The organism is Desulfosarcina variabilis str. Montpellier (assembly GCF_048565275.1).
Taxonomy (GTDB): Bacteria; Desulfobacterota; Desulfobacteria; order Desulfobacterales; family Desulfosarcinaceae; genus Desulfosarcina; species Desulfosarcina variabilis.
Map to the genome: position 1 here is coordinate 7494270 of NZ_CP159846.1, position 115343 is coordinate 7609612.

109 protein-coding genes, 1 tRNA gene and 2 pseudogenes (2 of these 112 cut by a window edge) are annotated in these 115343 nt (G+C 53.1%); 63 read left to right on the plus strand and 49 right to left on the minus strand.

Annotation, left to right across the window (positions count from 1 at the left end):
- The 8 genes from Dvar_RS33770 to Dvar_RS33805 all read right to left on the minus strand — a co-directional run.
- Positions 1-1562: the 5' portion of a DNA polymerase gene (locus Dvar_RS33770; RefSeq protein WP_419657525.1), read on the minus strand. The gene continues 3196 nt to the left of window position 1, outside the view; 1562 of the gene's 4758 nt are visible here — the first part of the coding sequence; the start codon lies at positions 1560-1562; its stop codon lies off the left edge, out of view.
- A 27-nt stretch (positions 1563-1589) separates the two neighbouring features.
- A complete protein-coding gene (locus tag Dvar_RS33775; protein ID WP_419657526.1) occupies positions 1590-1757 on the minus strand; it encodes a hypothetical protein in 168 nt (55 codons plus the stop codon).
- Positions 1758-1854: 97 nt separating this feature from the next.
- On the minus strand, positions 1855-2289 hold the full coding sequence (locus Dvar_RS33780) for a hypothetical protein (protein WP_419657527.1): 435 nt from the start codon (positions 2287-2289) through the stop codon (positions 1855-1857).
- A 186-nt stretch (positions 2290-2475) separates the two neighbouring features.
- Positions 2476-2748: a hypothetical protein gene (locus tag Dvar_RS33785; RefSeq protein ID WP_419657528.1), complete on the minus strand. Its 273-nt coding sequence runs from the start codon at positions 2746-2748 to the stop codon at positions 2476-2478.
- A gap of 424 nt (positions 2749-3172) precedes the next feature.
- Positions 3173-3532: a hypothetical protein gene (locus Dvar_RS33790; RefSeq protein ID WP_419657529.1), complete on the minus strand. Its 360-nt coding sequence runs from the start codon at positions 3530-3532 to the stop codon at positions 3173-3175.
- Between the two features lie 152 nt (positions 3533-3684).
- Entirely contained in the window at positions 3685-4593 is a 909-nt protein-coding gene (locus Dvar_RS33795; protein WP_419657530.1) for a hypothetical protein, read from the minus strand.
- 59 nt (positions 4594-4652) lie between these two features.
- A complete protein-coding gene (locus tag Dvar_RS33800) occupies positions 4653-5843 on the minus strand; it encodes a hypothetical protein (protein ID WP_419657531.1) in 1191 nt (396 codons plus the stop codon).
- Between the two features lie 51 nt (positions 5844-5894).
- The gene (locus Dvar_RS33805; protein WP_419664201.1) at positions 5895-6125 is read right to left on the minus strand and encodes an excisionase family DNA-binding protein; all 231 of its coding nucleotides are present in this window, start codon (positions 6123-6125) and stop codon (positions 5895-5897) included.
- A 258-nt stretch (positions 6126-6383) separates the two neighbouring features.
- Between Dvar_RS33805 and Dvar_RS33810 the strand changes: the two genes are divergently transcribed.
- Complete coding sequence (locus Dvar_RS33810; RefSeq protein ID WP_419657532.1) at positions 6384-7574, plus strand: tyrosine-type recombinase/integrase; 1191 nt, start codon at positions 6384-6386, stop codon at positions 7572-7574.
- A 6-nt stretch (positions 7575-7580) separates the two neighbouring features.
- Here Dvar_RS33810 and Dvar_RS33815 read toward each other — a convergent pair.
- The 4 genes from Dvar_RS33815 to Dvar_RS33830 form a co-directional block, all read right to left on the minus strand.
- Positions 7581-7656, minus strand: a tRNA-Glu gene (locus Dvar_RS33815).
- 261 nt (positions 7657-7917) lie between these two features.
- Positions 7918-8154, minus strand: coding sequence for a PLD nuclease N-terminal domain-containing protein (locus Dvar_RS33820; RefSeq protein ID WP_419657533.1), 237 nt, complete (start codon positions 8152-8154; stop codon positions 7918-7920).
- Positions 8155-8160: 6 nt separating this feature from the next.
- Positions 8161-8970, minus strand: a complete 810-nt coding sequence (locus tag Dvar_RS33825) for a lytic murein transglycosylase (RefSeq protein WP_419657534.1) — start codon at positions 8968-8970, stop codon at positions 8161-8163.
- 114 nt (positions 8971-9084) lie between these two features.
- Entirely contained in the window at positions 9085-9873 is a 789-nt protein-coding gene (locus Dvar_RS33830) for a histidinol-phosphatase HisJ family protein (RefSeq protein WP_419657535.1), read from the minus strand.
- A gap of 202 nt (positions 9874-10075) precedes the next feature.
- Here Dvar_RS33830 and radA point away from each other — a divergent pair, with 202 nt between their 5' ends.
- From radA to Dvar_RS33845, 3 genes are all read left to right on the plus strand, one after another.
- Positions 10076-11440 carry a DNA repair protein RadA gene (radA, locus tag Dvar_RS33835; protein WP_419657536.1) on the plus strand — a complete coding sequence of 455 codons (1365 nt, stop codon included), beginning with the start codon at positions 10076-10078 and terminating at the stop codon, positions 11438-11440.
- A gap of 103 nt (positions 11441-11543) precedes the next feature.
- Positions 11544-12146: an RlmE family RNA methyltransferase gene (locus Dvar_RS33840; protein WP_419657537.1), complete on the plus strand. Its 603-nt coding sequence runs from the start codon at positions 11544-11546 to the stop codon at positions 12144-12146.
- A gap of 11 nt (positions 12147-12157) precedes the next feature.
- Positions 12158-12901, plus strand: coding sequence for a YebC/PmpR family DNA-binding transcriptional regulator (locus Dvar_RS33845; protein WP_419657538.1), 744 nt, complete (start codon positions 12158-12160; stop codon positions 12899-12901).
- 335 nt (positions 12902-13236) lie between these two features.
- Here Dvar_RS33845 and nadA read toward each other — a convergent pair whose 3' ends face one another.
- The 7 genes from nadA to Dvar_RS33880 all read right to left on the minus strand — a co-directional run bounded on the left by nadA (position 13237) and on the right by Dvar_RS33880 (position 22074).
- Positions 13237-14133 carry a quinolinate synthase NadA gene (gene nadA, locus Dvar_RS33850; RefSeq protein ID WP_419657539.1) on the minus strand — a complete coding sequence of 299 codons (897 nt, stop codon included), beginning with the start codon at positions 14131-14133 and terminating at the stop codon, positions 13237-13239.
- 58 nt (positions 14134-14191) lie between these two features.
- Positions 14192-14860, minus strand: a complete 669-nt coding sequence (locus tag Dvar_RS33855) for a LolA family protein (RefSeq protein ID WP_419657540.1) — start codon at positions 14858-14860, stop codon at positions 14192-14194.
- A gap of 139 nt (positions 14861-14999) precedes the next feature.
- Positions 15000-15920: a hypothetical protein gene (locus tag Dvar_RS33860; RefSeq protein ID WP_419657541.1), complete on the minus strand. Its 921-nt coding sequence runs from the start codon at positions 15918-15920 to the stop codon at positions 15000-15002.
- A gap of 444 nt (positions 15921-16364) precedes the next feature.
- Entirely contained in the window at positions 16365-16682 is a 318-nt protein-coding gene (locus Dvar_RS33865) for an Hpt domain-containing protein (RefSeq protein ID WP_419657542.1), read from the minus strand.
- Positions 16679-18751 carry a response regulator gene (locus Dvar_RS33870; protein WP_419657543.1) on the minus strand — a complete coding sequence of 691 codons (2073 nt, stop codon included), beginning with the start codon at positions 18749-18751 and terminating at the stop codon, positions 16679-16681. The genes Dvar_RS33865 and Dvar_RS33870 overlap by 4 nt, the downstream gene beginning before the upstream one ends.
- A gap of 202 nt (positions 18752-18953) precedes the next feature.
- Positions 18954-20321, minus strand: coding sequence for a sigma-54-dependent transcriptional regulator (locus Dvar_RS33875; protein ID WP_419657544.1), 1368 nt, complete (start codon positions 20319-20321; stop codon positions 18954-18956).
- Positions 20322-20331: 10 nt separating this feature from the next.
- On the minus strand, positions 20332-22074 hold the full coding sequence (locus Dvar_RS33880) for an ATP-binding protein (protein ID WP_419657545.1): 1743 nt from the start codon (positions 22072-22074) through the stop codon (positions 20332-20334).
- Positions 22075-22351: 277 nt separating this feature from the next.
- Between Dvar_RS33880 and Dvar_RS33885 the strand changes: the two genes are divergently transcribed.
- The gene (locus Dvar_RS33885; RefSeq protein WP_419657546.1) at positions 22352-22858 is read left to right on the plus strand and encodes a Spy/CpxP family protein refolding chaperone; all 507 of its coding nucleotides are present in this window, start codon (positions 22352-22354) and stop codon (positions 22856-22858) included.
- A 100-nt stretch (positions 22859-22958) separates the two neighbouring features.
- On the opposite strand, the gene Dvar_RS33890 is transcribed toward Dvar_RS33885, so the two are convergent.
- A complete protein-coding gene (locus Dvar_RS33890) occupies positions 22959-23510 on the minus strand; it encodes a DUF2284 domain-containing protein (RefSeq protein WP_419657547.1) in 552 nt (183 codons plus the stop codon).
- Positions 23507-24403, minus strand: a complete 897-nt coding sequence (locus tag Dvar_RS33895; protein ID WP_419657548.1) for a LysR family transcriptional regulator — start codon at positions 24401-24403, stop codon at positions 23507-23509. The genes Dvar_RS33890 and Dvar_RS33895 overlap by 4 nt, the downstream gene beginning before the upstream one ends.
- A 191-nt stretch (positions 24404-24594) precedes the next feature.
- Here Dvar_RS33895 and Dvar_RS33900 point away from each other — a divergent pair, with 191 nt between their 5' ends.
- The 6 genes from Dvar_RS33900 (at position 24595) to Dvar_RS33925 (ending at position 29099) form a co-directional block, all read left to right on the plus strand.
- Positions 24595-25398: a methyltetrahydrofolate cobalamin methyltransferase gene (locus Dvar_RS33900; RefSeq protein WP_419657549.1), complete on the plus strand. Its 804-nt coding sequence runs from the start codon at positions 24595-24597 to the stop codon at positions 25396-25398.
- A gap of 37 nt (positions 25399-25435) precedes the next feature.
- Positions 25436-26071: a corrinoid protein gene (locus tag Dvar_RS33905; protein ID WP_419657550.1), complete on the plus strand. Its 636-nt coding sequence runs from the start codon at positions 25436-25438 to the stop codon at positions 26069-26071.
- Between the two features lie 34 nt (positions 26072-26105).
- Positions 26106-27086: a uroporphyrinogen decarboxylase family protein gene (locus tag Dvar_RS33910; RefSeq protein ID WP_419657551.1), complete on the plus strand. Its 981-nt coding sequence runs from the start codon at positions 26106-26108 to the stop codon at positions 27084-27086.
- A gap of 303 nt (positions 27087-27389) precedes the next feature.
- Complete coding sequence (locus Dvar_RS33915) at positions 27390-27809, plus strand: YkgJ family cysteine cluster protein (protein WP_419664202.1); 420 nt, start codon at positions 27390-27392, stop codon at positions 27807-27809.
- A gap of 29 nt (positions 27810-27838) precedes the next feature.
- Entirely contained in the window at positions 27839-28582 is a 744-nt protein-coding gene (gene sfsA / locus Dvar_RS33920; RefSeq protein WP_419657552.1) for a DNA/RNA nuclease SfsA, read from the plus strand.
- Between the two features lie 106 nt (positions 28583-28688).
- Complete coding sequence (locus tag Dvar_RS33925) at positions 28689-29099, plus strand: response regulator (protein WP_419657553.1); 411 nt, start codon at positions 28689-28691, stop codon at positions 29097-29099.
- A gap of 8 nt (positions 29100-29107) precedes the next feature.
- Here Dvar_RS33925 and Dvar_RS33930 read toward each other — a convergent pair whose 3' ends face one another.
- The 3 genes from Dvar_RS33930 to resB form a co-directional block, all read right to left on the minus strand.
- Positions 29108-29566: an AsnC family transcriptional regulator gene (locus Dvar_RS33930; protein WP_419657554.1), complete on the minus strand. Its 459-nt coding sequence runs from the start codon at positions 29564-29566 to the stop codon at positions 29108-29110.
- A 73-nt stretch (positions 29567-29639) separates the two neighbouring features.
- Positions 29640-30479 (minus strand): c-type cytochrome biogenesis protein CcsB, encoded by an 840-nt coding sequence (gene ccsB / locus Dvar_RS33935; protein ID WP_419657555.1) that lies wholly within the window; start codon positions 30477-30479, stop codon positions 29640-29642.
- Between the two features lie 69 nt (positions 30480-30548).
- Positions 30549-31970, minus strand: a complete 1422-nt coding sequence (resB, locus tag Dvar_RS33940) for a cytochrome c biogenesis protein ResB (protein WP_419657556.1) — start codon at positions 31968-31970, stop codon at positions 30549-30551.
- A gap of 490 nt (positions 31971-32460) precedes the next feature.
- Here resB and Dvar_RS33945 point away from each other — a divergent pair, with 490 nt between their 5' ends.
- From Dvar_RS33945 to Dvar_RS33960, 4 genes are all read left to right on the plus strand, one after another.
- A complete protein-coding gene (locus Dvar_RS33945; RefSeq protein WP_419657557.1) occupies positions 32461-33072 on the plus strand; it encodes an FmdE family protein in 612 nt (203 codons plus the stop codon).
- A gap of 32 nt (positions 33073-33104) precedes the next feature.
- Positions 33105-34214: a molybdopterin-binding protein gene (locus tag Dvar_RS33950; protein WP_419657558.1), complete on the plus strand. Its 1110-nt coding sequence runs from the start codon at positions 33105-33107 to the stop codon at positions 34212-34214.
- Positions 34214-34972: a Rossmann-like domain-containing protein gene (locus tag Dvar_RS33955; protein WP_419657559.1), complete on the plus strand. Its 759-nt coding sequence runs from the start codon at positions 34214-34216 to the stop codon at positions 34970-34972. The genes Dvar_RS33950 and Dvar_RS33955 overlap by 1 nt, the downstream gene beginning before the upstream one ends.
- 181 nt (positions 34973-35153) lie before the next feature.
- A complete protein-coding gene (locus Dvar_RS33960) occupies positions 35154-35348 on the plus strand; it encodes a type II toxin-antitoxin system VapB family antitoxin (protein WP_419664203.1) in 195 nt (64 codons plus the stop codon).
- Positions 35349-35465: 117 nt separating this feature from the next.
- Here Dvar_RS33960 and Dvar_RS33965 read toward each other — a convergent pair whose 3' ends face one another.
- The 7 genes and pseudogenes from Dvar_RS33965 to Dvar_RS33995 form a co-directional block, all read right to left on the minus strand.
- Positions 35466-36581 carry a hypothetical protein gene (locus Dvar_RS33965; RefSeq protein WP_419657560.1) on the minus strand — a complete coding sequence of 372 codons (1116 nt, stop codon included), beginning with the start codon at positions 36579-36581 and terminating at the stop codon, positions 35466-35468.
- Between the two features lie 52 nt (positions 36582-36633).
- Positions 36634-36930: a hypothetical protein gene (locus tag Dvar_RS33970; RefSeq protein ID WP_419657561.1), complete on the minus strand. Its 297-nt coding sequence runs from the start codon at positions 36928-36930 to the stop codon at positions 36634-36636.
- A 91-nt stretch (positions 36931-37021) separates the two neighbouring features.
- Positions 37022-37564, minus strand: coding sequence for a DUF6198 family protein (locus Dvar_RS33975; protein ID WP_419657562.1), 543 nt, complete (start codon positions 37562-37564; stop codon positions 37022-37024).
- A gap of 120 nt (positions 37565-37684) precedes the next feature.
- Positions 37685-38350 carry a methylenetetrahydrofolate reductase C-terminal domain-containing protein gene (locus Dvar_RS33980; RefSeq protein WP_419657563.1) on the minus strand — a complete coding sequence of 222 codons (666 nt, stop codon included), beginning with the start codon at positions 38348-38350 and terminating at the stop codon, positions 37685-37687.
- 70 nt (positions 38351-38420) lie between these two features.
- The gene (locus tag Dvar_RS33985; RefSeq protein ID WP_419657564.1) at positions 38421-38825 is read right to left on the minus strand and encodes a cytochrome c3 family protein; all 405 of its coding nucleotides are present in this window, start codon (positions 38823-38825) and stop codon (positions 38421-38423) included.
- An 11-nt stretch (positions 38826-38836) separates the two neighbouring features.
- A complete protein-coding gene (locus Dvar_RS33990) occupies positions 38837-39220 on the minus strand; it encodes a 4Fe-4S dicluster domain-containing protein (RefSeq protein WP_419657565.1) in 384 nt (127 codons plus the stop codon).
- 18 nt (positions 39221-39238) lie between these two features.
- Positions 39239-40249: pseudogene (locus Dvar_RS33995) on the minus strand (hypothetical protein); the annotation flags it as partial.
- Between the two features lie 511 nt (positions 40250-40760).
- Between Dvar_RS33995 and Dvar_RS34000 the strand changes: the two are divergent.
- From Dvar_RS34000 to Dvar_RS34045, 10 genes are read left to right on the plus strand one after another with little or no spacing between them, the layout of a single operon-like run.
- On the plus strand, positions 40761-41102 hold the full coding sequence (locus tag Dvar_RS34000) for a hypothetical protein (protein ID WP_419657566.1): 342 nt from the start codon (positions 40761-40763) through the stop codon (positions 41100-41102).
- The gene (locus Dvar_RS34005; protein ID WP_419657567.1) at positions 41099-42142 is read left to right on the plus strand and encodes a V-type ATPase subunit; all 1044 of its coding nucleotides are present in this window, start codon (positions 41099-41101) and stop codon (positions 42140-42142) included. The genes Dvar_RS34000 and Dvar_RS34005 overlap by 4 nt, the downstream gene beginning before the upstream one ends.
- 10 nt (positions 42143-42152) lie before the next feature.
- Positions 42153-44144, plus strand: a complete 1992-nt coding sequence (locus Dvar_RS34010) for a V-type ATP synthase subunit I (protein WP_419657568.1) — start codon at positions 42153-42155, stop codon at positions 44142-44144.
- A 34-nt stretch (positions 44145-44178) separates the two neighbouring features.
- Entirely contained in the window at positions 44179-44484 is a 306-nt protein-coding gene (locus Dvar_RS34015) for an ATP synthase subunit C (RefSeq protein WP_419657569.1), read from the plus strand.
- Positions 44481-44777, plus strand: a complete 297-nt coding sequence (locus tag Dvar_RS34020) for a V-type ATP synthase subunit F (RefSeq protein ID WP_419657570.1) — start codon at positions 44481-44483, stop codon at positions 44775-44777. The genes Dvar_RS34015 and Dvar_RS34020 overlap by 4 nt, the downstream gene beginning before the upstream one ends.
- Before the next feature lie 4 nt (positions 44778-44781).
- Positions 44782-45405: a V-type ATP synthase subunit E gene (locus tag Dvar_RS34025; RefSeq protein WP_419657571.1), complete on the plus strand. Its 624-nt coding sequence runs from the start codon at positions 44782-44784 to the stop codon at positions 45403-45405.
- Entirely contained in the window at positions 45380-47164 is a 1785-nt protein-coding gene (locus tag Dvar_RS34030) for a V-type ATP synthase subunit A (RefSeq protein WP_419657572.1), read from the plus strand. The genes Dvar_RS34025 and Dvar_RS34030 overlap by 26 nt, the downstream gene beginning before the upstream one ends.
- Positions 47165-47188: 24 nt before the next feature.
- On the plus strand, positions 47189-48616 hold the full coding sequence (locus tag Dvar_RS34035; RefSeq protein WP_419657573.1) for a V-type ATP synthase subunit B: 1428 nt from the start codon (positions 47189-47191) through the stop codon (positions 48614-48616).
- On the plus strand, positions 48588-49199 hold the full coding sequence (locus tag Dvar_RS34040; RefSeq protein ID WP_419657574.1) for a V-type ATP synthase subunit D: 612 nt from the start codon (positions 48588-48590) through the stop codon (positions 49197-49199). Before Dvar_RS34035 ends, Dvar_RS34040 begins: the two co-directional genes overlap by 29 nt.
- A 13-nt stretch (positions 49200-49212) precedes the next feature.
- Positions 49213-49683: a universal stress protein gene (locus tag Dvar_RS34045; RefSeq protein WP_419657575.1), complete on the plus strand. Its 471-nt coding sequence runs from the start codon at positions 49213-49215 to the stop codon at positions 49681-49683.
- A gap of 166 nt (positions 49684-49849) precedes the next feature.
- On the opposite strand, the gene Dvar_RS34050 is transcribed toward Dvar_RS34045, so the two are convergent.
- From Dvar_RS34050 to Dvar_RS34070, 5 genes are read right to left on the minus strand one after another with little or no spacing between them, the layout of a single operon-like run.
- The gene (locus Dvar_RS34050; protein ID WP_419657576.1) at positions 49850-50695 is read right to left on the minus strand and encodes an FAD/NAD(P)-binding protein; all 846 of its coding nucleotides are present in this window, start codon (positions 50693-50695) and stop codon (positions 49850-49852) included.
- 13 nt (positions 50696-50708) lie between these two features.
- Positions 50709-51773, minus strand: coding sequence for a 4Fe-4S dicluster domain-containing protein (locus Dvar_RS34055; RefSeq protein ID WP_419657577.1), 1065 nt, complete (start codon positions 51771-51773; stop codon positions 50709-50711).
- Between the two features lie 11 nt (positions 51774-51784).
- A complete protein-coding gene (locus tag Dvar_RS34060; protein WP_419657578.1) occupies positions 51785-52732 on the minus strand; it encodes a 4Fe-4S dicluster domain-containing protein in 948 nt (315 codons plus the stop codon).
- A gap of 1 nt (position 52733) precedes the next feature.
- Entirely contained in the window at positions 52734-53165 is a 432-nt protein-coding gene (locus tag Dvar_RS34065) for a hydrogenase iron-sulfur subunit (RefSeq protein WP_419657579.1), read from the minus strand.
- Positions 53166-53194: 29 nt separating this feature from the next.
- Positions 53195-57649, minus strand: coding sequence for an FAD-dependent oxidoreductase (locus Dvar_RS34070; RefSeq protein ID WP_419657580.1), 4455 nt, complete (start codon positions 57647-57649; stop codon positions 53195-53197).
- Between the two features lie 808 nt (positions 57650-58457).
- Between Dvar_RS34070 and Dvar_RS34075 the strand changes: the two genes are divergently transcribed.
- Positions 58458-59807, plus strand: a complete 1350-nt coding sequence (locus tag Dvar_RS34075) for a sigma-54 interaction domain-containing protein (protein WP_419657581.1) — start codon at positions 58458-58460, stop codon at positions 59805-59807.
- Positions 59808-60067: 260 nt separating this feature from the next.
- Here Dvar_RS34075 and cooS (Dvar_RS34080) read toward each other — a convergent pair whose 3' ends face one another.
- Positions 60068-62098 carry an anaerobic carbon-monoxide dehydrogenase catalytic subunit gene (gene cooS / locus Dvar_RS34080; RefSeq protein ID WP_419657582.1) on the minus strand — a complete coding sequence of 677 codons (2031 nt, stop codon included), beginning with the start codon at positions 62096-62098 and terminating at the stop codon, positions 60068-60070.
- A 194-nt stretch (positions 62099-62292) separates the two neighbouring features.
- Positions 62293-64266, minus strand: coding sequence for an anaerobic carbon-monoxide dehydrogenase catalytic subunit (gene cooS / locus Dvar_RS34085; RefSeq protein ID WP_419657583.1), 1974 nt, complete (start codon positions 64264-64266; stop codon positions 62293-62295).
- 570 nt (positions 64267-64836) lie between these two features.
- Between cooS (Dvar_RS34085) and Dvar_RS34090 the strand changes: the two genes are divergently transcribed.
- A complete protein-coding gene (locus Dvar_RS34090; RefSeq protein ID WP_419657584.1) occupies positions 64837-65094 on the plus strand; it encodes a glutaredoxin family protein in 258 nt (85 codons plus the stop codon).
- Entirely contained in the window at positions 65091-65426 is a 336-nt protein-coding gene (locus Dvar_RS34095) for a ferredoxin-thioredoxin reductase catalytic domain-containing protein (protein WP_419657585.1), read from the plus strand. The genes Dvar_RS34090 and Dvar_RS34095 overlap by 4 nt, the downstream gene beginning before the upstream one ends.
- A gap of 145 nt (positions 65427-65571) precedes the next feature.
- Here Dvar_RS34095 and nqrF read toward each other — a convergent pair whose 3' ends face one another.
- From nqrF to Dvar_RS34125, 6 genes are read right to left on the minus strand one after another with little or no spacing between them, the layout of a single operon-like run.
- Positions 65572-66798 (minus strand): NADH:ubiquinone reductase (Na(+)-transporting) subunit F, encoded by a 1227-nt coding sequence (gene nqrF, locus Dvar_RS34100; RefSeq protein ID WP_419657586.1) that lies wholly within the window; start codon positions 66796-66798, stop codon positions 65572-65574.
- Between the two features lie 12 nt (positions 66799-66810).
- The gene (nqrE, locus tag Dvar_RS34105) at positions 66811-67419 is read right to left on the minus strand and encodes an NADH:ubiquinone reductase (Na(+)-transporting) subunit E (RefSeq protein ID WP_419657587.1); all 609 of its coding nucleotides are present in this window, start codon (positions 67417-67419) and stop codon (positions 66811-66813) included.
- Positions 67420-67441: 22 nt separating this feature from the next.
- Positions 67442-68065, minus strand: a complete 624-nt coding sequence (locus Dvar_RS34110) for an NADH:ubiquinone reductase (Na(+)-transporting) subunit D (protein ID WP_419657588.1) — start codon at positions 68063-68065, stop codon at positions 67442-67444.
- A 25-nt stretch (positions 68066-68090) separates the two neighbouring features.
- A complete protein-coding gene (locus Dvar_RS34115) occupies positions 68091-68798 on the minus strand; it encodes an FMN-binding protein (protein WP_419657589.1) in 708 nt (235 codons plus the stop codon).
- The gene (locus Dvar_RS34120) at positions 68791-69984 is read right to left on the minus strand and encodes an NADH:ubiquinone reductase (Na(+)-transporting) subunit B (RefSeq protein WP_419657590.1); all 1194 of its coding nucleotides are present in this window, start codon (positions 69982-69984) and stop codon (positions 68791-68793) included. The genes Dvar_RS34115 and Dvar_RS34120 overlap by 8 nt, the downstream gene beginning before the upstream one ends.
- A 23-nt stretch (positions 69985-70007) precedes the next feature.
- A complete protein-coding gene (locus tag Dvar_RS34125; protein ID WP_419657591.1) occupies positions 70008-71351 on the minus strand; it encodes a 4Fe-4S dicluster domain-containing protein in 1344 nt (447 codons plus the stop codon).
- A 589-nt stretch (positions 71352-71940) separates the two neighbouring features.
- On the opposite strand from Dvar_RS34125, the gene Dvar_RS34130 reads away from it, so the two are divergent.
- The 10 genes and pseudogenes from Dvar_RS34130 (at position 71941) to Dvar_RS34175 (ending at position 79948) form a co-directional block, all read left to right on the plus strand.
- Positions 71941-72363 carry a Fur family transcriptional regulator gene (locus tag Dvar_RS34130; RefSeq protein WP_419657592.1) on the plus strand — a complete coding sequence of 141 codons (423 nt, stop codon included), beginning with the start codon at positions 71941-71943 and terminating at the stop codon, positions 72361-72363.
- Between the two features lie 338 nt (positions 72364-72701).
- The gene (locus tag Dvar_RS34135) at positions 72702-73883 is read left to right on the plus strand and encodes a citrate/2-methylcitrate synthase (RefSeq protein WP_419657593.1); all 1182 of its coding nucleotides are present in this window, start codon (positions 72702-72704) and stop codon (positions 73881-73883) included.
- A 108-nt stretch (positions 73884-73991) separates the two neighbouring features.
- Positions 73992-74252, plus strand: a pseudogene (locus Dvar_RS34140) (rubredoxin-like domain-containing protein); the annotation flags it as partial.
- A 101-nt stretch (positions 74253-74353) separates the two neighbouring features.
- Entirely contained in the window at positions 74354-75046 is a 693-nt protein-coding gene (locus Dvar_RS34145; protein ID WP_419657594.1) for a DUF2231 domain-containing protein, read from the plus strand.
- A gap of 14 nt (positions 75047-75060) precedes the next feature.
- Positions 75061-76668 carry an FAD-dependent oxidoreductase gene (locus Dvar_RS34150; RefSeq protein ID WP_419657595.1) on the plus strand — a complete coding sequence of 536 codons (1608 nt, stop codon included), beginning with the start codon at positions 75061-75063 and terminating at the stop codon, positions 76666-76668.
- A 7-nt stretch (positions 76669-76675) separates the two neighbouring features.
- Entirely contained in the window at positions 76676-77206 is a 531-nt protein-coding gene (locus tag Dvar_RS34155; protein ID WP_419657596.1) for an acyl-CoA thioesterase, read from the plus strand.
- A gap of 33 nt (positions 77207-77239) precedes the next feature.
- Complete coding sequence (bcp, locus tag Dvar_RS34160; RefSeq protein ID WP_419657597.1) at positions 77240-77713, plus strand: thioredoxin-dependent thiol peroxidase; 474 nt, start codon at positions 77240-77242, stop codon at positions 77711-77713.
- A complete protein-coding gene (locus Dvar_RS34165; protein WP_419657598.1) occupies positions 77698-78663 on the plus strand; it encodes a phosphotransferase in 966 nt (321 codons plus the stop codon). The genes bcp and Dvar_RS34165 overlap by 16 nt, the downstream gene beginning before the upstream one ends.
- An 11-nt stretch (positions 78664-78674) precedes the next feature.
- Positions 78675-79286 carry a hypothetical protein gene (locus Dvar_RS34170; RefSeq protein ID WP_419657599.1) on the plus strand — a complete coding sequence of 204 codons (612 nt, stop codon included), beginning with the start codon at positions 78675-78677 and terminating at the stop codon, positions 79284-79286.
- Positions 79287-79495: 209 nt separating this feature from the next.
- Complete coding sequence (locus Dvar_RS34175) at positions 79496-79948, plus strand: N-acetyltransferase family protein (RefSeq protein ID WP_419657600.1); 453 nt, start codon at positions 79496-79498, stop codon at positions 79946-79948.
- 183 nt (positions 79949-80131) lie between these two features.
- Here the strand turns inward: Dvar_RS34175 and Dvar_RS34180 are convergent, their stop codons facing one another.
- The gene (locus Dvar_RS34180) at positions 80132-80431 is read right to left on the minus strand and encodes a hypothetical protein (RefSeq protein ID WP_419657601.1); all 300 of its coding nucleotides are present in this window, start codon (positions 80429-80431) and stop codon (positions 80132-80134) included.
- 39 nt (positions 80432-80470) lie between these two features.
- Between Dvar_RS34180 and Dvar_RS34185 the strand changes: the two genes are divergently transcribed.
- On the plus strand, positions 80471-83827 hold the full coding sequence (locus Dvar_RS34185) for a PAS domain S-box protein (RefSeq protein ID WP_419657602.1): 3357 nt from the start codon (positions 80471-80473) through the stop codon (positions 83825-83827).
- 187 nt (positions 83828-84014) lie between these two features.
- Here Dvar_RS34185 and Dvar_RS34190 read toward each other — a convergent pair whose 3' ends face one another.
- Complete coding sequence (locus tag Dvar_RS34190) at positions 84015-84686, minus strand: NUDIX hydrolase (RefSeq protein WP_419657603.1); 672 nt, start codon at positions 84684-84686, stop codon at positions 84015-84017.
- Positions 84687-84888: 202 nt separating this feature from the next.
- On the minus strand, positions 84889-85353 hold the full coding sequence (gene ybaK / locus Dvar_RS34195; protein ID WP_419657604.1) for a Cys-tRNA(Pro) deacylase: 465 nt from the start codon (positions 85351-85353) through the stop codon (positions 84889-84891).
- 314 nt (positions 85354-85667) lie between these two features.
- Between ybaK and Dvar_RS34200 the strand changes: the two genes are divergently transcribed.
- From Dvar_RS34200 to Dvar_RS34315, 24 genes are all read left to right on the plus strand, one after another.
- Entirely contained in the window at positions 85668-87704 is a 2037-nt protein-coding gene (locus Dvar_RS34200; protein ID WP_419657605.1) for an ATP-binding protein, read from the plus strand.
- Between the two features lie 6 nt (positions 87705-87710).
- Positions 87711-89222, plus strand: coding sequence for a cyclic nucleotide-binding domain-containing protein (locus tag Dvar_RS34205; RefSeq protein ID WP_419657606.1), 1512 nt, complete (start codon positions 87711-87713; stop codon positions 89220-89222).
- Between the two features lie 443 nt (positions 89223-89665).
- Complete coding sequence (locus Dvar_RS34210; protein ID WP_419657607.1) at positions 89666-90073, plus strand: hypothetical protein; 408 nt, start codon at positions 89666-89668, stop codon at positions 90071-90073.
- 95 nt (positions 90074-90168) lie between these two features.
- The gene (locus Dvar_RS34215; RefSeq protein ID WP_419657608.1) at positions 90169-90732 is read left to right on the plus strand and encodes a nitrous oxide reductase accessory protein NosL; all 564 of its coding nucleotides are present in this window, start codon (positions 90169-90171) and stop codon (positions 90730-90732) included.
- A gap of 108 nt (positions 90733-90840) precedes the next feature.
- Positions 90841-91062, plus strand: coding sequence for a hypothetical protein (locus Dvar_RS34220; RefSeq protein ID WP_419657609.1), 222 nt, complete (start codon positions 90841-90843; stop codon positions 91060-91062).
- Positions 91059-92216, plus strand: coding sequence for a hypothetical protein (locus Dvar_RS34225; protein ID WP_419657610.1), 1158 nt, complete (start codon positions 91059-91061; stop codon positions 92214-92216). The genes Dvar_RS34220 and Dvar_RS34225 overlap by 4 nt, the downstream gene beginning before the upstream one ends.
- Positions 92207-92914 carry an ABC transporter ATP-binding protein gene (locus Dvar_RS34230; RefSeq protein ID WP_419657611.1) on the plus strand — a complete coding sequence of 236 codons (708 nt, stop codon included), beginning with the start codon at positions 92207-92209 and terminating at the stop codon, positions 92912-92914. Before Dvar_RS34225 ends, Dvar_RS34230 begins: the two co-directional genes overlap by 10 nt.
- The gene (locus tag Dvar_RS34235) at positions 92911-93948 is read left to right on the plus strand and encodes a hypothetical protein (RefSeq protein WP_419657612.1); all 1038 of its coding nucleotides are present in this window, start codon (positions 92911-92913) and stop codon (positions 93946-93948) included. Before Dvar_RS34230 ends, Dvar_RS34235 begins: the two co-directional genes overlap by 4 nt.
- Positions 93949-94205: 257 nt before the next feature.
- Positions 94206-97148, plus strand: coding sequence for a 4Fe-4S dicluster domain-containing protein (locus tag Dvar_RS34240; RefSeq protein WP_419657613.1), 2943 nt, complete (start codon positions 94206-94208; stop codon positions 97146-97148).
- Positions 97149-97320: 172 nt separating this feature from the next.
- Complete coding sequence (gene nrfD, locus Dvar_RS34245; RefSeq protein WP_419657614.1) at positions 97321-98640, plus strand: NrfD/PsrC family molybdoenzyme membrane anchor subunit; 1320 nt, start codon at positions 97321-97323, stop codon at positions 98638-98640.
- Complete coding sequence (locus Dvar_RS34250; protein ID WP_419657615.1) at positions 98630-99142, plus strand: DUF3341 domain-containing protein; 513 nt, start codon at positions 98630-98632, stop codon at positions 99140-99142. The genes nrfD and Dvar_RS34250 overlap by 11 nt, the downstream gene beginning before the upstream one ends.
- 41 nt (positions 99143-99183) lie before the next feature.
- A complete protein-coding gene (locus tag Dvar_RS34255; protein WP_419657616.1) occupies positions 99184-100401 on the plus strand; it encodes a hypothetical protein in 1218 nt (405 codons plus the stop codon).
- A gap of 120 nt (positions 100402-100521) precedes the next feature.
- Positions 100522-101151: a cytochrome c3 family protein gene (locus Dvar_RS34260; protein ID WP_419657617.1), complete on the plus strand. Its 630-nt coding sequence runs from the start codon at positions 100522-100524 to the stop codon at positions 101149-101151.
- 193 nt (positions 101152-101344) lie between these two features.
- Complete coding sequence (locus Dvar_RS34265) at positions 101345-102712, plus strand: cbb3-type cytochrome c oxidase subunit I (RefSeq protein ID WP_419657618.1); 1368 nt, start codon at positions 101345-101347, stop codon at positions 102710-102712.
- Positions 102709-103644 carry a cbb3-type cytochrome c oxidase subunit II gene (locus Dvar_RS34270; RefSeq protein ID WP_419657619.1) on the plus strand — a complete coding sequence of 312 codons (936 nt, stop codon included), beginning with the start codon at positions 102709-102711 and terminating at the stop codon, positions 103642-103644. The genes Dvar_RS34265 and Dvar_RS34270 overlap by 4 nt, the downstream gene beginning before the upstream one ends.
- A 203-nt stretch (positions 103645-103847) precedes the next feature.
- A complete protein-coding gene (locus Dvar_RS34275; protein ID WP_419657620.1) occupies positions 103848-104213 on the plus strand; it encodes a four helix bundle protein in 366 nt (121 codons plus the stop codon).
- A gap of 70 nt (positions 104214-104283) precedes the next feature.
- The gene (locus tag Dvar_RS34280; RefSeq protein ID WP_419657621.1) at positions 104284-104547 is read left to right on the plus strand and encodes a cbb3-type cytochrome oxidase assembly protein; all 264 of its coding nucleotides are present in this window, start codon (positions 104284-104286) and stop codon (positions 104545-104547) included.
- 9 nt (positions 104548-104556) lie between these two features.
- The gene (locus tag Dvar_RS34285; RefSeq protein WP_419657622.1) at positions 104557-104832 is read left to right on the plus strand and encodes a cbb3-type cytochrome c oxidase N-terminal domain-containing protein; all 276 of its coding nucleotides are present in this window, start codon (positions 104557-104559) and stop codon (positions 104830-104832) included.
- Between the two features lies 1 nt (position 104833).
- Positions 104834-105055: a hypothetical protein gene (locus Dvar_RS34290; protein ID WP_419657623.1), complete on the plus strand. Its 222-nt coding sequence runs from the start codon at positions 104834-104836 to the stop codon at positions 105053-105055.
- Positions 105056-105574 carry a c-type cytochrome gene (locus Dvar_RS34295; RefSeq protein ID WP_419657624.1) on the plus strand — a complete coding sequence of 173 codons (519 nt, stop codon included), beginning with the start codon at positions 105056-105058 and terminating at the stop codon, positions 105572-105574. It abuts the gene before it with no gap.
- Between the two features lie 160 nt (positions 105575-105734).
- Complete coding sequence (locus Dvar_RS34300; RefSeq protein ID WP_419657625.1) at positions 105735-108209, plus strand: heavy metal translocating P-type ATPase; 2475 nt, start codon at positions 105735-105737, stop codon at positions 108207-108209.
- A gap of 140 nt (positions 108210-108349) precedes the next feature.
- Complete coding sequence (locus Dvar_RS34305; RefSeq protein ID WP_419657626.1) at positions 108350-109801, plus strand: OmpA family protein; 1452 nt, start codon at positions 108350-108352, stop codon at positions 109799-109801.
- A gap of 201 nt (positions 109802-110002) precedes the next feature.
- Positions 110003-110773: a hypothetical protein gene (locus Dvar_RS34310; protein WP_419657627.1), complete on the plus strand. Its 771-nt coding sequence runs from the start codon at positions 110003-110005 to the stop codon at positions 110771-110773.
- Positions 110774-110854: 81 nt separating this feature from the next.
- Entirely contained in the window at positions 110855-112456 is a 1602-nt protein-coding gene (locus tag Dvar_RS34315; protein WP_419657628.1) for an HDOD domain-containing protein, read from the plus strand.
- A gap of 7 nt (positions 112457-112463) precedes the next feature.
- Here Dvar_RS34315 and Dvar_RS34320 read toward each other — a convergent pair whose 3' ends face one another.
- Together Dvar_RS34320 and Dvar_RS34325 are read right to left on the minus strand one after the other, a co-directional pair.
- Entirely contained in the window at positions 112464-112877 is a 414-nt protein-coding gene (locus tag Dvar_RS34320; RefSeq protein ID WP_419657629.1) for an SET domain-containing protein-lysine N-methyltransferase, read from the minus strand.
- Positions 112878-112886: 9 nt separating this feature from the next.
- Positions 112887-115343: the 3' portion of an Npt1/Npt2 family nucleotide transporter gene (locus Dvar_RS34325; RefSeq protein ID WP_419657630.1), read on the minus strand. It continues 774 nt past the right edge of the window; only the last 2457 of its 3231 coding nucleotides appear in the window; the start codon falls outside the window, past its right edge — the gene reads right to left on this strand; the stop codon is at positions 112887-112889.

Genomic DNA, 115343 nt, shown 5'->3' on the forward strand with positions numbered 1-115343 from the left:
AAAACTGACTGTATCTGAATCTCTGAACATACGTTTTCCAGCAAAAGCCCAGCTTTTACATTTTCGTCCAGAATAATCAGATCTGGTGTGGGAATTTGGGATTGAAGATATTGCAGCATATGAATGGTCACAAAATAAACGCCTGGCCCAAATTCACTCCGCTGATTGTAATAATCACAACTGGTCTGTCGGTATGGACAATTGCCACAGATTATTTCAGATGGAGAAAATCCTTTTCGAGTGATGTCTTTTAGTTCAGTAGACCGTTGACATGTATCTTCGCGCGATTGAATTAAATGGAACCCATCCCTTTTTCCTGCCAGCGCACAGATCGTGTTGAAAGCTTCCTCTTGCAGCGCTTTATTGAATGCCGCATAAATGACGATTCGATCTTGACCCATTGTCTGGATTTCATTCAATGTTGTACGTGTCTTTCCAGTGCCAGGTGTCAAAACGATTATGGAATTGTCAGAGCTATTCAATTCCTGTGCGACCAGACTACAGGCATCCTCAAGTGTCTCGTATTTATTGGGAACAGCCAGATCAAAACCGTTTTTTGACGAACCAGGTCTATAGCCGTTGCTTTGAATTCCGGCCCAGCGGTAAAGGGGAACACCATCATGCGGATCACACTTAACATTGAAACATCTCAGCTTATAGCTCGGTGGATATGCTCTTGCGTTAACGGTCGTTTTCCCGCACATCGGACACGAATATCCCTTGAATGAGATTGCAGATGCGTTTCCTCTCTTTTCAATCGTACACCTGATCCCTTTTTCGTCGAGCATTTCCTTCAAGGCGCTCAATCCAATGGGCTCAGTATTCTTCCGAAGCAGAATATGAGAGAAAGGATTGACGTTAAAATCAAATGAAGATTGCTGGTATTCTGATAGTTTATTCCCAAAGAGGCCAAGCACCTTAAGATCGGATATGATGGATCCACTGATTAACCATTTCACAAACGAAAGGATTTCTGATGGATCAGGTTTCCCTGCAGTCATCTGTAAGTAGTCATCGACGGTGAATGCGTGCTGTTCCAGCAGATTCTTATCAATTATGGTGCTGTGACCGTCTATCAGCGCCTTCTTGTTATGTGCAGGATCGCCCTTATATGCGAATATCTGATGAGGAGGATCTGTCTCTGTGGTCGGTTTCAGATCGTGTATGAAGGACATTTCGGACCGCATCCATTCAACGAATGCTTTGTATGCCGGATGATTCAACTTCAGATTGGACACGGCCCGAAATCCTGTTCCTCCGCTTGCTATAAATTTAAAATGTTCGGCGACACCCAAAGCAGACAAACTTTTTAAAGTCAGGCAGGCAAATGTGATTGCACTGGCAATTTTTTCCTGTCTTTCAAGTCCTGAGGTCCCATCAATGTCAATGAGTGGCTGATAAAGCTCCTGTTCATCGACAAAGACTTTGCGAGCCAAGTAGATGCCGAAAGTTCCACGACTTATATTTGTTTCGTTATTCTGCAACAGTTCAAGATATTGGTCTCCAGACAAAGAGTTGAATGGACCGCTGCTGGTAAGTGTGGCTTTGTAAGTAAGCTGCATTTCAAAAATCCCTGCCTTCTTTCAATTTTACAACTCCTGATGGCGTTCAGGATGATTTAAGAGCGCCTGTGCCATAGCATCCCTGACCCATTCCGCTATGCTTATTTCTTGCTCATCGGTGGCTTGTTTGATCAGCTCGAAATGTTCCAACGGAATAGCGATGGTCAGCTGTTTTTTAAATCTTGCTTTTCTCATAATGTGTTCCTCCATACTTCATAGAATTTTGAAGCAATTTCCATTGCCTTTGTATTTTGTTCCGGAAAACATTCAGGTATAGATAATCGCAAAAATATCAAAGGAAAGAGCCCTTCTTTTTAAATATTTTATCGCATGGCTTAACACACACCATTTTAATTAAACAATCGTAACAGACACACTTTTCTCCAAGGATTTTACGAACTATTAATATCCCCTCCTTATGTTCTCCAAGCATCATTCTTTGAATAGACAATTCATCTGTAGGATACCCATTTTCTATTAACAAATGTGCGACATCTTCCTGGCCATACTGACACACTTTTTCTACCCAAAATTTTAATGGTTCTGCATCTGGCGGTTTAATACCAGATTCAATTAAATATTTAACAAGCTCAACATTTCCATTAAAACACGCCAATTCAAAGATATAACTTAGTGGTCCGGGAATTACATCTTTATATTGGTCAATTTTTGCTTTTACCTTTTCAGTAATATGCTTTTTTTTACAATAGTATTTAAGTGAATTCATAATTCTACCAAACTCCTTTCAATCTATCCTTAATTTTATGAATTTTTGTCATTTCTCAGCTCTTATTTTAAACTTTTTTTATTGGAAAAGAGGGCAATCCCAGAATAGAAATTGCCCTTCTCATAGTGGAGTTACGATGAATGTATAATAGAAAAATCCATTCCAAAGTATGCTGTTATAATCTTTTTAAACATCGTCGTTATATTCAAGATATTGTCTAACAGCATCCAGCAAATGCGGATAAGATGATTCTCTTTTTACTTCTGCTATAATATTTTCAGTATATTGCAAATCCACTATTCTTTTGAGACGTTCATCAGAGTTGATGTAATCATCTGTTATCAGCTCTTTTGGTCCCATAATAAATGGTGTTCGATCCTTTGAAAAATACACTGAAAAACCCTTGATTTCACATTCAGCAATTAGTCTCATATAATTTTGATATTTATAGTAGCTCATGTTTTTTCTCCTTTTAATTGAATTGACAGCAATTGTACTGTCCTTTGTATTTTGTTCCGAATTTAAAGGAATGTTGGAACCGGTTTCCGTCCGAGGAGATTAGAGCGACCCCAATTCAGGAGTCGCTCATGTTTCATCAGTCGCATTCACCAGGAAAAAACCGCAGTATCCTGCGGAAAGTTATTCAGCTGTCCAAAATCCCATCTTCCTGTGGATATCATTAGCGATGTCCCGTCTGTACAGTTGTCTTCCAGTAACAAACCGGCTTTCAAATTCCCATCAAGGATGATCAGGTCAGAAGGCCCTTTCATATTGCTGAGATCACCTCTACATTCCAGACAATTCAGACTTACGAAATAATGCTTTAGAGGGAGGCCCATTTCTTTTAAGAAAGGAGCCCTCCCCCTGCCACATTAATTTTCGGTCAATAAAAACACTCAAAACCGTACCTATAATTCACGCCTTGAGGAGTTACCAATATCTCCATTGCTGAGAGGGGAAATATACACTTTACATTTCCTATTGCATGTATCACCAAATTTTCCGATAGAAGCGGTGACAGTTCTTCTAAGAATTCTTCAAAACAATCTGTAAGATCCTCATCATCACCTTTTAACCAAAGTGTTGGCCAAACGTACCCTAAAATGGTAATGCTGCCATTATCAATTCGGTATTCGAGACCACATGAGAAGTCATATTTATCCAATATTTTTTTGACTTCCTCAATCTTGCCTTTTTTAATTTTTGCTCCGTTACTAGCCGTTACACCATGGAAATCTGCCATTTTTATCCTCCTTAAAATTGAAGTAATATGATGAAAATTAAATTATGATGACCAAATTTTCATCCGATTGAATTGAGCTATTCCAAGAAAGAAACTGCTCGTATTGTTATTCATCTCTATTCATTAAAAAAAACGCAGTATCCTTCGGAAAGTTATTCAGCTGTCCAAAATCCCTTTTGCTCATGGATCTTATTTATTCTGTCTTCCAATTTCAGATAGTGGTGTAGATTAACCATCTGCTTGACATAGGTACCGTCCGGACCGAGCAAATCGTCCATGGTGATACCGAGTTCATTATCAAGGTAGGCCAGCAATTCAGTTTTTCTCGGATATGTTGATATGGGTTTACTTTTGGGCTTCTCTTGGAAATATTCTTCGAGATACACCCGATCCGTTCTGTTGAGGCCTTTCTTCCAACGGTTCCACCAGGCGATTTCACCGAATCTGGCAGCTTGGACCCAAACGGATGAGTCACAGGAATAGATGGGAAAATTCGAAATAAAATCAAATTTTGTGTTGCCGAACAGATGGACCTTGATCCGGGTTTCTTTGAATTTATCCATAACATAGCTGAGGGTTCCAAAATCGGTAATCTGAGGAGACCCAAGAGCTACATTTTCATAACCTTCACGAATATAATAGTCGATTTCATCACTATGGATACTGTGGACGACGGGCACGGGATTAAAACCTGCCGTCTCCAAAAGCTTTTGATAATAAATGTTTGTATCAAATCCATCGTCACCAAAATCGCAGTCAAAATTATAGATGCGATCGTAATGCTTGCTGAAATGGGTCAAATAATCCTTATAACGATTGAAATTGACCTGGTGACTTGGACAGGTATCAAAAAGGTTGGGATACTCCCCAGAGTTGTAAAGATAAAATGTCCCCGAATCCAGATCGAGACTTGCACATTTTGATCGGTAGGGATCTCGCAATAACCTATCATCATCATTATGATGAGAAAAGGCGCGAAGAACATGAATATCCCTATCTGGATAAAGCTTCGCATATGCATTCAAGACTTTTGTGTTCAGTGCCGCATGATAAATTCTCATTGTAACCTCCAAGATAGAAAGGGTTCCCCCGATAATCAGAGGAACCCTTTTGTTGATTGTTATTGCTGATTTTCGTTACCGGTTATCTCCGTTACCAATCGCTTGAGTTCATTCAGACTTTCTGTCAATTCGTCGATCTTGCGCACATCAACCTTTTTGGCGCACAGACTGTGTTGGTTAATCCATTTGATTGTTCCAACAAGGGAGGTGGCTATCTTTGTAAAATTCATAGCCTTCTTTTGACCCTCAAACGAGACATCCTCATCATCATCCTGAGGAGCATTCAAGTAATGATCAGGGTCACCACCTTCCCGCTTTATTGCTTTCAAAATCTTTATCAGGTCGTTGTTGACATTCTTCTTGTCAGCTCGAAATTTCTGGAGCGTCTCAATCTTCACTTCAACACCTGATCTTTTCAGACGCTCGAAATCAATCGCCATGTCCACCGCATCTTTGTATGCATCGAGATCGATCTCTTCCTCAGGGTTGATTTCCAGGTTGTGATTTTTCAAAAGATCGCCAATAGGATCTTCACCGCCCATATCCTTTGTGGCGGATGCAAGGTGGAGGAGGCGTTCTTTGCCCAGATGAACATGATTGTCGATACCAGGCACTTTGGCCAATTGCATAAAGGTTTGGCGTGTTCTCGAGCTCATGAATTGCAGATTTTCGGCAGCCCACGTTTCCCATGTTTCCCCAATCGCTTTCACCAGATCTTTAATTTCGAGAAGCATTCGCCCTTGCTGAATTGCATATACGGAAAATGTCCCAACAACCCCGGCCCATGCTTGATTGTGTTTTGCATAGTATTTCCGGAGGATATCGCGTGCTGCATCGAGTTTCTGGCCTTTGTTTTCGTACTCGGTTTCACCATCCAGAAATGCATCGACCTCATCAATCAAATCAGCGTCACCAATGAGATCACCTTCATCCTCAACAATGATATTGGTGATTTCAGATAATGATGTGGAATCTGCGGTTAGGGCAAAGTCCAATGGTCTGACTGATCCTGTCCCGGTATCATCGATTTTTTCTTCATCCATATCGGTGAGGATATCGATTTCTTTTTCAGCTTCCACTTCATTGTCGATGGTCTCTTTGATCATTGTTTCTTCTCCTTTTTCGATTTCATTTTCGTTGTTGTCAGTTGCCATGGTTTTTTCGATTTGATCAGACATGTTTTGGTCTCCTTCGTTAATGTTGTTGGATTGAATGTTGCTCTCTTGGATTTGTTTTTTTTGGTTTTCCATTGCTTCCACCTATTCCATTTGGGTTGAAAAAATCCGCAGGATGCTGCGGTTTCATTCGAGAAACCCCTCAAGGACATCATCAACGAGACTGGCATCACGCACTTTCTGGTTGTGCATCCATTCATCAAATTCAGATTTCTTGATGCGGACGATCCTTCCAGCAGCCCCGACACGATAGTGAGGAATGGGGTTAACCGGGTCCTTCAACAGATCCCACAGGGTCCTGTCGGATATCCCGGCGTACTGAGCCAGTTCTGAAACCTTGAGATATTCCCTTGTCACCGTTGCCAATTCGATTCTCCTTTCATTCTGTTGTTGGTTCCTCACTATCGATGGTTCGAAATTAGCAACTGGGATGGAAGATTGGTAACCCAATAAAAACAGTGAGTTTGGATGAACTTCATCCAACTTTTTTCAGTTTTTTGGATGTGAAAGGAGACTGAAAATATGCAAGGAATCGAAGGCAAAATGTGTTAATGAAGGTCCAGAGAGAGGTAGGGGCGTAACTTTAACTTTCTGGACCTGATCAAAGGAGGTCAAATGGGAGTTAAAGTTCGAGAAAAACCTAAAAATTCAGGAGTATGGTGGGTATTTATCAACCATCAAGGAAGGAGGAAGGCGAAAAAGATCGGGAATAAGCGGGCCGCCGAGTCTGTGGCAAAGCAGATTGAGGCGAAATTGGCTCTAAGCGGCATGAATTTGCTTGAAGACAAAAAAAAGCAGGAGTCTAAAGCGTCCACTTTTGAAGAATACGCATCCACGTGGATAAAAGTGACCGTGCCGGCTACATCTAAACCTTCAACATTGAGGGATTACCAGGGCATCTTAAACAACCATGTTTTACCAGAAATCGGAAAGACACCGATCAATGAAATAACCAGGATGATGGTAAAACAAACCCTGATGAAAAAAATCAACCAGGGGTATGCCAATTCCACGGTGATTCACATAAAAAACGCTGTATCCGGCGTTTTAAATTTGGCACTTGATGATGAGGTCATTTCGGTGAATCCGGCCCACAATATCGGCAAGATTTTCAAGAAGACCCAGCAAAAATTAACGTTTGATCCCTACAACCAGGAGGAATTGAAAATATTCCTTGATACGATCAAGCAGTCTTTTCCGATCCACTACCCTATGTTTTTAACGATGGCAAGAACGGGAATCAGGTTTGGCGAATGTTTGGGGCTTCAGTGGAAAGATGTCGATTTCGAGAATCGTTTCATAAATATCGAAAGAGGCCTTTCCAAAGGAAAAATCGAAACGCCGAAGAGTGGACAAAGCAGAAAGGTGGATATGTCGCTTCAACTTTTCCAGGTGCTGAAAGAATTACGGCTTCAAAGAAAAGTCGACACATTGAAAAATGGTTGGAGTGGGATGCCGGAATGGGTTTTTATTTCCGGAAAAGGCAATTCCTATCATGAAAGCTATACGCGGCGGATTTTTTACAAGGCGATCAAAAAGGCAGGATTGCGGAAAATCAGAGTACATGACCTCCGACACACATATGCCACGTTAAGAATTACCAAAGGGGATAATGTCGCCGATGTTTCCAAACAGCTTGGCCATCATTCGGTAAAATTCACAATGGATATCTATTATCACTGGATTCCTGGCGGGAACAAAAAGGAAGTCGATGGTCTGGATGACCTGGATTATGGACGCAACCATCCGCAACCTATACGCAACCAACAAAAAAGGGATCACAGCGAAAAATCTGCAACCCCTTGATTAACTTGGTGATCCCAGCGGGATTCGAACCCGCGTTACCGGCGTGAGAGGCCGGCGTCCTAAACCACTAGACGATGGGACCATGTGCGAGACAAAACGCATTTATATAGAAAAGATAAGGCGTTGTCAAACACTATTTCCTAATCTGGGCGATTCAAATTTTGGTATAAATGAAAATAGGTAAGCTATGTAAACGATAGTTAATTATTACCTCCCAAAATTTGACCCCCTTGTGGGGTTGCCGATCTCACCGCATCTACGGCGTTAGATGTCTTTCCGCATAGGCGACTATAGCGCAAAGACATCTGCCTTGTATATGCGGCAAGCTCGACAATGGCCCAGCTTAGGTATTTCCGGGTTGGGCGTCCGCAGCCTCATCAGTAGCCGGTCGTTTGCCTTTGCGGGCGCCAATCAGGAAATAGACGACCACGCCGAGAAAGGGCACCATAGCCACTAAAAACCCCCACAGGGCCTTCATCTGAATCGACCCGAAATCCTTGCGGGCAATGTCCAGGATAGCCAGGCAGGTCAACAGAAAAAAAGCAACGCCGGTAAGAATCACAAACATGCCGGTACTCATGGTGGATCAACCTTTCAATTGTTCTGCAACATCAAGAATCGCGTTAACATAATACTTGCTGTGGTTGTAGTGATAAACCACCTTGAATGCTTTATCACGGGAAATGCCTGGTTTCCAGCCGTAATTTTTCAGGTAGGCGGCGATGCTGGGAATGGCGTCGGCGTGGTCAAACAGATTTATTTTTCCGTCATTGTTGCCATCTTTGCCAAATTTGGGAATGTTCGTGGGGATGAACTGGGAAATCCCCATGGCACCGGCATATGACCCCTTGATGGTGGTGGGATCCATGCCCTCTTTTTCCGTGTAGGTCAAAAAGGCCGTCAGCTCCCGATACGCCCAACCGGTTTTCTCGTCGGCCTTTTTGTCAAATTCATCACGGGGCATCCGCCGGTCGTCATCGGCCATGCTGTCCCAGATGATCTGCCGGGCCGCATTGTCGCGCATGGCACTCAGGGTGGCCAGAGTGTTCATCACCGACCGTTTGCCCGTATAGGTTCCCAGCCTTGTTTCCACCAGGATGATGGCGGTGATCACTTCTTTGTCCACGCCGTATTGATGTTGTGCCGCGTTCAGGGCCTGCCGGTGGGTTTGCATATAGTCGCGGGCCGAATCGATCGCCCAAGTGCGGGAAAACTGTTTATAGTTCAATGACGCTTCATTGTGCCTGAAATAGGCACTGACGCCTTTTATTTCAAAAGAGACCTGCGGACTGCTAAAGATCGTCTGGATACGGGCAGAATCAAAACCATCGGCGACAAGCCGTTTTTTAAGGGATTGGAAAGGATCGGTTGAATCGGCGGCATATGCCGGGATCATCACCCCCAGCAGCAAAACGCACAATCCAGCAAGACCACTAACTATAAATCTCCTTTTTATAGCTTGCAGAATAAACCTGTCCACCACTGTTTGTCTCCCCTGAAAAAATATTGATTATAATACAACGTGCTCTTTCTGCCGGTGGGAAAAACCGATCAGTTCACGGTATCCGGCATCTTTGAGCAGATTCCTTGCCTGATCAAAAGAGCGGCCCACCTGATCGGGTGCGTGGGCATCGGAACCGGTCACCATGGGGATCTGAAGCCGGGCGCACCAACCGATCAGTTGGGGGGATGGAAAGGCCTCCGCAACAGGATAGGTAAATCCGCTGGTATTGAGTTCAACAGCCAGATCCTTGGCCTGGATTTTTTTCAACAGCTCCCCAAAACGGTCAACGACCGATGGCGATGGATGCGTGTTGTATTTTTTGGGAAGGTCCAAATGACATACCATATCAAAATAATCATAATCCAGCATTGATTCTATAACATCGAGGTATTTGCCGTAAACCACGTCGGCGTCAAGCTCGCCTCGGCTCCAGCCTGACTGGCGACTGACTACATTCTCACCATCCAGAAAATGGACCGAGCTGCCCACCACATCCAGATCGAATGTGTTGATCACATCCTCACAATCACCCACATGCTCTGGGGAAAAATCGACCTCCAGGCCGACCCGGACGTCGATCCGCTCCCGGTATTGACGGGCCAGCCGCCTGGCCGCATCCACATACATGGGCACTTCCCGTGGCTGCATGGCATTGTCGCGTCCTGCTGTCTGAAACGTCAGATGATCCAAAAAACAGAGGGTATCAAGGCCTTTGGCCACGGCGGCGCGGACATATTCCTCCATGGTTCCGGTGGCGTGGTTGCAAAGGCTGGTGTGGACGTGGTAGTCGATCATAAGGTATATCCTTTATTTATTGCCCAGCCAGAAACAGAGCCTCTCACTCGATTTCGGCGTTGGGCAACAAATTCAAATCCTCAAAATATTACCAATATTCCTCCGGTTTGAATTTGTTGCCCGCCTTGAACTCGAGCAAGATTCACCATTTCTGGACGAGCAATGGTTATCTATCGAATCAAATATAGGCACGATCTGTTAAATGGCACGAAAAAGCATAAAAACCCTGTTTGTCTGCCAGGCTTGCGGGTATGAATCAGCCAAATGGCTGGGTCGCTGCACGGAATGCGGCGGCTGGGATACCTTTGTCGAAGCGGTGAAAAAGCCCAAGACATCCGGCGTTCGGTCCATGGCCGCCAAGGGCAATGCCCCGGTTCCCATCGATGCCGTGGAAATCGTCGATGAAGAGCGGCTGTCCACGGGAATCGGCGAGTTTGACCGTGTGCTGGGAGGCGGTCTGGTGGCCGGCACCCTGATATTGATCGGTGGTGATCCGGGGATCGGCAAATCCACACTGATGCTCCAGGCCCTGCACGGCATCGCCAGGGCCGGCCATAAGGTTCTGTACGTGTCCGGAGAAGAGTCGGTGCGTCAGCTGCGCCTTCGTAGCCACCGGCTGGGCACGGCCTCCCCCACCCTGTTGGTGGTGTCGGAAATCGATATCGATGCGGTGATGACCATGGTGGTAAATGAAACCCCCGACGTCCTGGTGGTGGATTCCATTCAGACCATGTTCAGCCCGGAAATCACCTCTGCCCCGGGTAGTGTCAGCCAGGTACGCGAATCCACCATGCAGCTGATGCTGATGGCCAAACGTACCGGCATCCCCACGTTCCTGGTCGGCCACGTAACCAAAGAGGGCGCCATTGCCGGCCCGCGGCTGCTGGAACATATGGTCGATACAGTGCTGTATTTCGAGGGGGATCGCAATCATGTATTCCGAATCCTGCGCGCCGTGAAAAACCGTTTCGGCTCCACCAACGAAATCGGCGTATTTGAAATGAAAGCCCAGGGGCTGTGTGAGGTGGCCAATCCATCGGCTGTATTTTTGTCCGAACGCCCGGAGAATGCCGCCGGATCGGTGGTCACGGCCAGTATCGAAGGCACCCGGCCGATTCTGGTAGAACTCCAGGCCCTGGCTTCCAGCACCAACCTGGGCACACCACGGCGCACCATCTTAGGGCTCGACCCCAACCGCGTGGCGCTCTTGGTGGCGGTGATGGAAAAGCAGCTGGGCATGCACCTGATGGGCCATGATATTTTCATGAACGTGGCCGGTGGAGTGAAAATTATGGAACCGGCCGTAGATCTTGGCATTGTAGCGGCCATTGCCTCCAGTTTTCTGGATCGCCCCATTCACAAAGACACCCTTGCCATCGGTGAGGTGGGCCTGGCCGGCGAAGTACGGGCCGTGGGGAATCTGGAAACCCGTATCATGGAAGCCCAAAAAATGGGCTTCAGCCGCTGCGTGGTCCCCAAGGGCAGCTTGAAACGGCTTCCCCGGACCCAAGGGATTCAGCTGGAGGGGGTGGATACGGTCGGCGATGCGATGGAGCTGTTGTTCTGACATTCAAATAACATCTCGCAACAAGTGACAACGCACTCATTATATTGGTGATTGACTATACTTGAACCGTTGGTTTGACTTGACTTGAACAGGGCGAAAAGATATGAAACGATCATCTCCGAAAAGGAATCGGTGGGCAGACCATTATACCCGTCAGGCAAAGAAAGAAAACTTTGCCGCCCGCTCGGTGTACAAGCTTCAGGAGATCCAGAAAAAGCGTCACATTCTCAAAAAAGGCGCCAGGGTTCTGGATCTGGGATGCGCGCCCGGATCATGGCTGCAGTTCGCTTCAAAACTGATCGGACCCGATGGCCGTCTGGTGGGCATCGATTTGAAGCCCGTGACGGTGTCCCTGACGGACAACACGACGGTCATCACAGATGATGTGGCTGAACTGGAAAGCCACCTGGCCCGATTGGGAATCGACCGGTTTGATGTGGTGCTCAGTGATATGGCACCGGCCACCACCGGCAACCGGCATGTTGACGAAGCACGGTCGATTGGGTTGTGTGAGGCAGCGCTGGCCATTGCCGACAAGGTGCTGGCCACAGGAGGAAATTTTGTTTGTAAAATCTTTCAGGGCGGTGAGTATAAAACGTTCACCGATTCCGTGAGACAGCGATTCAGCCGACAGACCGCAACCCGGCCCCAAAGCACGCGCAAGGCCAGCCGCGAAGTGTTCGTCATCGGTCTGGGGAAGAAATAAAGGAGGAAACTATGTCCGGACATAACAAGTGGTCTTCTATCAAACACCGTAAGGGCGCACAGGACGCCAAACGGGGGAAGGTCTTTACCAAATTGATCAAGGAAATTACCGTGGCCGCCCGCACGGGCGGCGGGGACTTGGATGCCAATCCGCGCCTGCGCACCGCTGTAACGGCGGCCAAAGCGGAAAACATGCCCAAGGACAACATCGAGCGGGCCATCAAAAAAGGCACCGGGGAGCTTGAAGGCGTCAGCTACGAGGAAAGCTCCTACGAGGGTTACGGCCCCGGCGGTGCCGCCATCCTGGTGGAATCCTTGACCGACAACAAAAACCGCGCCGTGGCCGACATCCGCCACATTTTCAACAAATATGGCGGGAACATGGGCGAAAACGGCTGCGTGGCCTGGATGTTCGATAAAAAAGGCTATTTCAATGTCGACAAATCAGCAGTGGGCGAAGAGCAACTCATGGAAGTTGCCCTGGAAGCCGGGGCCGAGGATGTCCGCGAAGCCGACGACAGTTTCGAGGTCATTACCGAGCCTGATGATTTCGATGCGGTCAAGGAGGCCCTGGAAGGTGCCAAGATCCCCTTCAGCGATGAAGAAGTGACCATGCTACCGCAAAACATGAGCCCGCTGGAAGGCGCCGAGGCCGAACGCATGATCAAACTGCTCAACGCCATGGAAGACTGCGATGACGTGCAGAAGGTTTACACCAACGCTGATATTCCAGACGAATTGGTTGAGGACATGTAAGTCAATTTTAGGCAAGCCATTGTCATCAAAAAAACCGGCATCGCCGTTTTGGCGACTACCGGTTTTTTTATCCGGTTATCCGGAAAGTTCCAGCTGATATCTGTACCAGCATGGTAGCGTGAATTTAACTGATCGATGGACCAGTGTTAAGTATTAGGTTTAAAGTGTTAAGGAAAGGTATCCTATCGATTCCTATATAAAATTAGATCCGATCCACCACTTAACACTTAACACTTGAAACTTAACACTTTTACCGAACAACTTAATGTGCTCAACGGATTCAATGCGCCCGAAAGCCCTTCCACCTTCCTCCTTCCACCTTATACCTGAACAAGCTATCTTGCCAGCGCGATCATACGCTCCACCGATGCCAGGGCCGGCACACGGATGTCCTCGGGTACTTTTACCTGACCGGACATGTTGGTAAGACAATCGAGAATATCCTGGGGGGTAATTTTCTTCATGTCCGCACAGATCATCTTGTCCGAAACCGGGTAGAATTTTTTACCGGGCGTTTTCTGCGCCAGGGGGTAAAGCAGGCCGTTTTCCGTGCCCACGATAAACTCGGTGGCATCGGATTCAGCGGCAAAGCGGATCATGCCCGAGGTGGAAAGGGCCGCATCAGCCATCTCGACGACTTCGGGGCGGCATTCAGGATGGGCCATGAACTTGGCGTCTGGATGAGCGGCCCGCGCCGCCTTCACATCGTCCACGGTCAACCGGTCATGAATGGGGCAGCAGCCGTCCCAAAGGTGAATGGTCTTGTCTGTTTGACGGGCCGTATTGCGGGCCAGGTTGCGGTCCGGGGTCATGAGCAGTTCCTTCTCATCAAGGCTGTTGACCACTTCCAGGGCATTGGCCGAGGTGCAGCAGATGGTGGACAGGGCCTTGACCGCCGCAGAGGAATTCACATAGGTGACCACCGGCATGTCGGCCATCTGGCCCAGTCGCTGGCGCAGTGCCTCCGGCGTGATCATGTCGGCCATGGGGCAACCTGCATCGGCATTGGGTAGCAGCACGGTTTTTTGCGGGGAAAGAATCGAGGCGGTCTCGGCCATGAAATGCACACCGCAAAAAACAATCACATCCGCGTCGGTATCGGCGGCCCGGATACTCAGTTCCAGGGAATCTCCGCACATATCGGCCAGATCCTGAATCTCGGGCGGTTGATAATTATGGGCCAGCAGAACAGCATTTTTCTCTTTAAGCAGTTTTTTTATGGTCGCTTGCATATGTTGATCCTTTAATATTTCTGATCAGACCCGCTGCCATGAACAGGCAGCGTTTTATTTATTCTTGGTTCATTTGCACCACATCGGCCCCTTCCGGGATCACAAATTTGAACCGATCCTCTGGCGGCACGTTGGCAAAATTGTAGTTTTTAAGTTCAATCCGCGTCTCATCCCCGTAAACGTTAAAGGTGATGATCCGAATCAGATCAAAGTTTTTTTTGGCAATATCCAGTTGCATCTCCATCAGATCCACCGAGGATTTATTGGGCACCAGTTTAAGGCGATAGAGCGCGGGATCAGGATCCGGTTCCTGGGATATCTGGAACCCTTCACGGATAATCTTGATATTGGATAAAAACCCGGCTCCTTTTCCCTTTCCGAAAAACGCCGGGGCCTTGCCGACCATGACCTGATTTTCCTCGGGACGATAGACCCACAAATCGTTGCCGTCGGTAATAATGGTCTGCGGATCGGGGACCACATATTCCCAACGCATCTTGCCCGGCTGACGGACCATCAGTCTTCCGGATGCCGTATCCGTGACCGCCATGGCTTTCAGGATGGATTCCTGGTCAAACTCGGCGGTAAAACCGGGCACGTTGTATCGGGCCTCCACACCGGCAATGATCTGATCGATGGTATTACCGGCGGCATCATCGGCAGCGTCAACCGTTGGGGGTAAAAAAATCGCACCGATGGTGAGTAAGAATGAGAAAACTATCATCATGGTCGAGCACCTGTGATTTTGGACTCTATTCATACACCGGTTCATAACCTCCCCTTTTTTGTCTGCACCCACCTTGGTTTGCAAAAAAATGATGATCTGAGTATCCCATTTAATACGGTTTGTAAATATGCCGGGCGTTTCAGGAATCCATCAATGACTGAACCGCGGCGTCAGGGGTATCAAGATCAGTCACCACGCGAAGTGGGGCATCCATGGGCGGCACAATGATTTCGGTTTTGCCGAACAACCGGGCGCAGATCAGATCGATCAGACGCATTTGGAAATTGAGCTCGTCCTGCGGGGCATGCGGAGCCCGTACCCCCTGAAGCATCAGCGTTTCCATGTTGGAATGGCGAAGCAACGCCTCGAAGCGTTTGGCCTGCTGCAGGCTGCGGAATAAAAACCGTTTATGGGCGGCCAGACGATCGTATACATTTTCGGCGTTGACGTCTTTTCCCAGCAGCGACAGGAAAAGGTCCATACAGGCCAGATAATCAGGATCATCATCGGCCATGCGTTCGAAAAAACGGCACAACACCGTCTGCTGGTCGGCATTTGGCCGAAGGTTTGCGTTTCTGAGCCTGACCTTGACCTTCAGTGCCATGGCCGGCGAGAGCCCCTCATCCATGCTTGCGCGAATACCCGGTTCCAACTGCCAGGAGAGGTTCAGCCGTTCCAGAAAACGGGATTTAATGTAGTCCGGCACCAGAATACAGGCCAGTTGCCTGCCGTCGGGCATTTTGATCCAGGCGCGGATGGGGCTGGCCTGCAATTGATCTTGCAGCGCGGTGCGGTCTTGAGCAGACCAGCAGGCCGCTTCAAGCAGCGGTTCCAGGGTCATTTGAACGGCCAGATCCGGAGAAAAAATCAGGTCCAGTAGGCTGTCGCGTTCACTCTCGCTTTCATCATCGGTTAAAAACGCCGCCAACGCTTTCGGCTGAGCCGGAAACAGTGCTGTTTCAATAAACGCAATAACGGATTCAGACAGTTGACCGCTGTTTTCCAGGGCCTTGATAATCGTCTCAAGCAATTCGATGGGGGCTATATGGGATTGATTCATGTCCTGTCTATAACATCTAAGGTCAGCAATTGTCGAGATGACCAGCAATTGTAATTTTAATGATGTTCAGATGATCGATTACGATTACGAGCACGAAAAACGCCAATACCCGTCGTGCTCGTGCTCAGCGAAGCGGTGCTCGTAATCGGAAAATTCGACATGGCATAATTACAATTGCTGCGAGATGACCCTATAGCAAAACAGGAAGGCGTGGCGGATGAAAAAGAGGTTTGAATACAATTTTGCGGTTGTCCCCAAAGCTCAAGCTTGAGACGGGAGGCTCCCTCCAAGGGTATCTTGTAATAAGTAATGCGTGTTAAGTGTTAAGGATCAGATTTTATATATCAATCGATGGGACACCTTTGCTTAACACTTAACACTAACCCGTTGATCAGCTTAATGCTACAACTAACTCCCGTATATGATTCGGTCGGCACCCAATCATCAACCTTGATAAGCCTGGGCGATCTCGTCAAAGAGCCCCTGGAGCGCTTGGACATCATCGCCTACCGCATCTAAATTTTTCTTAATCGCGGATAATTCGATACGCTTGGCGACATCATGTACATTCATCAGCCCCATATTGCCGGAAGCGCCACAGATGGTATGGGCGCTGCGGGCCACCTGCTCATCATCGCTGGCCTCAAGTGCATGCTTTAGCTTATCATAATCGGCCTTCCCCGTATCAAGAAACAATTCAATCAGTTCTCGATAATCTTCCTCGTCCAGGCCAATATTATCGGCAAGTTCCTTGAAATTCATGCAGTCTCCTTGTTAAAAACAGTCTTTTCGATAATGGCAAACACCGCCTCCCGTTTGATGGGTTTGGTGATGTAATCGTTCATTCCCACTTCCAAACACATTTCCCGGTCCCCTTTCATGGCATGGGCAGTCATGGCAATGATCGGCACATGCTCGAACCCTTTTTGGCGGATTGTCTGGGTGGCTTCCTTACCGTCCATTTCCGGCATCTGAATGTCCATGAAAATCAGATCATAGGCATCCGGTGAAGCGGTATACATCTCTACGGCCTCTATACCGTTGCCAGCCACCTCCACCTGATAACCGGCTTTTCCCAGCATGAGCTTGGCCAGTTTCTGATTCACGGGATTATCCTCGGCCAATAAAATGCGCACCGAATGTTTTAAATCCTCTCTGACCGAGTACTGGGTATGGATTTTCTCTTTTTTCTGCGATTGACCGCTGGCGTCATCATGTCGGTCGCTGAGCACTCGGCCCATCATCTGAAACAGCTTTTCCCGTCGCACGGGTTTGCTCAAGAACCCTTTGAATCCAGATTTTTCACAACGATGGGCATCTCTTTCCAACGAGCTGGACAGGGCGATCAAAGGCGTGGCCGATACGGAGGCATCCGCCGCATGAATTCGGTCCGCAACAGCATACCCGTCCATATCCGGCATTCGAATATCCGACACACACAAATCAAAGGGACTGCCGTCCGCATGCGCGGTTTCCAAAGCAGGCAGCACATCCTTACCACAGTTTACCACGCTGCAGGACATCTTTGCAGCAGCAAATATCTGTTGTAAAATCTGCGTATTGGTTTTATTGTCATCGACAGTCAGAACCCGCACGCCGCCGAGTGATACCGGTGGCATCCGCCGGGCATGCTTTTCTTCGCATTTGCCCAACCAGGCGGTAAAATGAAAAACACTTCCCTTGCCAATCTCACTTTCCACCCACACGTCCCCACCCATCATATTGGAGATCTGTTTACAGATGGAAAGCCCCAGGCCAGTACCACCGTATTTGCGCGTGGTTGACCCATCGGCCTGCTGAAAAGGCTCAAAAATGGCGTCCAGCTTATCCGCAGGGATACCAATTCCCGTATCGCGGATGGTGGCATGCAGTTTGACCGATTCCGGTTTCTCATCTTCCACATTTAAAGCGAGTTCAATCTCACCGGCCTCGGTAAATTTGGGCGCATTGCCCAAAAGATTGGTGATCACCTGACGGAACCGCAAGGGGTCCCCATTGACCATGGTCGGCATGTTATCATCAATACGGCATAAAAGTTCCACGGGAAGCTCGCCGATTTTGGGCCTGACCAGGTCGCAGACATCGTAGGCCAACAGTTCCGGATCGAATTCAATCTCCTCAAAATCCAGTTCGCCGGATTCGATTTTGGAAAAATCAAGGATATCGTTAATCAAGGATAGCAGTGCGATGCCACTGCGTTTGATGGTTTGGGTGTAGTCCACCTGCACATCATCAAGCTCGGTTTCCAGCAGCAGATCGGTGAATCCGATCACACCGTTCATGGGCGTCCGGATCTCATGACTCATGTTGGCCAGGAACTGGCTTTTGGCCATATTGGCGCTTTCCGCAGCCTCTTTGGCTTTTTTCAGTTCATCTTCAGCCAGCTTGCGCTCGGTAATATCCTCAACCGTGCCGGTATAGCGGCCACCCGTATCGGAAAATACCGGCTGCGAATGGACATGCACCCATCGATGCACCCCATCCGGACGAATGATCCGGCAATTCCTGGAAAAGGTTTCCATCCCTTCAAGAGCCTGTTCCCACACATTGGAAACCTCCTGCCGGTCATCGTCGTGGAGGAATTCACGCCAGTCCCGGGTAAGGCTGTCCACCAAACTGATTCCAAAGATTTGCTGGAAACTCGTATTGGTATACTGGCAGCTGCCTTCATTATCGATTTCAAACACACCAAAATGGATGGTTTCAGAAATCAACCGGAAGCGTTCTTCGCTGGCGCTGCTTTCTTCCTGAGCTTCACGGAAACGCCTGTTTTCTTCCTCCAACAACTTGTTTCTTTTTACCAGTTCCAGAAGCGTGTCAGTACTGGTCATGAGTATCGCTTTTCTTTTCGGTGTTAGGCATCAGGCAAACGCAAGCTGCCGTGTTGAACTTATTTTCTTCCGGCTCTTTTGGTAACCGGCTGGATTGAAACAAATGAAAAACAAAAAAACGAGATTCCGTCTTAAGTAATGTGATCTATATCGGCCAACAAAGGGGGGACTTTAACCCCAATGTTGGCATTTTGGGATGGCATTATAAAGGCAGGTTATATTTTTTTAGTTTTTCCCGCAGGGTTTTACGGGTAATCCCCAATCGCCGGGCCGCTTCGCTTTTGTTGCCCTTTGCTGAGGCCAGCGTATGGGCAATAGCGTCCTTTTCAATTTCTTCGAGCGGTACGTCAAACGGCGTGCTGCCCGCCAATGAAACAGTGCCGTTATCGGAGGGGTCGGCGGTCAAACCGGTAAAATCATCTTCATCAAGGCAGGTGGATCGGGAAAGGACCACAGCCCGTTCGATGGTATTCATCAGCTCCCGCACATTGCCCGGCCAGGTATGGTGAATCAACAGATCCATGGCACGGGGCGTGAACTGATCCACGGATTTGCGGTTTTTTTCGGCGAAATGGGATAGGAAATGAGCGGCCAGAAGCGGAATATCCTCCCGACGCTGCCGTAGTGGCGGGGTTTTGAGCTCCACTACATTGAGACGATAATACAGGTCCTCGCGAAACGATCCTTGTGCCACCATTTGCACCAGGTCCTGGTTGGTGGCGACGATCAGCCGGACGTCCACGGCGATCACCGCCTCCCCGCCCACCCGGGTCAGCTCCCGTTCCTGAAGCACACGCAAGAGTTTGACCTGCATGGAAATCGGCATCTCGCCAACTTCGTCCAGAAAAAGGCTGCCCTCGTTGGCTTGCACAAATCGGCCTTCCTTGAGACGGTCCGCACCGGTAAAAGCGCCCTTCTCATGACCGAAAAGCTCTGATTCGAGCAGTGTTTCAGTGATGGCGGCACAATTAACCTTGACAAAGGGGCCCGCTTCGCGGGGGCTGCTGTGATGAATGGCCGCCGCCACCAATTCTTTTCCGGTTCCTGATTCGCCGGTGATCATTACCGTAGCCTCGGATGCGGCCACCTGGGCCACGGTTTCCATCAGCCGGGTCATGGCCGGACTGTTCCCGATGATCAAAGGATAGCGTGATCCGGTGGCCAGCTGCTGTTTGAGCTGCTGATTTTCCTTTTTCAGCCGAATATGCTCGAGCGCCCGGTCCAGGGTCAGGCGCAGTTTGTCAAAGTCCAAAGGCTTGATCAGATAGTCATAGGCGCCTTTTTTAAGCGCTTCGACAGCCATCTCAACAGAGGCATAGGCCGTCATCAGCACGATGGGAATCGCCGGGTTGATGGCCTTTATTCGTTCCAGGGCCTCGATTCCGGACATGCGTACCATTCGAATATCCATGAGTACCAGGTCAACGGGCTCGGCCTCGACGGCAGCAATGGCGGATTCTCCATCGTCAGCCTCCATCAGATCATATCCCCATCCGCCAACAAGGGTAAACAGCATGGTTCGGTGGGCGGTATCGTCATCAACGATTAGAATGCGGTGGGATGTAGGCATGTTTCCTTCCTTATGGTTTGTTACCTGCCGGCCAGGTGATTCTGACCCAAGTTCCCTCCCCCTGCCGGCTGTGGATCTCGATCCTGCCCTGATGGGCCTCGATAATATTATGCACGATGGCCAGCCCCAGTCCGGTCCCGGTTTTTTTGGTGGAAAAATAGGGTTCGAAAACATGGGGCTGGTCTTTGAGCGGGATACCAGCCCCCGTGTCTTTCACTTCCAGGCCAATCGCCTCGTTTTCCTCATCTGTTACCCGGACGGTCAAGCGCCCCCCGTCCGGCATGGCATCCAGAGCGTTATAGAAGAGATTAAGCAGCACCTGTTTCATTTTATCAACGTCCATTCGGCTGAGACGATGCTGATCGGCCATTTCAAGAGCCACGGTCACACCAGCCGTCCTGGCCTGCTGGTCGATCAGCCGGAAGGCATCCTCAATCATTGGTTTCAGTGGTGAGGATTGCAGATGAAGACGCATGGGCCGTGAAAACTCCAACAGCTGGGTGACCACCCGGTTAAGACGATCAACTTCCTGGATCATGATCCGGGCGATTTCCTGATCCCGATCGTTTGCCTGGTACTTTTCCTTAAAATAGGTTGCAAACCCTTTGAGTGAGCTGAGCGGATTGCGGATTTCGTGAGCCACGCCGGCGGCCAGGCGGCCAACAGTCGCCAGACGTCGGTTTTTTTCCAATTCCTGGCGCAGGGCCCGCATTTCCGTCAAATCCTTAAACAGAATCACCCGGCCAAAGTGCTTGCCGTGCTCATCGGTCAACATGGCCGCGCTTACATCCAAAGGAATCTGGCGGTTTTCGGCCACCGGACAAAGCACCTCTTTTTCGACCGGGTCCCCGGCATCATTCAAGGTATCCACCAGCACTGCCGGCAGGGTTGCCCCGGCCTCCTTGCCGATCATTTCAGCCGCCGGTACCCCCAGCGTGGTTTCGGCAACGGAATTGAGAGCGGTAACGCGGCCTTTTTGATCCAGGGCAACCAAACCGATGGGCATCCGCGAAACCAGGTTGTCGGAAAACACCTGGACCCGAGCGAGCGAGGTACGGGCCGACCGGTAGTTCTGGGCCATGAAAAGCAGCAGCACGCCGGCACAGCCCACCAGCAGCAGGACTGCCGCCATCACCATGGTGTGCCGGACATCAGCCGCATGAGCAGCGTCCAGATCGTCGGTTCGGAAGCCAACAAAAATAACCATGGGAGCGCTATTGGTGGTTGGCGGATGCCGTGCTTTCCAATCCATCATGGGCCCCTCGGGCCCATTATGCGGTCGATGCAGCCGCCTGGCCAGCGGCGCAAATTTCCCAAAAATTTCAAACACCGGATCACCATCCGGCGAGGTGGTCCGACGCCAGGACAACGCCGGCGCCTGATAAACGGCATTCAGATCAAGACCTGCCGCGTATTGCCCCCCCACCTGATCGAACTGGCTGTGGGCAATCACCGTGCCGTCCACATGGGCCACAAGCAGGTAGGCAATGTCCGGCTGGGCGGCGGTTTCAACAAGCAACCGCTGCAACCGGAAACCACTGCCACCGCGCATTCCCATGCGTGTACCGGCTTCGAAAGACCGGATCAGGGCGGCCCCTTTTGCGATCATCAGGTGAATGCTCTGCTGCTTCTGGCGATTGATGGTCTCCATGGTCATCAATGCGACAATGGGCAAAAGCACCACTGCGGCACCGATAATGACCCACGGCGAAAATCCAGATAGCAGCATTTTATAACTTGATTTCAGGCGCATCCGTCTTAACCATTTCTATTCAAACCGGAACATTTTTACCCGGCCTGGCCAATAAGACTGGTTACTTTCTATCCAGCCGGATCGATAATGTCCACCGGCCGTATCGTGTGTCAGCCGCCATAAATATAGTTTTATCCATTTGATTTAGTAAGTTATGACTTTTTCAAAGAAATGGCAATCAGTTTTGGCATTTACTTTGCTCAAGGAAGTTAGCAGAAAATTGATCATGGAACTAAAACACAAAGTAAACTAAAAATGTGGATGAAAGGAGTAACCCATGAAAACCAACACCATTCGTACCGCAATGATCAGTCTGATTACAGTGGGCCTCGTGGCCATGGGCACCGTTGCCTTTGCCGGCAAAGGGATGGGCTATCGCAGTGATGAAAACACTTCAGGGGGCTACGGCTATCACCAGCGCAACGCAGATTGCCCTTATGGTCGCCAGGCAGCCAATCTGACGGATGAGCAGAAAAAACAACTGGATGCCGAACGCCAGGCGTTTTTCGAAGCCACCAAGACCCAGCGTCAGGATCTGCGTGCCAAACGCCTGGAACTGCGCGCCGAAATCGCCAAACGCAGTCCGGATATGAAAAAAGCCTCAAGTTTACAAAAAGAGGTTTCTGACTTGCAGGCCCAACTGGACCAAAAACGGCTGACGCACATTATGAAAATGCGTGAAATCAACCCTGATGCGGGCATGGGATTCTTCGGAGACGGCCACGGCCGGAGAGGCCACGGACCGAGGCACGGCAAGGGATGTGGTCCCGGTAACTACCGCTAATTGGTATCGCTATCGAACTTGACGGTCTGCCATGTGTCAGGGATACGTCCCTGGCACATGGCATTTTGGAAACCTGCCGGTCCGGTCACAGATCGGCATGCTAACTGTCCGTTTGCCAGAAGATGCCGCCGACATAGGTCACTGTATTTTGACCATTATTATAACTCATTCCATTTTCCGCCATCATTTTCATGACATCAATGCCATAGGCTTCAACAGAAAAAATGGCGTCTTCAGGATGCTTGCAGGGTTGTTGTTCCGGATAAGAACAGTGCTTGCATAACTGGCAGGCACCGGCGCCCAGCGTCAGAAACCGTAGGTCGGGCGCCAGCGATTCAATTTTTTTCTTCAGCTTGAGAATTCTTGTCTGGAAGTCTTTCACACCGGCGACCATGCCTTCCCAGTCAAAACTGCTTTCCAGGGCATATACCTTGTCGACAACCATCAACCGGTTGTAATTGGAAAGTTGCAACCGCAGTTTGTCGAGAGAATCAATGGCCGGCGGGCAGGTCCAGCTTCTCCCGAAATATCCACACGCGTTTTGTTCACACATTGCCCTGACGTGATCATCGATCGGAACGGTTGACGGATCAATGGTTTTTGCATGGTCAAAAAAGTCCTGGGTCAATTGATAAAAAGGCTCAGCGTTCAATCGTACTCTCCTTCTGCGCTTAACTTCAGATAGTGCTCGATAAAGGGGCCAATCAGCGGGTTATCATTTTCCGGATGATGCCACAGGCTGATGGTGAGATAGCATTGCGAATCAGCAATATCGATGCATTTCACATTGGCGGAAATCGTTGCCTCTTTCAGATGGCCCGGCATGAGCATGACCCCCATGTCCGGTTTCATCTTCAACACGGCTTCCTCAATCGTATTGACTGTCATTATGGTCTGGGGCTCATACCCGACCTGACGGCAAAAATCATGCTGATATTCGACCATGGCACCACTGTAATACCCTTGAATAGAGATAAACCGTTCATCTTTCAAATCGATGAGGTGCAGGCTTTTCCGGGATGCCAGGGGATGTTCCCGATGCATTATAACGGTCAGGGGTTCCCTGAACGCATCGTGAAATATCAGCCTTTCGGAATTGGGGGAATCAACCCTGGGAAGGATGGCCAGATCCGCTTGCTTGGCCAGCAGTGCATCGATGATGGCCTCCGGATAGGCGGGCAGATATTTGAGTTTGACCTGGGGATGGGATGCCTCGAACCCACTGACCATATCGCTCAGATATCTGTTGATCCCGAAATACGGAACACCGATATGAAGCTGTTGGGCGCCACCGTGGAGCACCTTTTCACACAAGGCATCATAGTCGTCTACAATCCTTTTGATCCCATCCAGAAATTGCGTGCCGGCCTGGGTCAGCCGAACACCGTGGGTGTCCCTTTCCAAAAGTGTTACGCCCACTTCTTTTTCAAGTGTGGCAATATGCCGGCTCAACCCCGGCTGAGTCATGTTGAGCAGTTCAGATGCCACTGAAAAGTTCAGATATTTTGCTAAGGTAATGAATTCTCTGAAATAATCGATTTTCATGGGTGCACCCTGAACAAAATGGTCCTTAAGGGCCACGGTAAAAACCAGCCTGACATTCCCGACCGTGATAGTTATTCAAAAAATGCATAACCCTGCTGAATTTATTATTTCCGTCTAATGCAAAAATGTGCGTTTATGCAGTCTTATATATGACTATATGATTAGTACTAAACAACAACGGGGGAAGTCAAATGATAATTATCGGTGAAAAGATCAACGGCGCCATTCCGTCTGTGGCAAAGGCAATTGCCGACAAGGACGAAGCGTTTATCAAAGAACTCGCCAAAAGTCAGTCAGAAGCCGGCGCGGCCTATATCGACGTATGCGCCTCAGTGGACTCAGCCATTGAACTGGAAACGATGAAGTGGCTTATCGATCTGGTCCAGGACGTTACCGACACGCCGATCGCCATCGACAGCCCCGACGCCCAGGTGTGCGCCAAGGCTATCGAATTTTGCAATAAACCCGGGCTTGTCAACTCCGTCTCCATGGAAGGAAACAAGATCGATCTCGTTTTTCCGATAATCGCGGAGAGCAAATGGGAATGTATCGCGCTGTTGTGCGACGATACCGGCATCCCCCAAACCGGAGAAAAGCGTCTTGAGGTGTTTGCCGCCATCATGGAAAAGGCCAAGGCTTTCAATATCGATCCGTCCCGCCTGCATATCGATCCATTGGTTGAAATGCTTTGCACCGCTGAAGACGGCATCAACACTGTCCTGGAAGTGATGCGGGAAGTCAAGCGGCAGTATCCCACGATTCATGTGACCGGAGGCGCCAGCAATATTTCGTTCAACCTGCCGGCCCGCAAATTCGTCAACCAGGCGTTTCTGGTGCTTTCCATGGGCGCGGGAATGGACAGCGCCATCATCAATCCGCTTCACAAGCATATGATGGGACTGATCTACGCCACGGAAGCCTTAAAGGGAAATGACGAATACTGCATGGAATACATAGGCGGCTACCGCGAAGGGCTTTACGGCCCTGTTAAATAATCTGCCATAATCGTTTTAACTTAAAAAGGGGGGACCCATGTCAAAAATTGATGATGTAAAAGCAAATGTCGAAAAAGGAAAAACAAAAATCGTACCCGGCCTCGTCCAGGAAGCGCTGGATGAAGGCAGCAACCCTGTCGAGATTCTTGATGCAATGGTCTCGGCCATGGGGATTGTCGGTGATAAGTTTTCCGCCAATGAAATTTTTGTCCCTGAAATGCTGATGGCCGCAAAGGCTATGGCCAAAGGGGTGGACGTGCTAAAACCCCTTCTGGCCGGAGAAGGCGGCGCATCGCTGGGAACCTGCGTTATCGGAACGGTTCAGGGTGACTTGCACGACATCGGGAAGAATCTTGTGGCCATGATGATCGAAAGCGCCGGGTTCACCATGGTTGACCTGGGTGTGGATGTCTCTGCTGAAAAGTTCATCGATGCCGTCAAAACCAATGAAAATGTGAAGCTTGTCGCTTGCTCGGGGCTGCTGACGACCACCATGCCGGCGTTGAAGGAAACGGTCAAAACCCTTAAAGGATCCGGTCTGAACGGGTTCAAGGTGCTGGTCGGCGGCGCACCGGTCACCGCTCAATTCGCGGCGGAGATCGGTGCGGACGGCTATGCCCCCGATGCCGGCAGCGCTGCCATCAAGGCCAAGGAACTCGTCGCCGCAGCTTAAGCAGCACAACACCACCACAGGGAGAAAATAAGCCATGTTGACTAAAAAACAAAATCTGTTGGAAACCATCAAAGGCGGAAGCCCGGACCGGTTCGTCAATCAATATGAATTCATGGATGTCGCCATTTTCCTTCCCGGATTCAAATACCCGCTGGCGCCCGGCCAGACGGTAAAGGATGACTGGGGGATCACGTTTACCTTTCCCGAAGATCAGATCGGCGCCTTTCCCATTCACGATGACACGCACAAGGTGCTCAAGGACATTACCCAGTGGCGCGAGCAGGTCAAGGCGCCCAGTCTCGACTTCAAAGACGAGGAATGGGCTCCCGCCATCGAGCAGGCCAGCAAGGTGAACCGTGAGGAACAGTTTCTGGCGGCAGGCCAAATGCCCGGCATTTTTGAAATGACCCATCATCTGATGGGCATGGAGGATGCCCTGATGGCGCTGTATGAAGAGCCTGAAGAGATGCACGGCCTGATTGCCCTGCTCAAGGACTATGAGTTGAGAAGAGCTGAACAGATCATTGACCGGCTCCATCCGGATGCGCTGTTCCATCACGACGACTGGGGCGGACAGTCATCGACCTTCCTTTCTCCGGACATGTACGCGGACTTCTTTCTCGAACCGTACAAAGAGATCTACAAGTTCTGGAAAGACAATGGGGTCGAGCTGATCGTGCATCACAGCGATTCCTATGCCGCAACCTACGTCCCGCTCATGATCGAAATGGGCATCGATATCTGGCAGGGCGCAATGAGCACCAATAACATCCCCGCGCTGATCGAGCAGTACGGCAAGCAAATCACCTTTATGGGGGGGCTGGACAGTGGCGCCATCGATTTTCCTGAATGGAAACCTGAAATTTGTGCCGAGCATGTCAGAAAAGCCTGCCAGAGCTGCGGTAAGCACTATTTTATTCCCTGTCTGACCCAGGGATTGGGGTTTAGCTCTTTTCCCGGCGTCTACGATGAAGTGAGCAAGCAAATCGATATCATTAGTAAAGAGATGTACTGATTGATGGACTGTAACTGGATGTAATTTTGTCGACTGTCGGCAACCTCCTCACCACCGGGTGCACGGGTAACGTGCCCGGTGGTGTTTTTTTGGGATGTCGGATTTCATCGGCAGCGGCAGGGTAACCGCATGTCACTCAGGTTTATCGGTATCTCTATCGGCATGGGGATGGACATTATTTGGATTACCCAAGCGATTCATATGCGATTGCCCTGGGTGGTAATCTAATCCGGTTTGACTTCACGTTAACGCTTCTGGTAAAGGTGCAGGCTGATAATTAATGAAGGCCTCGTTTTGCGAACCATGAATCAGTTGGATCAGCGACCCTATTTTTTCGATGCGGGCATTCGTTTCACCTGCCGGCGGTGTGGTGCCTGTTGCACCGGCGCGCCTGGGATCGTGCGCGTCAGCGCAAAGGAGACCGAAGCAATCGCCGTGCATTTGGGCGAGCCATTGTCCCGGGTAATCGAAACCTATCTGACCGTCTGGGAAGACGGTTATCGGATCAAGGAAGCAGATGACGGCCGTTGTCTGTTTTTTGGGGACGGCTGCCGCATTTATCCTGTTCGCCCCACCCAGTGCCGTACATTTCCCTTTTGGTTCCGGAACCTGCGCTCCGAAGCGCGCTGGAAAGCCATTCAAAAGGAATGCCCGGGGATCGGCAGCGGACAGTTTTATTCCAAAGCGGATATCCTGACCCTGCTTTTCGATGAAATACCCTAAAAATGGGTTTAACAACGCAAAGGGGTAAAGTGGGCGCATCCAAAAAATCAAAAAAGCGCGGTATCATTGCCTGGCCGCCGTTGATCAAGGGCACGCTGATCAAGCGCTACAAACGCTTTTTGGCCGATATCCGTCTGGACGATGGCCAAATCGTTACCGCCCATTGCCCCAATTCGGGAAGCATGAAGGCCTGCTGCCAGCCCGGCCAGGCGGTCTATGTGTCCTATCATGACAATCCCAAGCGCAAGCTCAACTATACCTGGGAACTGATCCACATGCCGACATCTCTGGTGGGCGTCAATACCCAGATCCCCAACCGCCTCACGGCCCATGCCATCCAGACCGGTGATGTGGATGAACTGAGCGGCTATCAGACGGTCAGACGCGAAATCAGAGCCGGTGAAAACTCGCGTATCGATATTCTGCTCGAAGACCCGGGTCGTCGTCCCTGCTATGTTGAGGTAAAAAACTGCACCCTGGTGGAAGACGGTCTGGCCACGTTTCCCGATGCGGTAACGACCCGTGGTCAGAAACATTTGGAAACCTTGCAGGATCTGGTGGCCACCGGTTGCCGCTGCGTCATGTTTTACCTGATCCAGCGCATGGATGCCGATCGGTTCGCGCCGGCCGATCACATCGATCCCGACTATGGGACAAAATTACGCCGCGCCGCCAAAAACGGCGTGGAAATATTGGCCTATGATGTACTGATTGATTTTGAAGGAATCCGCCTGAACACAAAATTGCCCATTGATTTGCGTTTTTCAGTTTGAAATCTTTACGTTTTTAAATTATCATGGCTCCAACATAACGGTAACATGAATTCGTATCTACAGATCTTCCCTTAAAAGCCACCTTAAAAAAAAATGAGGCGCAGCAATGAACAGCGATGCCCTCGGTACAGGTCAAGAGAGTCATACAGTTCTTTTGGTAGACGATGAAATAATGGTCATCGAGGTTGGGGAGGCCATCCTCGGACGGCTGGGCCATACGGTCATTACCGCCATGAGTGGTGAAGAGGCATTGGCAAAATTCAAAACACACCGCCAAGAAATCGGCTGTGTGGTACTTGACCTGACGATGCCCGGCATGGATGGCAAGGAAATTTATCAGCGGTTACGCAAGTTAAGCCCTGACCTACCAATTATTATTGCCAGTGGTCTGGCCGTTGATCAGGTCATCTCCGAATTCGGCGATATTGACATTCAGCCGACATCAATCATTCAGAAACCCTACCAGATTGCCAGTCTGTCCGGCAAAATCCAGGAAATATTCAACGGATATAAATAATGCACTAACTAAAGGTCAAATTTGGCCTTAATTTTAAACACATGCGTGGCCGGTAAATTGAGGATTCGTCGGACACCTGTTTTTTCGGCAATCGCAGCCAGGTTGTCACGGATGATGGTCATGGATGGCGAAATAAAGGTAAACCACACGTTAAATGCATTTTCCCTGAGATAATTGTGGGTCACACCGGGGAACGTGTTCACCGTGCGGGCAAATAGATCCAGTTTTTCCTCGGGAACCTGAGCGGCGCACAAGGTGCTGACAAACCCCACCTTTCCGGGGACAAAATTCCCTCCGATACGCCTGATGATACCGGCGTCCTTGAGTCGTGACACACGGGTCAGGACTTCTTTTTCCGTACTTCCCAGTTCATCGGCGATGGTGGCAAATGGCCGGGAAGTCAGGGGAAAACGGGTTTGGATACGATTGAGAATGGCTTTGTCCAGCGTGTTCATATCGATGGTCATGTCAGATAAGTCCCTTTCCTTTGCGCTTCATTGCCACACAAACGGCACTCAATTCAGATTATAGCGTGTGGTTTTATACTTTTCCATAACTGTGCAGGCCTGGCAACAAATTCACACCAAAATAGGTAAACAGGACCGCTGCAAATCCCAGAATCGAAAGAAAAGCGATCTGTTTTCCTTCCCAGCCACGCATCAGCCGGGCATGAAGCAGGGCCGCGTAAACAAACCAGGTGATCAAAGACCAGGTTTCTTTGGGATCCCACGACCAATAGCTACCCCAGGCTGAATTGGCCCATACGGACCCGGTAATGATGCCCACGGTAAGGAAAAGAAAACCAAACAGAACCATCCGTTGCGTAAGCTCATCCAATACCCCGAGCTTGGGAATATGACCGATCATGCCGGTGCTTTTTTCCGGATTTCTGGCCTTGACCAAATACATGAGGCTCATCCCAAAAGCCACGGCAAAAGCCGCATACCCGAAAAAACAGGTGGCCACATGGGCAATCAGCCAATTGCTTTTCAGGGCCGGCACCAGGGGTTGGATGCGGTCGTTGATGTTGGGTGACATGCTGGCATAGGCCATGGACAAAAAAGCAATGGGGGTGACAAAGGCGCCAATCAGGGCATTTTTGTACTTTAGCTCTAAAAAAAGGTAAATCACCCCGGCGGTCCAGGAAAAAAAGACCAGGGATTCATACAAATTGGACAGGGGCGCATGACCGATCCCCATCTGATAGGATTCCACCCAGCGCAATAGAATGCCCACGGTGGTCACGCCCACCGCTGCCGCCACGATCCAACGGGCCGGCATCGTCAGCTTGGGCTTGGCAAAAATGAGTGCTGCCAGATAAAAAAAGGCAGCCAAGGCAAAAACGAAGGTTGCAATGGAAAGCAGTTGTGAACTGGTCATGGATATTATTGCGCTCCTTTGTTTGGTTAATCCGAAACACCTATTATCCGGGTGATTGGATCCGTTGGCTTAGTGTTCGGCGATGCGCTCAAAAAGCCGATCGATGGTATTTTTCATGGCCAATTTGTTTCGATTTGATATCCCGGCAACGGTCACCCGGCTGTTTTTGGATAGTGATTCAATAACGATCCCGACCTGTTGGTGGGAAAGGTAAAAGGTCACGAAACAACCGGCGATCATCAGAATGAATCCGCTATAGACCAGCCACACACCCGGATCCCGGGTAACCTGAAGCCCGGTATAATAACGTTCCGGTGAAGGTTGCGCGGCCGCGGCAGCGTCTTGACCCTGGCCGGCCACGGAAATAATGACCTCCCCCCCGCGCATTTTATCGAAATTGGCAAACTTCAACGGAAGCAGCACCTCCACGGGACTGCCCTCGAGTGGGGTCAGGATTCCTTTCAAGGCCGCGCCTACATCCATGCCCCTGAACTTGGCCGCGGGATCAAAGGCCATGATCACAAATTTGCCCATGCCTTCGGGGATATCCACAGGTACACCGACCTTGGCCTCGGCGGAATACCCCATTCCCGAGTCCCGACTGGTAAAGGTCAAGTTGTATGTCTCGGCCGGGCCCGTATTCGGCGTTTGCGGCCGGGCCATTGTTCCAGGCGGCAGCTTACCATAGCTGGACTGAAAAATATTGATCCCCCGGTAGCGCAGTGGGTCGTTGACGATGATGTCTTTTTGTTTGACCGCGTTTTCCCCTTCCAGGATGGTCAAGGTGGACCGGTATTCCTTGGGCGCCCCATTGTCGTACAAGGTCAACTGGAAGTCATCACAGCGGATTTGAAAATCCAGACGATGAATCGCGCCTGTGTTACGGATACGAATGGTATCCGTGGCCTCCCCTTCGGCAAGGTTGACAAACCCCTCAAAACCAAACAGGGAGCCAACCAGCCCGCCGATCAATAAAAAAATGACGCTAAGGTGAACCACATAGACCCCCAGGCGGGACAACCGCCCTTTTTCAGCATAGACGAGGGTCGCCTCATCGGACCGGAAAACGTTCACATAACTGAACCGGCGGGCCAGCATCGGCTGAGCGATTTTGATCAGTTCCTCTGCACTGCGTTTATCATTATGTTTGCGGGCATCCGGGTGGTTGATAAATCGGGCAGGTTTGGCATTGGGCCGGCGGTTGAAGATCAGTTTCCAACTTGCCTTAAGCCGGTCCACGGAACAAATGATGATATTGGCGGTCAACAGCAGCAATAGCCCCTGAAACCACCAGGCGTGATACATGTCGAAAATGCCGAGAATACTGAGCAGTTGGTATCGAAACATGCCGTAGGCATTGAGGTACGCCTCCGGATTTTGATTCTGGGGAATCACTGTTCCAATAATGGATGTGGTCGCCAATGAAAGCAGCAACACGATGGTCAATTTGACCGAGCAAAAGAATTTCCACAGGGGATTAGCGCTCTTCAATCAAAACTCCTTCTGGTGGTCTGATCGCCAATCAATCGATGGGCGATTTTGAAATCACTCCATTTGCAACCCGCACAACCATCGACGGTGGCCGCCGGTGATCCGAAAACCATGGCCGCCCACCACTTCGGGGATCATCATCGATAAGTTATAAATTGATAAAATAATGCGCCATCGCGCCATGACAAGCAGAAAGGAATGTTATTCAAACAAAAAATATGCGATTTGAAGCCGTCAACGATCTTTAATGAGACAATACTCTTAAGATAAAATATAACTATTTGTTAATTAATAAATATAATTCAAGAAAAAAGAGTTGTTTTTCATTTCCCCGAACGTTTCTCTATACAAGGCCTAAAATTTGTGTTATGTGTTACGCAAATTATGGGATTCGGGTTGTTGACCCACTAAACGTCTATTCGGGTAGGAAAAGGCGCTTTTTTTGGCAACCAGTTATGTTCAACCTAACACATATGCCAGGAAGAACACGATGGAAAATTTTCAGACCCTGTTGGAAGGTTCGGCCAAGGCTCACGGGCATCTGTGCCCCGGGCAGGTGGTTGGTGTACGCATGGCAATGCTCGGCTGTCAGCTGATCGGCCTGGACACCCCCCGTGAGTTGCCCCAAATCAAAAAACTGATTATCTATGTTGAGATCGATCGGTGTGCGACCGATGCGATTGCGTTTGTGACCGGTGTCAAACTGGGACGCAGGTCCCTGAAGTTTGTGGACAACGGCATTATGGCGGCCACCTTCGTCAACCTGGAGACCGGCAAGGCATTTCGCATTGTTTCCACCGAGGCATCCAGGGATCTGGTCGATCAATATGCACCGACCGTCATGGACAAACGGCAGCGACAGATCCAGGCCTATATCAACATGCCCGACGACGTGCTGTTCACCGTCGATCAGGTGTATGTTGACGTGCCGGTTCATGATATGCCCGGACCGACTCGGTTCAAGGCGCAATGCGCCGAGTGCGGCATTATCGTCAGGGACAAGAAAGAGGTGTTGGTGGGCGACCGCGTCCTCTGCCGCGCCTGTGCTCATGGCGCCTATTATCACCCCCTAAAATCACATGCGCAGTTAAAAATCGCCTAACCTGTGTTCATCCGGAAACAGGTCATTTCGGGATGAACACGAAGACTAATCAACAAGAAAAGGATACCACCATGCGTCAGTCTGACCAGGCCCGCCAGGAAAATGGCGGCATGACCAAGATCAAAGTCGAAGAAGCCGTTGGCACCCGCCTGGCCCACGATATCACCGAGGTTCGTCCCGGTGAATACAAAGGACCGTCTTTCAGAAAAGGGCACGAGGTTCAGCAGACGGATGTTTGCCACCTGATGCGACTGGGCAAACGCCACCTGTATATCCTTGACCTGAACGAAGACCAGGTCCACGAAGATGATGCCGTGGTGGAACTGGCATCGGCCCTGGCCGGCCCCGGCGTCACGTTCAGCGGTACGCCCAAGGAAGGCAAGCTGCAGCTCAAGGCCGCCTACACGGGATTGCTTAAGGTCAACACCGATGCGCTGGTGGCGTTCAACATGATCCCCGATGTCATGTGTGCCTCCATGCACAACAACATGCCGGTAACAGAAGGGCAAATTGTGGCCGGTACCCGGGCCATCCCCCTGGTCATCGACCGCAGCGTGCTGGACCGTGCCGTCGCGCAGGCCAATGAGCACGCACCGATATTCAGCGTCAAAGCCTACCAACGCAAAAAAATCCGCCTGCTGATCACCGGTAATGAGGTTTACGATGGTCTGATCGAGGATCGTTTCGAGGCCATCGTCAAAGGCAAGGTCACCGCGCTGGGCGCCGAATTGCTGGAAACCATGATTCTTCCCGATGATCCGGAACGAATCGCCGACGCCGTGCGCCGTTTCGCAGAAGATGACACGGATATGGTGATCACCACCGGCGGCATGTCGGTTGACCCGGACGATGTTACCCGTCACGGTATCCGCATGGCCGGTGTGGACAAGCTGTACTACGGTGCGGCCGTGCTTCCCGGTGCCATGTTCCAGGTGGCGTACAAGGGCAATATGCCCATCGTGGGGATTCCGGCCTGCGGGCTCTACCATCAGACCACCATTTTCGATCTGGTGCTGCCCCGCCTCTTGGCCGGTGAGACGATTGATGATCAGGATCTGGCCCGTTTTGCCGTGGGCGGACTGTGTCTGGATTGTAAGGTGTGCCGGTATCCGGCCTGTTCCATGGGCAAAACCGGCTTTTAATGATCCTGAACCAAAAGTTATTTGAATCCGTTTGCACTGCCGCCGTCCGGGTTACTGTTGATCAGGTAATGATCGGTCTGGGGTACACGGCCGTAAGCCTGTCGGATGGCGGCATTGGCATTGCAGCGACCGGCGTGGCCATAGATGGCAGCCACTCGGGGAATATGGATGTGGTTGACTATGAGGGCCGGCCGGCCGTCGACCTGTTGGAAGGCATACGAATGCCTGATCCCATGCTGCGCACCATGGCGCTGGCCCTGATCAATGCCCTGAGCCAGCCCCGTGCCCTAACACTGCCCGAGGATACCAGAAACCGGATTTTATTCGACCGCTTCGGTATCCTTGACGGCGCACGGGTGGCCATGGTCGGCTATTTTCCCCCGCTGGTGCGTTTTTTGGAAAAAAAGCAAATCCCCTTGTCGGTGATCGACGACACCAGGGGAATTGGTGACAAAAAGACCTTTTATCGTCAACTCGGCGATTGGGCCCAGGTGCTCATTTTGACGGCCACCAGCATTGTCAACGGTACCATGGAAGAGATTCTCTGCCATGCCGGCCCCGGGCTTGAAACCGTTGTTCTGGGCCCCTCAACCCCCATGCTCCCCCAAGCGTTCGCCCATCTACCGGTTCATATGCTGGCCGGTAGCGCCGTCATGGATCGTGAAGGCGCCCTGAAAGCCGTCCGTCATGGTGGCGGCACCCGCGCGCTCAAGCCCTTCACTCGAAAGGTGTATTGGTGTTTCGAAAAGGCAAGCTGAAAAACCATAATAACCGTCACCAAATACCGTCGGAAAAATTCTGCTCACTGGCAGTGTAATTTTTAAATCGAAAAGCCCAATAGACTCTGAAAAATTATCTGCGAACAATCCTTTCCGCTTATCCGGAGGCTTGACAAGCATATAATTTAGGATAATATCTGCACAAGGAGGCAGATAATATATACGCACTACTTTAAATATCAACGATGAAGCCTTAGCAGCGGCTATTGCCTGTGCACCGGAGCTGACAAAAACAGAAATTATCAATGAAGCGCTGCGAAGATTCGTCCGTGCCAAACACCGCAAGGAACTTCTTCTTTTACGAGGCAAGGTCAAATGGGAGGGAAATCTGGATGACCTCAGAAAACGCTCATGATAGTATTAGTGGACACATCTGTTTGGATTGATTTTTTCAACGATTATCAAATGCTGCTTGATCGTCAGAAGCCTACCGCCGGATGAATCTATGGGTTAACTTGCCCCAATACTGGTTTTAATCTATCGACATCGAAATGTTCTCTACATCGCCGGTAGGCGTATGGACAATCAGCTGATACGCATCAATGGCGGTGTCGGACAGAAGATCGTATATGCCAAAGTAGCCCAGCGAGGAAACGGGGATACCGTTTATGGAAATCATCTCATCTCCTGCGCTAAGCCCGGTTTGCCACGCGAAGCTGCCCTCGACAACGTAAACGATTTCAGTGGCGTCCTTAATGTTGACCTGGAGTCCCACTCGCTGCAGGCCGCTTTCCCTGATATGATTGCGGTCAGGATAGCGATCAAGCTTGACTGCGTTTTCAGAAAACCTGAAGACCGTCAGATATTCTCTGAAGAAAGTGCCGCCAACCGCGGGCCAGCTTCCAATCTGGACGATCACTTCATCCGGGCAAGCCGTACCGACACAGTACCGTTTTATCGGCATATACACAGCGATCTCTGAAGCGTCAAAACCAAAGACAACGGATTTAAAGAGAACTTCCGGATTCTGGCTCAACGCGTCAAGCATTGGGGCGGTTATCCGTGTATAGGCTGCGCCGGTATCAAGAAGCGTGGCCGCTTCTTGAGGCATACTCTCGATTGATACAGATGAAAAAGGCCTGTTGGACTGGTACTCGATGGGAATCACGACAGGATCGGAGAAATCCTTTTCAAGGCAGTCGCAAAAATAGATGGCTTCGCCCCGGTAATCCAGCGTCAGATCAAAATTCTCAAGCAGATCCATCCCGATGATGCCGTTGAAGTACCCCTGCCTGGACTGAGTGAATCCCGAATCAGACGACTGTGCCGTGAAGTTATAAAAACAAACATCGTTCTCCAGACAGAGGCTATTGATGGGTACCGTCCCCCCTGAATTGCCGAATATGTCTGCCGGCACCCAGGTTTTTGAAGCGCCCGTATCGACCAGCATGTCAAGTTCCACGGTGCCATTCACGACGGCACGAACGACAAAAAGGGTGCCATGCACAAGCCTGGCATCAACGGGCGACTGAATATCGCCGGTTGAAATATCAAGCGCCTGGTCACCATCCCCACCGCCTTCGCAACCCCACAGAAAAAGCACGGACAATAAGCATACAGCGGCTGTTGAACACCGGACACGAAACATTGAAATCACCTTGGCGCGCTTCGCAAACGATTTTTTTTGGCGTCTTGGGCCATCACCACTGCGGCTGCAGGGAGCGGATGAAGGCAACTTCTCCGCAGTATCGTGAAATTGTGGGACGATGAACCTGAAACGGATTTTCAGGTGGCGAAAAAATGGAATGCGCATTGCCGGCATCGAGCTGACGCCTTGATTCCGACAGTTCCGCTGCAATGCGATCCTTTTTGGAACGCGGCAGTTTCAGCGGCATGCCATCAAAAAAAGACGCCCAGTCTTTTACGCCGGCCGCCCAGACCCCCTGTTCCGTTTTCGGTCCCACACCGGGGATGTGGATAAACGTATGTTGAAGCATGGATGGATTCTTATCTGATCTCATCAAAAAATAAAAGGGGCTGCGTATGAAGAGATCAACGCTGGTTTGGAGCCAGTTAAAGGTATTTTGGCTATTTCCTTCTCCTTGACCTCCCCTTCCTTTGCTGTATCGCCTGGACAACCATTTCAGTGGCCTGTTCAATACCAAAAAATGAGCTCTGGATGGTCAGGTTGTAATTATCGACCTGTCCCCATTCTCTACCCGTATAGTGGCGGCAATAATTAGATCGTTTTCGATCTGAAGCTTCCATCATTTTCAGGGCTTCATCCGGCTCGACCTGGTATCTTTGCATAACCCGCTGCTCACGGAATTTGATGAACCAGCCGAACAGCAGCACTACTGGAATTTGGACCAGCTGAATCCATTGATACTCTTTCTGCAGCAGCAGTATTTGCAGGACAATGAGAAGGACGTATAGGATTATGGTTGTCTGCCCCAGCGTTAAGGGAAACCTGAGGCTGTATACATAGGGGACACTGGAAATAGGTGAAACCCCCAGGTTGGCTTTTACAGATAGATCAACGCCGACCGCCATGATAAACAGGCCGCCGACAAACAATAGCGTTCGTTGTAATAATGCATCCTTCATAAATAAAAAACGAACAGAATCCATATGGAGAATTTTTCCTCTACATCCGGGAGTTGCCCGGCAGGACGGCCGGACTGAGATCAGGCGAGCTGTTGACACACCGGATGCACCCGGCTGTGTCAACGCCCCCATGACGGGTCAAGCTTAGTACCGACGGGCGTAGGCCGGCTGGACGACGGTCCGCTGGATCTGGTTCTGCCAGGGCATGGGCTGCCGCACCTTGTAGATATGGTGCAGCCGGTTCTGAAATTTCAGGCGCTTGTAGATTTCGACCCAGGCACAAGGGATGTCCTCGCTGACCTCGCAGCTACCGTCGTTGGTTCCGCCGCAGGGGCCATTGAAGATGGATTTGGCGCAGCGGGTCACCGGGCACACCCCGCCGGTGTAACCGATCACGCATTCGCCGCAGGCCCGGCACTTCTCCTCATAAACACCGATTTCGCGGTCGATGCCAATGGCAACCGTATTGACCGCGGGGAAAACCGGTGTCCCAGCAAAGCGCTCGGCCAGAAGCTGCGTGCCGGCCCCGCAAGCCATGGAGATGAAGCAGTCGTACTGATCCACCAAGCGGTCCAGCTCATCCAGATAGTTGAGGTTGCACTGACGTTCCACCATGTAGGCATCGATGTGTTTTTTCACGGCCTTTGATTTGAAGTGCCCTTTCAGATCACCGTTTAAGACCTGCACCTCTTTTTGTCCGCCTGCCAGGCAGACGGAAACACACCCGCCGCAACCGATATTCAATATGCTCGAATATTCTTCAATGGCGTCGGCGATCTCCTCGATCGGCTTTTGCGTGGCTTTGATCATGACTCGAATCTCCTTTAATAACAAATTGAAGCGGCAACGGTTTCAGGAATGTGTTGACTTGAAAAAAAGATTAACGCCGGTGACACTCCCCGCAGAGTTCCGGTGCCGTGGCCTGGCCCGACGTGCGCATCTGACGATGGCAGCCCAGGCACTGCTGATGAAAGGCGTCTTTCAGATTAACGACAGTATTCCCGGCATGACAGGCGGCACACCGGATCGCCGGGTCGGTCTCTTCCAGCATATCCGCATCGAGCGTATTTTGGCCGTTAACATAATCATGGTGGCAGCTCAGGCAGTCAACCATCTGCATGTGCATTTCATGGGGGAAAACAACGGCCGGCCGCTTGTTTTTCGCAAAGACTTCCGGATTGTCAAGGATCAGCGGTTCTTCATCGGCCCAGCCCCGGGGCGTTACAAGCATCAGCATCAGGCACAGGAAGAACAGCACGGAAAACGACTTGAGCAACATTGCCATGAAAAAATCCCTTACTCTTGGTCATACTGCCGGAACACATTTTGTGTGCGGCAGATTTTTCGCCCCAGCGCGATCATGGCCGGGATATCGATACCAAAGGGGCAATAGCAGCGCGTACACAGCACGCAGCGGTTCCAGACGATGTCACCGATCTCCTCCAGACACTGACGGCTGACCTTGCCCTTTCGCCTGTACAGGATCCCGATGGAATTGATGAACTTATGCGAAGGGATATATTCCGGTGCCCTGCCCCGGGTGGTGTAAAGAAAGCAGCTTTCGGCGCACAAACTGCAATGGGCGCACACCTTGAGCCACAATTTCATTTTATCTTTTTCGTCATCCATGATCGCGCAGATCGCCGCGACATCAACGGATGGATCGTTTTTTTTGAACATGGTCGCCTCCGGCAAGGGTCAATTTAAAATCATCGGCCATCTGCGATGGGGCTGGTCATCGAAGGAACGCCTGTGCGCCCATACCCGGCTGCCCTGTCCCAAGGTATGCTCGTTTACAATCAGGAAACGGTTCAGGAAAAAGAAGATCATATGCGTCAGCTTGGTAAACGGAATGGCCATGATCATCAATTCCCCGGACAGCATGTGGATGATCATCAACGTCCGGTAGTCCAGGCCCAGCAGCTGATGATAGGCCAGAAAACCACTGAGAAACGGCACCGTAGCCAGGGCCAGCACAACGTAGTCGTATACCGATGAAAGGGCGCGAACCCGGGCAAGGAAAAGGCGCCGCAAAAGAAAAAAGAGACAGCACAGCAAAACCGTTACGGTCAGTGCGTCGGACAGTGCATCTGGAATCGACGGCAGTGCCATGCCAACAGCATTGGCGATGAGCGCGTTGTGGCCCAACAGAAAAAGCGGAACAATCAGAAGGCAGAGATGAAAAACGGCACTGACCGCGATGGGAAACGGATGAACGGCGATAAGGGAGTACTTCAGCTGCTGGCGCATCGCCGGCAGACGAAGCGTCAAAGGGCGCCGCGGCTTGTCTTCCACCCGGCGTGGGGATGAAGACAACACCCCGGGGCCGGCTTTGCGCGTCAGGGTGTAAAACCGGACGATCTGAAACCCGGTCCCCAGCAAAAAGACAAGTAAAGAGACCCAAACCATGGGGCCCAAGACAATTGCGTACACAAAAATCTCCTTTATGCACCAATAACCGCTAACAAGGAAAACGGCGGCCCAGGCGCCCTCGGCGGAGCGCCCAGACTTCACAACCAGAATGGGTTTTCCCGACCCCATGGTGATGGTTCGGGCAATGTCCATGAAACCACTAGCATTGGAAATATTTTCCAGGTACATCAGGATAAAGTCAGTCAATCGGTCGTCTTTGAGGGAGGACAACAAGTCGATTTCATTGACATCGGCCCGATTTCCAAAACTGAGAAATTTCGAGAAGCCCACATTCTGGCCAGCCGCTGATTTCTGGTAAAAGCAATGGCCGTGCCATGATTAAAAATTTTATATTTTTATTTTATTTCAGACAGTTAAAAGACAAGCAGACAACAATGGGAGGTGGACCCGAGGATAAAACAGGATTAACCTGCTGAAAATTATAGAATAAAATGCTTTTAGGAGTAGTCAGGGAAAATCCACCCGATGGGGCAAGGTTGCCCCAGGACAGACAGACAACAATAAATATGTAGACATTTCGGTATAATAAAAAATGGGGCAAAATTGGTACAAGATGGGTCTATTCAATTCTGTAGTGTTTTATCTTTCGCAAAAACGACACCAAAGGGCGGCTTAACAAAAAGTGTCCGTTTTTTCTTGACCACAACTGTGTATCGGACTTTACAATAGATACCAATGTCAAACTGACTTGCGGGTGGTCTGGCGGTCACGCCAGGACAAGGCCGCAGCGACATCGAAACCGTTCCCTTAAGGCACATGGGATAGTGGACAGGTGCTGTGTGGGAGCGTGAAAGATCGCGAGGTACCGATGGCGGCGATGAATACAGCGATTGCCCAGATCGTTCAGGCCGATCAGTTGGCTCGCCAGAATGTGACTGCAGCCCGGGATGATGCAGCAAAGATCAGGGCTGACGCACAACAACAAGCCAAAACCCTTGCGACAGCCCAAAAAGCGAACCTCACGGAGGCGGTCTCCGGTGAAGTGCAATCCATTCTAGCTGAAGCCCAATCCAGGGCACAACAGATCCGATCGGAAACGGATGCGTATTTGGAGCGATTGCGCTCCTGCAAAGAAGAACGCCTTGATGAGCTTCTTACCCGGCTTGTCAAAAAGGTAATCGGCCGATGATTTCCCGGGTTTTCAAATATTCCTTTGTGCAGGCATGGGCCAGGACCATGAAGGGGAGTCTTTTGACTGCCGAAGACCGGTACTTCCTCCAGAATATGCTGACCCAGGCCGATTTCTTACGATACCTATCCGGCACGGCCTATGGCGATCTTCTGGAGCCCCTTTCCGGGGCAAAGATGTCGGAAGCCGTGTTTTCATCGGCCCTGTATGATCACTTTTTCAGTCAAACGGCCCGGTTGCTGCGGACCCTGCCCAAGGATGGCAAACAGCTGTTGACCCGCTTGCTGCTGCGTTACGACGCCGAGAATTTGAAAGCCATTCTTCGGGGTATCCGGCGAGGGCTTTCCCCGGCGCAGATCACGCCACTGCTGTATCCGCTCGGGGCCCTCTCCCAACTCCCCGTCGAATCACTGTTGCAGGCCGACCGGATTTCCACCGCGCTTGATAGGTTGTCTGCCACGGTATTTTATGGTCCGCTCATGCAGGCGCTGGCGCAGTCCAACGTGCAGCAAAGACTTTTCCCACTGGAAATCGCCATCGATCACACCGCTTTCGCGCATCTGCGGGCCGACGTGAAGGCGCTGAGCGGACTCGACCGGCGCAAAGCCCGGGATCTGATCGGTGCCCTGGTGGATGCCACCAACCTGTCATGGCTGGTCCGATTCCGTCACGTGTATGCGATCTCTGCCGAAGAGTGTATCAATTATCTGCTGGCCGGCGGCGCCCACCTGACCATCCGGGATCTCGGCAGACTTGCCCGGGCGCCCGATCTTCGAACCTTTCGGGAATCCATGCCGGCGTCATTAGGGGCGACATTTGTCGCGGTTGTAAATTGGGAACAAATCCAATGGGTCGTGGAACACTGGTTTATCGACAAACTCCACAGCGTATTTACCAGCGATCCATTCCAGATCGGATTGCCCCTATCGTACCATCTTTTGAAAGAGATTGAAGTAAAGTTCCTGGAATGTCATTTTTCTTGGCTGGCATTGGGTGACCCATCGGATACGTCTGGGGTCCCCGTGCGCATGCCAGGATGAGGCTGCGACCATGTTCAGGTCTGAAAAACTGGTAAAAATCACCATCCAGACACCGGAGCAGTTCATTTCTTCCGTCACCGGCGTGATTGCCAGGCTGAACTTGTTGCACTTGATCCGCATTGACGAAACCCACCTCGGCCGTCTCGGGTATGTGGCTGAAACCGACGGTGTTCTGCTCAAAGAATTCGAAGTGTTGATTCATGAGATTGAAACCTTGCTGGACTTGATCAATGTGCCTTGCGATGACGTACCATTGAATGAAGACGTCGTGCCGGAGAAAGCCATCTTTAAAATACGCGAGGGTTTCCAAAAGATCCGGTCGGTGGTGACGACCGATCTGGGTGAGCTGGCAACGGCCAAAGCCGGCCTGCAGGAGAAGAAAACCTTGCTCGACCGACTCCGCATTCTACCCGACGCGCTTGATTTCTCACCGCTTAACCAATGCCACTATGTTCAGTGGCGGATCGGCCTGATTCCCGCTCTGGGATTCGAAAAGCTGGAAGAGAGCCTTTCAGGGCACCATCATGCCCTGATCGAACTGGGAAGCCTGCAGGACCGGGCCGTGATCATGATCGCCGGCCTGAAGAAAGATGGGGAGGCGCTCATGCGCGGGTTACAGGGCGCGTTCTTCGAGCCCGTGGAATTGCCCGCAGGGACGTCGGGGACCGTGAGTGCCGCAGTCGCCGACCTTGAATCCGATATCAATCGATTGCAGGAAAAGATTGACGGCCTTTCCGGGCAACAGCAGATGTACCAGCGTCAATTCAAAACCGATCTTCTGATCATGCGGTCCACCTCCGTGCTCGCCCGGCAGTTGCTTGCGGCGCGCCGCCTTTTCGGTAAAATCGACACGAGCTTTCTCATCTCGGGCTGGATTCCGGATCGGCGCTACACCCTTCTGGAGGCGGACCTGAACCGGGTGACAGACGGGCAGATCGTCATCGAAAAGGTGGACCCGGAAGATCTGCGCCAAGTGCGTGAAGGCATTGTCACCATTCCGATCCTATTCAATAATCCCATGCTCATCCGCCCGTTTGAAAAACTCACCAGCCTTTATGGCACGCCTTTATACCGGGAAGTCGAACCCACGATCTTTTTTGCCCTGAGCTTTTTGCTTCTGTTTGGCATGATGTTCGGTGATGTGGGCCAGGGCGGCGTGCTTTTCCTATTGGGGTATTTTCTCTTCCGGCGCTCATACCGGTACTTGGACGTTGGGATCATTCTCATGGAATGCGGCGTCAGCGCAGCGATCTTCGGCCTGCTCTATGGAAGTCTTTTCGGGCTTGAGGGTATCATTCCGGCACTATGGTTCAGGCCCATGGACAACATTGCCTACTTCATCAAGGTCACCTTGTCCCTGGGGGTGGCGGTGGTCAGTCTGGGATTGGTTCTCAATCTGATCAACGCCATGCGGCTCAAAGAATACGACCGTCTGCTCAGCGCCGGCGGTCTTGCCGGCGCCATGCTCTACTGGATGGCGGCCGGTCTCGGCCTGAAGTATTTGCTCACCGGCCAGGTGGCACCAGTGGAATTGCGGGTCCTGGGATGGGCGGCGACGATACTCATGATGGTAATGATCCTGCATGGCCCATTGTACCGGCTTATCGTCAAACGCGAACATCCAAAAAGAATCGTCGCCCAGTCTGGATTCGTGACCGGCATTATCGAATCGGTAGTGGAGGTTTTTGATGATCTGTTGCGTTTTGTGACCAATACCGTTTCATTTTTGCGGGTGGCCGCCTTTGCACTTGCCCATGCCGCCCTGTTTACGGCCGTCTTTTCCATTGCCAGGGTTGTGGGGCAGGAAAAGGAAGCGGGATTGTCCTATTGGATGGTCGTTGCCCTGGGAAACATCATCATCATTGTTCTGGAGGGGCTGGTGGTGTCGATTCAGACCGTGCGGCTGGAATACTATGAATTTTTCGGCAAGTTTTTCCGCGGCGGGGGCAAGGTCTTCAGCGCCTTGGACAAGGAAATCAAACCGTTTGAAAAAAAGCCGTAATGAAAGCCCGGATCGATGGTGAAAGGAGCTTTTCATGGAACGCCTTAAAATACTTTGGATGACTTGGTGTGGGGTACTGGCGCCGGCTTTGGCCGTGGCGCAAGAGACGGTAGCCAAAACTCACGCCGAAACGGGGATGGGCTATCTTTCGGCGGCCATCGCCGTCGGGGCATCGACCCTGGGAGCCGGTTTGGCGGTGGCGGTTGTGGGTGCCGCCGCCATGGGCGCCATTGGAGAGAAACCGGAACTGGTCGGCCGCGCCCTGATCTTTATTGGACTTGCCGAGGGCATCGCAATCTATGGTTTGATTATCGCCCTGATGATCCTGCAAAAGCTATGAAAATCCATGTGATCGCCGATAGGGACACGGTGCTCGCCTTTCGTCTGGCAGGCGTGGAGGGGCACGTTGTTCACGTCGCCGCCGAGGTGAGCGAGCGGGTTGACCAGCTTTGCCGGGAGGAAACCGGATTGATCCTGATTACCGAAGGTCTGTTTGATGAAAATCGTGAGCGGCTCGAGCCCATCATGCTTGCGCCGGGCGGCACGCTCATCTTGCCCATCCCCGCGTTCAAGGGCCCCATGCCCCGCAAGGCTGGATCCACGGATCGTATTGCGGCGTTTTTAAGGAGGTAGGACCATGCCCATCTGGGGACACGTCGCGCTTTTGTGTCGGGCCATCGCCGACGAAGGCCGGCAGGATGCCGAACAGATCCTTACAAAGGCCAGGCAGGATGCCGCCGAGGTGATCACCGCGGCCCGGGATGCGGCGGACAAGGCGTATCAACAGGAAATACGATCGGCGAAAAGTAAGGCGTATGCCGATGCCAAACAGCGCGTGGATCACGCCGAACTCGAGGCCCGCAGGGCCATCATGGCCTTTCGGGAACGGATCATCCAAACGGTCCTGGACACGCTCGATCAGCGCTTGCAGGACTTTCGCAAGGCGCCGGATTACGCGGCGTTTCTGCGCCTTGCGCTAAAGGAAGGGATCGACCATTTGCCCGGCAACCAGTTCATCGTCGAGGTGAACGATACGGAGGTGGACCTGCTGCACGGTGAAATTGAAAAACAGATGGGCGAGGAATCCTTGCAGATCGAGGTAAAGGCTGCCCCCGATTGCAACGGCGGCCTGCGCATCACCACGCGGGACCGACGTCTGCGCTATGACAACAGCTTCGCCGCACGGCGCCAACGCAGCGAAAATGACATCCGCCGGGAAATCTGGAGCGTGATCTTTGGAACGGAATCAACACCCACCTAAGGCGGCCGTTATCACCGCCATCAACGGACCGGTTATCAAGGTCAAGCACGCGGCTGCGTTTTCCATGAACGAGATGGTGCTCATCGGTCCGGAACACCTGCTCGGCGAAGTGGTGCGCCTGGTCCAGGACCAGGCCACGATCCAGGTCTATGATGACACCACCGGATTGAAACCGGGGCTCCCCGTCCATGGTCAGGGCCTGCCGTTATACGTGGAACTGGGGCCGGGGCTGGTCGGCCGCATTTTTGACGGCACCCAGCGGCCGCTCAGCGGGATTTCTCAACCCACGGACGTATCCGTGCACCGGGGCAGGGCCAGGGCCGCCCTTGAACGCCACAAGGCATGGTCGTTTACGCCGCTGGCCGCTGCCGGGAGCACGGTTGAACCGGGACAGGTCATCGGGGAAGTCATGGAGACAAGCGCCACCATCCATCGCATCCTGATTCCGCCCAACTGCAGCGGGCGGATCATTGAGATCGTCCCGCAAGGTTCTTACGCGATCGAGGAGCGCATCGCTCTGGTTGAGGACGCCCAGGGCACCGCGCACAAAATCAAGCTGTTCCACCCATGGCCGGTCAGGCAGAACCGGCCCTATGGGCAGCGCATGCCTGCCGGCGAGCCGCTCTTTACCGGCCTGCGGGTGATCGATTTTTTCTTCCCCCTGGCCAAAGGGGGAACCGCCGCCATTCCCGGGGGCTTCGGCACGGGCAAGACCATCACCCAGCACCAGCTTTCCAAATGGGCCGATGCCGACATCATCGTCTACATCGGGTGCGGGGAGCGGGGCAACGAGATGGCCGGCGTTCTGGAAGATTTTCCCCGGCTGCTGGATCCGCGTAGCGGGCGGCCGCTCATCGAGCGCACCGTACTGATTGCCAACACGTCCGACATGCCCGTGGCCGCCAGGGAAGCCAGCATCTACACCGGCATTACCATCGCCGAATACTACCGGGACATGGGCCACCACGTCGCCCTGATGGCCGACTCCACCAGCCGCTGGGCGGAAGCGCTCCGTGAAATATCGGGCCGGTTGGAGGAGATGCCGGCCGAAGAGGGGTTTCCTGCCTATCTGGCCTCAAGGCTGGCGGAGTTCTACGAACGGGCCGGCGCGGTCCGGACGCTGGGTGGCGCAACGGGGTCGGTATCGGTTATCGGCGCCGTGTCTCCGCCGGGGGGCGATTTTTCCGAGCCGGTGACGCAGCAGACCAGGCGCTTTGTGAGCACCTTCTGGGCCCTCGACAAGGAATTTGCCAGTGCCCGCTACTTTCCGGCCATCAATTATCTGACCAGTTACAGTGCCTACGTCCCTTTTGTGGCCACGTGGTGGCAGGCAAAGGCGGGACTTGACTGGCTGGACATGCGCGATCAATGCATGGCCATTTTAAAGGAAGAGGCGCGGCTGCAGAACATTGTCAAGCTGATCGGAGAAGATGCCCTGCCCGAAGATCAAAAGGCCACATATTACGGCGCGGCGCTGATCAAAGAGGATTTTCTGCAGCAAAGCGCCTATGATCCCATCGACACCCATTGCCCGGCAGAAAAACAGGTCCTGATGCTTCAGATCATTCTCGATTTTATTTCCCGGATGCGCCAAGCCGTGACCTATCGTATTCCGATCTACCGAATCATGGCGCTACCGGTCGTGGAGGAGCTGCATCGTATGAAGACTGCGTATAAAGGAGACGACCCCCTGCCCTTCGAGGCCATCGGCAAACGCCTCGACGAACAATTCGAGGGTCTTTTGAAAAAAGAATTGTAGCCACCCGCATCCAGGAGGTGCACGATGCCTGGCGGATCAGGCGTGGAATATTTGGGGCTGGCCCAGGTGCATGGACCGTTGGTGTTCGTGACCGGGGTGCGCGATGTCGGTTTTCAGGAATTGGCCGAAGTGGTCACGCCGGCAGGCGAAACGCGCCTGGGACGCGTTCTGTCGGTCTCGGAAGATCTGGCCGTCGTGGAGGTGTTTGCCGGCACCGTGGGCCTCTCCACGGCCCGTTCCAAGGTGCGCTTTTTGGGCGGTCCCTTCGAATATGGAGCCGCTGCCGAAGAGGTGTTGGGGCGCATTTTCGATGGCATGGGCAGGCCGCTCGATGACGGCCCGCCGCCCATGGCCGCCAGCCGGCGGGACATCAACGGCCTGCCCATCAACCCGGTCGCCCGCGCCTATCCCCAGGATTTCATCCAGACCGGCGTTTCAGCCATTGACGGCATGAATGCCCTGGTGCGGGGTCAGAAACTGCCCATTTTCTCCGGTAGCGGCCTCCCCCATGCCCAGCTTACGGCCCAGATCGTGCGCCAGGCGACACTGCTCGAGGGGCAGGAAAAATTCGCTATCGTGCTGGCCGCCATGGGGATCAAGCACGAGGAAGCGCAATTCTTCCAACGCGAATTGGAGCAAAGCGGCAGCCTTAAAAACGTCGCCATGTTTCTCAACCTGGCTGACGACCCGTCCATCGAAAGGCTCATCACGCCACGCATTGCCCTCACCGTGGCCGAGCAACTGGCGTTTGACGAGAATCTCCACATCCTGGTGGTCCTTACGGACATGACCAATTACTGCGAGGCGCTGCGGGAAGTCGCCACCTCCAAAGGGGACGTTCCCAGCCGAAAAGGGTATCCGGGCTATCTCTACAGCGATCTGGCGTCCATCTATGAACGCGCGGGAAAGATCACCGGGGCCGACGGTTCGATCACACAGATTCCCATCCTCACCATGCCCGACGACGACATCACCCACCCGATACCCGACCTCACCGGCTACATCACCGAAGGCCAGATTGTTTTGGACCGTGGGTTGTTTCAAAAGGGCATCTACCCGCCCATCAACGTCTTGCCATCCCTATCGCGGCTGATGAGCGACGGCATTGGAACCGGGCACACCCGGGAAGATCACCAGAATCTGTCCAGCCAGCTGTACGCGCTTTACGCCAAGGCGAAACGCGTGGAAAGACTCGCCTCCATCATCGGCGAAGAAGATCTGGCCGCGCATGATCGGCTTTTCCTCAAATTCTCGAATGAACTCGAGGCCCGTTTTATCCGTCAGGCACCCAATGAGAACCGGACGGTTATGCAAACGCTGGATTTGGGGTGGGAACTGGCCACGATTTTTCCCGAGCGGGATCTCACGCGCGTTACCCCCCAGGAACTAAAAAAATACGGTGTCAAGAAAGGGCCCATGGAAAATGGAACGGCTGCCCCTGTCCACCAATAAAAGCAATCTGCTGCGCCTCAAGGAGGAACTGGTGTTTGCCAGAGACGGCCTGGAACTGATGGATGAAAAGAAAGAAGCCCTGATGCCGCATATCACTTCCCTTGCCGGCAAAGCCGAACGGGTGCGGGCCCAGATGAACGACGTCCTGAAGGAAGCCTATGGTCATCTGCGCGATGCCGTCAAAGCGCAAGGTCGCCTGGCCTGTGAACGGGCCGCATTGGCCCCCCGCTTGGATGCGGTGCTGGATATCCGGGAAAAAAGCTTCATGGGCGTAGCACTTCCCGTGGTGCGGCTGACGCTTCCCGATTTTTTGCCGCCCTATGGGTTTCACGGCACGGCGGTGGCCATGGATGACCTTGCCAAGACCATTTGGCAATCCCTGGAAGTGATTACCGAACTGGCAGAAATCGAAGTGAGCCTCTTACGGCTGGAGATGGAAATCAAAAAGACCATCAAACGCATCAATGCCCTGGAAAACATTTACATCCCGGAATACGAGGCTACCATCAAGCATATCGAAGAAAGCCTGGAAGAAAAAGAACGCGAATTTCTGTTCCAGCTAAAGCGGCAGAAGCGCCGCTGAGAAGAGGCCGAGCATGAACATATTTAAGAAGATTCTGGTTCCGGTCGATGGCTCCCGCCATTCCCTCGACGCCGTGCACCTGGCCGCACGGCTGGCGAAGGTGCATGGCGCCGGACTGATGATTGTCCATGTGGTGGATGAACTGCTCGTCGAGCAACTGACCCGGTTTTCGAAAAAGGATAAGAAAGCCGTTCGGGAAGAGCTGAAGGGCAATGCCCGGGTGTTCCTTGACGATATGCGCAGTGAAGCATCAAAAGCGCTGGCCACCGATATTGACGTCCGCATCGGGGAAGGCATCCCGCATGAATTCATCCTCAAAGAGGCGGCCGCCAGGGGCGTGGACCTGATTGTTATGGGCAAATTGGGTCGGCGGGGGATCGGGCACATTCTGCTTGGCAGCGTTGCCGAAAGAGTCGTCGAGTTTTCGCAGATCCCAGTCTTGTTGGTCAATCACCGAAAAGCGTCACGAAAAACGGGGCGCTGATGGAACCGCCGCCGATACCATGAACAGCGTTATTTAGAAGAAAGATAAGAATTCGATATTTTTCTCGTAATCGTGGTCGTGGTCGTTATCGGATTTTCGATGCACGGTGATCCCATCGATTACGACCACGATAACGATTACGAATATAATTATGAAAAGGATGCGATCAATACTCTCTAGGCGTTTGATTGATCTGATCCAGGGTGAATACCGGCCCGTCCTTGCAGACCAGTTCCTTGCCGATACCGCAGCGGCCGCACATGCCGAACCCGCATTTCATGCGGTTTTCCAGGCTCATGATGATGTGATCGTGGGCGTAGCCCAGTTTTTCCAGCACCGGCTGGGTGAACTTGATCATGATCGGCGGACCGCACACGATGGCATAGGTATCCGGTCCGCCCGGCGGGGCCTTTTGCTCGGTGATGGGCGGTACGAATCCGACATTGTATTTCCAGTCCGGATCATCAGTACCGTCAACGGTGATGTGCATGTTGATGTCATCGCGTTTTTCCCATTCCACCAACTCGTCTTTGTACAGCAGCATGCCCGGGCTGCGGGCCCCGTAGACCACATCGATATTGCCGAACTTGGACCGGTTGGCCGGATCGAGCATGTAGACGATGGACGAGCGCAGGGTGGTGAAAGCGAACCCACCGCCTACGATCAGAATGTTCTTGCCTTCCATAAGATCCCATGGGTAACAGTTGCCCAAGGGGCCTCTGAGGCCCATCAGATCGCCTTCGCGCATGTTGTGCAGGTGAGTGGTGACCACCCCGGCGCGGTTGACGGTGAACTTGACGAACCCTTTTTCCACCGGAGATGAGGCAATGCCGATGGGAATTTCGCCCTTGCCGGGAATGGACAGCTCGGCGAACTGACCGGCCCGGTAGGCGAACTTTTCTTCGTCACCCTCATTGAGAAAAACGAATTTAAACGTCTTCAGGCTTTTATCTTCGGCCTCGACCGTAATGTCATCGATGCGGACCGGATAGGGTATATATGGATTTTGCATTTTCCTCCCTCCATCAACCTTGCGCGGCGCAGGCATCAGCTGGTTTGAAGCTGTTCATCAACGCGCACACCCGGCGGATATCGATATTGACCGGGCACTGGCGAACACATCGCCCGCAGCCCACGCACATGATACCGGTCTGATATTTGTCTACAAAGTACTTGAGCTTGTGCATGAAGCGCTGGCGGACCCGTTGGGTCTTGGTCTCCCGGGGATTATGACCGGTGGTGTGCACGGTAAAGATCGGGAACATACAGCTGTCCCAGTTCTTCATGCGCACCCCGGACTTGCCGTGGACCTCGTCCTGAAGATCGAAACACCAGCAGGTCGGACAGGAGAAGGTACAGGTCCCGCAGTTCAGGCAGGCAAAGGCCACATCGTCCCAAAAGGACGCGCCGTGCAGTTCCAACAGGTCCGTGTCGGCCAGGTTGTCGGTGCTGATCGTACTGACGATTTTCGCCTCGGCCGCGTCCTTGGCGGCCATGAACGCGTCAGCCGCCTCGGGCGTGGCCTGATTCCAGCCGGCTGCATCGGCAAAGGCCTGGCCTTTGTCGGTAAGGACTTTGGCCAGATAATTCTCGCCATGGTCCATCATAAGGATGTCCAGGCCGTCGGCGTTGTAAGGCCCGCAACCGGCGCTGGTGCAAAAGCAGGTCGACAGCGGTGCATCGCAGGCCATGCCGATGAACGTCGTGGCCTCATACGCCCGCAGCCAGTAGGGATCTTTTACGTCAGGCGCATCGAAGTTGAGCTTGACCAGCTGGGTGGCCTTGGCATCGCAGGGCCGGATGCCCACCACGGCCCGGGGAGAATAGTCCTTGGCCGCTTCTTTCATGATATGATGATCGGCCTGGGATTCGTCCAGGGAGTATTCGATGATCGTTTCGGATTGGGGAAAGATCAGGTCTTTGGGGGACAAGCGGGTATTGACCAGGTCCAGATCCGGCACCTGGCCTTTGGTAAGGGCCTTGAACTGGTGCTGGTCCTTGTCTTTTACCGGCCCGAACAGCTGGTACTGATCGGCCGCAGCCGTGAGCCCCTTCGTCCAGTTTTGTTTGTCGATAGTTAGAAGCGTCATTTTGTTATCCTTTATTTAATGAAGGCTTCCGGATCATTGGTCTGGTAGACATCCAGGGCCGGGCGACTATCCAGGGAGAGTCCGGCTTCCCAGCCAAACTGCTCCTGGCAGTCCTTTTCCAATTTTCTCGTCAACAGGCGCATGTCAATGCCCACCGGACAGGCCCGCTGGCAGGCCCCGCAGTCCGTACAGCGGCCCGCACAGTGATAGGCCCGCAGGAAATGAAAGGTCCGGATATCGATGGGATCCTGGCCCTTGCCCACCCACTGGGGTTTGGACTCGTCCACAAAACAGGTCGGACAATAGCACAGCGGACAGGCGTTGCGGCAGGCGTAGCAGCGGATGCACGGCGCGAGCAGATCCTCGAAAAACTGCCATTTCTCCTCATCGCCCATTTCCTCGATCTTGCGCACGTCGGCATAGCGGTCGATGTCGGTCTGCTCTTCGACCGGATCGGCCAACATCTCATCCGAGATGACCGGATTGCGGTGAATGCAAAGGGCGCAGTTGTTTTGCAGCACCTCTTTTTTATCCAAAAGGGTCTCGGCCTCGGCGGTGCGCACCTTGACGGTTTCTTCGGTTTCGGTTACCTTGAGGATCTCGCCGTCCACCATGCCGTGTATCTTGCGTTTGTCGATCATCCCCGTGCAGGGCACGCCGATGATGTGCAGCTGATCGCGCTGGATCTTGTTCTCCACGATGTGATTGACGATATTGCGTGAATCGCAGCCCTTGGCGAAAACGGCGATCTTCTCTTTTCTGTTGGTCAGGTAGTTTGCCAGGTTGATCCCGCAGTTGCTGTCCCAGACCAGGGAGTCTGCATCCTCAGGCGCGGTGACAAAGCACGGCTCGTTCATCATGGGCATGGTCCCTTTACGAAAACCGATGACCATTTCCACTGTGCAGTCTTTCAGCAGCCGGCCGGCAATCTGCCTCATCTTCTCTGTGTATTCAGACATATCACGCTACCTTTGCCTGTTGTTTGACAAAATGGGTGTTCGGACCAAGGGCTTTGACGGCATCGATTACATCGCTAATGACCTCGACGTACTTTGTCGCTTCGGCCGACGATATCCAGGAGAAATGCAGCCGCCCCGGTTCCAGCCCCATGTATTCCATCTGATTTTTCAGAAGGGTGAACCGCCGCCTGGCATACAAATTCCCTTCGATATAATGGCAGTCCCCCGGATGGCAGCCGGACACCCATACCCCGTCGGCCCCGTTCATGAATGCGGCCAGGATAAATTTGGGGCTGACCCGTCCCGAGCAGGGAACCCGGATCACCCGCGTGTTGGGCGGATGCTCGAAGCGGCTCACACCGGCCAGATCCGCAGCGCCATACGTGCACCAGTTGCAAAAAAAGCTGACAATTTTTGGTTGCCAATCACTCATATCGTTCCTCCCCTATAAAATGCGGAAATCTATACCGCTTCGTTGAGTTCAAATATCTGCGCAAAAATCTGATCGTTGTCGAAGCCTTTCAAATGAATCGCGCCGGACCGGCAGGCCGCCACGCACAGCCCGCAGCCTTTGCAGAGCACGGGATTGATCTGGGCTTTGCCCGCGTGCATGCGTGCCTCGGCATCGATAAAGGATGGCGCCGAATAGGGACAGATGGACACGCACACCCCGCAACCGCTGCACAGCATCGGATCGGTCTGGGCCACCTGGCCGCTGGTGTTGATTTTCTGCTGGGCCAAGAGGGTCGTGGCCCGGGAAGCCGCTGCCTTGCCCTGGGCAATGGCCTCTTCGATGGGTTTCGGATAATGGGCCAGCCCGCACAAAAATACCCCGTCGGTGGCAAACTCCGACGGCCCCAGCTTGGCGTGTTTTTCCACGAAAAAGCCGTCATCGTTGACCGGAATCTTGAAAAACTGGGCCAGGGCCTCGTTTTGGGGTGGCACAATGGCGGTGGCCAGGGTCAACAGGTCGGCCTCGATCTCGATGGGACGGCCGAGCACATGGTCCGTTACCGTGACGTTAACCATGTCCCCGTCCACCTTGACCTGCGGCTTATCGTCAACCTGATAGCGAATGAAGATAATCCCCTTTTCACGGGCCTCTTTGTATAAGTACTCCCGTTCGCCATAGGTCCGGATGTCCCGGTAGAGAATAAATACGTTCATTTCCGGATTGCGCTTTTTCAGCAGCAGGGCGTTGTCAATGGAATGTGTACAGCAGACCCGGCTGCAGTAGGGGCGCTCGGTCTCCCGTGATCCCACGCACTGGATGAAAACCGCGGTGTTCATCGTTTCCAGGGCGGGATCATTTTCAATAAACTTTCTATCCAGCTCCAGGCTGGTGAGAATTTTCGGGCTGCTGCCATACTCATATTCATTGGGCGCCATGGGCACAGCACCGGTGGCAACGACAGTGACCCCGTGCTCAATGGTAGTTTGCATGTCACCGGCGGTCAGGGTCGAGGTAAAGCTGCCCACAAAGCCGTCCACTTTGCTCAAGGTCGAATGATAATGCACGCGGATGTTTTTATTTTGCTCCACGTCGGCCACCATCTGACGCAGCCGGGCACCGACGTCTTCCCCATCGGCCGTCCGGAACAGATTCAATGCCTGCCCGCCGAGCTGACCGGCCTGCTCGACAATGTGGGTTTCATAGCCCTGATTGGCCAGGCTCAGGGCCGCAGCCATGCCGGAGATACCGCCACCGATGACCATGGCCGACTGGCCGATGGTCAGCTCGGCCTCTTCCAAGGGCTCCATCAACGCCACCTTGGCGACGGCCATGCGCACCAGGTCCTTGGCCTTGGACGTGGCCAGCTCCGGATTGTTACGATGCACCCAGGAATCATGGTTGCGGATATTGACGAACTCGAACAGGTATTTGTTAAGCCCGGCATTGATCAAGGTTTCCTGGAACAAGGGCTCGTGGGTCTTGGGCGTACAGGCGGCCACGATCACCCGGTTGAGTTTCTTCTCACTGATGATATCGGTCATGATATCCTGGGTGTCCTGGGAGCAGGTGTACAGGTTGTCGGCCACATATTCCACATAGGGCAGCGTGGCCGCATAATCCCTGACTCCCGGCACATCCACGATACCGCCGATGTTAATCCCGCAGTGGCAGACAAAGACGCCCACCCGCGGCCGCTCGCCGGCCACGTTGATCTGGGGCACGACCTCGCGCGTCTTGGTGAGGGTGAATTTGGCATCGCTTAACATCTCGCCGGCCGCCACGGCCGCCGCACTGGCGTCCACCACGCTTTGGGGAATGTCGCGGGGTCCCTGGAAGGCACCGCACACGAAGATACCCGGCCTTGTGGTCGCCACCGGGGAGAAGCTGGAGGTGGCGCAGAAATTTCCGGGTGTGAGGGAAATATCCAACCGTCCGGCCAGATCGACCAGGTCCTGGGGGACTTCCAGGCCCACCGAGAGGATCAGCATGTCAAACTGCTCTACAACAGTCTGGCCGTCATCCAGCACATAACGCACGGAAACATCGTTCGTGCCCGGCACGGTATCGACAGTGTGCACCCGGCTGCGAACAAAGCGGATGCCGTGCTTGCCCTTGGCATCGTTGTAAGCCCGCTCAAAGTCTTTACCGTGGGTGCGCATGTCCATGTAGAAGATGGCGCAGTCCAGAGGCTGGGCCGAATGCTCCTTGGCGATTACCGCTTCCTTGATGGCGTACATGCAGCAAACCGACGAGCAGTAAGCATTGTTGCAACGGTTCTGATCCCGTGATCCCACGCACTGCAGCCAGGCGATCTTTTTGGGTTCCTTGTGATCGGACATGCGCATCAGATGTCCGGTGGTGGGACCGGAGGCCGCCAGGATGCGCTCGAATTCAATGGAACTCATCACATTGGGGTTCTTTCCATAACCGAGAAAATCCAACCCGGCCGGATCATACGGCGTAAATCCGGGCGAGAGGATCACGGAGCCAACGTTTAGTTCAATCCGCCGATCCTGCATCTGATGGGTTTCCAACGTTACGGCACCAGCCCCGCAGGCCTCCACGCACTGGTAGCACTCGCAGCAGTAGCCGCAGTTCAGGCAGCGTGCCGCTTCGGCCTTGCCGTCCTCTTCACTCAGGCCCAGCTCGACTTCATTGAAATTGCCTTTGCGGGCCGCCGGTTCCAGCTCACGCACCTTGGCGCGGGCTTTTGCCGGTTCACCCTCAGGGACCGGACGATAGACCGGCTCGGGCCGTTCGATAGGCTCGCGGCCGTCGGCCATGTCCGCGCCGTCCAGATAGCGTTCGATGGATTCGGCGGCTTCCTTGCCTGCCGCGATGGCGCCGATGGCTACCCAGGGACCGCTTTGCAGGTCGCCGCCGGCAAACACCCCGGCACGGCCGGTGGCATAGGTCACCGGATCCACTTCCGTGGTGCTCCAGCGGGTGAATTCCAGTCCGTCCACGTCATCGATGGACGACAGGTCCGGGCGTTGGCCAATGGCCGGGATGATCTGATCCACCTCAAGGTCGTATTCGCTGCCCGGCACCGGCACGGGACGACGACGGCCGGAAGAATCCGGTTCGCCCAGCTCCATGCGGATGCAGCGCAGGCCGGTGACTTTCCCGCCCTCGACGATGACCTCTTGGGGCGCGGCCAGGTAGGTCAGTTCCACGCCTTCGGTCTCGGCCGCCTGGATTTCCTCTTCCCAGGCCGGCATTTCGGCACGGGTCCGGCGGTAGATGATCTGCACACTCTCGGCGCCCAGACGCACAGCCGAGCGCGACACGTCGATGGCCACGTTGCCGCCGCCGATGATGGCCACATGCTTGCCCACCGGGGCCTTGCCGGTCAGGTTGACTTCACGCAGAAAATCCACGCCCTGGCGCACGCCCTCGGCATCCTCGCCGGGAACGCCCAGGGTAATGCCCTTGTGGGCGCCCAGGGCCAGGTAGACGGCCTTGAAGCCCTGGTCGAACAGGCTGTCCACGGTCAGATCGCCGCCCAGGGGGGTGTCGGTCAAAAGCTCCACACCCATGTTGGTGATGATCTCGATCTCCTGATCCAAAATCGCTGGTGGCAGACGATGGTCGGGGATGCCCACCCGCAGCATGCCGCCGGCCTGGGGCAGGGCCTCGTAGATCGTGCTCAAAATGCCCCGGCGGGCCAGATGATAGGCCGCACTTAGCCCGGCCGGACCACTGCCGATGATGGCCACGCGCTCTTCACGCTTTTCTGCCATGGGAATCTCGATGGTGCGCGGATCCACCTGATCGGCGGCCAGGCGTTTGAGCTCACGGATGGCCACGGGCTGATCGACTTCGCAGCGCCGGCAGGCGTCTTCACAGCCGTGGGGGCAGATGCGCCCCAGCACACCGGGCAGGGGCAGATCGTCCATGATAATCTTCAGGGCCTCGGCATATTTGCCCTGGCCCACCATCTGCACGTAGCCCTGCACGTTGATGCCCGCCGGACAGGCCAGGCGACAGGGGGCTTTGTCGGCCTTCTGGATGGTATAGTTGATGGGAATGGCCTGGGCATATTGCTTGTAGGTGGCCTTACGATTGATCAATCCCAGATTGTACGCATCGGGCAATTCCACCGGACAGGCCTGGGCACAATCCCCGCAACCAGTGCACAAATCGGTGTCAATACAAGCGGCGCGCTTGTTGATGGTCACCGTGAAATCACCGGGACCGCCGTCCACCTGTTCCAGGTCCGCGTAGGTGATCATCTCGATGTTCACATGCCGGCCGACTTCCACCAGAATGGGGCTCATGATACACATCGCACAATCGTTGGTGGGAAAGGTTTTGTCCAGTTGGGCCATGACACCGCCGATGGCGGCCTCTTTTTCCAGCAGGTAAACGTAGTAACCCGAGTTCGCCAGATCCAGGGCGCTTTGCATCCCGGCAATGCCCCCACCCACGACCAACACGGAACCAATGGCGTTTTTTGTCATTGTTGCTCTCCCCTGACCGCGCTTGATGCGCATAATAATAAAGATAAAAAGATAGTATTGATTAACGGATTCGTAAAAAGCCCGAACAGAGACTGTTTACGAGTTCATCATAATTGATTGCTATAAAAGGTCCGTGAGGGACGCTTTTCGGACAGGCACCGGCAAAACGACGGATAATGGAGGCAAATCGTAAAGGAAACCTTTGGTGAAAAGGTCTTTTCAGCAATTGCTCTATCTTAAGGGCCTACCATCCCGGGCAGCCGGCGCAAGTCGCTCAGATAAAGCCTATGTGGTGGGGTAATAAAGTCATACACCTTATTTATGGGAGATAGATCGTAAAAGAGATGTATTTTTATTGTTCGCCCCAAAAAAAGTCAACACCAAATTACTCTATGATTTCTATCGTCAAGATTTATATTTTCTATCCGACCATTCACGGGACCGCCGACAATTGACCTGGATCAATTCATTGGGCCTTGAATAATGCAATAAAAGTCCAATCTTACAATAGATCAATTCAATTTAGATCAAGTGATCGATCTGATGGACCGGTTTTTGACCTACTACAAAACCCACAGCACCCATGGCCAACGCTTTGCACAGTTGCTGGACGATGACGCCATCAATCACTTTTCCAAAGGTTAATGAACGCATAAAAAGTCGCCATTCGGACGGATTCGTCAAGGTTGAATATTTCTGTCATTAATGATAATGTACCCCACGCCTGTCAGGCCGGTGGCCTGAATTGAAATAAGGCCCCATTTTGATATTCGAATTCCCCCATATGCAACTGAACGCAAGAGCGAGAATGACGTCCCTGACCATTGATAACATCCTTTCCAACCGGAAAAACCTGGAACGGATTCTGGACAATTTGAAGGATGGAATCATTGCCCACGATCTGAATCGGCGCATTTTTTACTTCAACCGCAAGGCAGAAGAAATTACCGGCTACCGGCGTGAAGATGTGGTTGGCAAGGATTGCCATGAAGCCATGGGAGGGCCTTTTTGCGGCAGCCGCTGCTCATTTTGCGGAGACCAACCGCTTTTTGTGGACACCGCCGAATATCCCATCAATATTGTCAACCAGCGGGGCGAGTCACGGCGACTGGAAATGACCGCCACCATGATGCGCGATGAAAACAACAAGGAATTTGGGGTACTGGCCGTTTTCAGAGATATTACCGACCTGTTCGAGCTGAGGGTCAAAGCCAAGGAAATGACCGGCTTTTCCAACATCATCGGCTGTGACAGCAAAATGGTCGACGTGTTCCGCCAAATCAAAGATGTTTCCGGTTATGATTACCCGGTGCACATCTTTGGTGAGACCGGTACAGGTAAAGAACTGGTTGCCAATGCCATTCACAATGAAAGCATGCGCGCCGGCGGTTCGTTTGTGCCGATCAACTGCGGTGCCCTGCCCGAAGGACTGATCGAGAGTGAATTGTTCGGTCATGTCAAAGGTGCCTTTTCCGGTGCCATCCGGGATAAAAAAGGACGTTTCGAGTTGGCCCACAATGGGACGATTTTTCTGGATGAAATCGCCGAGCTGCCCAAACTGCTGCAGGTGAAACTACTGCGTTTTTTGCAGGAGGGCACCTTTGAAAAGGTTGGCGGGGAAAAAACCGTATCCGTGGATGTGCGGGTGGTCAGCGCCACGAACAAAGACCTGAAAAAAGAAGTGCAAAAAGGTAATTTCCGTGAGGATCTGTTCTATCGCCTGAATGTGATCCCCATTCATATTCCTCCCATCCGTGAACGCAAATCCGACATCCCGCTGTTGGTGGACCATTTCCTTAGCAAAGCACCGACCATCAAAGGCCAACGGCCGGTGCGCATCTCCCAGGAGGCACTCAATGCACTGCTGGACTATAATTGGCCGGGAAATGTCCGGGAACTGCAAAATGCCGTACAATTTGCCATCGTACGCTGCAAAGGGAAGATTATCCGACCCGACGACCTGCCCCTCGAATTAAAGGAAAAGAGCAGCGAAAAGCCCAGGCGCGGGCCGGTGCGCAAACTGAGCGCCGACGATGTTCGTGCGGCGATAGTCAAAACCGGTGGCAACAAAGCCCGGGCCGCCAAGGTGTTGGGGGTCGGTCGGGCAACCCTGTACCGATTTCTGGGAGACCATCCTGAAGTACTGCAGGAAAATTGACGGATTCGTAAAAAGCCCGATATCGGCGTTACGCGTATCCTTCGTCACTGCGGAGTACGACCAGTACACCTCATTCCTCAGGATTCGCAAGCCTTGATCTCGGGCTTTTTACGAATCCGTCCGGACGACGATTTTTTACGAGTTCATCAAAATTGAATAAAAAAAAGGGGCTCGATATCGAGTCCCTTTTTTAGTTACAGTTGAATCAATCATATAGAGCCTGTTTGAAAAAGCCGGATCAGGCCCGATAATGTTTTTTTTTACCCTTCCAGTGCCTGGCGGTCGGCCATATCCATCAGGACGCGTTCTCTGGCCTTGTCGATGCCCAGCTCCTGGCGTTTCTTGTCGATGTGGGCGATCATCAGCTGCGCATGTTTGATCGGATCGGCTTCCAGATCCCACTTGCCGCCGTAGAGTTTTTCCAGTTCCTTGGACAGGTAATCATGGAACACCGGCGCCCCGGAGGTCGGCAGGGTGACACCGAAGACCGTATATACACCGGAGGCCACAAAGTAGTGCCCAATTGAGATGGCCTTCTCACTCATCCATTCGGGCGCGCTACCAGCGGCCGGCAGATCGCAAATGTCCTTGCCTAGTCCGCCAGCCTTGACCACTTCGGTGGCCGCCAGCAGGATGCGGCTGTTGTCCACACAGGAGCCCATGTGCAGGACCGGCGGGATCCCCACGACCTCACAGACCTCGGCCAGGCCCGGGCCACAGTGCACGGCGGCGGATTCCGGGGTCAGCAGGCCCTCCATGGCGCAGGCGATACCGTTGCAGCCGGTGGTCAGCACGATGACGTCGTTCTTGATCAATTCTTTTACGACCTCGATGTGGGCTTGGTTATGACGGGTCCGGGCATTGTTGCAACCCACGACGCCGGCGATACCACGGATACGGCCGTTGATAATGTTGTCGTTTAAGGTGTAGTAACTGCCGCGGAATGAGCCGCCCAGGTGATACTGAATCGATTCCACACCAAAACCGGCGATCTGGGTGGCTTTCTGGTGGGGAATCATGACCTCGGCACCGCGGTTTTCGAAGTTGTCGATACCCATCTTGACGATCTTCTCGGCGTCTTCCATGGCGTAGTGTTCGTCGAACTCGATGTGGATTACGTTGTCCTGCTCCATCTTGGCGATGGGGTGGGTGGTGATCAGCTTGGTGTGGAAACACTTGGCCACGTTAGCTAGGTTCTGCATGATGCACTGAATGTCAACCACCATAGCGTCGCAGGCGCCGGTGATGATGGCTAGTTCCTGGCCCAGGAAGGTGGTGGCTGACGGGATGCCGTGGCGCTGCAGGATTTCATTGGCCGTGCAGCAGATGCCGCTCAGCTGGATGCCCTTGGCGCCCTTGGACTTGGCGTATTCGATGATTTCGGGCTTCTGGGATACCGCCACGATCATCTCGGAAAGCACCGGCTCATGGCCATGCACGACGATGTTGACGTGGTCTTCCTTCATCACGCCCAGGTTGGCCTCGGACTGCAGGGGGTACGGGGTGCCGAAGAGCACGTCCTGGAGGTCGGTGGCCAGCATGGATCCGCCCCAGCCATCGGCGATGGCGGCGCGGGTTCCCTGCTTCATCAGGTTCTTGTAATCCTGGTCCACACCCATGTGGGTACGGTGCATGATTTCGACGATCTCGCGGTCGATATTTCTCGGGATCACGCCGTTTTTTTTCCATTTTTCGTACAGTGCTTCGGGTGCGCGTTTGGTGTAAAGCAGCTCGCCTTCTGGCTTGCCCCATTCGTTCATGGCGGCTTCGGCCACTTCCAGAGCAATTTCATCGATGTCGCGATCCTTGACCTCACCGTCCACCTCGACAGTGGTCGCGACTCCCAGAGCAGGAGCAATCTGCAGCAGCTTATTCGTGTCTTTGATCTTGTAAGCCTCGGTTTCCTTGCGTGCCGCGCTCAAAAACACTTCGGCCACGCAACGGCCGTGGTCGGAGTGCGCGGAGGCGCCGCCGGCGATCATGCGGATAAAGTTACGCGCGGCAATGGTGTTGGCCGTGGCGCCGCACAGGCCCTTGCGGGTATCCTCGCCTTGGATCCCGCCCTTGGGCAAGGGCAGGCGGCATGGGCCCATGGAGCAGTTCTTACAGCAGATGCCCTGGACACCGATGTTACAGGGTTTCATCTGCACGGCGCGGTCAAACACCGTATCGATGCCCAATTCTTGGGCGCGGGCGATCATTTGCTGGCTGGCCGGATCGATGGTTGCGGCAACAGGATCGGCCACTTTTGGCGCCGCGGCTTTGTCGGCTGCTTTCTTGATTACTGCCATCAGAGAGTCCTCCTTAATTTTGTTGTTATAAAAGATGATTATATGGGGTATTTTTATTAAAAATAATAATAATAATGATTACTAAAAGAATTTTCTTTTACCTGTCAAGTCCTCTTTTATTTTTTTTCAACAGCTCCCCAAAAAGTGGGGGCTCGCAATCAAGCCCCCTAATATTTAGGATGAGAATTTTTATCTTAGGCGGCTTCTATGTCACGGCGGTCGGACATATCCATAAGCACACGCTCCCTAGCTTTATCTATGCCCAGCGCCATTCGTTTCTTATCGATGTGAGCGATCATCATCTTGGCCATTTCATACGGATCAGGGGTAAATCCCCATTTCCCCAACCCCTGTTCCTCCAAACCGTTGAAGAGCAATTTGTGGAACTTGGTTTCCTCGACGATCGGAAAGGTCACACCAAAAACAGTATATACACCAGAGGCGACAAAGTACTGCCCGATGCTGATGGCCTTTTCGCTCATCCATTCCGGGGCCGCTCCGGCTACGGGAAGGTCCGCCATGGACTGTCCCAGGCCGCCCGTTTTCACCATTTCGGCAGCAGCGACCAGAATGCGGCTGTTGTCCACACAAGACCCTAACCCCAGCACCGGCGGCATACCGACGGTTTCGCAGACTTCGGACAGACCGGGTCCGGCCAGGGCCGAGGCTTCGGGTGAGGTCAGACCGGCCTTTGCCAGGGCAATCTGGGAACAACCGGTCTGAAGCACGAGCACGTCGTTCTTGATCAGCTCTTTGACAAGCTCCACATGCACCCAGTCCTGTTTCATACGCGGGTTGGTGCATCCGACCACACCAGCCACCCCGCGGATACGACCGTTGATAATGTTCTCGTTCAGCGGTGTATAGGAGCCGCGGAAGGACCCGCCAAGCATGTAGTTGATGTATTCGTGGGAAAAACCATGCACGCCGATCCCTTTTTTCCTGGGGATCTCCACCGTTGCCTTACGGTTTTTAAACCGGCTGATGGCTTGGATCACAATCTCGTCCGTACAGGCTTTGGGATCATGCTCATGGAATTCAATATGGGTCGCCCCTTCAATGTGGCAACGCGGGTTGGTGGTGATCAAGGGCGTTCCATAGCACTCGGCCACCTTGGACAGCCCCTGTTTGATACACTGCACGTCGACGGTCATGGCATCCACGGCGCCGGTAACCAAAACGGCTTCAGTGGACATGAAATTGCCCACATGCGGGATGGCATGCCGTACCAGCACTTCGGCGCCGGAGCAGCACATCCCGGCCAGATTGATACCTTGCGCGCCGGCATCCTTGGCGGCCTGGATCAGTGAAGGTTCATTCACCGAAGCAATCATGGATTCAAATAGGTTGGGCTCGTGACCGTGTACGATGATGTTGACCTGTTTTTCCTCCAGCACGCCCATGTCTACCTCGATAGCCACCGGTGTTGGCGTGCCGAAAAGGATATCGGAAATTTCCGTGGCCACCATGGAGCCCCCCCAACCATCGGCAAGTGCCGTACGGCTGACCTGCTTCATGATATTGTTGTACTCCTGATCCACCCCGATGTGGGTGCGGTGCATCATCTCCATGATTTCACGCATTGCGCCACGGGGAACGATTCCCAGCTTCCGCCAGGTCTCCAGTGTTTTCTCGGGAACCCGCTTCATGAATGGAATTTCACCATCCACCTGGGTGTAGGTTCGCTCCAGTTCTCCGTAAAGTTCCAGGGCAATATCCTTCTGGCTTTTACCTTCGGTTTCGATCCCCACGGACTGGGCCACGGATTCCAGTTTAATTGGATCTTTGATTTCATAGTCCGTAATGTGGCCGTTGACCACTTCGCGGAACAGGTCCAGCATACTCATGCCGTGGTCAGTGTGGGCAGCACAGCCGGAAGCCACCATTCTGGCAAAATTTCTGGCCTGAATGGTATCAATGGTGGCCCCGCAAACCCCTACTTTACCGTAAGGATCCCTGGCGTTCAGCCGACATGGCCCCATCGAACAGTGTTTACAACAGGCTGAATCCGCGCCGATCGGACAGGCCTTCATGTCAATTGCTCTGTCAAAAGCGGTGCTGACACCATCGATTTTAGCCTTTTCAAGCATTTGCTGAGTAGTTTCGCAAATAGTCAATTCCTTGATATTAATCTCTTTTTTTGCTTTTAAAGTTTTCTTTTCAACCATTTTTCCCTCCTTCGTGGAAAGACTTGGTGTTGGTTATGGTGAGCGGTGATGCCGCATGAAAGGCGATGTTCATTTTTTGTGATGAGAAAAGCATGCTAGGACACTGCGGTAAAAAGTGGTGATGGTCAGTGGCTCAATGAATTTAGAGAACTCTTATCAGGAATAATTACTATTTGCAATAATATTCTGCCAAATTATGAAAAAACTGTTTTATCGGCTTTGATTTTCATCCTAATCCTATATTTCGTATCAAAAAGTTGTCTCAAAAAAAGGCTGGATAAATTGAAACAATTTAGCATGTATACATACAAATCATTAAAATGATTTGTAAATCATCATCGATCAACTACAATTTTGCCTGTGGCATGCGGCTTGAGTAGGTAATTGGTTATTATTGCACTGACGCATCCATGCAATAATGAAATCGTTGTGTGGTTTGATCGATTTTCCTTGACCGAGCCAGGATGGGTATTTAGATTAATTAAACTTACCTGCCCTTTTACAGGGGATTTTGCAATAAGGGACGATCGCACATCAGCGCCCCTACAATTTTGTGGAAAGGACGTCCGAATGACTGACAAACCGGTAAAGGTATATTCATTGAGTACATGCAGCCACTGCAAATCAACCAAACGCCTGTTGGATGAATGCACGGTGAAATATGATTTCGTGGATGTGGACCTTCTGGAGGGTGATGAACGGAAAGCCATTCTTGCCGACGTGAAAAAATTCAACCCCCGATGCTCGTTTCCGACCGTCATTATCGGGGATGATGTGATCGTGGGCTACAAGGAAGATAAAATAAAGGAGGCGCTGGGACTGGAATGAATTCCGGAGAACTTTATGAGAAACTGAAAAAGGTTCAGGAAGCCAAGGGATATTACTTCAGCAACGACCGCGAACGGGTCATGGACCTGCTGGAAGCATTGCTGGTCAATAAAGAACGTTACGGATATATGGCCTGTCCGTGCCGGCTGGCATCCGGAGATCGTGATAACGACCGGGACATTATCTGCCCATGCGACTACCGGGAGCCGGATGTGGCTGAATTCGGCTCATGTTATTGCAATCTTTATGTTTCCAAGCAGTGGAATGAGGGGACGATCACGCATGAATATGTTCCCGAGCGTCGTCCCCCGGAAAAAATGTTTCCCGAATAATTGACTGTCTCGTAAAAAGCGTTTGGCTTGTTGTTATGCCGGACTTGATCCGGCACACAATCCATTAAGCTTCAACGCTCAACCGGTCTGCGCAGGAATGAAGCAAGCATGGACGCTTCTTTTAAGAAGGGGACATCCAGCCGGGTCAGGAAAACTTGTCATAGGCAATCATCTCCGGCTCCACGCCGAGGTCATCCAGCATGACTTCCACCGCCGACACCATCATCGGCGGGCCGCACAGGTAGTATTCGATTTCCGTGGGATCTTTGTGTTTGACTAGGTAGGCATCGCGTAGCTGCTGGTGGATATAGCCGGTCATGCCCTCCCAGTTGTCCTCGGGCATGGGATTGGACAATGCCACATAGTAGGAAAAATTGGGATGTTTTTCGGCCAGGGCCTTGAATTCCTCGTCGAAAAACAGTTCCAGTTTGGACCTGGCACCGTACCAGAATGTCATGGTCCGGTCGGTCTTCACCCGCAATAACTGATCCATAATTTGACTGCGCAAGGGCGCCATGCCGGCACCGCCACCCACAAAACACATTTCCCGATCACTCTGTTTGACGGCAAACTCCCCAAAGGGACCGCTCAGCGTCACTTTGTCGCCCGGCTTCAGATTGAAGATATAAGTCGAACCGGTTCCCGGCGGCAGGTTCTTGGTGCCGGGCGGCGGCGTGGCGATACGGATCGTAAACTGCAGCCGGCTGGGCTCGGCCGGTGGATTGGCCAGGGAGTAAGCACGAAAAACCGGCGCGATGTTTTTACCGCGCAGCCCCCACAGGTTGAAGCGGTCCCAGTCCGGGCGGTAGCGCTCGGCCACTCGGACCCGAAAGAGTTCGAAAGGAATCTCATATTCAGGGATATCGATCTGAATGTAAGCCCCGGCGGTAAAATCAAGTTTTTCGTCGTCATCCAGCTCCAGAATCAAGTCTTTGATGAAAGTGGCCACGTTCTCGTTGGATACCACGGTGGCGCTGTACTTCTTGACCGAGAGAATCTCGTCGGGAATACGGATTTTCAGATCCTCCTTGACCTTCATCTGGCAGGCCAGGCGAATGTCTGCCTTTTTTTCCTTACGCGACAGGTGCGCCAGTTCGGTGGGCAGCGGTCCCCGCGAGCCCGCCTCGATCTTGCACTTGCACATGCCGCAGGCACCACCTCCCCCGCAACCGGAAGGGATAAAAATACCGTTTGCCGACAGGGCGGACAGCAATGTCTTGCCCGACGGGGCGTCAATGCTTTTTTCCTCATCATTGTTGATGAGGATGTGATTGGTGCCTTTTTGCACGACTTTGCCTTCCACGAAAAGCAATAGTCCCACAAGAATGAGAATCACAGAAAGAAATACGGTTGTGCCGACAATATAGATCAAAACCAACTCCTTTTACAGGGTAATTCCCGAAAACAGCATGAAGCCCATGGCCATCAGGCCGGTCATGATCATGGTGATACCGAAGCCCTCCAATCCCTTGGGCACATTGGCATAGCGCATCTTGATACGGATGGCGGCCATGGAAACGATGGCCATCAGCCAGCCGACCCCGGATCCAAAACCAAACACCACCGTCTCCACAAAGGTGTAGCTGCGCTCCACCATAAACAGGGAGGCGCCCAAAATGGCGCAGTTGACGGCAATCAATGGTAAAAACACCCCCAGGGCATTGTACAGCACCGGTGAATAGCGATCGATAACCATCTCCACCATCTGAACAATGGCGGCAATCACGGCGATAAAGGTGATGAATTTCAGAAAACTCAGATCAACGGATGACAGACCGGCCCAAGCGAGGGCGCCGGGAGCAAGCAGATATTTAAAGACCAGCCAGTTGACCGGAGCGGTAATGGAAAGCACAAAAACCACGGCAAAACCCAGCCCGATCGCGGTATCCATGTTTTTGGACACCGCCACAAAAGAGCACATCCCCAGAAAATAAGAGAGCAGAATGTTGCCCACGAACACCGAATTGAGAAACAAACCAATCAGGTTTTCCATATCCATCACTTCCCGGCCCGTATCAGCCGTTTGTTTTCGTCAAGGTTTTCTGCAGCCACACCAGCAGCCCGATAATAATGAATGCCGCCGGCGCCAGCTGCATGAATCCCATGTTCATATAGCCCAAATCGTAGGCCGCCTGGGGAACGACGGCAAATCCGAACAGCTTGCCGGCGCCCAGGAGTTCCCGGATGGCCGCCACGGCCACCAGCACCAGTCCATACCCGGCACCGTTGCCGAGCCCGTCCATAAAGGACTTTATGGGCGGGTTGCCAAGGGCATAGGTTTCGGCTCGCCCCATGACAATACAGTTGGTGATGATCAGACCGACGAACACCGACAGCTGTTTGCTGATCTCATACAAATAGGCCCTTAGCAACTGATCGGCCAGAATCACCAGTGAGGCGATCACGGAAAGCTCGACGATCATACGTACATTTCTGGGGATCACCTTGCGCATACTGGAAATGGTCAAGCTCGAAAATGCGGTGACCGATGTCATGGCCAGGGCCATGACCACTGCGGTCTGCAGTTGAACCGTCACCGCCAGGGCCGAACAGATGCCAAGGCTCTGGATAAAAACCGGATTGTTTTTCACCAGCGGCTCGGAAAAAGCCTTGAATGTGGGAGACTGGAGTAATTTCATATGGATAAACTTTCTTTGTTTTTCATCAACCGCCCGCGGGCAGATCAACCGCACCCTTTCTGAACTGATCGCTCAGCGGCTCGTATTCCATCAACACCTTTTTCAGGCCGCTGGTGAGGAATTTACCGGTCAGGCTGGCGCCGGAAATACCGTCCACATAGTTGGGCTGTTGCGCCTTGGCAATCACGTCCGTCACCTTGCCTTTGACAATTCCCACGGAAACAAAATCCCCCTTCTCATCCACGATTTTCTTGCCCACGAAGTTTTTCTGAAACCATGGTTTTTCGATCTCTCCGCCCAGCCCCGGTGTTTCATTGTGACTGTATACAGAAAAACCGGCCACGGTTTTGCCATCGTTTTCAATGGCCATGTAGCCATGGATTTTGCCCCATAGTCCCCGCGAGTCCACGGGCAGGATGTAGGCCGCCGCCCCGCCATCCTTGATGTAAAAGCAAACCGGCAATCCATCGCCGGCCTCGCCGTCGACAATCCGCCCGGCACCGGTAAGGGTATAACAGCGGATGTTTTTGGCGTAACGCTGCTCGATCTGGCTGGCCGTCACCGCCTGGTCCGGGCCGATCAGCCCAACGGCCTTGAGGATGTTTTTCTGTCGGTCCACAGCCACATTGCGCAGCTTGCGCGCCTTGAGCCCGCTGGCGGCACCGGACAGCAGCAGGCTGCACACCAGGGCCACCACAGCGGTAAAGAGAATTGATTTCAATTGATCAGACATTGGGCACCCTTTTTCTCAGCCTTGCCTTGATGACAAAATGGTCGATCAACGGGGCAAACAGGTTCATGAATAAAATGGACAGCATCACCCCTTCCGGATAGGCCGGGTTGAACACCCGAATCATCACGGTCAGCGCGCCGATGGCAATCCCGTAAATCCAGCGCGACAGATTCATTCCCGGCGCCGACACCGGATCCGTGGCCATGTAGACGATTCCAAAGGCAAAACTGCCCATGACCAGATGCCAGGCCGGATGCACGGAGAACATGCGCGCCGCTTCACCCCCCGATGACAGATTGAGCAGATATCCGGGGTAAGCCACAGCCAGCACACCAATCACGCCACCGACCATGATCCGGTAATTGGCCACACCGGTAACAACGAGGAACACCGCACCGATCAGGATCATCAGCGCCGAGGTCTCGCCCACGCTGCCCGGAATATTGCCCATCAGCAGCCGCTCGAAGGTATATCCGGCATCGGTCAGAATGGTTGAAAGCGCCTGGCCGGAGGCTGCCAGCGGGGACAACGCCAGCGGTGTGGCCGCCGTTACCGCATCCACAGCCTGCTGGCCGGTCTGCTGGATCACGGTCCAGACCCGGTCGCCGGACATGTTGGCCGGATAGGCGAAAAAAAGAAACGCACGACCGGTCAACGCGGGATTGAGTACATTGCGGCCGGTCCCGCCGAAAATTTCCTTGCCGATCACCACCCCGAAACTGATGCCCACGGCAACCTGCCAAAGCGGTGTGGTCGGCGGCAGGGTCATGGGAAACAGCAGGCCGGAAACCAGGAATCCTTCGCTGATCTTATGCCCGCGCACCGAGGCGAACAGGGTTTCCCAGAACAGCCCGACGGCGTAAGACACCATCAGCATGGGCAAAACCACCCACGCCCCGCGCAGCAGGCACGAGATGAATCCGACATCAAGCCCTGACGCCACGCCGGCCTGGTAGCCGGTATTGTAGATCCCGTAGAAAAAAGGCGGCATCAACGAAATGATCACAAAGGTCATGAACCGTTTCAAATCCAGGCTGTCGCGCACATGGGCATCGACCCGGGTGGTCAGTGCCGGAGCAAAAGCGACCGTCTCGATGGCATCGAAAAACGGGTGCAGGCCGGCAAGTTTACCGCCGGATTCAAAGTGGTGCCGGGTGGTGTTGAACAGGTTTTTGAGAACTTTCATAATCGTGTCGTTTACCTAAGCGTCTACGCTGTTTCTTTGTAGTAACTGGCCTTGGCCGCGCGAAACACCTCGCGAAGCTCGATCTTGGAGGGACAGGCGTAGGTACAGAGCCCGCATTCAGCGCAATCCAGCAAACCATGGGCCAGCGCCTCTTCCACCTCGTCAGCCACAAGGCATTTCATTGTGAACTGGGGCAGAATATCAACCGGGCAAACCGCGGCACAGGTACCGCAGTTCACGCAGGCACGCACCTCGCCGTGCTGGCCGCAGTCCATGGGAAATGGCCTGCGCCGCAAAACCGACAGAAAGGCCGTGGAATAACTGGGTTTGTTGATGCCCGGCCGGATGAACCCGAGCAGCTCTTCCCGGTCACCATCATCAATCAGATTCAGGGCATTTTGATAAAAGCCCATGTAGCTGTCGGGACTGCCGGTGTATCCGGTAAACAGCCCGCCCACGATGAAGCGGGCCGCCTGCGAGAGGATCGGTCCGCCGGGATTCAGCCGGCGCAGCCCAATACCGGCCCGGGTCCGGACATGCCCGGCATTGGCAGCCAGACTTCCGCCCACGCTCATGACGCGGTCCACAGGATAGCAGCCGGTGCGCATGAATTCTCCGATCAGGATCACATCCTGTCCGTCGATGAACCACGACCGGTTCTGCTCCGGCCCATTTTTCGTCCGGTACAATTGCACCGCCGGATTACCTGTTGGGTACGGGCCGCTGAACCGCACAACATCGGTTTGATCATCCAGCAGGGTTAAAACCGATTCATTGCCGACAAAATGGATCAAGACCCGGTCACACAGTTTTTTAAGCAGATTGGTGCCGGCTTTAAAGTCGGCCTGCCGTCCGTCAAGATAGACCGCCGGGTCCGGGGAGAAGGGTTCATCATCCCCCAGGCGTATAAAAATGATGGGTGGCGCAACATCTGGATCGGCAATATCCATGTAAGGCAGCGACCTTAAAAACGGCCAGACGCCACCAGCCAAAAGGGTGTCGATCAGGTGCGGTCTCGATATTGTGTCCCATTGGTCAGACGGCGGGACATCGATGGTTGCGTATGATTCCTTTGCGTCCAGGGCGATTTCAATCCGCCGTATGACACGCCGGGGACCGAATTCGATCCGCGTGATCCGCCCTCCACCCGGTGAGGGGAAATGAATCCGGGTGTTGCGCTTATCCTCAAATAATGGTGAACCGATCGCTACCACTTGTCCTTCTTCCACTAGCAGGCGGGGCTTGACGAAAGGTATTTTTTCGGGAACCATCCCTACATGATCGGGCGGATCCAGCGGATCCAGTCGACGTGAAGGGCCCCCTGCAATGCGTGGTGAGTACCCCCGTTTCAATTGAATTACATTCATCCGTAAGCCTTGATGATGTCGCAACGGGTGCGACGTTGAAGGGTCAGATGCCTGGACCAGGATGTCTCATCCTCGGTCAGCAAAAAGGCCCGTTGGCGGGCGTTAATACCGACAAACGAACCGGAACGTGTTCATGCGAACAGGATGTATCGCAGTGGTTCTTTTCCCGTTCTTACCGTCGATTTTGATCCAGGGTGTTCAACATGCTCTGATTTACTCAAAGCAATATTTATACCGAGAGGAAAACATTATGGCAAAAAACAATGGCCAAAGCGTAGTTAGTGCCCATCCAGAAATGACCAATTTGCCCGATATCGGCGTTACGCGAAAAATTTAATCCTCGGAATATCAACTATATGCCTGTGGTTAAATTTTTCATCGCGCCTTGATCTCGACCCAATTTGCCTATTTCTGGATGGACACTGGTTAATACCAGATTGAATGAACTTGGACATTTATTCTGGCATGTTTTCAACGGATCTGCAAGCCGGGAATCGCTGTGGTTCCCTTGACGATTAGCCCTCCTGCTCTTGACATATACTCAATTTCGGCTTAGGAAAAGATCAGACATTATCTGGAGATCAAGGGTGTGGAAGTCCAAAAAAAAACACGCATGACCAAGCAACGCAAGGTGATTCTCGAAGAAATTCGGAGGATTAACAATCACCCAGCGGCCGATGAGATTTACGATCGCGTACGTAAACGCCTGCCCCGAATCAGTTTGGGAACGGTGTATCGTAATCTCGATGTGCTCTGTGAAATGGGTGAAATTCAGCGCCTGGAGCTCTCCGGCCCCACCAAACGCTATGATGGTGTCCCCCAAAAGCATTACCATATCCGCTGCGTTTGCTGTGACCGTGTTGATGATGCACCCATCGCCCCACTAAACGAGCTGGAAGACGATCTTTACGGCACCACGGTCTTTGAAATCATCGGCCATAACCTGGAATTCACCGGACTGTGCCCGCAATGCGCCAAGCTGCACCATCAACAAAAAAAAGAAGCCAGCTAACTATCCAAGCCCAATATCCCATTCATTCCAACGGGTTGTATTTTGATACAAATATGTATCAAGCATATTGTGATACAATTTTTTAGCATACGCGCTGTGCGGATCAACGACTGATCTAAATCGTACGTCACCTTGACAAGGTGTTTAATTTGTAAGGTAGTGGGAATCGAGTGCCAAGAATATTGAATCCTTACTATTTGGCCAGTGATGCCCCGACACAATGGATATTTTTCAGCAGCATATGGCATGTAATTTGAATAAGGTTTAGAACCACAGCGATTGATGTGACGTTCCAAACCGACTTTTTTATCACTCTAAAACAAATAATGAGGTGGCCCATGGAAGATACGTGTCAACCCGTCCTGAACACCGGATTGAGGGGCGTCACCATTGCCAGTACCAAGATCAGTGATGTCAATGGTGCCGAAGGCAAATTGGTTTATCGGGGATACCTGGTCAAAGACCTGGCCGGGAAAATCTCATTCGAAGAGGTCGTTTACCTGCTGCTTTTTGAGCGGCTTCCCAACAGCCAGGAACTGGTGGACATCAAAAAACAAATCGCCGAACAGCGCACGGTACCGGATGAAATTCTCACCGCCATGAAAAGCATGCCCAAAGACGCGCTGCCCATGGATGTGCTCCAGGCTGCCGTCCCCATGCTGGCCACGGTTGATCCGGATATTCGCAAAACGGATGTCGACAGTGCCGGTCGCATGGCCATACGTTTGATCGCCAAATTTCCCACCATCGTTGCCGCATGGGATCGCCTCCGCAATGGCAAGGAGCCCGTGGCCCCGGATCCAAATCTGGGCCAGGCGGCCAACTTTTTGTACATGTTAAGTGGAGAGAAACCGGACGACGAACTGGCCGGTTTTATGGATGCGGCACTGGTACTGCACGCCGAGCATTCTTTCAATGCCTCGACCTTTGCCGCCCGCGAAGTGGCATCCACCAAGGCGCATATGTATGCGGCCGTTGCCGCCGGCGTCGGTTCCCTCTCCGGTCCCTTGCATGGGGGTGCCAACACCCGGGTCATGCAGATGCTGCTTGACATCGGCGATGTGGACAAAGTCGACGATTATATTGCAAACATTCTCGACTCCGGTGGTGTAATCATGGGGTTGGGGCATGCCGTGTATCAGGTGGATGATCCCCGGGCCCATATTCTCGCCCCCATGTCTCAGACCTTAGGCAAACGCGCCGGTGATACACGCTGGTACGACCTGTCCAAGGCATTGGAAGTCAAGGGCAAGGCGGCCTTCAAAGAGAGAAAGGGCAGCGACATCTTTGTCAATGTCGATTTTTACAGCGCCTCGCTTTACTACTATATGGGGATTGCCGTTGACCTGTTTACGCCGATTTTCGCCATTTCACGTATCGCCGGATGGACCGCGCACGTCATCGAAGAGCAATACGGCGGAGCCGCCGCCAAACCGACCCTGTATCGTCCCGAGTCCGATTATGTCGGTGATTATTGCGGACCCGATGAGTGTGCATTTGTTCCCCTGAAGGATCGATAGCCCCCATCCAGAAATGGCCCATTTTTTGGAAGGACACGATATAATTTTGGTTTCAACACACATTAACACAGATTCGACCAACGCCCACATGAGGATTGACAAAAGAAAATGAGAAAGTGGAAATGCACGGCCTGCGGCTACATTCATACCGGCGATGAGCCACCTGAAACATGCCCGGTCTGCGGCGCAACCAAAGAACGGTTTATCGAAGCAACGGAAAACGGCGCACCCAAATCAGCCCCTGTTGAAGCGGACCAGTCGCCAACGGCTGCCCCGGAAGCGGAAATCAAGAAATGGAAGTGCGAGGTGTGCGGCTACATTCATACCGGCCCTGAGCCTCCCGAAAAATGCCCGGTATGTGGCGCACCCAAAAACCGATTTGTCGAAGTCACTGAAGACGGCACCCCCAAGTCGGCCCCGGCGAAAAAAGAGCAGGCGCCGGTTGCCGCGCCCGGGGATGAAAAGAAAAAATGGAAATGCACGGTCTGCGGATATATTCATACCGGCCCGAACCACCTGAAAAATGCCCGGTCTGCGGCGCGCCCAAAAACCGATTTGTGGAAGTCAGTGAAGATGCCGCTCCCAAGCCGGCACCCGCCACACCGGCCGATTCGGTTGATGCGCATCAAACGGGAAATGCACCGGTCCAGGATGAAGCCGTGGAGGACACCGGCAGCCAGGATCAGACCGGTGCCGCGAATGCCCCGGCATGGTTCAAGGATCCCAAATACCGGGTGCTGTTCGAGATGATGACCAAGTACCACGGCCATCCGATCAGCGTGCATCTTCCCAATGGCCTTTTGCCAGTCGCCGTGCTGTTCATCTTTCTTTCCGCACTGTTCAGTTTCAAGGGCATGGCCAATGCGGCTGTCTACAATCTGGGGGTCGTGGCCCTGTCCATGCCGCTGGTGCTGTTCACCGGCTGGGTGGACTGGCAGAACCGGTTCAATGGTGCCATCACCAATGTCTTTACGGTCAAAATCGCCTGCGCAATCACCGTCACGGTAACATCCTGGATTCTTTTCATCTGGCTTTTGATTAGCCCCGAGGTCGTGATGACCGGTCAGGCATCGCGAGTTATCTTTCTGATCATTAACCTAGTGATGCTGGGCGCTGCCGGCACTGCCGGATGGTATGGTGGCAAGCTGGTATTTCGAGATTGATAAGGAGAGAAATCATGAATCAGGAACAAAATATAGATGAGGCGCAAATGCGCCAGATGCAAATGGAGCTGCGCCGTATTTTGAGCGGCCTCAAACAGGAAGTCCCCATCTTTTTGTTTACCCAGGGTGGTAAAAATGAGGTTTTCAACGATGCCGCCCGCCAGGCGCTGCGCTTTTTCAGACAACTCACTGACAAAATTGTTCTCCGGGAATATGATCTGAATCATGAAAAAGCCCGGGAAATGGGCATTGGCCACTCACCGACCCTGGTTTTTGATCCACAGCGCTACAATATCCGCTGGCTGGGTGCCCCCATGGGAGAAGAAGCCAAAATTTTCCTGGAACTGTTGCTGCGCATCGGCACCGGCAAGAGCGATCTCAACGACTCCGCCATGGGGGTATTGAAAAAAATCGACCAGCCACGTCAGGTCAAGGTTTTTGTGAGCCCGACCTGTCCTTATTGCCCGCAGCAGGCCCTGAATGCCCTCAAGGCGGCGGTGGCCAAGCCCGAGGTGATCAGCCTGGAAATCATTGACATCCAGGCCAATGCGGAACTGGCCGAGCAGTATGGCGCCCATTCGGTACCCCAAACCTTTGCCAACGATGTTCTCACCGCCCTGGGTGCGCAAACCGAGGAGCTGTTCATGTCCTCCCTGGACAAAATGGAACAACAGACCATTTTCATTCCGGAAAGTGACGAGACCGAAGTGGAATGTCAGCTGGTGATCATCGGCGGCGGCCCGGCCGGCCTCACCGCCGGCATCTACGCGGCCCGCAGCGGACTTAAATCCGTGGTCGTCGAAAAAGGTGTCCTGGGCGGCCAGGTCGCCCTGACACCCGTAGTTGAGAACTATCCGGGCATGAAGGAGGTGGGCGGCAAAACCCTGGTGGACATCATGGTCACCCACGCCCTGGAGTACGTGCAGATCTTCCCCGGTGAAGAGGTGGTCGACATTACCCCGGGCAAGCCGCACATCGTGCAGACCTCGCGTCGCAAGTTCAAGACCCAGGCCGTTCTGCTGGCCACTGGCGCCACGCATCGGCATCTGGACGTTCCTGGCGAACAGCGCTTTTCCGGCCGCGGCGTCAGCTACTGTGCCACCTGTGACGGACCGCTTTACCGGGGCAAACGGGTGTTCATGGTCGGCGGCGGCAACAGTGCCGTGACCGAGACCCTGCACCTTCATAACATGGGCGTACAGGTCACCCTGGTCCACCGTCGCGATCAGCTCAAGGCCCAGGAAGTGCTGGTCAAGCAGCTCATCGGCAATGGTATCCCGATTCTCTACAACACCGAGGTCAAGGAGGTGATCGGTGAGGCCCGGGTAACCGACGTGGTCCTTTTGGACAACAAAACCGGCGTCACCGCCAAGCAACCGGCCGACGGCGTGTTCCTGGCCATCGGTTACGATCCAGCCGTGGATCTGGCCCAAAAGGTGGGACTGGAACTGACCGAGGAAGGCTACATCAAACACGATAATTTCCGTACCAACATTCAGGGAATCTATGTGGCCGGAGATGTGACCGGCGGATCCAAACAGATCGTCACGGCCGCCGGTTACGGGTCCGAAGCAGCCCTGGCGGTTTTTGAAGACATCATCAACCCATACTGGAAGAAATAAAAGACAAATGAATCCATCATCGTCCGCCACATCGGACCTTTCACCCAAAAGTGTCGACTACAGCCGGGTGATCATGTCCCACATGCTGCTGCCCCAGGATGCCAACGCGGCCGGTATTGTCCATGGCGGTGTGGTCATGAAACACATCGATAATGCCGCGGGGGTGGTGGCCATCCGCCACACCCGCAGCAACTGCGTTACGGCCTCCATCGACCGGCTGGATTTTCACAACCCGGCCTTCATCGGCAACCTGCTCACCTTGAAGGCCAGCCTGAACATGGTGGGCACCACCTCCATGGAGGTGGGAGTGCGGGTCGAGACCGAGGATCTTAAAACCGGAGAAGTCCGGCACACGGCCTCGGCCTACCTGACTTTTGTGGCCCTGGACAAAAATTTCCGTCCCAGCTCGGTGCCGCCACTGCTGCTCGAAACCGAAGACGACCGGCGACGCAGCCGCCAGGCCGAGGATCGCCGCCGGGTGCGTCTGGCCGAGAAAACCAAGGAAAAATCCTGCCAGAGCGATCCAACAATCTGTTGATTGCCGGGCCAATGAAATGAGGAAAGATCAATCATGAAAAAAACACTGGCCGAAGGAGATGCGGCACCGGACTTCACCCTCAACGACAAGGATGGCACCCCGGTTTCCCTTTCCGGGTATCGGGGGAGATGGGTAGTCCTTTACTTCTACCCCCGGGACAACACATCCGGATGCACCACCGAGGCCAAGGATTTCAGCGCCCTGTTGCCGGCATTCACGAAAAAAGATGCCGTGATCATCGGCATCAGTGCCGATTCCGAGACCTCCCATGCAAAATTTATCACCAAACATGAGCTGACCGTTACCCTGCTCAGTGATCCGGAACACCAGGCGCTGGAAGCCTATGGCGTCTGGCAGAAAAAAAAGATGGCCGGCCGCGAATACATGGGCATCATACGCACCAGCTTTCTCATCGATCCACAAGGCATCATCCGCCAGGTATGGAACAAGGTCAAGGTCAAAGCCCACGCCGAAGCCGTGCATGAAACGCTTTGCCAACTGAGCTAAATCCACAAGACCTGCTGGTGGCCGTCTCCCACCGGTGGGGAATTGAAATGACTCGCTTGCGCTCCGACCTGTCCTTGGCCGGCAGCCCGGAGCGCACGGCCTGGCGCAGTGTCGTGGAAGCCGGGGACAACCGCCTGTTCATACTGGAGAAAATTCCATCACAGGTCTACAGTCGAAAAAGACGGATCGCCGCGACACTCCAATGGTTATCCGAAAATGGATTACACCAGATCGTCACCTGTCTGCCCGACGTCGATAACGAAACCATCACCCTGATCAATGCAGGCATGTGGCATGGTCTCTGGCAGCTTAGCCCTTATGTTGCCGGCATCAATTTAGATCGTCCGGCCTATGCCCTGGATGATTGGCGGGGTGAAGCAGCCGCAGAATTTCTCATCCACCTTGACAATATCTGCAAAAAACATCATGCTGAACCATATAACGAATCCTTCTCCATCGCTGTCTACTGCAGAACGCTTTTTAGCACGTTGACGGACCGGCATCCGGATATCGCGGCAGCCTTTCGCCCGTTCATGGACCACTTGGAAGCGCATTTTTTTCCGATTCATGACCCATTGCCCATGGGGTTTTGCCACGGTGACTTCCATCCCCTGAACATCATCTGGGGGCAGCAGGATATCCGGGCGGTAATCGACTGGGAATTTTGCGGCAGCAAGCCCGACATTTATGATCTTGCCAATCTTTTAGGTTGTCTGGGGATGGAGGATCCCCGCAGCCTGACCGGCGCCTTTAGCGGCCGCCTGATCCACTGTTTGAGAAAAGCGAATATTTTCTGCGATGCCAGTTGGAATGCCCTGCCCGATCTGACGATCGCCATCCGGTTCGCCTGGCTCAGCGAATGGTTGCGAAAAAATGACCGCCCCATGATCGGTTTGGAAGCCGATTATATGGCACTGCTGCTAAAACATCGAAGCAAATGGATTCATTAGGGAGGTAAAAGATGAAAAAGATGTCACGGTTGGGGTTAATGTGGGGATGGCTTTCAATCCTTGCCATGCTGGTCGGCTGCACAACCGCCAAACCGGTCGCCGAGTGGCGGGATGCCAACTATCAAGGCGGACCGTTTAACAACTTTCTGATCGTCGGTGTAGCGGGACAGGAATCGATCCGTCGAACATTCGAGGAAACCTTTGTCAACCGTCTCAGAGACGAGCAAGTCAATGCCATCGCCGGCTTCGAGGCCATCCCCGGCGAGGCCCGGCCCTCCAAAGACAGCATCAAGGCGGCAATCGAAGAAAAAGACATCGATGCCGTTCTCATCACCCATCTGGTTGGAGTGGATGAGAAACAAATCTACCACCCCCCCACCTATAGCGGCGGCGTTTACGGATATTACGGGGTTGTTCGCGGGTACGCTTACGAGCCCGGGTATGTCAGCAAACAAAAAACGGTAAAACTGGAAACCAATCTGTACGATGCATCGAGCGAAAAGCTGATCTGGTCCATGCAGTCGGCAACCATTAATCCAAGCAATGAAAAAAAGCTGATCGAAGCTAAAATCAAAACGGTTGTCAAACGGCTGAAAGCCCAGCAGCTTTTGGCGGTACCCTAGCCCATATCCAACCGATCGGCACCTGGCCCCGTCCCAGGATATCATCAATATTTTCATTGGATTATTTTTGATTTGATCTGAAAGCAGTGGAATTCCTGTAAATAGAGCGCATCGCTTTTCCAGAGCCTGCCCATGGCAAATTATTCTTGACCATTTGCTCAAAAAAAGATTATCTAAAAAGAGCCTGTCTAAAATGAAAGGAGCCTCCCATGGATAAAAATGCCATTCACATCCGAATGATGACTGCTGATGATTTTGACGCGGTGGTACGGATTGACAAAAAGGTGCTCAATGTGTCCCGACCGGACTACTATACAGCAAAATTTGAGAAGTTATTCAAATCCGTTGATTATCTACCGACGTCTCTTGTTGCCGAGGACGATGCGGGCACCGTTGTCGGCTTTGTGATGGGAGAACTCTTTATGGGGGAATATGGAATTTTTAAGCAGGAAGCCACGCTGGATACCATCGGCATTGATCCAGATTACCAGCAACGAGGGATCGGCAAATTGCTCATTAAAGAATTTCTTAATTATTGCAGACGAGTCGGCGTGAAAAAGCTAAATACCCTCGTCAATCTGGACGACTCCAAAATGATCCATTTTTTCAATAAGAATGCGTTTACTCCATCCAAGACCGTTAACCTGGAATGTAACCTTTAAGGGCGCAGGAAAAAAATAATTACACCATCTTGCTTGTCCTTGCGCCCGTCCACGGCGTTCCATCCGTCGGCACAGATTCCAAATATGCACCGGCGGATGAGCCTTGTGGACGAACACAAATCCGGCGCAATCTGGCGTAATTATTTTTTTCCTGCCCCCTAAGTGCCTGTTTAAAAAGCCCGTCTATCGGCACGTTTTTCGTGCGTTAGCCAGATCCTGCTTGCCTTGCAGCTTGATGTGAACGCCATCCTGGAGCAACATCTTGTTTTTTCCAAAAAAGCTGATATTCTGAATAAATTTAAACTGAACAGCTGATGTTGATTCATGCCCACCCGAAACGCTCACGAACATGATTTTGACAGTAAACGACTCTAAAAAACCTGTCATATGGTCAACAAGCAAGGGATTGATGGATAATGCAAGTATTGCTGAGTCACAAACTTGGTCCAAATGATTATTCATTACGGAAAGTTTGCGCTTCATAAGAGATTTGTCAGAATAGATCAGCAATGAGGTAAGATTATGCCCTGCAAACCAACCTATGAGGAACTCCTACAAAAAGTCAAAGCGCTGGAAGAGGAAAAACGTACCTGGATAGAAGATTCAGCCGTTGAATCAATGGATTGCCAATCAAGGGTTATAGGATCAGTTGGGCGACATATAGATTCTTTGGAAAACGACGGCAGCCTCGGGTCTATCATAAATATCGAAGAACTTCAGGCGATCATGGACGATTTCCATAACCTAACCGGAATGGTTACTGCTATTCTCGACTTGAAAGGTAATGTCATCGAAGCAACTGGATGGCAGGATATCTGTACTAAATTTCACAGAATTAATCCGAGAACAGCACAAAGCTGTACCGAAAGTGATCTTTACCTCGCAAAAAACATTAAACCCGGAGATTACGCAGAATATCGGTGTAAAAATGGTTTATGGGACGTAGTTACGCCGCTTTATATTGATAACAAACATATGGGTAACATATATACCGGGCAGTTCTTCTACGATGACGACTTGGTGGACGAGAATGAATTTATTCAGCAGGCGGAAAGATACGGATTTGACAAAGATGCGTACTTGGATGCATTTCACCGCATCCCAAGATACAGCCGACAAGCCATTAAACATTTGATGCAGTTTTTAGTCAGGTTTACGTCCTACATATCGATCGTTAGCTATGCGAAATTGAAGTTAGAATTGGAAATTCGCGACCGAAAACGGGCTGAGGAGGCGCTGGTAGATCAAAAAAAGCGGTTGGACTACATCCTACAGGGCACGAACGTCGGCACTTGGGAGTGGAATGTGCAAACCGGCGAGACGATCTTCAACGAGCGCTGGGCAAACATCGTCGGATACCGGTTAGAAGAAATCTCACCGGTATCCATTGAAACCTGGAATCAATTGTGTCACCCCGACGATATGCAGGATTCGATTCGGCTCCTGAAATCGTGTTTTGAAGGAGAGTCCGAATACTACCATTTTGAGTGCCGCATGCGACACAAAGACGGTAGCTGGGTGTGGGTGCTTGATCGAGGCAAAGTCGCCACTTGGACGAAAGACGGCAAACCAGAGTGGATGTTCGGTACACACCAGGACATCACCGAGCGCAAGCGAGCGGAAAACAAGCTACAGGAAGGTGAAGAAAAATTCTCCAAAGCATTCCGAAGCGCTCCGCTTTTGATGACAATCACCAACATTGAAGACGGACGCTTTTTAGATGTGAATGATGCTTTCGTTTCGCGCACGGGCTTTAGTCGAAACGTGGCGATCGGTTCAACCGCTACTGAAATCGGATTCGCCAAAACAGAAGATCGAAAAAGGATGATCAATATTCTCCGCACCCAAGGCCGAGTAAGAGAACTTGAATTGACTTTACATCGAGCAGACGGGTCGTCAATGACATGCTTGTACTCGTCAGAAATTATAGAGATACATGGTAAAAAACGACTACTTTCGACAGCCGTTGATATCACCAAACGGAAAACCGCAGAGGAAAAACTGCGCATAATGGTTGAAATGCTCGACACTGCACCCAATTCCATAATCGTGCATGATTATGATGGCAGATTTCTTTATGCAAACCGCAAGACTTTTGAAATTCACGGATATGATGAAAACGAATTCATGTCCTTGAACCTTCGGGATATCGATCTCCCCGAAAGCCGATCACTGATCGAGAAAAGGATGCGGGAGGTAAATGCGAAAGGTGAAACATCTTTCCAGGTATCACATTACAGGAAAGACGGAACCACGGTTCCCCTCGAAATTTTTCTTAAGGTCGTCAACTGGGCCGATTGTCCAGCGATGCTCAGCATCGCCACAGATATTTCAGATCGGATACAGGCTGAGATGGAACGTGAGCGTTTAATCCACGCCATTGAGCAGGCAGGGGAAGTTATTATCATCACAGCCAAGGATGGTTCGATTCAGTATGTCAATCCAGCATTTGAGAAAATCACCGGATATTCTCGAGAAGAGGTATTGGGACAAAATCCAAGAATACTTAAAAGCGGCCAACACGACGAAGATTTCTATACTCAGTTATGGAATACCATTTCAAACGGCATGACATGGTCTGGACGGTTGGTGAATAGATCTAAGGACGGCGCATTGTATACTGAAGAAGCCACAATTTCCCCTGTCAAGGATACCGCAGGCACGATTGTCAGCTATGTGGCTGTTAAAAGGGATATCACTCATGAGTTGGCTATCAAACAGCAATTGCATCGGGCCCAGAAAATGGAGTCCATTGGAAATCTTGCGGGTGGAATAGCGCATGATTTCAACAATATTCTTTTTCCAATCATTGGACTGTCCGAAATACTTCTCGAAGATCTACCCCCAGGCAGCGGTGAGTGGGAGAATGCTGAAGAAATTTTTAAGGCTGGAAAAAGAGGCAGCGATCTTGTTAAACAGATTCTCGCTTTCAGCCGCCAATATGAACATAAGATGATGCCAACCCGAATTCAAAATGTTCTGAAGGAAGTAATAAAACTGTCCCGATCTACGATCCCGACCTACATTGGAATCAAACAAGACATTCAGCAAGACTGTGGCATGGTCTTGGCTGACCCCTCCCAGATTCATCAAATTGGTATGAATTTAATTACCAACGCCTATCATGCATTGGAAAACACAGGGGGAACAATTTCTATTAAGTTAAAGCAAACCGCAACACAGGCCCCAGAATCGTCTGAAATGAATCATCGTCAAAATGCGTATGCCGTTTTATCCATTTCTGATACTGGCCACGGAATGTCAGAAGAACTGATCGATAAAATTTTTGATCCATATTTTACAACAAAGGAGCAGGGAAAAGGAACCGGCTTGGGCTTGGCAGTGGTTTACGGCATTGTCAAAGAGCATGGAGGAGATATAAAAGTTCACAGTGAGATTGGCAGAGGCTCGACATTCGACATTTATTTTCCGTTAATGGAAAAATTAAGCAGCACTGAATCAACTCCTGAAATTGGAACGTATCCAGGCGGAATTGAAAGGATTTTGCTGGTTGATGATGAAGAGACCGTTGCTAACCTTGAAAAGCAGATGCTTGAACGAATGGGTTACAAGGTTACCTCTCGCTTACACAGTGTTGAAGCACTGGAGGCATTCAGAGCCAGACCATCCTTATTTGATTTAATCATCACTGATATGAGTATGCCCAATATTCCAGGAGATAAATTAGCCAAAAAAATCAAGTCTATAAGATCTGACGTGCCAATCATAATTTGCACCGGGTTCAGCCAAAGAATTCGTGAAGAAAATTTCAAGCAAATGGGTATAGAAGGACTGCTGATGAAGCCAATTGTGAAATCAGAATTGGCAAAAACAGTCAGAAAAGTGCTGGATGAGGTTAAATCCATTATTCAAGATTAATTGTCCTATACATGAGTTTGTGTCCTTTTGAAACAGATATACCGTATAAAGATATTCTGCAACATTAGCTACGCCTATGCCGAACGTGGAGGCCAATATGCAATGGCTTGGCCCTCCAGGCTGCTCACAGACATCGTTGATCAGGACAACCGGCCGGACGCCCCTACCGGGTTGGTGTCCCTACCAATTAGTGCCAGGCAAAATACGGCTGCTCGTAATGGGCCACGCGCCGGTCATTTCCCAGGATGGCCACTTCACGGAATTGGTAGATGATCGCCGCGGTCGGTGCGGCGATACAGGTGTTGCCGACGGGCATCAGCAACACCGGGTTCTCGCTCTCGGGGATGTCCTCGAGGATGGGCGCGTCCTCGCGCATGAATTCGGCCAACGGGATCAAATGAATCGATGCGACTTCCCCGGGGTTGGGGCGCAAGGTTAGATCGGTCCCCCCCCACAGCACAACGGGTTTGATCGTAAAACCGGACCGGGTGTCGTAATCATCCAGACGACCGATCACGGCATCCGCATCAAGCCTCAGACCGACCTCTTCCTCCAGTTCCCTTAGCACCGTGTCTTCCGGACGTTCTCCGGCCTCCATCTGGCCGCCAGGCAAGGCCCATTGGCCGGCGTGAGCTTTCAATGTGGCGGCTCTTCTGGTCAGGATCATGGCCGCGCGGCCGGTGGTTGGGCCGGAAGATGGACGTTGAAGATGGTCAGAACCGTTTTGGTGATCGACAATGGTCACGGCAACGGCCGCTTTTTTCAGGCTTTCCTGAGGGAATGAGGGTCGCCGGTCAAACTGTTCTAAATTGGCGCTGATATGACGCAGCAGCTCATCATTAAAGATTGGATTGGTCAAGTTATGCATCACGAAATTGTTTCTCGCTTGTTATGGCAGTTTAGGATCGGAAATTTTATAAATTGATCAAAATTGCTTGTTCTTGCGCCCGTCTTCGGCGTTGCATCAACGGCCACATACTTCGAGTATGCAACCGTTAATGCGCCTTGAAGACGAACACAAGCCCGGCGCAATGATGGTCAATTTATTTCATCTCCGATCCTTAGCAAATATCGGCAAAGGTCCCACCAACCAGTTTTTGCAAATCCACCGGGCTCAATTCGATTTGCAGTCCTCTGCGCCCCGCGCTGACAAAAATCGTGGCATGGTCCTTGGCCGAAAAATCAATCACTGTTTTCAGCCGTTTCTTTTGGCCAAGGGGACTGACGCCACCCAGGACATAGCCGGTAGCGCGCTCCACATCGGCACCATCGGCCATGGCGGCTTTCTTTACCCCCAGGGCTTTTGCAATGCGTTTCATGGTCAACTTGGAGCAGACCGGGACCACACCAACGGCAAGTGAGTTGTCGGCAAGACTCACCACGAGGGTTTTAAACACCCGGTTCTCGGGCAGGCCCAGCTTTTCAGCGGCCTCGGTCCCATAGGAGGGGTGGGCGGGATCATGGGCATACTCATGCACCACATAGTCGATTTTATGTTTTTTGGCAACGTTGATTGCAGGTGTCATTTTTTTCTTGCATATTTGGTGGATTATATTTGAGAATGGCAAATAACATGCTTGGCCTGCTATTCTCAAGAGCCGATTTTCCCATAGTCGTGTCCGTCCAGTAATAGGCGAATTAGTCATTTCTGGATGGAGACGAAACAGCTGTCCGCCTTCAGCCTTCCCACACGAATTCCACCCAGGCAACACTTACAGTGTAGGTACGAAAAAACCAATCAAACAATATCAAAATTGACATATTTTTAATAGATATGGTATTTTATAATTTAATTGCTCAACATTCCACAAAATGGCTTGACCAAATCCAGCAATCACCAATGGATAAAAACGGCACACACGCAAGGGATGGGACAGCCGCCGGCTTTAGCATGCACATTGCTCCCGTAAAGCCGGCCCTGCATCCACTTACGCTTTCTTTCTCCGGCGACGATCAGCCGTTAGAAGAAGAGTTTTTAATATATTACACCCAGAACGCCTTGCCCCAAGTCAGGTTATCCATTCTTGTAGGCATTTTCGTATTTGCCTTTTTCGGGCTATTGGATATGGCCCTGATTCCAACCGGCAAGCAAGCCGTATGGATTATCCGCTACGGCATTGTCTGTCCGGTGGCGCTGTCGGTCTACCTGCTCACCTACACCCGTTGTTATGAACGTTTGATGCAAATATCGCTGAGTGTCATGGTGCTGTCGGGCGGTGCAGGTATCGTCGCCATGATCATTCTGGCCCCCCCACCAGCCAGCATGTACTACGATGCCGGCGTCATTCTCGTTTTTCTATATGGATACACATTTATTCGCATGCGGTTTTTGTGGGCCACCGCCACATGCATGACGATTGTCATCGCATATGAAATCGGTGTGATGTATATCAAACCGATTGATGTGCTGGAAATCATCAACAACACTTTTTTTTTCCTGGGCGCCAATCTCATCGGCATGTTTGCCTGTTACTCCATCGAATACTACACCCGCAGAGACTTTTTCATGGCCTGCAAGCTGGGCCAGGAGAAAGAAAAAGTACGGGCCATCAATCTCGAGTTGGAAGAACGGGTCAAGCAAAGAACCCAGCAGTTGGTCAAGGCCAACGAAGACCTGAAAGCTGAAATGGAAACCAGTCGGCAGGCTGAACAGGAGAATCTCGATCTCCAGCTTCAACTTCAACAGGCGCAGAAGATGGAGGCCGTCGGCACCCTGGCGGGGGGGATTGCCCATGACTTCAATAATATCCTGGGTGCCATCATGGGATATACGGAAATTTCCCTGTTGCAGACACCGGAAGATAACGATGTCAGAAAAAATCTGGATAAAATTCTCAAAGCCAGCCAACGCGCCAAGGAGCTTGTCAACCAGATTCTCGCCTTCAGCCGGCAGCGTCCCCTGGATGTCCAGGTTTTCCGGTTAAAGCCGCTGGTCAAGGAAGTGCTGGCTCTGCTGCGGGCCTCACTGCCCCGCACCATTGACATCAGACAGGAAATTTCAGCGGAGCTGTATGCCATTGAAGCCGATCCCACGCAGATCCATCAGGTTTTGATGAATCTGTGCACCAACGCCGCCCATGCCATGGAGGAAAACGGCGGCAGGCTGACGGTGACGCTCGGGAACGTAATGCTCGAAAAAGAAAGAAGCCCCAAGTTATGGGACCTTTCCCCCGGCCAGTTCGTCAGGCTTTCGGTTGAGGACACCGGCCATGGAATCCCCCCTGATATTGTGGAGAGGATATTCGAACCTTACTTCACCACCAAAAAATTGGGCAAGGGAACGGGAATGGGCCTTGCTGTGACCCATGGCATCATTAAAAGTTGTGGTGGCACGATCACCGTCGAGAGTCAGGTCGGTGAGGGGACCCGATTCGATATCTACCTGCCCGGATATGAAAAAGAAGAAGGAGAAACGCTCCAAACGATAAAAACCCTGCCACGGGGGTCAGAACATATCCTGTTCATTGATGATGAGGAAAACCTGGTGGACGTGATGAAAGGCCTGCTGCAGCGCTTGGGGTATCGGGTGGCGGCAACCACTGAACCGCTCGATGCATTGGACCTGTTTCGTTCGGCGCCCGACACATTTGATCTGGTGATCACGGACGCGGCCATGCCGCGCATGACCGGTGACCGGTTGGCCAAAGAGTTCCTGGCCATCCGCCAGGACATTCCGATCATCATATGCACCGGCTATAGTGAACGGGTCAATCCGCATAATATCGAATCACTCGGCATCAGGCGTTTGCTGATGAAGCCCCTGGCCATTCGCAACTTAGCGGTGGCGATCCGAGAAGTCATGGATCAGTCCGAAAAGGATGCCAAAAGCGACAGTGTGGAACCACCACCCACAACCGTTAATGAAGAGGAAAAATAAAAAACGATGAAAGACACATCCAAGCAACACACCCCCACGTCTCAGGCCAATCTCACAGATACTGAGACCCTGGCCCATGTGCTGCCGTTTTCCAAAGAGCGGTTTTGTCGTCAACATGATTTGGTGCCCATGCAGGATGACGACAGGCAGTTTTTTTATGTCCAAAAGGGAAGCGTTGAGGTTTCCTATACCCAGCAGCAGACCAAAATCGTTGTCGCCATTATCGGCGAAGACAATTTCTTCGGCGAAGTGGGATTTTTCGATGGTGTTTCCCGGGTCCGCAATGCAAGGGCGACTTGCGACTCAACCATACGCGTGTTCGATACCGATACCATGGACCAGATCCAAACTCACGACCCCATCTTGTACGCCAGTTTCGTTACCTTGATCACGCGATCGATTTGCGAGAAATTTCGCAGGATCCTTGAGGAAAGCCAGCCTGTGCGAGAATACGCGGCATCGCTTGCTGCCGGCGGTCAAAAATTCGATGTGGCCAAACCCTTGCCGGACCATTTTTTCAGTTCCGACTCGTGGCAAATGGTCAACGAACTGGCCAAAGACTTTAAAGCCCGTTTGTTTGATCTGTCCAGCAAGGTTCAACATATCACTGCAAAGGACGATGAAATCGCCACCCAGAAAAATTGTATGGAAATCATGGATGATCTCAACAGTCATCTACAGGCGTTTAATCCACCCGACAACGACAGGGAAGCGGAATACGCCTGGGGCTATCTGTTCAAGGAATTTTTCCCTTATGTCATGCGTAGTCGCATGGCGGAACGGGCGTATTACAAACCCAAAGGCTATGCCGGCGATTTCATGATGATGGAAATGATCTACGCGGACCAGCCTTCCGGCGACGGCAAATTGGGCGAGATGCTTGATCGATGGTTCCTTTTGTCCAATGCGGCGGAAGCGGTTCGGGGACGCCGCCAATTGCTGTCAGAGCAGTTGGCCCAATTGGCCGAAGACCGGATCAATGGGTCAACACCTGTGTGTATCATGAACCTGGCCTGCGGCCCCAATCGTGAACTTTTCGATTTTTTAAAAAATTGTGAATATACCGACGCCGTCGAAGCGCTATGTATCGACATTGACGCGGACGCCTTGCAATACACCGACCAGCACGTCAACTGTTTTTCCCATAAAGCCAGTATCCATTTGATGCGGGAGAATCTGGTGAAATGGGCCCTGGGCAGAATCCGTCATGATTTCAAGCCCCAGGATATCATTTATTCAGCCGGCTTGATGGACTACATCCAGGATAAACTGTTTGTCAAAATGATCGACCGCTGTCACGCCCAGTTAAAACCGGGAGGGGTGTTGATCCTCGGCAATTTCGGACTTGAGAATAAAAATCGCAACTTGATGGATCATCTATTGCATTGGACGCTGATTTACCGGGATGAGAATGCGCTGCGGGAGCTTTTCTCACACAGTCAGTTCGGCGATGCCAATATTCAGATATTATCCGAAAAACAGGGCATCAACCTGTTTGCCGTGGCCACCAAAGCATAGGAGCCAAATTTGGGGTCATCTCCTTGACCCCTTTTTAAAATCAATTTCATCCTTCATTTGATATGTGGGCGTTGGCAACAGTGGGGTTGACACGCCCAGTCAATCGCCTAGCGAATCCGGCAAGCGGCCCCCTTTTTTGTCACCGTTGCCCGTCTTAACGGCCCGACGCATGCAGCCACCCCCCAAATTTGATAGCATACACTGTTTTTTTCTTGCGCCCTTAGGGCAACGCATCATGGCACGCCTTTTTCTCGGGGTCGATGCAACCTTTGGAAAAGATCAGTTTTTCTCATTTCTCAATGTAAAATAATTTTCTCTACGTGTTTAAAAACGTACTCTTTAAATGTAAATTTGGTATTTACATCTTACGCTGCGACGTGTAGAAGCCATTACCATTTGAGTTTCCCTGCATCTGATTATCATAACTGCTGAGTGAGATAAAAATGAGATTTGGACCGGTTGTGTTGCTTTTCTTTTTGCTTTTCAATTTTTCCCCGATCGATGCACTGGCCGAAATAAATATGACCAAAATCGCTTACGATGAGAATTTATCGGGGGGGGTGAACCATGGACCGCGGTGCATGGCCGCACCATTATCTGTTGAGTACTCAACACACCCCACCATTCAATTTTTCGGCACCCCCACGGACATGGCGTTTTTTAGCGATCGTAGTGTCAGCCAAACCGCAGATACGGCCAGTAAACCGGTTATCCACAGGGTGATTCAAAAAATCAAAACCGTGTCCGCCACCGGCAGGGCGCTTCTTACCTCGAGCACCACCTCCTCCTCCACGGCCTTGCTCTTCGGGACCGGGATCATCGGTTTGATTGGCATCAGTCGAAAATCTTAGATTCATTACCCTGCTTGCAGTTTATAAAAAAAGCGTCTACATTATAAAATACGATATTAATCGAAATCCTAATATTTTGATAAAGAGGTAAACCATTGGCAAACGGATCACGCCCAAAACGTTGGCTGTTGATTGTCCTGGCATGCGCCGCCTTGATTCTATCCGCCGCTGTATTGGCAGGTGCCAAAGGCGGTCCCCTCCCGGCACAGGAATCACTCGGAGCAGACGGCCAGATGGTCTTAAGCGATTCCGACCGCTGCCCGGTCTGCGCCATGTTTCCGGCCCGCCGTCCTGAGACAGCGGCGGCCATGACCCTTACCAGTGGTGAGACGTTTTATTTTTGCGGCAACGGCTGTCTGCTGCGCACCTGGTTGCGCTCCATGGTGTATATAGGCAAGCCTCAGGATCAAATCGATCGCATCGTGGTTCGTGATTATTTTTCCGGAAAGCCCGTGGATGGTCGGAAGGCCACCTGGGTTGCCGGTTCCGATGTCGTGGGCCCCATGGGACCGGCCATCATTGCCCTGAAGGATGCCGGCCAGCTGAATACCTTCACCAAGCGGCATGGCGGTAAAACCGTGTTTACCTTTGACGAGGTCAATGATGACTTGTGGAAACAAATCAGCAAACGGGAGCTGCCATCCGCCAAAAGCGAGTAGCCCCAGATCTCACAGCCATAGGGTAAAGCGCACCGTTTTCCCAAACCAATGTGTCCATCTGCCCAAATCCGAATAAATCCAGCGCGATGCCAGGGAGCCCGGCGCTTATTGGCTATTGCCATCGGCGCCAGTGTCCTGATTGCTTTTGGCCTTGCCGCGGATCTGCTGCTGCGCGGCTCGCATCAGGACAACGATGCCGGGTTCTGGATGCAGGCGTTGTCATTATCTCGTCCAGCGCTGCAAGGCGCCGGCACATCCGGCCGTCATCCGGAAATGTCTCACCCGGCGGTTGACCTGCGTTTTGCCGCCGGCCTGGAGCAAATGCCATGATCCGGCCAGGCCATTATTACTCGCTAACCGTCTGGTCCGCCCGCGAGATACAGCGCCAGGCGGGCCGCAATAGCCTTATGTTCGTCTCTCTTTTCAGTCTGGTCTTTCTTGTCGCCACAGCCCTTTTTTTCAGCCAGGCACTGGATGCAACCTGGAGGAAACTGCTCGAAAAAGCACCGGATATAGTCATCAGACGTGTTGATGGCGGTGGATGGGCACCCATCCCGGCCAACGAGGCAGTGCGCTGCGCCACCCGCGTCCCCGGTGTCATCGATCCCACACCGCGCCTATGGGGTGTGGCCACCGGCCCCAACGGGCCGCTAACGGTCGTGGCCTCCCCTGCCGTGTTTCCGGAGGAGATGATGGCCCCCCTCAATCCACCGTCAGCGGGCCAGGCTGTGGTGGGCCAGGCGCTTGCCGATAAAATGCAAGACAAGGTTCTCAATCTGACAGCCATGAATTCGCTGCGCCTGGAAGTGACCGGCACGTTTCCGGCCCCGACCCTTCTGGCCACCCATGACGTAGTGTGGACCAGCGCAACCGATGCCCGGTATTTGCTGGGTCTGTTGCCTCACCAGGCCAGCGATCTGGCCATTCACCTGTTTCGCCGGGAAGAGGAACAGGCCATTCAGGCCGACCTGGCCGCCGCCTTTCCCTGGCCGGTGAGCATCACCGACCGCAGCACCAGCGCCTTGCGTCATCATACGCTTGCCACGCGGCTGAGTGGGATAGCCGTGGTGGTCTGCATCCCTGCGTTGTTGGCCCTGTTGCTGATCATTACCGGAGTTGTCGTGGACAGCAATAATCGGCGCAACCATTGGGGATTGCTCCTTTCCATGGGATGGACCATCCACGATCTGGTACACCTGCAAGTGGTCAAGGCGCTGATCATCGGCATCCCGGCCCTTTTTTGCGGTCTGGCCTCGGCATACGCCGCTGTTTTCTATCCGCCGGCCGCCGGGGTGACCGCCTTTTGGATGACCGGGGCAGAGCGCCTGCCCATGGTCATCCTGAATCGCGACGGTGTGGTCATCACCATGCTGGAAATTGCCGCCATGATCGGGCTGCCCTACCTGGCGGCGGTATTTCTGAGCTGTGTACGAATCGTGGCCAATGACCCGTGGGACCTGTTACAGGCGGATTCATGGAACTGACCATGGGCCTTTTATGCAAGGCACTGGATTTCAACTGGCCGACCGGTAAGGCCGGCGGGCTGCCGGTGCTGCAATCGGTCGATGCATGGTTTCCTTCAGGGGCGGTCAGCCTGGTGACCGGACAAACCGGTGTCGGCAAAAGCACGCTGTTGCACCTTCTGGCGGGGCTGCTCAGACCGACGGCCGGTGAAGTGTGGGCCGACGGCAAGCCCGTTTCCCGGTGGCCCAACCGTCATCGCACGCGCTGGCGAAGGCAGGTGGGGATGGTGTTCCAGCATCTGGCTCTGGTACCTGATCTCAGTGTCGCCGAGAATCTGCTCCTGCCTCTGATTCCGCGTAAAATGACCTGGCCTATTATGCAAACCGCCATTGATCGGCAGCTGGCCTCAGCCGGATTGTCGGCATTTTCCGACATGCCGGTCAAAACCCTGTCCGGTGGTCAGCGGCAACGCCTGGCCATTGCCCGAGCCCTGGTAGGACGGCCGCGCTTCATCCTGGCCGACGAACCCACCGCCTTTCAGGACGATGACCACGCCGCAGGCATCGTCGATCAACTGGCCGGGGCCGCCCGCCAGGGCGCCATCGTCGTGGTCTGCTCCCATGACCCACGCCTGCGAAACGCCGATGGCATCGGCCAGCGGTTGCAATTGGAAGCGGCAACCTTGACCCCATCCACTGCCGTACAGGCACCACCGTGATCTGGCATCCGCTGGTCTGGGCCTTCTGGGCGGCTACCGCATCGGGCAGCCTGCTTTATCTCGTGGCCGCCATGCGGGCCATGGATGTGGCCGCCAACTGGGCTCCCATGCAAACGGATGCAGACCAGCTGCAACGTGAACGCCATGCTGAAATAGCGGCTTTATTGGGACGCGGATCAATGGGCTGCCTGTCGGCAGCGGCCGTGATGGGACTGACCGGCATCGCCCTTTTCTGGCACCGCATCGTCCCGGGAGCCATGTGCGGCACAGGTGTTTTGCAGGCCATGGGCATTGCCGGATATCGCGCCATCTTGTTCTGGAGCGTGGCCCTGATCCTTTTATTCGGCTGGCGGGTGATGGACGGGCTGGACGATCACCACCCTGACGGTGTACTCGTCCCGATGGCGGCCAGGCTTTTCATCACTGCCGCGCCATTTATCATCCTGGCCCTGGTCCATTCTTGGCAGGCTCTGATGCGCATCGATGGTGCGCCGCCGGTTAGCTGCTGCGCGGCGGTTTACGACCAAGTCCTGAGCAATGCGTCCGATTCCACACGCATGGCCGGTCTCCTAAGGGCGACCTTGTGGATCAGCCTGCCGGGCAGCGCCTTGCTAGCACTGGCCAGCCTCGTTACGGCCTTTCGCCCTTCGGCGCGAGTGACGGGAAAGGCCATCGCTGTCATGGCCATTCTCTGGAGTGTATGTGCAGGCGTTGATGTCAAACACGTCTGGTCGGCCTATTATTACGAAGTGCTCTCTCATCCCTGTCCGTGGTGCCTGTTTCTTCCCGATTATTATGGTGCCGGTTTTTTAATATTCGCCTGCCTGGGGGTGGTGATACTTGAAGGGGTGGCCTTCTGGGTGGCCGACCACACGGCCCGAACGCATGCGGTCCTGGCCGAGCCTGCCGGACGCCGCCGCCGAAAAGCCGCCTGGCGGGTCATTGCCAGCATCTTCGTTTTTACGCTTCTGACCATAGGGCCCGCACTGGCCTGGCGGATGCGTACTGGTGTCTGGATGGATGGGTCGTTCTGACATGCAAAAATATTACCCAAGGCGCCTTTCTTGACTCTCATTATCTGAGATTGACAACCATTTGAACCTTTTGCTATCGTAAACATACTTTTGTACCAACCTGTTTTTCTCAAATAACGATCAACACTCGTAACACCGCATCATCAATGGTGAGGCGCTACGCTCACCACAAGCAGTCCATCGGCAACAGGGCGGGTTTACCTCCCGAATCGTCCATGCCTTATGCATGGTAAACCTGGGACAGACGGGCATCACGCATGAATCGCAGAACATTTCTCAAAGTTGCATCCATGGGCAGCGTCGCTTTTGCCGCCGGCTGCTCCGCCAAGACTGAAGACAACCTGTTTACCATGGTTCAGGCCACCGACGACATGGTCACCGGCCGGGCCAATTGGTACGCCTCCACCTGCCGTGAATGTCCGGCCGGCTGCGGGGTGCTGGTCAAGAATCGTGAAGGCCGGGCCATCAAGCTGGAAGGCAACCCCTATCATCCGGTCAACCGCGGAGCCCTTTGCATTCGCGGACAGGCCGCGCTCCAGGGCGTGTACAACCCCGACCGCCTGACGAGTCCGCAGATGAAAACCGAGGACGGCTGGAAGGCCATTGCCTTTTATGAAGCCGAGGCCCTGATCCGCGAAAAAGCCGAAGCCGCCGGAAAAAACGGACGGGAACGCATCGCCATGGTCACCGAAACCGTGGGCCAGACGCAATTGGATCTGTTCTCCACGGTATTGGAGCATTTTGGCGGCGGTGCACCGGTAATATTTGAGCCATACGGCCATGAGGCACTCAAATACGCTCACGCCCGGCTTTTTGGCAGCCCCATTCTGCCATCTTACCGGCTGGACCAGGCCGATATGCTGGTGAGTTTTGGCGCCGATTTTCTCGAAACCTGGCTGTCACCGGTGGAGTACGCTCGCAAGTTCAAGGCCATGCATGGATTCAAGGATGGCCGCAAAGGACTGTTCATCCAGGTCAGCCCCTTTCAATCCCTGACTGGCGCCAATGCCGACCGCTGGATCGGCTGCCGGCCCGGCACCGAAGCCATCGTCATCCTGGGACTGATCCATAAACTCACCGGTGATGGCAGCCCGCGCCAGGTCAGCCGCAAACTGCGCGGCGTACTGACCGAATTGAGCAAGGCTTATCCCCCTGATGCGGTGGCCCGCTTGTCAGGTGTCAGCCCCAAGGATCTGGACGCCATCGCCAAACAGCTGCTTGCCGCCAGCCGGCCCCTGGTGCTTGGCACCGGCAGCAGCACTGGTGGTCAGTCTGCTATAGCAGCCGAAACAGCCGCGCTGTTGCTCAACCTGGCCCTTGATCCGGATCTCACGCTGTTTGACTTTGACCGTCGCCACCGAGTGGAAATCGCCGCGTCCCGCGCACAGGTTCTGGAGGCCTTTGCGTCCCTTGCCGATGTGGAGCTGGTTTTACTCAACAATGTCAATCCGGTGTTCTCCATCCCCGGCAGCGATGCCATCACCAAGGTGTTGAGTAAGAAAAAGCGCTTCGTGGTGGCCTTTTCCAATTTCATGGACGAGACAGCCGCCCTTGCCGATCTGATCGTGCCCGTGCAAATGGCGCTTGAAACCTGGGATGCGTTCGAAAGCAACCCGGCGTGCCTGTCCACCCTGCAGCCGGCCATGGGTCGCACGCATTTCATCCCCGCCCTGGGCGATATGTTTCTCAACCTGCTTCCGGCCGATCAGCGTCCGGCCGCAGACTTCAAAACCCTGGTCACCCAGGCCGTGCTGGAAGGCTCCGGCAACGCCACCGCAAGCCAGTGGCTAAAAACGATCCAGCAGGGCGGCCGCTTTGCCGAACCAGCCAGCCGCGGCAAAACGCCCAAGGCCGATATCAAGGCCGCATCGGCCCTGGTCGCAGCTAGTGTGGAAACACTCCCCGAGCCCACGGACAGTCCGACGCTCGTGGTCCCGCCGTCGATTCGCTTCTTTGACGGTCGCGGCGCCAACCGGCCCTGGCTGATTGAAACGCCGGACACCATCACCCAGATTCCCTGGCAGACCCCGGCCCTGTTGAACCCCGAGGATATGGCAGCCCATGATCTTGCCGATGGGGATCAGGTCCGCCTTACCACCAGCGCCGGTGAAATCGAGGCCCCAGCCTATGCATACGCCGGATTGTTTCCGGGCACCGTGGTGGTATTTGCCGGACAGGGGCACACCGCTTTCGGCCGCTGGGCCAGCGATCAGGGAGTCAATCCCCTGAGCATCCTGGATACGGCGGTGGACGACGATGCGGGTGCGCCGTCATTTACCATCCCCCTGTCTGGTCTTAAAAAGGGACGGCGCCATGAAAAACTGGCCATCACGTCAGGGCATCGCACGGCCCTGGATCGAAAAATCGCCCCTACGGTAGCCCTCGACCGAGTGGGGTTTCGGGATGAACACGCCGAGCACGGGCTGACCATGAACAGCTTTCCGCTGACCCCGCCCACACCGGAAGGCTACGCCCCCGAACGCGATTTGTATCCGCCCCACGATCATGCCGACTACCGCTGGGCCATGATCGTGGACATGGACCGCTGCATTGGCTGCAGCGCCTGCGTGGCCGCCTGCTACGCAGAAAACAACATCGGCATTGTGGGCGAGGAGCGCATCATCGAAGGCCGCGAAATGGCCTGGCTGCAGATCCAGCGCTACCATGATCCGGACGACATGGCCCGCATGACCTTTCTGCCCATGATGTGCCAGCACTGTGACAATGCGCCGTGCGAGGCGGTCTGCCCGGTCTACGCCCCCCATCATTCCAAGGAGGGGCTGAACAATCAGATTTACAACCGCTGCATCGGCACCCGGTTCTGTGCTCAGAACTGTCCTTATAAGGTACGGCGCTTCAACTGGTTCGACTGGAAATGGCCCAAACCGCTGGACATGCAGCTCAACCCCTGGGTCACCGTGCGCAGCAAGGGCGTGATGGAGAAATGCTCCTTCTGCATCCAGCGCATCAAGCGGGCCCACAACAAGGCCAAAAACGAAGGCCGGGCCATCCGCGACGGCGAGGTCGTGCCGGCCTGCGCCCAGACCTGCCCCACCGGCGCCCTGACCTTCGGCAGCCTCATGGATCCGGACAGCCGGGTAAGCCAATTGATCAAGGATCCGCGGGCGTATCAGGTGATGGGCTATCTGAATACCAAGCCGGCGGTGATTTATTTGAAGAAGGTGGTGCAAGCGGTTTAGGAATTTAGGCATTTAGGCTGAAGGGGGTTAGGGTTAAAGGCCACGTTGTAGGGGCGAGAAATCTTTCGCCCAAAAGGCCTGAGAGAACCGTAACCGTCAAAGGCGAAAAATTTTTCGCCCCCACGGGATAACGACAATACCTTCCGAAGGCGTTTGAGAAAATAAGGCAAAAATGGAACAAACACTAACCTACCGCAAAATAGACGACACCGTCCTCGATACCCTGGATCCACCCCGGCGCAGCTATTGGGTCACCGTGGCCATCCTCTTTGGCGGCGTGCTCATGGGCGGGGCCTGCTGGATGTACCAGATTCTTACCGGCATCGGCGTGGGCGGACAAAACACCCCTGTCCACTGGGGCACCTACCTGATCAACTTCGTCTTCTGGGTGGGAATCGCCCATTCGGGGACATTGATCTCGGCCATCCTGCATCTGTTCCGGGCCGGGTGGCGCAACCCCATCGCCCGGGCCGCCGAGACCATGACCGTATTTGCCGTGTGCACCGCCGGCCTGTATCCATTCATCCACCTGGGACGGGTGTGGATGGTCTTTTACATGCTGCCGGTTCCCAACCAGCGCACCCTGTGGCCCAACTTCCAGTCGCCCCTGATGTTCGACGTGGTGGCGATTTCCACCTACCTGACGGTGAGCAGTCTGTTCTGGTACACGGGTATGCTGCCCGATCTGGCCACCATCCGTGACCGCGCCGTCGGGGTAAGGAAAAAAATTTTCACCGTCCTGGCCCTGGGCTGGACCGGAGAATTCGAAATCTGGCGTCATTACACCCGCGGTTACCTCTTTTTCGCCGCCCTGGCCACGCCGCTGGTCATCTCGGTGCACAGCGTGGTGTCCTGGGATTTCGCCCTTAGTGTGGTGCCCGGCTGGCATACGACCATTTTCGCCCCCTATTTTGTAGCCGGCGCCATTCATTCGGGTCTGGCCATGGTGGTGACGCTGATGATTCCTTTGCGGATCATTTTCCGATACCAGGCCATCATCACCGACCGGGTACTGGAAAGCGTGGCCAAGACCATTATCTTTACCGGCCTGATCGTCGGGTTCGCCTATGCCACGGAGATTTTCATCGCCTGGTACAGCCACAACCCGGTGGAGGTGGAATCCTTCCGCTGGCGGGCCTTTGGCGATTACGCCCTGGAATACTGGATCATGGTCAGCTGCAACGTGCTGATCCCGCTGCTGCTGTTTTTCAAACGGATCCGCACCAATATCCGCATCCTCTTCGTTATCTCGCTGCTGGTCAACGTGGGCATGTGGTACGAACGCTTCGTGATCATCATCGGGTCCGTGGCCCACGACTTTCTGCCCCATGCCTGGGGCCTGTACACCCCCAGCTGGGTTGAATTCGGAATCATGATCGGCAGCTTCTGCCTGTTCTTTTTTCTCTTTGTTCTCTTTGTCAAACACATGCCATCGGTCTCCATGACCGAGATGAAAGAAACCCTGCATGAAGGAGCCTCCCATGCCGGCTGATACGGTTTCCATCATGGGCATTTTCGCCAGCGAAAACGGGGCGGCCGACGCCATCGACCGGTTGCGCGAAACCCCCTGGACCATCGAGCGGGTGCACAGCCCGATTCCCAGCCACGCCATCGAAGAAACCCTGGAGCTACCCAAAAGCCGCGTGGGCTGGTTCACTCTGGCCGGCGGGATCATCGGTTTTTTCACCGGTTTTTTGCTGGCCGCCTTCACGGCCACGCGCTGGTCCCTGATCGTTGGCGGCAAACCGGTGGTGGCCCTGGTGCCCTTTTTTATCGTGGGATTCGAGTTCACCATTTTGTTTGCCGTGTTCGGCAACGTGCTGGGACTGATCTCCCAGGCGCGGCTACCACGCTTTACACCCGCTCCCGGCTACGACGAGCGCTTCTCCGGCGACCGGTTTGGTGTGCTGGCCCGTTGCTCTGAAGGTGAAAAGGAAAAGCTGACCCGCTTTTTTAAGGAAAGCGGCGCCGAAACAAAAATCGTCAATGATTAAGTATTCCATCATGGGAAACTGTACAATCAGGGAAAGAAACGATGGCTGCAAATAACAACCGACCTCCCTCACTGATGAAAATTTTTACCAGTCTGGCTGCGGCCGGCGGATTGATTTTCATCGCCATGGCCACCATTGGCGATTCGGCACGGGCCTGGCAGGCATACTTGCTCAACTTCCTCTTTTTCTCGGCCATTGCCCAGGGCGCAGTGCTCTTCTCGGCCCTGATGCACACGGTCAAGGCGCGCTGGAGCGGTCCGCTGGCCGATGTGGCCGAATCCTTCGCCGCATTTTTCCCAGTCTCCCTGGTGCTTTTCCTGATCCTTTTCTTAGGACGCCAGTATGTGTTCCCCTGGCTGCACCAGGATCTGCACGGAAAGGAAGTCTGGCTCAACGTGCCGTTTCTTTTCGGCCGCGATTTTATCGGCCTGTGCCTGCTTTACGGATTCGGTCTGGCCTTCCTCTACCACCGGCTTTATTTCACCCTGAAAACCAGGGGCGCCACGGGTCCTCTGGGCCGGCGCCTGCTCGAGCGCTGGGACAGCAAACCCCTTGACGAACGCCGGTTTGCCGAGCGCACCACGGTGTTTGCGATCCTTTATCTTTTGGCCTTTGCCCTGGTGCTTTCCCTGATCGGCTACGATTTGGTCATGGCCGCGGACCCGCACTGGTACTCGACCCTTTTCGGGGCCTACAGTTTTGTCAAGTCCGTCTATATCGGCTTCGGCGCCCTAATCGTGCTCAGTGCAATCCTGCACATGAGCGAGAAAAACGGCTATCAGGTCGAGGAGCATCAGTTCCACGACATCGGCAAACTCTTCTTTGCCTTTTGCCTGGTGTGGGCTGATTTTTTCTATGCCCAGTTCGTGGTCATCTGGTACGGCAACATCCCCGAGGAGACCAGCTATATCATCGAGCGCACCATGGCCGCCCCCTGGAGCGCTCTGGCCTGGACCATCTTCATCGGCTGTTTCGTGGCTCCGTTTATCATCCTGATCAACCGCCGCATCAAGACCCGCCCCAAGGCCATGACAGTGATCTGCCTGGCAGTCATGTTCGGTATCTGGCTGGAACACTACCTTTTACTCGGCCCGGCCTTTCACCACCATGCCAAACACCTGCCCCTGGGCTGGGTGGAGGCGGCCGTGGGTGTCGGTTTTTTTGGTCTGCTGGCGATGTCCGTGACCAGCTATCTGAAACGCTTTCCAGAGATACTGGGGGGCAGGTCAGAGGATAAGATGGCCGTCGAGACCGGTTAGACAAAAGAGACAATGATGGAATATTAAGGATGTGGATCGAGGGGGGAGCAAGTCTGAACGGTTTTCCCCATTCAGCCTTCGACCTTCAGCCTAACAACCTATAAGCCTTGAGTCCTTATTATGGAAATTCTGATTACCACCTTTTCACTGCTCACCCTCGTGGTGATCGTTATTCTGGTCGGCACGCGGGGACGTCCCATGCGCTTTTTCACCGCCTTTGGCGAAACCCTGATGCACGTCTGGGATAACCGCGGCCCCGTGTTCTGGGTCGGCATGTGCGCTTTTCTGGTACTGGGATTTCTCTTCTTTTTCTATGTCTCGCCGGCCACACGCATTGGCGCGGCCCAGCCGATTCCTTTTAGCCACCGGCTGCACGCCGGCCACAAGGCCATCGAATGCCGCTTCTGTCATTCGTATGTGGATAAATCCATCCATCCGGGGCTGCCGGCTGTTGAAAAATGCCTCTTCTGCCACGAGTATATCATCGCCAATCACCCGGAGATCCAGAAAGAACACGACTATTTCAACAGCGATACCCCCACACCGTGGGTCAAGGTTTTCGAGCTGGCCGAGCATGTGGTCTTCAACCATGAACGGCACATCAAACGGGATATCGCCTGCGAGTCCTGCCATGGCGAGGTTCAGGATATGGACCGCCTGAAAGGAGAGCGGTTCAAGATGGGATTTTGCATCGAGTGTCACCGATCATTGGACGTCAATGTTGGCTGCTGGTTGGCGTGTCACAACTAATCAGGATGGGGAAATGAAATACGATTAAGAAATCGATCCGTTGAGATGAAATTTTGGTGATACATTGCAGTCTTAAGTGTTAAGTTTTAAGTGTTAAGGAAAGGTATTCTATCATTTTTATATTAAAATCGATCCGATCCGCCACTTAACACTTAACACTTAAAACTTAACACTTGTTTTAAAGGAGTTACTCTTGTCCACCGACATTAAAAGCTCTGAATCCAACACCACCGCCAAAGGATTTGCCCTGACATCCGGATTCTGGATGATGGTGGCCACCTTTTACGGGCTGTTGGGGGCCACCGAACTGGTCGCCCCGGATCTGACGGCCAACATGGGCGGCATCGTTTTCGGACGGGTGCGCCCCACCCACGTCAACCTGGTGCTGTTCGGGTTCGTCACGCCGGGCCTGCTGGCGGCCGCGTTTTACTTCATTCCCCGGCTGCTGCGCGCCCGGCTTTTCAGTGAGCGACTGGGCGTGGTGACGGTGATTTTATGGAACATCGCCCTTGTCGGCGTCGTGGCCAGTCTGGCCGCCGGCATGACCCAGGGACGCGAGTATGCCGAGTTGATCTGGCATCTGGACATCATGGTGGTGGCCGCCTTCGGCCTGGTGTTCATCAATTTCATCATGACCGTCAAAAACCGCCAGGAACCGATTCTTTATGTATCGGTCTGGTATGTGCTGGCCGGGGTGATTCTCACCTTCAGCACCTTTGCCCTGGGCAACGTGATCTGGAAGCCGGACAGCGGCGCCCTGGTGGGAATTCCCGACGCCATTCTGCTCTGGTTTTACGGTCACAACGTGTTCGGCCTTCTGCTGACGCCTTTGTCGGCAGCCGTGGCCTATTACGTGATCCCACGCGCCTGCCGGGCCCCGCTTTACAGCCATACCCTGTCCCTTCTGGGATTCTGGGCCCTGATCGTGGTCTACACCCACATCGGCACCCACCACCTGTTGCAGGTACCGGTGCCCACCTGGCTCAAGGTGGTGGCCATTGTGGACTCGGTGGCCATGGTGATCCCGGTCATGGCCTTTCTGATCAACATCTGGTACACGGCCAAAGGCCGTTTGGGTGAAATCCATGCCGATATCGGCGCCAAGTTCGTTTTCACCGGCACGATCATGTACTTCTTCGTCAGTATCCAGGGCTCGCTCATGGCGCTGCCCGATGTTCAGCGCGTCACTCACTTCAACAACTGGGTAGTAGCCCATGCCCACATCGGTGTGCTCGGGTTCGCCGGCATGATCGCCCTCGGGGGACTGTACTACACCATCCCGAAAATTTCAGGCAAGCCCCTGTTCAGCCGGTTTCTGGCCGATTTTCAGTACTGGATGGTGCTGATCGGCATGGTCGGATTCACCATCGTGCTGACCATCGCCGGCCTGATCCAGGGCAATGCCTGGCTCAACGGCGAAACCGTTTACCGCGTCCTGCCGGAAATCCACGTGTATTATGTGGTTCGCGCCGGTTTAGGCCTGATGATTTTCTCCAGTGCAGTGCTGGGGTTTTATAATATTGTCCGCACATTGTTCGGAAAAACCGGAGCGTCATCATGAAAATGACTCCCCTTGCCGTGGTTGCCGGCTCGCTTCTGATCCTGGCCACCATTGTTTTCGTGGTCATCCTCTTGCCCTATGTGCATACCAGTCAGACCGCGCCATCAGACATCTTCCGCCAGCGCTCCGCCGAGGAGGCTGCCGGACGAGAGCTTTACATTGCCAACGGTTGCGTCTACTGCCACAGCCAGTCCATCCGCACTATCGACTGGGGTCTGGGCGCCGAACGCATTGCCCAGGCCGGTGACTACGTTGAAGACTACCCGATTCTGCTGGGCTCCCAGCGCACCGGCCCGGATCTGTCCCAGGACGGTGGCGAGCACCCGGACGACTGGCACGTGGCGCACTTTGTCAATCCGCGCTTCACCCGGCCATTGTCGATCATGCCGCCCTTTGAATTTTTGGGTGATACGGGCATGAACCAGCTGATCCGCTACGTTCAGAGTCTGGGCATGAAAAACGCCGACCAGCGCATGCAGCGCCAGGCGTTCTGGAAAGCCGAATCCATCAAAGCATACGAAGCCGGCCCGGACGCCAACGTCAAATGGCTCAGTGAGAACATTCCCCAGGGGTGGCGGGATGTGCCCAACCCCTACCCCACCACGGAAGCGGGAATGGCCCGGGGACACAAGATATACCAGGATTTCTGCCTGGGCTGCCACGGCCCGGTGGGCGACGGCATGGGACCGGCCCAGCCGTACATCTATCCGCCGCCGCTCAATTTCACGATCCTGAAAAACCGCGAGATCAGCGGCGGAATTCTCTATTACCAGATTATGAACGGCATCACCGGCACGGCCATGCCCTATTTCAAGCGCGAGCTGGAATCGGAAAAGATCTGGGATGTGGGCAACTACGTGGCGGTTAATTTTATTAATGATAGTGATGCGAATATGGAGCCGAAGGGAATTGATGCGGCCTATGAGCCGTGAGGCTCATAGGAGGGGGGTAGGCTGAAGGTTTTTAGGCTGAAGCAAAAGAGGAAAACAAATGAACCCCAAATATTTTAATCCTTCAGACAAATAAATAGGGGCTTAGGCCGAAGCTGTTTAGGCTGAAGGAAAAGAGAAAAACTGATGATTTCCTAATATTGTACCCCTTCAGCCTTCAGCCGAAACACCTAAAAAGCTAAATAATGCGCGACCACACAAAACTTAGAGCGTTTGAACTGGCTGACGAGGTCGCCGTCAGCGTGTATCGTATAACCACAAACTTTCCAAAAACGGAACAATATGGCCTGACCGCTCAAATAAGGCGTGCAGCGGTCTCAGTGCCATCCAATATTGTTGAAGGCTGCGCCAGAGAAAGCCAGGCTGATTATCTTCGGTTTTTAAGTATCGCCTTCGGGTCGCTGAGAGAGCTACACTATCAAATCAGCCTGGCAAAACGATTGGAATTTATCACCGACAACGATTTAAGCAAGGTTGAACCTATCATTGTTGAAACGGAAAAAGTCTTGAGCAGCCTCATCCGATCAATTAAAAAGAAAAAAGGAGAATAGACCGTAGGACTTAAAGAAGGGTAGAATTCATTTCCCTTCAGCCTAAATACCTTCAGTCTAAACACCTATTATGTACTACCCCTACTTCATCGCCTACATCGCCATCGGCCTGGTCATCAGCCTGGTCGTGTTTTACTGGGCCTTTCGATCCGGCCAGTTCGGTGATCAGCAGCGGGCGCGCTATCTGCCGTTAAAGGACGAAGGCGATGCGCCGCCGGTGAAGGCGACCCGGTTTAACCGGATCGAAATTTACGGACTGTTTATCCTGGCAACGGGCGGCATCGGTGCAACCGCGGCGGTACTGGCGTTCGCCCTGTATTTCAGCAAACAATGAGGTCCTACCATGCGTTTTTTTGAATTGCTCAATTTTCAACATACCATGGCCTGGCTTTTTCCCACCCTGCTCTTCATGGTGGTTTTCGGCGTGGGCCTGGCCTTCGTCCATTTGCGCGGCAAGGACAGCGAAACCAGCAAAAAGCGTATTACCGGCCGCTATGCCGACGGTATCGAGGAACGCAATGCCCCCTACCCGCTGATCATGATGCTGATCATCGCCGGCACGTTCGTCTGGGGCTTTTTCTACATCGTCATGCACGGTGTACTGGGAGTGAAGATCTAAAATGAATGACCATCACGAATCGATTTTCAGAACCTGGGTCTGGCTCGGAATCATGCTGGGCATCATCCTGTTCAAGGGATTCCTGGCCTTTTATGTGGTCTCGGACATGGGCCAGCCCACCTGGGCCTATCGGCCGGTAAAGGATGTACCAGCATCGTCACCCTATGCGGTTTACGAGCGGCTGCCCCATCCCCAACACATCAGAGGGGCCAAAGGAGAATAAATGGTTCGCATACTCTCGGTTGTTCTGATTGCCTGCACCGTGGCCCTTATCGCCTGGGGCCTGATCACTGCCTATGATGAACTGATGCCGGCCGGCCGCATGTGGCGGACACCAGTCATCAAACCCCATGAGCATCCCATTCCGGTCATGGCACCGGGCAGCGTGCCGGTCGCAGGTGGAGAAGCCTTTTTTCATGCTGCGGCAGCCGAGGATCTGAAAGCACCGTTTGATCTGGCAGCCCCCGCCGTGATTGCCGACGGCAAAACCGCCTACGGGTATTACTGTGTTCACTGCCACGGAAAAAATTTTGACGGGTACGGCACCGTAGGCCAGAGTTTCGCCCCCACGCCCAGGGACCTGCGCGATGCAAAGGTTCAGACCATGGCCGAGGGCACATTGTTCAAGGAAATCAGCTTCGGCATTCCCGGTGGACGGCAGCCGCCTCTGGCCACCACTATTGCTCCGGATGACCGCTGGCGCGTAATTGCCTTTGTAAAAAGCCTCGGCCAGCGGGATTAATGTCCATCCAGAAATAGGAAAAGTCAGTTGAAGGATTGAAACGATATTACTTTCAAATCGATAGCATTCTTTCAATTGTCATTTGAGCTTTGACATTTGATGTTTTTCCAATGCCCGTCCAGTGGTTTCACAAGTATCCCCACACCCTCGGTTGAAAGCCATGCCATCCCATTGCGACTTATGCGGCCTACCGCTGCGTTACGGCACCATCACCCACAGCGTGGATGACAAACCGCTTTATTTCTGCTGTCAGGGCTGCCGCATGGTCTACACCATGCTGCTGGAGTCGGCCGATGTGAAGGACCCGGCCCGTTTTCGGGAAAGCGACCTGTTCCGCCAATGCGTGGCGGCCGGGGTGATTCCAGCCAGTGAAGCGGATCTTGAGCGCCTGCATGCATCGGCAGCGCCCTCACCCGCTCAGCCGGAAACAGACATCCCCGATTCCATTCCGTCGGATACGTTGCCCCTTGACCTGCGGGTAGACGGTATGTGGTGCCCAGCCTGCGCATGGGTGATTGAAACGGCGCTTTCACGAGTTGATGGAGTTGCGCAAGCCACCTGCCATTTTACCACCGATCGTCTGCGTTGCCATTACGAACCGGCTCGTACCGACCCGGCACAGATTCGGCAAACCATCGTCCATCTGGGTTACCCGGTTCACGACGCCGATGCCGGCGACACCGGACAATTGACTTTGCGCCGGGAATTGATTCGACTGTTCATCACCGGTCTTTTCTCGGTCAATGTAATGATGCTGTCCTGGGCGCTTTACGCCGGATTCTTTACCGATCTCACCGAAGATGCCGTGTTCAAAATCTCCCTGCCCATTGTTCTCATGGCCAGCGTGGCCTTTGTTTACGGCGGCGGGCCCATGCTGCGCAAAGCCTGGTTCGGCATGGTGCATCTGGCACCGGGCATGGAGACCCTGGTGGGCCTGGCCGCTGGCTGCGCCTACGTTTACAGTTTTTACAACTGGCTTTCCGGCAGCATCCACCTTTATTTCGATACGGCCTGCATGCTGATCACCCTGGTGCTCTTGGGTAAATTACTCGAGCAGCAGGCCAGAAACCGGGTTCGCCGCGATCTGGACGCTTTTTTCGCCCTGCAACCGGGAAAAGTGCGCATGGTCACTCATGCATGGCCGTCAGGCCGCTGGGTGGCCATTGACCAGCTTGTCCTTGGGGATCGATTTGCCGTTGAACCCGGCGAGATCGTGCCGGCTGACGGCCGGGTGGTGTCAGGCCGTGCATCCATCGACGAATCAGCACTGACCGGTGAGGCGCGGCCGAAAGACGTGAAGGCCGGCGATAGCGTCAAAAGCGGCACCCGAATCATCCATGGCCAGGTAACCGCTGTTGCCGATGCCACCGGTGAAGACACCGTGCTTGGCCAGATGATTGGCATCATGGCCCGCGGCCTGGAACAAAAGAGCAGCTTCGAGGCCCGCACGGATCGCATGCTGCGCGGGTTCGTTCCCCTGATCGTCATCCTGGCGGTGGGCACCGGCCTGGTTTGGATGGCAGCCGGAGTGAGCCTTAATCAGGCGCTGGTCCGGGCAGTGACCGTGATGGTCATTTCCTGTCCCTGCGCCTTGGGTGTGGCCATTCCCATGGCGCGTCTGGCCGGTGTTTCCATGGCCGGGAGAAAGGGCATCCTGGTCCGGGAAATCGAAGCCTTTGAACGGGCCGGTGCGGTGGACAGCATTGTTTTCGATAAAACCGGCACCCTTACCCACGGCCGCTGGGAAGTGGCGGATGTCGTTGTCAGCCCTGGTCTTGACCTACCAACGGTCATCGGTTGGGCCGCCGGTCTGGAACATACCGCTGACCATGAAATCGCCCGCGCCATCACTGCCTATGCAACACGCCATGATGTCCCGGCAGCTGCGGTGACCGACATTCGTATCCATCCCAACGGCATCACCGGACGGGCAGGTGACCGCTTGCTGCGCATCGGCAGCCGCGCGTTTGTCCAGGATGAAACGGGCGCTGCGCCTGATCCGATTGGTGAGACAAACCATACACCGACGTCATGTATTTTTCTGGAAGTTGACGGCAGGCAGGCCGCCACAATCTATTTTGGAGACATGATCCGGTCAGCTGTTCCTGCACTGATTCAAACCCTTAAAGACAGAAATAAAAAGGTAGCCATCATATCCGGAGATGATGCCCACGCAACCCGCAAGGTCGCTCAATCGGTAGGAATCAAAGCCGCCCGGGGGAACCTGCTGCCAGCGGCCAAGGCTGAGTATATCGACATGCTGGTCCAAAAAGGCCGTCACCCGGCCATGGTGGGAGACGGGATCAACGATGCAGCGGCCATGGCGCGTGCACACCTGTCGGTCGCCGTTCACAGCGGCCAGGCGCTGGCGGCCGAGGCGGCCCACCTCACGCTGATGCGCGGGGACCCGGCTCAGCTGCTGACCGTCTTCGATCTCTCCCGGCAGGTCAACCGCAAAGTAACGCAAAATCTGTGGTGCGCCTGGGTGTACAACCTGATCGGCATACCGGTGGCCATGAGCGGATTGCTCACCCCCCTGTTGGCCGCCACAGCCATGCTGTTTTCCAGCCTTACCGTAATTGGCAACACTCTATTGATGGTCGTCCGGATGCCAGATGATGGCAACAAGCATTGATGGAATCTGCCTTGAATGAAGGCGTTCCAAGACTTGCCAAGATACATTTAATGATTAATAATCATAAAGCGTTTTTAACGCCCCATCCAACCTGGCGGGTCAACCCAAATGACCCGCCAATCAACATGGAGAATAACATAATGAAAAAAAACCGTTGGATATTTCTTTCAGGACTGCTTTTGGCTTTCATCAGTGCATGTGCAACGCCCCAGCCGGCGAACATTTCATCTGACAGCCCAGAGCAATTGGTCAGCCAGTTGGAGCAAAGCCTTACCAGCGCCCGCGACAATCAGGTGAACGTACTGGCCCCGGGCTCGTTCAATGACGCACAATTATCGTTCAATAAAGCCAAGAAAGCGCTGGATCACGGCGAAAAACTGTCGGCCATTGGCCGGTATGTCAACGCCGGCAACGCCAGTTTGAAAAAAGCCGAGGAAATCGCCCAGGTTTCCCGTACCATTCTTGGTGAAACCAATAAAGCCCGGGAAAAGGCACTCAAGGTCGGGGCCGACAAACTGGGCAAACCGTACAACGAGGTCAATAAACGGTATCTGGAACTGACCAAGGCCATCGAAAACGACAACTTGAGCTACGCCCAGAAAAATGCAGCCAAGGTTCAAGCCGCCTTTCGCGATGTGGAAATCATGGCCATCAAAGATGCCGCCCTGGGCAATGCCCGCCAGATGCTGGCTGACGCCGAAGACGCAAAAGTCCAAAAAATCGCGCCCCAGGCCTATAGCGATGCGCTGAAAGCCCTGAACGAAGCTGAAACCTTTGTTGCCCAAAACCCATATAAAAATGAATCAATCAACCAGAAGGCCGCGAACGCGGAATTCATGGTCCAACGGATGATTTCAATCAGTGAAAGCAGTCAAACATTTGAAAAAATGGAACCTGAAGCGTCAGCGCTTTACCTGGAAGAACTCCTGAGCCGAGTCGGCAAGGCGAGCGGTGCCGGAGAACTGCGTGATAAAGGCATTGAAAACCAAATCAGCACCCTGACCGATGCGGCTTTTGCCGTGGAACAAAAAAATAAGATGTTGGAAGATGAGAGTAAAGGCTATCAGGCTCAAATCGCCGACCTGAAACAGCAGTTGGCTGGGTTGCAGGGGTATTCCCGGGAACAAGAAGCCGCCAAACAAAAACTTGCCGCCGAACGGGAATTCAACGAGCGTTTCAACCAGGTTCAAAGCTATTTCCAGGCCGATGAAGCGGAAGTTTACAAGCAAGGCGGCCAACTGGTCATTCGCCTGCGCGGCATCAATTTCCCGGTGGGTCAGGCAACCCTGACGCCGGACAATTACACCCTGCTTAGTAAAGTTCAAAAAGCCATCCGAACCTTTGATCAGCCAACAGTGACCATCGAAGGCCATACCGACAGCACCGGTGCCAAAGCAGTCAACCAGGAGCTGTCCCAAAAGCGGGCCCAGGCAGTGAAAACCTATCTGGTGGCCAATAATACCCTTCCGGAATATCGTATTCGGGCAGCCGGTTATGGCCCGGATCGGCCTCTGGCCCCCAATACCACGGCTGAGGGGCGGGCGATCAACCGGCGCATTGACGTGTTGATCATGCCGGCTAAAAAGCCCTAAGCGCCTTTTTGAATACCAGCTACAAACCGACCGGAAACGCCCCTGTTTCCGGTCGGTTTGTCTCGGAATTGCTTCATGCCTCACGACATCAGAAACCGGCCAACTCTCGAGCATGCCGACATCATCGCCTTAAACTTCGTCAGAACTGATTCGCCCTACCTTTTTAGGAGACATTTCCGTCAGGGGCTGCGGTCCCATATCATGGAAATCCTACATCTGCCTGATGTAAACCGGGAACAAAACGGAACGATGATCGACGGGGTGAGGTGTTTCCCCAAAGCCTCACCCAGGCGCATGTTCCGCATCTTTCGGACGCATTTGGAAACACTTGAGAAAGCGCTTGCCGAAACCGCACGGGTAAAACTGGTGGAACGTTACCTGGCAGATGGATATATGGCCAGGTCCACGGAATGCATTGTGGATTACGAGGGGCCGGATGGCCGGGATCTGGTGTTGTGCGGTTTTCAGGAGTATGTGCCGGGGGAAGTTCTGGACCCATGGACGGTTCTGGATGCCACGGAGCTGTTGCCGGCGCTCTATCATGCAATCAGCCAGAGAAAAGACGCCCCGCCCCCGTCCGAAAAGCAGTGGATTGAAACGGTCCGGCAACGGGGGGCAGAATTTGTCAGGCGCATCAAACAAATGATCACTGAAGCAGGCCATATTCCGGATCTGGCCGGTTCCGGAAACCTGATCGTCAACGCCCAGGGTGATATCCGTCTGGTGGATATCAACAATATCTCACCTGTGACCTTTGACGCATCCATTCGCCTGGACGAGAAAGGCTATCCTGTGGGGGATAAGTCCGTCGAGGCCCTTTTTCTGATCGAGGAAAAATTGTTTGGCCGGCCGGTCGATCGAGATGAACCGGTGTACCGGCACTTTCTCGATCCGCAGCGTCAGATAAGGGTCGCTGAAAAAGAAAGGCAGTTTCATACGAGAATTATTCCTGATAAAGGGTCAACTTTTTAATAAATATGGCGATATCCCTATTATTGAGCGGCCAACACCAATTCACATTCAAATACGGTTTCAACTCTGAAAAGGCGCGACATGGGAACTGCCAACGCACAACAAACCGCACAAGACGCATCCGAACAAGGCACCAGTGCCCTGGATCGGTTGCTAAAACGCATCTTTCGAACAGAAGACTTTCCGACCATCTCAAAATACGTTGTCGAAATCAATCAAAAGCTGGCCGTTGATCCGGACCAGTCCAATGCCACAGATCTGTCCAATGTCATTTTAAAAGACCACGCCCTGACCAGCAAGCTGCTGAAAATGGTCAATTCCGCTTTTTATGGTTTGGCAGCCGGCAAGGTCAGCACCGTCACCCGGGCGGTGGTGGTCCTGGGCTATGAAAATGTCCGTCTGGCGATACTCAGCCTGGCATTGTTTGAACATTTTAAGGGCAAATCCAACGCCAAACCGCTCAAGGAAGCCGTGGTCGGCTCTTTCTGGTCGGGCATGATGGCGCGTGAGATTGCCGGCATGGAGGAAAATCTCGATCCGGAAGAGGTATTTGTCTGCTCCATGATGAGCCATCTGGGCAAACTGGTCATGATCTACTATCTGCCGGGCGAATACCGCAAAATTTGCAACGCCATGACCGATCAGGGGATCAGCGAGGCCAAGGCCGTGCGATCCGTGTGTGGCGTCACCTACGATGAACTGGGGATGGCTGTGGCCAAGCAGTGGAACTTTCCCCAGCAAGTCTACGAGTCCATGCAGACGCTGCCCAAGGATGAGCTGGCGGATAAAAAAGCATCGCCGGAGCGCCTCCGGTTAGTCACCAGTTTCGTCAAAGAGCTGTCCGCTGTTATCCACGGCGATACATCAAAACCCAGCGTAAAGGAACTGCACCGCATTCTGGGACGCTATCAGTTGCATCTTAACATTTCAAAAAAACAGCTCAAAACCCTGATCAACGATTCATTGGAAAAAGTCCAGGAGCATGCCCAGGCGCTTAGCATGAACATTGCTCAGAGCGCATTTTTGGATCAGCTCTCGGCCATCTACAACCCGCAGCACCGCAAGCAGGCCAAAAAACAAGCCCCCGCGCCCGAGGAAGCCAGTGGTAGCTTTCAACTTACCGATGAAACCCAGCTCAAAGCCGCCGCCCGGATTCCCGCCACCCGCAATCCCAGCGACATCATCATGGAAGGCATTCAAGAACTGTCCCAGATCATGATGAACGACTACAACGTTGAAACCATTGCCGTGATGAGCCTGGAAATTTTCTACCGCGCCCTTGATTTTAACCGGGCACTGATGTTCATCAATGATGGCAGCAGAAAAAAAATGACCGTCCGTTTCGGTTATGGCCACGAATGCCAACGGTTGATCGGCCGTTTGGGCTTTGATTTGGGCCCATCCAAGGATCTGTTCAATCTTTCCATTCAGGTCGGCAAAGATTTGATTGTCGCCGACTCCTACGATGAAAAGATGACGCATCTGATTCCCGCATGGTACCGTGAAAAAATCGATGCGCCGTCCTTTGTTTTCCTGCCCATCCATGTGCAGAAAGTCTGCATCGGCGCCTTGTATGCGGATCGGGACACCGAAGGGTTGCCCATCAGTGAAACCGAACATCGTTATCTGGGCATGCTGCGCAACCAGCTTGTGCTTTCCATAAAATATAAACAAAATTCGTGACCGATCGTTATTCCGGCATCAGCTCCCGGGAGCCCCACCATTCTTCTCCATAATTGACGAAAAGCTGCTGCCCGGCAGCCACCGCTTTGATGGTATGGAAGATAATCAAATCACGGTCAGTGTCATGCCAATATTCCGTGTTGTGGTCATCGGCGTGGTTGAACAGGCTCCCCCAGCCGAGGACCAGGGAGTAGATGTCCGAATCGCCGTTGTCCGCTTTGGTTTCCAGATTGAATACGTAATCATCCAGTGTGCCGGCACATTCATCGGCCCGAATGCGCAGGTACGGACACTCCTCCAGGGTCGTATCAGCCGGGATGGATTTTGTCGCAAAAACCCCGTGACCGAATTCACAAGGTGAGATAACAAGATTTGGATGTCTGTAAAGCGGGTCGATCTTTTTGGTATTCTTTTTTTTCATTTTCATCTTTTAACAGTTCTGGTCAGAAATTTTCGTATGCAGGTGGCGTATGCGCATGCTGAGGACACGGCATACATGCAGGGCGATCTGAGGAAACTCACGCACAATCTCCTGCAGTTCCTGCTTATGCAGCATCAGAAACCGGGACGTTTTTTTTACGCGAATGGTGGCCGAACGCCGCTCATCTCCAAACAGGGCCATCTCACCAAAATAGTCGCCGGAACCGATGCTGTCCAGCTCGATTTGTCGATCGGAACGGCAGCCTTTCACCACGGCCACTTCCCCTTCCACAATCAAAAACAAGGTATCCCCTTGATCGCCTTCCTCAAACACGGTTGCGCCGTGTTCAAAAAAAGCCTCCTCGGTGACCGCGGCCACAGCCGCCAGCTCGTTGACAGACAAGTCGGAAAAGATTTCGATTTTTTTCAGGTACAAAATCTTATCGGAGAGGGGGATTTTGTCTGCTTGCATGATGTCCTCCTGCATGGACGTAAAATGGGAGTGCTTAATGAGTAGATCATGGGCCTTCTGGGCGACATCCGGATTATCATGGTCAAAAAGATGCTCAATATACGGCAAAAAATGGGAAATTTCATCCCTTCGCTCAACCAGGGCAAGCGAGAGCACCAGGGTAACCCAGTTTCGACTGCCCAGCAGGGACACGATCAAGTATGTGGGCGTGTTTGGGTAAAAGGCGTCTGGAAAACGCTTTTTGCCTGCGGCGATCCGCTCATCGGGATCCATGTCTTCGAAAAGCGGCATCAACAGACGTTTCAATTTTTTATCCAGGATGTCATCCATGGCTTCCAGGCTGTTGGCGCGTTGACGCGTGTCCGATGAGAAAATTCCGCGCCTGATTTTCTGCATCCGTCCCGATCGATCCTGGACCGCCAACACACGCAGGGTGGTCTGCAACGCAAACCAGACGCGTTCGTCCAGATGTACAGCAAGCAGCTCTTGAACCGCGTTATCCGGTAGTTTTCGTACCCCTTGGGCCTGATCGATCAATTGATAGCACATCCGGGCCTGCAACTGAACAAAGCGGTAGACGTCAAGGTCCTTGATCGCCATGTCCGACAAGAGATCAAAAAGCGCCTCCCGGACTTTTCTGCTGGGAAGTGAAAGGGATTTGATCAGCCGCAGGCTGTTCTGAAAACCGGCGGTTTTGATTTTCGTGTAGGCCAGGCCGGCAATGTCTTCTTTTTCATCGCCAAGCAGCGGGATCACGTTTTTCAGGGAGGCTTCGTCTTCAACCTGGTAAACATCCAGGATGGCCCGGCGCATGCGTGGATCCGGATCCCACAAACGCATCACGATCAATGGATTGAGTCCTTTGACAGGAACCCGCCGCAAACTGCCAAGAATCTGCAGAAGCATCTCGTCATCGTTGGCATGGGACAGCAACAGCCCCTTGAGCAAATCCGAATAATAAGCGTCCTGACTTATCCCGGCAGCAATGATACCGGCTCTGAGCGTCTGACCATGGCCTGCGGCAATCCATTTCCGTACCAGCGGTGCATAGGTCTTTGGGTCGATCTGATGCAGTACCCCCACGGCCCTGGCCTTGACATCCAAAGGCAGGCGCGAGTGGTAAACCGCCTCATAAAACGGGGCAAGCACGTCTTTCGACATCCGTTGCCCCGCATCGATCATGGCTACGATCAGTTCAGGCGCACCGGTATCGATCAGCTTCCGGAACGTGTCCACGGCGGCCGGTCCAGCCTCATCCGAAAGCAGATCAACAAGTCCGATACGGATGTGGACCGGCTGATCCTGGGCTAACATGGCCAGCACATGATCGTCCAGTTCCGGTAGCCCAATGGGCTTGAGCAATTGGCCGATCCACAGACGATTCTCACCCGACTCCCGCCAAAAACGATCCACTAAGCGTTGCTGCACGTCTCTGTCTTTGAATACCTGCTGCAGTTCATTGGTATTCAAGGTATGTAGATCCATCCCATCATCGGCGATCAGATCCAGCAAAACACCCGCATATTGCCGTTTGAGGATAAACGGCGCAACCAGCCAGGCCAGCACAAAAGGCATGGCCACCAGGGAGAGATAGCGCGGATGAAACAGACTTTCGGAAAGCAGAATCAGCCCGGACCCCAAAAACAGACCGATGCGCACAACCGTTCCGCGCAAAAAAGGCCGGACCATGGCGCGGTAGGATTCAGGGAACAGTCCGGTGACCACGGCCGTTGCCGGAAGGTTGATGGTGGTACGGATGATATTGGAAGACATACGGGCATACACGGCCCCCACGGCATCAAAGCGAAATAGAAAAACGGCGAACACCATCAGATAGTTGAACGGGTGAAACATCAAGGCCACAGGCAATCCGAAGCGATCGTAAAGTTTGCCCACAAAAAGCAGAATCACCAGACTGATGGTGTTGAGCACGCCTCGGAAGTAGCCGAAAAATTCAATCAGCCCCGATTCAGTGGCGAACTGCTCGTTGACCGC

What these genes read in the sequence shown, in the direction of transcription:
- Dvar_RS33775 (WP_419657526.1), bottom strand. Translation starts at nt 1,757, where the DNA reads ATGAGAAAAGCAAGATTTAAAAAACAGCTGACCATCGCTATTCCGTTG.
- Dvar_RS33780 (WP_419657527.1), bottom strand. Translation starts at nt 2,289, where the DNA reads ATGAATTCACTTAAATACTATTGTAAAAAAAAGCATATTACTGAAAAG.
- Dvar_RS33785 (WP_419657528.1), bottom strand. Translation starts at nt 2,748, where the DNA reads ATGAGCTACTATAAATATCAAAATTATATGAGACTAATTGCTGAATGT.
- Dvar_RS33790 (WP_419657529.1), bottom strand. Translation starts at nt 3,532, where the DNA reads ATGGCAGATTTCCATGGTGTAACGGCTAGTAACGGAGCAAAAATTAAA.
- Dvar_RS33795 (WP_419657530.1), bottom strand. Translation starts at nt 4,593, where the DNA reads ATGAGAATTTATCATGCGGCACTGAACACAAAAGTCTTGAATGCATAT.
- Dvar_RS33800 (WP_419657531.1), bottom strand. Translation starts at nt 5,843, where the DNA reads ATGGAAAACCAAAAAAAACAAATCCAAGAGAGCAACATTCAATCCAAC.
- Dvar_RS33810 (WP_419657532.1), top strand. Translation starts at nt 6,384, where the DNA reads ATGGGAGTTAAAGTTCGAGAAAAACCTAAAAATTCAGGAGTATGGTGG.
- Dvar_RS33820 (WP_419657533.1), bottom strand. Translation starts at nt 8,154, where the DNA reads ATGAGTACCGGCATGTTTGTGATTCTTACCGGCGTTGCTTTTTTTCTG.
- Dvar_RS33825 (WP_419657534.1), bottom strand. Translation starts at nt 8,970, where the DNA reads ATGATCCCGGCATATGCCGCCGATTCAACCGATCCTTTCCAATCCCTT.
- Dvar_RS33830 (WP_419657535.1), bottom strand. Translation starts at nt 9,873, where the DNA reads ATGATCGACTACCACGTCCACACCAGCCTTTGCAACCACGCCACCGGA.
- radA (WP_419657536.1), top strand. Translation starts at nt 10,076, where the DNA reads ATGGCACGAAAAAGCATAAAAACCCTGTTTGTCTGCCAGGCTTGCGGG.
- Dvar_RS33840 (WP_419657537.1), top strand. Translation starts at nt 11,544, where the DNA reads ATGAAACGATCATCTCCGAAAAGGAATCGGTGGGCAGACCATTATACC.
- Dvar_RS33845 (WP_419657538.1), top strand. Translation starts at nt 12,158, where the DNA reads ATGTCCGGACATAACAAGTGGTCTTCTATCAAACACCGTAAGGGCGCA.
- nadA (WP_419657539.1), bottom strand. Translation starts at nt 14,133, where the DNA reads ATGCAAGCGACCATAAAAAAACTGCTTAAAGAGAAAAATGCTGTTCTG.
- Dvar_RS33855 (WP_419657540.1), bottom strand. Translation starts at nt 14,860, where the DNA reads ATGATGATAGTTTTCTCATTCTTACTCACCATCGGTGCGATTTTTTTA.
- Dvar_RS33860 (WP_419657541.1), bottom strand. Translation starts at nt 15,920, where the DNA reads ATGAATCAATCCCATATAGCCCCCATCGAATTGCTTGAGACGATTATC.
- Dvar_RS33865 (WP_419657542.1), bottom strand. Translation starts at nt 16,682, where the DNA reads ATGAATTTCAAGGAACTTGCCGATAATATTGGCCTGGACGAGGAAGAT.
- Dvar_RS33870 (WP_419657543.1), bottom strand. Translation starts at nt 18,751, where the DNA reads ATGACCAGTACTGACACGCTTCTGGAACTGGTAAAAAGAAACAAGTTG.
- Dvar_RS33875 (WP_419657544.1), bottom strand. Translation starts at nt 20,321, where the DNA reads ATGCCTACATCCCACCGCATTCTAATCGTTGATGACGATACCGCCCAC.
- Dvar_RS33880 (WP_419657545.1), bottom strand. Translation starts at nt 22,074, where the DNA reads ATGCGCCTGAAATCAAGTTATAAAATGCTGCTATCTGGATTTTCGCCG.
- Dvar_RS33885 (WP_419657546.1), top strand. Translation starts at nt 22,352, where the DNA reads ATGAAAACCAACACCATTCGTACCGCAATGATCAGTCTGATTACAGTG.
- Dvar_RS33895 (WP_419657548.1), bottom strand. Translation starts at nt 24,403, where the DNA reads ATGAAAATCGATTATTTCAGAGAATTCATTACCTTAGCAAAATATCTG.
- Dvar_RS33900 (WP_419657549.1), top strand. Translation starts at nt 24,595, where the DNA reads ATGATAATTATCGGTGAAAAGATCAACGGCGCCATTCCGTCTGTGGCA.
- Dvar_RS33905 (WP_419657550.1), top strand. Translation starts at nt 25,436, where the DNA reads ATGTCAAAAATTGATGATGTAAAAGCAAATGTCGAAAAAGGAAAAACA.
- Dvar_RS33910 (WP_419657551.1), top strand. Translation starts at nt 26,106, where the DNA reads ATGTTGACTAAAAAACAAAATCTGTTGGAAACCATCAAAGGCGGAAGC.
- Dvar_RS33915 (WP_419664202.1), top strand. Translation starts at nt 27,390, where the DNA reads ATGAATCAGTTGGATCAGCGACCCTATTTTTTCGATGCGGGCATTCGT.
- Dvar_RS33925 (WP_419657553.1), top strand. Translation starts at nt 28,689, where the DNA reads ATGAACAGCGATGCCCTCGGTACAGGTCAAGAGAGTCATACAGTTCTT.
- Dvar_RS33930 (WP_419657554.1), bottom strand. Translation starts at nt 29,566, where the DNA reads ATGACCATCGATATGAACACGCTGGACAAAGCCATTCTCAATCGTATC.
- ccsB (WP_419657555.1), bottom strand. Translation starts at nt 30,479, where the DNA reads ATGACCAGTTCACAACTGCTTTCCATTGCAACCTTCGTTTTTGCCTTG.
- Dvar_RS33945 (WP_419657557.1), top strand. Translation starts at nt 32,461, where the DNA reads ATGGAAAATTTTCAGACCCTGTTGGAAGGTTCGGCCAAGGCTCACGGG.
- Dvar_RS33950 (WP_419657558.1), top strand. Translation starts at nt 33,105, where the DNA reads ATGAACACGAAGACTAATCAACAAGAAAAGGATACCACCATGCGTCAG.
- Dvar_RS33955 (WP_419657559.1), top strand. Translation starts at nt 34,214, where the DNA reads ATGATCCTGAACCAAAAGTTATTTGAATCCGTTTGCACTGCCGCCGTC.
- Dvar_RS33965 (WP_419657560.1), bottom strand. Translation starts at nt 36,581, where the DNA reads ATGTTTCGTGTCCGGTGTTCAACAGCCGCTGTATGCTTATTGTCCGTG.
- Dvar_RS33970 (WP_419657561.1), bottom strand. Translation starts at nt 36,930, where the DNA reads ATGCTTCAACATACGTTTATCCACATCCCCGGTGTGGGACCGAAAACG.
- Dvar_RS33975 (WP_419657562.1), bottom strand. Translation starts at nt 37,564, where the DNA reads ATGGATTCTGTTCGTTTTTTATTTATGAAGGATGCATTATTACAACGA.
- Dvar_RS33980 (WP_419657563.1), bottom strand. Translation starts at nt 38,350, where the DNA reads ATGATCAAAGCCACGCAAAAGCCGATCGAGGAGATCGCCGACGCCATT.
- Dvar_RS33985 (WP_419657564.1), bottom strand. Translation starts at nt 38,825, where the DNA reads ATGGCAATGTTGCTCAAGTCGTTTTCCGTGCTGTTCTTCCTGTGCCTG.
- Dvar_RS33990 (WP_419657565.1), bottom strand. Translation starts at nt 39,220, where the DNA reads ATGTTCAAAAAAAACGATCCATCCGTTGATGTCGCGGCGATCTGCGCG.
- Dvar_RS34005 (WP_419657567.1), top strand. Translation starts at nt 41,099, where the DNA reads ATGATTTCCCGGGTTTTCAAATATTCCTTTGTGCAGGCATGGGCCAGG.
- Dvar_RS34010 (WP_419657568.1), top strand. Translation starts at nt 42,153, where the DNA reads ATGTTCAGGTCTGAAAAACTGGTAAAAATCACCATCCAGACACCGGAG.
- Dvar_RS34015 (WP_419657569.1), top strand. Translation starts at nt 44,179, where the DNA reads ATGGAACGCCTTAAAATACTTTGGATGACTTGGTGTGGGGTACTGGCG.
- Dvar_RS34020 (WP_419657570.1), top strand. Translation starts at nt 44,481, where the DNA reads ATGAAAATCCATGTGATCGCCGATAGGGACACGGTGCTCGCCTTTCGT.
- Dvar_RS34025 (WP_419657571.1), top strand. Translation starts at nt 44,782, where the DNA reads ATGCCCATCTGGGGACACGTCGCGCTTTTGTGTCGGGCCATCGCCGAC.
- Dvar_RS34035 (WP_419657573.1), top strand. Translation starts at nt 47,189, where the DNA reads ATGCCTGGCGGATCAGGCGTGGAATATTTGGGGCTGGCCCAGGTGCAT.
- Dvar_RS34040 (WP_419657574.1), top strand. Translation starts at nt 48,588, where the DNA reads ATGGAACGGCTGCCCCTGTCCACCAATAAAAGCAATCTGCTGCGCCTC.
- Dvar_RS34045 (WP_419657575.1), top strand. Translation starts at nt 49,213, where the DNA reads ATGAACATATTTAAGAAGATTCTGGTTCCGGTCGATGGCTCCCGCCAT.
- Dvar_RS34050 (WP_419657576.1), bottom strand. Translation starts at nt 50,695, where the DNA reads ATGCAAAATCCATATATACCCTATCCGGTCCGCATCGATGACATTACG.
- Dvar_RS34055 (WP_419657577.1), bottom strand. Translation starts at nt 51,773, where the DNA reads ATGACGCTTCTAACTATCGACAAACAAAACTGGACGAAGGGGCTCACG.
- Dvar_RS34060 (WP_419657578.1), bottom strand. Translation starts at nt 52,732, where the DNA reads ATGTCTGAATACACAGAGAAGATGAGGCAGATTGCCGGCCGGCTGCTG.
- Dvar_RS34065 (WP_419657579.1), bottom strand. Translation starts at nt 53,165, where the DNA reads ATGAGTGATTGGCAACCAAAAATTGTCAGCTTTTTTTGCAACTGGTGC.
- Dvar_RS34070 (WP_419657580.1), bottom strand. Translation starts at nt 57,649, where the DNA reads ATGACAAAAAACGCCATTGGTTCCGTGTTGGTCGTGGGTGGGGGCATT.
- Dvar_RS34075 (WP_419657581.1), top strand. Translation starts at nt 58,458, where the DNA reads ATGACGTCCCTGACCATTGATAACATCCTTTCCAACCGGAAAAACCTG.
- cooS (WP_419657582.1), bottom strand. Translation starts at nt 62,098, where the DNA reads ATGGCAGTAATCAAGAAAGCAGCCGACAAAGCCGCGGCGCCAAAAGTG.
- cooS (WP_419657583.1), bottom strand. Translation starts at nt 64,266, where the DNA reads ATGGTTGAAAAGAAAACTTTAAAAGCAAAAAAAGAGATTAATATCAAG.
- Dvar_RS34090 (WP_419657584.1), top strand. Translation starts at nt 64,837, where the DNA reads ATGACTGACAAACCGGTAAAGGTATATTCATTGAGTACATGCAGCCAC.
- Dvar_RS34095 (WP_419657585.1), top strand. Translation starts at nt 65,091, where the DNA reads ATGAATTCCGGAGAACTTTATGAGAAACTGAAAAAGGTTCAGGAAGCC.
- nqrE (WP_419657587.1), bottom strand. Translation starts at nt 67,419, where the DNA reads ATGGAAAACCTGATTGGTTTGTTTCTCAATTCGGTGTTCGTGGGCAAC.
- Dvar_RS34110 (WP_419657588.1), bottom strand. Translation starts at nt 68,065, where the DNA reads ATGAAATTACTCCAGTCTCCCACATTCAAGGCTTTTTCCGAGCCGCTG.
- Dvar_RS34115 (WP_419657589.1), bottom strand. Translation starts at nt 68,798, where the DNA reads ATGTCTGATCAATTGAAATCAATTCTCTTTACCGCTGTGGTGGCCCTG.
- Dvar_RS34120 (WP_419657590.1), bottom strand. Translation starts at nt 69,984, where the DNA reads ATGAAAGTTCTCAAAAACCTGTTCAACACCACCCGGCACCACTTTGAA.
- Dvar_RS34125 (WP_419657591.1), bottom strand. Translation starts at nt 71,351, where the DNA reads ATGAATGTAATTCAATTGAAACGGGGGTACTCACCACGCATTGCAGGG.
- Dvar_RS34135 (WP_419657593.1), top strand. Translation starts at nt 72,702, where the DNA reads ATGGAAGATACGTGTCAACCCGTCCTGAACACCGGATTGAGGGGCGTC.
- Dvar_RS34145 (WP_419657594.1), top strand. Translation starts at nt 74,354, where the DNA reads ATGGAAATGCACGGTCTGCGGATATATTCATACCGGCCCGAACCACCT.
- Dvar_RS34150 (WP_419657595.1), top strand. Translation starts at nt 75,061, where the DNA reads ATGAATCAGGAACAAAATATAGATGAGGCGCAAATGCGCCAGATGCAA.
- Dvar_RS34155 (WP_419657596.1), top strand. Translation starts at nt 76,676, where the DNA reads ATGAATCCATCATCGTCCGCCACATCGGACCTTTCACCCAAAAGTGTC.
- bcp (WP_419657597.1), top strand. Translation starts at nt 77,240, where the DNA reads ATGAAAAAAACACTGGCCGAAGGAGATGCGGCACCGGACTTCACCCTC.
- Dvar_RS34170 (WP_419657599.1), top strand. Translation starts at nt 78,675, where the DNA reads ATGAAAAAGATGTCACGGTTGGGGTTAATGTGGGGATGGCTTTCAATC.
- Dvar_RS34175 (WP_419657600.1), top strand. Translation starts at nt 79,496, where the DNA reads ATGGATAAAAATGCCATTCACATCCGAATGATGACTGCTGATGATTTT.
- Dvar_RS34180 (WP_419657601.1), bottom strand. Translation starts at nt 80,431, where the DNA reads ATGAAGCGCAAACTTTCCGTAATGAATAATCATTTGGACCAAGTTTGT.
- Dvar_RS34185 (WP_419657602.1), top strand. Translation starts at nt 80,471, where the DNA reads ATGCCCTGCAAACCAACCTATGAGGAACTCCTACAAAAAGTCAAAGCG.
- ybaK (WP_419657604.1), bottom strand. Translation starts at nt 85,353, where the DNA reads ATGACACCTGCAATCAACGTTGCCAAAAAACATAAAATCGACTATGTG.
- Dvar_RS34200 (WP_419657605.1), top strand. Translation starts at nt 85,668, where the DNA reads ATGGATAAAAACGGCACACACGCAAGGGATGGGACAGCCGCCGGCTTT.
- Dvar_RS34205 (WP_419657606.1), top strand. Translation starts at nt 87,711, where the DNA reads ATGAAAGACACATCCAAGCAACACACCCCCACGTCTCAGGCCAATCTC.
- Dvar_RS34210 (WP_419657607.1), top strand. Translation starts at nt 89,666, where the DNA reads ATGAGATTTGGACCGGTTGTGTTGCTTTTCTTTTTGCTTTTCAATTTT.
- Dvar_RS34225 (WP_419657610.1), top strand. Translation starts at nt 91,059, where the DNA reads ATGATCCGGCCAGGCCATTATTACTCGCTAACCGTCTGGTCCGCCCGC.
- Dvar_RS34230 (WP_419657611.1), top strand. Translation starts at nt 92,207, where the DNA reads ATGGAACTGACCATGGGCCTTTTATGCAAGGCACTGGATTTCAACTGG.
- Dvar_RS34240 (WP_419657613.1), top strand. Translation starts at nt 94,206, where the DNA reads ATGAATCGCAGAACATTTCTCAAAGTTGCATCCATGGGCAGCGTCGCT.
- nrfD (WP_419657614.1), top strand. Translation starts at nt 97,321, where the DNA reads ATGGAACAAACACTAACCTACCGCAAAATAGACGACACCGTCCTCGAT.
- Dvar_RS34250 (WP_419657615.1), top strand. Translation starts at nt 98,630, where the DNA reads ATGCCGGCTGATACGGTTTCCATCATGGGCATTTTCGCCAGCGAAAAC.
- Dvar_RS34255 (WP_419657616.1), top strand. Translation starts at nt 99,184, where the DNA reads ATGGCTGCAAATAACAACCGACCTCCCTCACTGATGAAAATTTTTACC.
- Dvar_RS34260 (WP_419657617.1), top strand. Translation starts at nt 100,522, where the DNA reads ATGGAAATTCTGATTACCACCTTTTCACTGCTCACCCTCGTGGTGATC.
- Dvar_RS34270 (WP_419657619.1), top strand. Translation starts at nt 102,709, where the DNA reads ATGAAAATGACTCCCCTTGCCGTGGTTGCCGGCTCGCTTCTGATCCTG.
- Dvar_RS34275 (WP_419657620.1), top strand. Translation starts at nt 103,848, where the DNA reads ATGCGCGACCACACAAAACTTAGAGCGTTTGAACTGGCTGACGAGGTC.
- Dvar_RS34280 (WP_419657621.1), top strand. Translation starts at nt 104,284, where the DNA reads ATGTACTACCCCTACTTCATCGCCTACATCGCCATCGGCCTGGTCATC.
- Dvar_RS34285 (WP_419657622.1), top strand. Translation starts at nt 104,557, where the DNA reads ATGCGTTTTTTTGAATTGCTCAATTTTCAACATACCATGGCCTGGCTT.
- Dvar_RS34290 (WP_419657623.1), top strand. Translation starts at nt 104,834, where the DNA reads ATGAATGACCATCACGAATCGATTTTCAGAACCTGGGTCTGGCTCGGA.
- Dvar_RS34295 (WP_419657624.1), top strand. Translation starts at nt 105,056, where the DNA reads ATGGTTCGCATACTCTCGGTTGTTCTGATTGCCTGCACCGTGGCCCTT.
- Dvar_RS34300 (WP_419657625.1), top strand. Translation starts at nt 105,735, where the DNA reads ATGCCATCCCATTGCGACTTATGCGGCCTACCGCTGCGTTACGGCACC.
- Dvar_RS34305 (WP_419657626.1), top strand. Translation starts at nt 108,350, where the DNA reads ATGAAAAAAAACCGTTGGATATTTCTTTCAGGACTGCTTTTGGCTTTC.
- Dvar_RS34310 (WP_419657627.1), top strand. Translation starts at nt 110,003, where the DNA reads ATGGAAATCCTACATCTGCCTGATGTAAACCGGGAACAAAACGGAACG.
- Dvar_RS34315 (WP_419657628.1), top strand. Translation starts at nt 110,855, where the DNA reads ATGGGAACTGCCAACGCACAACAAACCGCACAAGACGCATCCGAACAA.
- Dvar_RS34320 (WP_419657629.1), bottom strand. Translation starts at nt 112,877, where the DNA reads ATGAAAAAAAAGAATACCAAAAAGATCGACCCGCTTTACAGACATCCA.